At 63.5% G+C, this 112,078-nt stretch carries 102 protein-coding genes, 1 tRNA gene and 2 pseudogenes; 48 read left to right on the top strand and 57 right to left on the bottom strand.

Annotated features, from left to right (window positions below; translation table 11 throughout):
- Positions 1 to 124 precede the first annotated feature (124 nt).
- The 11 genes from ABD906_RS04970 to ABD906_RS04920 form a co-directional block, all read right to left on the bottom strand.
- Entirely contained in the window at positions 125 to 1,621 is a 1,497-nt protein-coding gene (locus ABD906_RS04970) for a class I adenylate-forming enzyme family protein (RefSeq protein WP_345098470.1), read from the bottom strand.
- A gap of 275 nt (positions 1,622 to 1,896) precedes the next feature.
- On the bottom strand, positions 1,897 to 3,192 hold the full coding sequence (locus ABD906_RS04965; RefSeq protein WP_345098469.1) for an MFS transporter: 1,296 nt from the start codon (positions 3,190 to 3,192) through the stop codon (positions 1,897 to 1,899).
- Positions 3,193 to 3,223: 31 nt separating this feature from the next.
- Positions 3,224 to 4,078 carry an aldolase/citrate lyase family protein gene (locus ABD906_RS04960; RefSeq protein ID WP_165277350.1) on the bottom strand — a complete coding sequence of 285 codons (855 nt, stop codon included), beginning with the start codon at positions 4,076 to 4,078 and terminating at the stop codon, positions 3,224 to 3,226.
- On the bottom strand, positions 4,078 to 4,533 hold the full coding sequence (locus tag ABD906_RS04955) for a MaoC/PaaZ C-terminal domain-containing protein (protein ID WP_165277096.1): 456 nt from the start codon (positions 4,531 to 4,533) through the stop codon (positions 4,078 to 4,080). The genes ABD906_RS04960 and ABD906_RS04955 overlap by 1 nt, the downstream gene beginning before the upstream one ends.
- Positions 4,534 to 4,684: 151 nt before the next feature.
- Positions 4,685 to 5,848, bottom strand: coding sequence for a CoA transferase (locus ABD906_RS04950; RefSeq protein WP_165277351.1), 1,164 nt, complete (start codon positions 5,846 to 5,848; stop codon positions 4,685 to 4,687).
- Positions 5,845 to 7,107 (bottom strand): acetyl-CoA hydrolase/transferase family protein, encoded by a 1,263-nt coding sequence (locus ABD906_RS04945; RefSeq protein WP_165277097.1) that lies wholly within the window; start codon positions 7,105 to 7,107, stop codon positions 5,845 to 5,847. The genes ABD906_RS04950 and ABD906_RS04945 overlap by 4 nt, the downstream gene beginning before the upstream one ends.
- A gap of 8 nt (positions 7,108 to 7,115) precedes the next feature.
- Positions 7,116 to 8,282, bottom strand: coding sequence for an acyl-CoA dehydrogenase family protein (locus tag ABD906_RS04940; protein ID WP_345098468.1), 1,167 nt, complete (start codon positions 8,280 to 8,282; stop codon positions 7,116 to 7,118).
- A gap of 2 nt (positions 8,283 to 8,284) precedes the next feature.
- Positions 8,285 to 9,508: a CoA transferase gene (locus ABD906_RS04935; RefSeq protein WP_165277099.1), complete on the bottom strand. Its 1,224-nt coding sequence runs from the start codon at positions 9,506 to 9,508 to the stop codon at positions 8,285 to 8,287.
- A 202-nt stretch (positions 9,509 to 9,710) separates the two neighbouring features.
- Positions 9,711 to 10,721: a TRAP transporter substrate-binding protein gene (locus ABD906_RS04930; RefSeq protein ID WP_345098467.1), complete on the bottom strand. Its 1,011-nt coding sequence runs from the start codon at positions 10,719 to 10,721 to the stop codon at positions 9,711 to 9,713.
- A gap of 68 nt (positions 10,722 to 10,789) precedes the next feature.
- On the bottom strand, positions 10,790 to 12,025 hold the full coding sequence (locus ABD906_RS04925; protein WP_345098476.1) for a TRAP transporter large permease: 1,236 nt from the start codon (positions 12,023 to 12,025) through the stop codon (positions 10,790 to 10,792).
- On the bottom strand, positions 11,907 to 12,659 hold the full coding sequence (locus ABD906_RS04920) for a TRAP transporter small permease (RefSeq protein WP_345098466.1): 753 nt from the start codon (positions 12,657 to 12,659) through the stop codon (positions 11,907 to 11,909). Before ABD906_RS04920 ends, ABD906_RS04925 begins: the two co-directional genes overlap by 119 nt.
- Before the next feature lie 272 nt (positions 12,660 to 12,931).
- Between ABD906_RS04920 and ABD906_RS04915 the strand changes: the two genes are divergently transcribed.
- The 3 genes from ABD906_RS04915 to ABD906_RS04905 all read left to right on the top strand — a co-directional run bounded on the left by ABD906_RS04915 (position 12,932) and on the right by ABD906_RS04905 (position 17,217).
- Positions 12,932 to 13,693 (top strand): IclR family transcriptional regulator, encoded by a 762-nt coding sequence (locus tag ABD906_RS04915; protein ID WP_345098464.1) that lies wholly within the window; start codon positions 12,932 to 12,934, stop codon positions 13,691 to 13,693.
- Positions 13,694 to 13,869: 176 nt separating this feature from the next.
- Complete coding sequence (locus ABD906_RS04910; protein WP_345098463.1) at positions 13,870 to 14,445, top strand: Panacea domain-containing protein; 576 nt, start codon at positions 13,870 to 13,872, stop codon at positions 14,443 to 14,445.
- 648 nt (positions 14,446 to 15,093) lie between these two features.
- On the top strand, positions 15,094 to 17,217 hold the full coding sequence (locus ABD906_RS04905; RefSeq protein WP_345098462.1) for an autotransporter family protein: 2,124 nt from the start codon (positions 15,094 to 15,096) through the stop codon (positions 17,215 to 17,217).
- A 297-nt stretch (positions 17,218 to 17,514) separates the two neighbouring features.
- Here ABD906_RS04905 and ABD906_RS04900 read toward each other — a convergent pair whose 3' ends face one another.
- The 3 genes from ABD906_RS04900 to ABD906_RS04890 all read right to left on the bottom strand — a co-directional run bounded on the left by ABD906_RS04900 (position 17,515) and on the right by ABD906_RS04890 (position 21,097).
- A complete protein-coding gene (locus ABD906_RS04900) occupies positions 17,515 to 18,966 on the bottom strand; it encodes a sensor domain-containing diguanylate cyclase (RefSeq protein ID WP_378187830.1) in 1,452 nt (483 codons plus the stop codon).
- A gap of 256 nt (positions 18,967 to 19,222) precedes the next feature.
- The gene (locus ABD906_RS04895) at positions 19,223 to 20,494 is read right to left on the bottom strand and encodes a 3-phosphoshikimate 1-carboxyvinyltransferase (RefSeq protein WP_165277108.1); all 1,272 of its coding nucleotides are present in this window, start codon (positions 20,492 to 20,494) and stop codon (positions 19,223 to 19,225) included.
- 162 nt (positions 20,495 to 20,656) lie between these two features.
- On the bottom strand, positions 20,657 to 21,097 hold the full coding sequence (locus ABD906_RS04890) for a rhodanese-like domain-containing protein (protein WP_165277109.1): 441 nt from the start codon (positions 21,095 to 21,097) through the stop codon (positions 20,657 to 20,659).
- Positions 21,098 to 21,673: 576 nt separating this feature from the next.
- Between ABD906_RS04890 and ABD906_RS04885 the strand changes: the two genes are divergently transcribed.
- Positions 21,674 to 22,306, top strand: coding sequence for a protein-L-isoaspartate(D-aspartate) O-methyltransferase (locus ABD906_RS04885; RefSeq protein ID WP_165277352.1), 633 nt, complete (start codon positions 21,674 to 21,676; stop codon positions 22,304 to 22,306).
- Between the two features lie 262 nt (positions 22,307 to 22,568).
- On the opposite strand, the gene ABD906_RS04880 is transcribed toward ABD906_RS04885, so the two are convergent.
- The 3 genes from ABD906_RS04880 to ABD906_RS04870 form a co-directional block, all read right to left on the bottom strand.
- A complete protein-coding gene (locus tag ABD906_RS04880; protein WP_165277111.1) occupies positions 22,569 to 24,002 on the bottom strand; it encodes a mannose-1-phosphate guanylyltransferase/mannose-6-phosphate isomerase in 1,434 nt (477 codons plus the stop codon).
- A gap of 229 nt (positions 24,003 to 24,231) precedes the next feature.
- The gene (locus ABD906_RS04875) at positions 24,232 to 25,881 is read right to left on the bottom strand and encodes a thiamine pyrophosphate-dependent enzyme (RefSeq protein ID WP_345098460.1); all 1,650 of its coding nucleotides are present in this window, start codon (positions 25,879 to 25,881) and stop codon (positions 24,232 to 24,234) included.
- 132 nt (positions 25,882 to 26,013) lie between these two features.
- Positions 26,014 to 27,369: an amidase gene (locus tag ABD906_RS04870; RefSeq protein ID WP_345098459.1), complete on the bottom strand. Its 1,356-nt coding sequence runs from the start codon at positions 27,367 to 27,369 to the stop codon at positions 26,014 to 26,016.
- A 335-nt stretch (positions 27,370 to 27,704) separates the two neighbouring features.
- Between ABD906_RS04870 and ABD906_RS04865 the strand changes: the two genes are divergently transcribed.
- A complete protein-coding gene (locus tag ABD906_RS04865; protein WP_165277114.1) occupies positions 27,705 to 28,292 on the top strand; it encodes a MarR family transcriptional regulator in 588 nt (195 codons plus the stop codon).
- A gap of 355 nt (positions 28,293 to 28,647) precedes the next feature.
- Here the strand turns inward: ABD906_RS04865 and ABD906_RS04860 are convergent, their stop codons facing one another.
- From ABD906_RS04860 to amaB, 6 genes are all read right to left on the bottom strand, one after another.
- Positions 28,648 to 29,307 carry a YjbE family putative metal transport protein gene (locus tag ABD906_RS04860; protein WP_165277115.1) on the bottom strand — a complete coding sequence of 220 codons (660 nt, stop codon included), beginning with the start codon at positions 29,305 to 29,307 and terminating at the stop codon, positions 28,648 to 28,650.
- 630 nt (positions 29,308 to 29,937) lie between these two features.
- Entirely contained in the window at positions 29,938 to 31,089 is a 1,152-nt protein-coding gene (locus ABD906_RS04855; RefSeq protein ID WP_345098458.1) for a helix-turn-helix transcriptional regulator, read from the bottom strand.
- A gap of 395 nt (positions 31,090 to 31,484) precedes the next feature.
- The gene (locus ABD906_RS04850) at positions 31,485 to 31,733 is read right to left on the bottom strand and encodes a hypothetical protein (RefSeq protein WP_345098457.1); all 249 of its coding nucleotides are present in this window, start codon (positions 31,731 to 31,733) and stop codon (positions 31,485 to 31,487) included.
- Between the two features lie 56 nt (positions 31,734 to 31,789).
- Positions 31,790 to 32,422 carry a YjbE family putative metal transport protein gene (locus ABD906_RS04845; protein ID WP_165277118.1) on the bottom strand — a complete coding sequence of 211 codons (633 nt, stop codon included), beginning with the start codon at positions 32,420 to 32,422 and terminating at the stop codon, positions 31,790 to 31,792.
- Positions 32,423 to 32,588: 166 nt separating this feature from the next.
- Positions 32,589 to 33,734 (bottom strand): GGDEF domain-containing protein, encoded by a 1,146-nt coding sequence (locus tag ABD906_RS04840; protein WP_345098456.1) that lies wholly within the window; start codon positions 33,732 to 33,734, stop codon positions 32,589 to 32,591.
- Positions 33,735 to 34,304: 570 nt separating this feature from the next.
- On the bottom strand, positions 34,305 to 35,831 hold the full coding sequence (amaB, locus tag ABD906_RS04835; RefSeq protein WP_378187822.1) for an L-piperidine-6-carboxylate dehydrogenase: 1,527 nt from the start codon (positions 35,829 to 35,831) through the stop codon (positions 34,305 to 34,307).
- Between the two features lie 193 nt (positions 35,832 to 36,024).
- Here amaB and folP point away from each other — a divergent pair, with 193 nt between their 5' ends.
- Positions 36,025 to 36,882, top strand: coding sequence for a dihydropteroate synthase (gene folP, locus ABD906_RS04830; protein ID WP_165277353.1), 858 nt, complete (start codon positions 36,025 to 36,027; stop codon positions 36,880 to 36,882).
- Here the strand turns inward: folP and ABD906_RS04825 are convergent.
- The 5 genes from ABD906_RS04825 to ABD906_RS04805 all read right to left on the bottom strand — a co-directional run bounded on the left by ABD906_RS04825 (position 36,860) and on the right by ABD906_RS04805 (position 41,743).
- On the bottom strand, positions 36,860 to 37,678 hold the full coding sequence (locus ABD906_RS04825; RefSeq protein ID WP_165277121.1) for a formylmethanofuran dehydrogenase subunit C: 819 nt from the start codon (positions 37,676 to 37,678) through the stop codon (positions 36,860 to 36,862). The two genes, folP and ABD906_RS04825, sit on opposite strands and share 23 nt — an antisense overlap.
- Positions 37,675 to 38,583 (bottom strand): formylmethanofuran--tetrahydromethanopterin N-formyltransferase, encoded by a 909-nt coding sequence (fhcD, locus tag ABD906_RS04820; protein ID WP_165277122.1) that lies wholly within the window; start codon positions 38,581 to 38,583, stop codon positions 37,675 to 37,677. Before fhcD ends, ABD906_RS04825 begins: the two co-directional genes overlap by 4 nt.
- Complete coding sequence (locus ABD906_RS04815) at positions 38,571 to 40,202, bottom strand: formylmethanofuran dehydrogenase subunit A (protein WP_165277123.1); 1,632 nt, start codon at positions 40,200 to 40,202, stop codon at positions 38,571 to 38,573. The genes fhcD and ABD906_RS04815 overlap by 13 nt, the downstream gene beginning before the upstream one ends.
- On the bottom strand, positions 40,196 to 41,266 hold the full coding sequence (locus tag ABD906_RS04810; RefSeq protein WP_345098454.1) for a tungsten formylmethanofuran dehydrogenase: 1,071 nt from the start codon (positions 41,264 to 41,266) through the stop codon (positions 40,196 to 40,198). The genes ABD906_RS04815 and ABD906_RS04810 overlap by 7 nt, the downstream gene beginning before the upstream one ends.
- Positions 41,267 to 41,362: 96 nt before the next feature.
- The gene (locus ABD906_RS04805; RefSeq protein WP_345098453.1) at positions 41,363 to 41,743 is read right to left on the bottom strand and encodes a 4a-hydroxytetrahydrobiopterin dehydratase; all 381 of its coding nucleotides are present in this window, start codon (positions 41,741 to 41,743) and stop codon (positions 41,363 to 41,365) included.
- A gap of 157 nt (positions 41,744 to 41,900) precedes the next feature.
- On the opposite strand from ABD906_RS04805, the gene ABD906_RS04800 reads away from it, so the two are divergent.
- Complete coding sequence (locus tag ABD906_RS04800) at positions 41,901 to 42,890, top strand: beta-ribofuranosylaminobenzene 5'-phosphate synthase family protein (RefSeq protein WP_165277126.1); 990 nt, start codon at positions 41,901 to 41,903, stop codon at positions 42,888 to 42,890.
- Between the two features lie 177 nt (positions 42,891 to 43,067).
- Entirely contained in the window at positions 43,068 to 43,964 is an 897-nt protein-coding gene (locus tag ABD906_RS04795; protein WP_345098451.1) for an NAD(P)-dependent methylenetetrahydromethanopterin dehydrogenase, read from the top strand.
- A 25-nt stretch (positions 43,965 to 43,989) separates the two neighbouring features.
- On the opposite strand, the gene ABD906_RS04790 is transcribed toward ABD906_RS04795, so the two are convergent.
- Positions 43,990 to 44,244, bottom strand: coding sequence for a hypothetical protein (locus tag ABD906_RS04790; RefSeq protein WP_345098450.1), 255 nt, complete (start codon positions 44,242 to 44,244; stop codon positions 43,990 to 43,992).
- Here ABD906_RS04790 and ABD906_RS04785 point away from each other — a divergent pair.
- From ABD906_RS04785 to fae, 5 genes are all read left to right on the top strand, one after another.
- Positions 44,221 to 45,087 carry an ATP-grasp domain-containing protein gene (locus tag ABD906_RS04785; protein WP_345098449.1) on the top strand — a complete coding sequence of 289 codons (867 nt, stop codon included), beginning with the start codon at positions 44,221 to 44,223 and terminating at the stop codon, positions 45,085 to 45,087. The two genes, ABD906_RS04790 and ABD906_RS04785, sit on opposite strands and share 24 nt — an antisense overlap.
- Entirely contained in the window at positions 45,084 to 46,034 is a 951-nt protein-coding gene (gene mch / locus ABD906_RS04780) for a methenyltetrahydromethanopterin cyclohydrolase (RefSeq protein ID WP_165277356.1), read from the top strand. The genes ABD906_RS04785 and mch overlap by 4 nt, the downstream gene beginning before the upstream one ends.
- Before the next feature lie 26 nt (positions 46,035 to 46,060).
- Complete coding sequence (locus ABD906_RS04775) at positions 46,061 to 46,987, top strand: RimK family alpha-L-glutamate ligase (protein WP_165277127.1); 927 nt, start codon at positions 46,061 to 46,063, stop codon at positions 46,985 to 46,987.
- A gap of 12 nt (positions 46,988 to 46,999) precedes the next feature.
- Complete coding sequence (locus ABD906_RS04770; RefSeq protein WP_165277128.1) at positions 47,000 to 47,869, top strand: triphosphoribosyl-dephospho-CoA synthase; 870 nt, start codon at positions 47,000 to 47,002, stop codon at positions 47,867 to 47,869.
- 265 nt (positions 47,870 to 48,134) lie between these two features.
- Positions 48,135 to 48,647: a formaldehyde-activating enzyme gene (fae, locus tag ABD906_RS04765; RefSeq protein ID WP_165277129.1), complete on the top strand. Its 513-nt coding sequence runs from the start codon at positions 48,135 to 48,137 to the stop codon at positions 48,645 to 48,647.
- A gap of 225 nt (positions 48,648 to 48,872) precedes the next feature.
- Here fae and ABD906_RS04760 read toward each other — a convergent pair whose 3' ends face one another.
- Positions 48,873 to 49,565, bottom strand: coding sequence for a HisA/HisF-related TIM barrel protein (locus ABD906_RS04760; RefSeq protein WP_165277130.1), 693 nt, complete (start codon positions 49,563 to 49,565; stop codon positions 48,873 to 48,875).
- 149 nt (positions 49,566 to 49,714) lie between these two features.
- Here ABD906_RS04760 and ABD906_RS04755 point away from each other — a divergent pair, with 149 nt between their 5' ends.
- Positions 49,715 to 50,746: a hydantoinase/oxoprolinase family protein gene (locus tag ABD906_RS04755; RefSeq protein ID WP_345098447.1), complete on the top strand. Its 1,032-nt coding sequence runs from the start codon at positions 49,715 to 49,717 to the stop codon at positions 50,744 to 50,746.
- Here ABD906_RS04755 and ABD906_RS04750 read toward each other — a convergent pair.
- Genes ABD906_RS04750 through ABD906_RS04730 form a run of 5 tightly spaced genes read right to left on the bottom strand, consistent with a single transcriptional unit; the run spans position 50,741 to position 55,046 of the window.
- Positions 50,741 to 51,328, bottom strand: a complete 588-nt coding sequence (locus tag ABD906_RS04750) for a DUF447 domain-containing protein (RefSeq protein WP_165277132.1) — start codon at positions 51,326 to 51,328, stop codon at positions 50,741 to 50,743. The genes ABD906_RS04755 and ABD906_RS04750 overlap by 6 nt on opposite strands.
- Entirely contained in the window at positions 51,328 to 52,758 is a 1,431-nt protein-coding gene (locus ABD906_RS04745; RefSeq protein ID WP_165277133.1) for a DUF6513 domain-containing protein, read from the bottom strand. Before ABD906_RS04745 ends, ABD906_RS04750 begins: the two co-directional genes overlap by 1 nt.
- On the bottom strand, positions 52,751 to 53,302 hold the full coding sequence (locus tag ABD906_RS04740) for a flavoprotein (protein ID WP_165277134.1): 552 nt from the start codon (positions 53,300 to 53,302) through the stop codon (positions 52,751 to 52,753). The genes ABD906_RS04745 and ABD906_RS04740 overlap by 8 nt, the downstream gene beginning before the upstream one ends.
- Positions 53,299 to 53,934: an amino acid kinase family protein gene (locus ABD906_RS04735; RefSeq protein ID WP_165277135.1), complete on the bottom strand. Its 636-nt coding sequence runs from the start codon at positions 53,932 to 53,934 to the stop codon at positions 53,299 to 53,301. Before ABD906_RS04735 ends, ABD906_RS04740 begins: the two co-directional genes overlap by 4 nt.
- Complete coding sequence (locus ABD906_RS04730; RefSeq protein WP_165277136.1) at positions 53,931 to 55,046, bottom strand: (5-formylfuran-3-yl)methyl phosphate synthase; 1,116 nt, start codon at positions 55,044 to 55,046, stop codon at positions 53,931 to 53,933. The genes ABD906_RS04735 and ABD906_RS04730 overlap by 4 nt, the downstream gene beginning before the upstream one ends.
- A gap of 288 nt (positions 55,047 to 55,334) precedes the next feature.
- Here ABD906_RS04730 and ABD906_RS04725 point away from each other — a divergent pair, with 288 nt between their 5' ends.
- The 6 genes from ABD906_RS04725 (at position 55,335) to ABD906_RS04700 (ending at position 60,464) form a co-directional block, all read left to right on the top strand.
- Positions 55,335 to 56,513 (top strand): ABC transporter substrate-binding protein, encoded by a 1,179-nt coding sequence (locus tag ABD906_RS04725; RefSeq protein WP_425549980.1) that lies wholly within the window; start codon positions 55,335 to 55,337, stop codon positions 56,511 to 56,513.
- Positions 56,514 to 56,564: 51 nt separating this feature from the next.
- Entirely contained in the window at positions 56,565 to 57,536 is a 972-nt protein-coding gene (locus ABD906_RS04720) for a YVTN family beta-propeller repeat protein (protein WP_345098445.1), read from the top strand.
- A 98-nt stretch (positions 57,537 to 57,634) separates the two neighbouring features.
- A complete protein-coding gene (locus ABD906_RS04715) occupies positions 57,635 to 58,108 on the top strand; it encodes a cupredoxin domain-containing protein (protein WP_345098444.1) in 474 nt (157 codons plus the stop codon).
- 48 nt (positions 58,109 to 58,156) lie between these two features.
- Positions 58,157 to 58,954 carry an ATP-binding cassette domain-containing protein gene (locus ABD906_RS04710; RefSeq protein ID WP_165277357.1) on the top strand — a complete coding sequence of 266 codons (798 nt, stop codon included), beginning with the start codon at positions 58,157 to 58,159 and terminating at the stop codon, positions 58,952 to 58,954.
- Positions 58,955 to 59,028: 74 nt separating this feature from the next.
- Positions 59,029 to 59,817, top strand: coding sequence for an ABC transporter permease (locus tag ABD906_RS04705; RefSeq protein ID WP_378187840.1), 789 nt, complete (start codon positions 59,029 to 59,031; stop codon positions 59,815 to 59,817).
- Positions 59,814 to 60,464 (top strand): hypothetical protein, encoded by a 651-nt coding sequence (locus ABD906_RS04700; RefSeq protein ID WP_165277140.1) that lies wholly within the window; start codon positions 59,814 to 59,816, stop codon positions 60,462 to 60,464. Before ABD906_RS04705 ends, ABD906_RS04700 begins: the two co-directional genes overlap by 4 nt.
- Before the next feature lie 254 nt (positions 60,465 to 60,718).
- On the opposite strand, the gene ABD906_RS04695 is transcribed toward ABD906_RS04700, so the two are convergent.
- Entirely contained in the window at positions 60,719 to 61,066 is a 348-nt protein-coding gene (locus ABD906_RS04695; protein WP_345098472.1) for a c-type cytochrome, read from the bottom strand.
- Positions 61,067 to 61,369: 303 nt separating this feature from the next.
- Here ABD906_RS04695 and ABD906_RS04690 point away from each other — a divergent pair, with 303 nt between their 5' ends.
- The gene (locus ABD906_RS04690; RefSeq protein WP_165277142.1) at positions 61,370 to 61,576 is read left to right on the top strand and encodes a hypothetical protein; all 207 of its coding nucleotides are present in this window, start codon (positions 61,370 to 61,372) and stop codon (positions 61,574 to 61,576) included.
- A 113-nt stretch (positions 61,577 to 61,689) separates the two neighbouring features.
- On the opposite strand, the gene ABD906_RS04685 is transcribed toward ABD906_RS04690, so the two are convergent.
- A complete protein-coding gene (locus ABD906_RS04685) occupies positions 61,690 to 62,040 on the bottom strand; it encodes a hypothetical protein (protein WP_345098443.1) in 351 nt (116 codons plus the stop codon).
- Positions 62,041 to 62,523: 483 nt separating this feature from the next.
- Here ABD906_RS04685 and ABD906_RS04680 point away from each other — a divergent pair, with 483 nt between their 5' ends.
- From ABD906_RS04680 to ABD906_RS04665, 4 genes are all read left to right on the top strand, one after another.
- The gene (locus ABD906_RS04680) at positions 62,524 to 64,389 is read left to right on the top strand and encodes a methanol/ethanol family PQQ-dependent dehydrogenase (RefSeq protein WP_345098471.1); all 1,866 of its coding nucleotides are present in this window, start codon (positions 62,524 to 62,526) and stop codon (positions 64,387 to 64,389) included.
- A 94-nt stretch (positions 64,390 to 64,483) separates the two neighbouring features.
- Positions 64,484 to 65,002, top strand: a complete 519-nt coding sequence (locus tag ABD906_RS04675; RefSeq protein WP_165277144.1) for a c-type cytochrome, methanol metabolism-related — start codon at positions 64,484 to 64,486, stop codon at positions 65,000 to 65,002.
- Between the two features lie 2 nt (positions 65,003 to 65,004).
- Entirely contained in the window at positions 65,005 to 65,913 is a 909-nt protein-coding gene (locus ABD906_RS04670; RefSeq protein ID WP_165277145.1) for a quinoprotein dehydrogenase-associated putative ABC transporter substrate-binding protein, read from the top strand.
- A gap of 230 nt (positions 65,914 to 66,143) precedes the next feature.
- Complete coding sequence (locus ABD906_RS04665) at positions 66,144 to 66,647, top strand: hypothetical protein (protein ID WP_345098442.1); 504 nt, start codon at positions 66,144 to 66,146, stop codon at positions 66,645 to 66,647.
- Positions 66,648 to 66,866: 219 nt separating this feature from the next.
- Here ABD906_RS04665 and ABD906_RS04660 read toward each other — a convergent pair whose 3' ends face one another.
- Positions 66,867 to 69,026, bottom strand: coding sequence for a heavy metal translocating P-type ATPase (locus tag ABD906_RS04660; protein WP_345098441.1), 2,160 nt, complete (start codon positions 69,024 to 69,026; stop codon positions 66,867 to 66,869).
- A 186-nt stretch (positions 69,027 to 69,212) separates the two neighbouring features.
- Between ABD906_RS04660 and ABD906_RS04655 the strand changes: the two genes are divergently transcribed.
- The gene (locus ABD906_RS04655; protein ID WP_378187837.1) at positions 69,213 to 69,608 is read left to right on the top strand and encodes a MerR family transcriptional regulator; all 396 of its coding nucleotides are present in this window, start codon (positions 69,213 to 69,215) and stop codon (positions 69,606 to 69,608) included.
- Between the two features lie 33 nt (positions 69,609 to 69,641).
- Here the strand turns inward: ABD906_RS04655 and ABD906_RS04650 are convergent, their stop codons facing one another.
- From ABD906_RS04650 to ABD906_RS04640, 3 genes are all read right to left on the bottom strand, one after another.
- Positions 69,642 to 70,592 carry a glutathione S-transferase C-terminal domain-containing protein gene (locus ABD906_RS04650; protein WP_165277149.1) on the bottom strand — a complete coding sequence of 317 codons (951 nt, stop codon included), beginning with the start codon at positions 70,590 to 70,592 and terminating at the stop codon, positions 69,642 to 69,644.
- Between the two features lie 134 nt (positions 70,593 to 70,726).
- Positions 70,727 to 71,170 carry a DoxX family membrane protein gene (locus ABD906_RS04645; protein ID WP_165277360.1) on the bottom strand — a complete coding sequence of 148 codons (444 nt, stop codon included), beginning with the start codon at positions 71,168 to 71,170 and terminating at the stop codon, positions 70,727 to 70,729.
- A 126-nt stretch (positions 71,171 to 71,296) separates the two neighbouring features.
- A complete protein-coding gene (locus ABD906_RS04640) occupies positions 71,297 to 72,208 on the bottom strand; it encodes a LysR substrate-binding domain-containing protein (RefSeq protein WP_165277150.1) in 912 nt (303 codons plus the stop codon).
- Between the two features lie 730 nt (positions 72,209 to 72,938).
- On the opposite strand from ABD906_RS04640, the gene ABD906_RS04635 reads away from it, so the two are divergent.
- The 7 genes from ABD906_RS04635 (at position 72,939) to ABD906_RS04605 (ending at position 80,215) form a co-directional block, all read left to right on the top strand.
- Positions 72,939 to 75,851 (top strand): monovalent cation/H+ antiporter subunit A, encoded by a 2,913-nt coding sequence (locus ABD906_RS04635; protein ID WP_165277151.1) that lies wholly within the window; start codon positions 72,939 to 72,941, stop codon positions 75,849 to 75,851.
- A complete protein-coding gene (locus ABD906_RS04630) occupies positions 75,851 to 76,195 on the top strand; it encodes a Na+/H+ antiporter subunit C (protein ID WP_165277152.1) in 345 nt (114 codons plus the stop codon). The genes ABD906_RS04635 and ABD906_RS04630 overlap by 1 nt, the downstream gene beginning before the upstream one ends.
- Positions 76,192 to 77,835 carry a monovalent cation/H+ antiporter subunit D gene (locus ABD906_RS04625; protein ID WP_345098438.1) on the top strand — a complete coding sequence of 548 codons (1,644 nt, stop codon included), beginning with the start codon at positions 76,192 to 76,194 and terminating at the stop codon, positions 77,833 to 77,835. Before ABD906_RS04630 ends, ABD906_RS04625 begins: the two co-directional genes overlap by 4 nt.
- Complete coding sequence (locus tag ABD906_RS04620; protein WP_165277154.1) at positions 77,832 to 78,317, top strand: Na+/H+ antiporter subunit E; 486 nt, start codon at positions 77,832 to 77,834, stop codon at positions 78,315 to 78,317. The genes ABD906_RS04625 and ABD906_RS04620 overlap by 4 nt, the downstream gene beginning before the upstream one ends.
- Positions 78,314 to 78,595, top strand: a complete 282-nt coding sequence (locus ABD906_RS04615; protein ID WP_165277155.1) for a K+/H+ antiporter subunit F — start codon at positions 78,314 to 78,316, stop codon at positions 78,593 to 78,595. The genes ABD906_RS04620 and ABD906_RS04615 overlap by 4 nt, the downstream gene beginning before the upstream one ends.
- A complete protein-coding gene (gene mnhG, locus ABD906_RS04610) occupies positions 78,592 to 78,969 on the top strand; it encodes a monovalent cation/H(+) antiporter subunit G (protein WP_165277156.1) in 378 nt (125 codons plus the stop codon). Before ABD906_RS04615 ends, mnhG begins: the two co-directional genes overlap by 4 nt.
- A gap of 295 nt (positions 78,970 to 79,264) precedes the next feature.
- Positions 79,265 to 80,215 (top strand): lysylphosphatidylglycerol synthase transmembrane domain-containing protein, encoded by a 951-nt coding sequence (locus ABD906_RS04605; RefSeq protein WP_345098437.1) that lies wholly within the window; start codon positions 79,265 to 79,267, stop codon positions 80,213 to 80,215.
- Positions 80,216 to 80,337: 122 nt separating this feature from the next.
- Here the strand turns inward: ABD906_RS04605 and ABD906_RS04600 are convergent, their stop codons facing one another.
- Together ABD906_RS04600 and ABD906_RS04595 are read right to left on the bottom strand one after the other, a co-directional pair.
- Entirely contained in the window at positions 80,338 to 80,853 is a 516-nt protein-coding gene (locus tag ABD906_RS04600) for a hypothetical protein (RefSeq protein ID WP_165277158.1), read from the bottom strand.
- Positions 80,854 to 81,094: 241 nt separating this feature from the next.
- Positions 81,095 to 81,601, bottom strand: coding sequence for a DUF892 family protein (locus ABD906_RS04595; RefSeq protein ID WP_165277159.1), 507 nt, complete (start codon positions 81,599 to 81,601; stop codon positions 81,095 to 81,097).
- Positions 81,602 to 81,890: 289 nt separating this feature from the next.
- Between ABD906_RS04595 and ABD906_RS04590 the strand changes: the two genes are divergently transcribed.
- Positions 81,891 to 82,100 carry a hypothetical protein gene (locus ABD906_RS04590; protein ID WP_345098436.1) on the top strand — a complete coding sequence of 70 codons (210 nt, stop codon included), beginning with the start codon at positions 81,891 to 81,893 and terminating at the stop codon, positions 82,098 to 82,100.
- Between the two features lie 179 nt (positions 82,101 to 82,279).
- Here ABD906_RS04590 and dut read toward each other — a convergent pair whose 3' ends face one another.
- Positions 82,280 to 82,762: a dUTP diphosphatase gene (gene dut, locus ABD906_RS04585; protein WP_167522924.1), complete on the bottom strand. Its 483-nt coding sequence runs from the start codon at positions 82,760 to 82,762 to the stop codon at positions 82,280 to 82,282.
- A 220-nt stretch (positions 82,763 to 82,982) separates the two neighbouring features.
- Here dut and ABD906_RS04580 point away from each other — a divergent pair, with 220 nt between their 5' ends.
- The 4 genes from ABD906_RS04580 to ubiB all read left to right on the top strand — a co-directional run bounded on the left by ABD906_RS04580 (position 82,983) and on the right by ubiB (position 87,969).
- Positions 82,983 to 84,572 carry a peptide chain release factor 3 gene (locus ABD906_RS04580; protein ID WP_165277362.1) on the top strand — a complete coding sequence of 530 codons (1,590 nt, stop codon included), beginning with the start codon at positions 82,983 to 82,985 and terminating at the stop codon, positions 84,570 to 84,572.
- A 162-nt stretch (positions 84,573 to 84,734) separates the two neighbouring features.
- Positions 84,735 to 85,394 (top strand): redoxin domain-containing protein, encoded by a 660-nt coding sequence (locus ABD906_RS04575; RefSeq protein ID WP_165277160.1) that lies wholly within the window; start codon positions 84,735 to 84,737, stop codon positions 85,392 to 85,394.
- 215 nt (positions 85,395 to 85,609) lie between these two features.
- Entirely contained in the window at positions 85,610 to 86,386 is a 777-nt protein-coding gene (gene ubiE / locus ABD906_RS04570; RefSeq protein ID WP_345098435.1) for a bifunctional demethylmenaquinone methyltransferase/2-methoxy-6-polyprenyl-1,4-benzoquinol methylase UbiE, read from the top strand.
- An 8-nt stretch (positions 86,387 to 86,394) separates the two neighbouring features.
- Positions 86,395 to 87,969 carry a 2-polyprenylphenol 6-hydroxylase gene (gene ubiB, locus ABD906_RS04565; protein ID WP_345098434.1) on the top strand — a complete coding sequence of 525 codons (1,575 nt, stop codon included), beginning with the start codon at positions 86,395 to 86,397 and terminating at the stop codon, positions 87,967 to 87,969.
- 69 nt (positions 87,970 to 88,038) lie between these two features.
- Here ubiB and ABD906_RS04560 read toward each other — a convergent pair whose 3' ends face one another.
- The gene (locus tag ABD906_RS04560; protein ID WP_345098433.1) at positions 88,039 to 88,242 is read right to left on the bottom strand and encodes a SlyX family protein; all 204 of its coding nucleotides are present in this window, start codon (positions 88,240 to 88,242) and stop codon (positions 88,039 to 88,041) included.
- A gap of 264 nt (positions 88,243 to 88,506) precedes the next feature.
- On the opposite strand from ABD906_RS04560, the gene ABD906_RS04555 reads away from it, so the two are divergent.
- Positions 88,507 to 89,004, top strand: a complete 498-nt coding sequence (locus ABD906_RS04555) for a hypothetical protein (protein ID WP_345098432.1) — start codon at positions 88,507 to 88,509, stop codon at positions 89,002 to 89,004.
- 15 nt (positions 89,005 to 89,019) lie between these two features.
- Positions 89,020 to 89,487 (top strand): YetF domain-containing protein, encoded by a 468-nt coding sequence (locus ABD906_RS04550; protein ID WP_165277165.1) that lies wholly within the window; start codon positions 89,020 to 89,022, stop codon positions 89,485 to 89,487.
- Between the two features lie 65 nt (positions 89,488 to 89,552).
- On the opposite strand, the gene ABD906_RS04545 is transcribed toward ABD906_RS04550, so the two are convergent.
- Positions 89,553 to 91,757 (bottom strand): amylo-alpha-1,6-glucosidase, encoded by a 2,205-nt coding sequence (locus tag ABD906_RS04545; RefSeq protein ID WP_345098431.1) that lies wholly within the window; start codon positions 91,755 to 91,757, stop codon positions 89,553 to 89,555.
- 21 nt (positions 91,758 to 91,778) lie between these two features.
- Positions 91,779 to 92,876, bottom strand: a complete 1,098-nt coding sequence (locus ABD906_RS04540) for a glycosyltransferase (RefSeq protein ID WP_165277167.1) — start codon at positions 92,874 to 92,876, stop codon at positions 91,779 to 91,781.
- A 258-nt stretch (positions 92,877 to 93,134) separates the two neighbouring features.
- On the opposite strand from ABD906_RS04540, the gene ABD906_RS04535 reads away from it, so the two are divergent.
- The gene (locus tag ABD906_RS04535; RefSeq protein WP_345098430.1) at positions 93,135 to 93,872 is read left to right on the top strand and encodes an SDR family oxidoreductase; all 738 of its coding nucleotides are present in this window, start codon (positions 93,135 to 93,137) and stop codon (positions 93,870 to 93,872) included.
- 306 nt (positions 93,873 to 94,178) lie between these two features.
- Positions 94,179 to 94,709 carry a CAP domain-containing protein gene (locus ABD906_RS04530; RefSeq protein ID WP_345098429.1) on the top strand — a complete coding sequence of 177 codons (531 nt, stop codon included), beginning with the start codon at positions 94,179 to 94,181 and terminating at the stop codon, positions 94,707 to 94,709.
- An 89-nt stretch (positions 94,710 to 94,798) separates the two neighbouring features.
- Here ABD906_RS04530 and ABD906_RS04525 read toward each other — a convergent pair whose 3' ends face one another.
- The 4 genes from ABD906_RS04525 to ABD906_RS04510 all read right to left on the bottom strand — a co-directional run bounded on the left by ABD906_RS04525 (position 94,799) and on the right by ABD906_RS04510 (position 98,116).
- The gene (locus ABD906_RS04525) at positions 94,799 to 95,473 is read right to left on the bottom strand and encodes an RES domain-containing protein (protein ID WP_165277170.1); all 675 of its coding nucleotides are present in this window, start codon (positions 95,471 to 95,473) and stop codon (positions 94,799 to 94,801) included.
- The gene (locus tag ABD906_RS04520; protein ID WP_345098428.1) at positions 95,470 to 95,994 is read right to left on the bottom strand and encodes an antitoxin Xre/MbcA/ParS toxin-binding domain-containing protein; all 525 of its coding nucleotides are present in this window, start codon (positions 95,992 to 95,994) and stop codon (positions 95,470 to 95,472) included. Before ABD906_RS04520 ends, ABD906_RS04525 begins: the two co-directional genes overlap by 4 nt.
- Before the next feature lie 168 nt (positions 95,995 to 96,162).
- Positions 96,163 to 96,990 carry a tetratricopeptide repeat protein gene (locus tag ABD906_RS04515; RefSeq protein ID WP_165277171.1) on the bottom strand — a complete coding sequence of 276 codons (828 nt, stop codon included), beginning with the start codon at positions 96,988 to 96,990 and terminating at the stop codon, positions 96,163 to 96,165.
- Between the two features lie 127 nt (positions 96,991 to 97,117).
- Positions 97,118 to 98,116: an SGNH/GDSL hydrolase family protein gene (locus ABD906_RS04510; RefSeq protein ID WP_165277172.1), complete on the bottom strand. Its 999-nt coding sequence runs from the start codon at positions 98,114 to 98,116 to the stop codon at positions 97,118 to 97,120.
- Between the two features lie 282 nt (positions 98,117 to 98,398).
- Between ABD906_RS04510 and ABD906_RS04505 the strand changes: the two genes are divergently transcribed.
- On the top strand, positions 98,399 to 99,769 hold the full coding sequence (locus ABD906_RS04505) for a leucyl aminopeptidase family protein (RefSeq protein ID WP_165277173.1): 1,371 nt from the start codon (positions 98,399 to 98,401) through the stop codon (positions 99,767 to 99,769).
- A gap of 17 nt (positions 99,770 to 99,786) precedes the next feature.
- Positions 99,787 to 100,659 carry a C40 family peptidase gene (locus ABD906_RS04500; RefSeq protein WP_345098427.1) on the top strand — a complete coding sequence of 291 codons (873 nt, stop codon included), beginning with the start codon at positions 99,787 to 99,789 and terminating at the stop codon, positions 100,657 to 100,659.
- A 4-nt stretch (positions 100,660 to 100,663) separates the two neighbouring features.
- Here the strand turns inward: ABD906_RS04500 and ABD906_RS04495 are convergent, their stop codons facing one another.
- The 3 genes from ABD906_RS04495 to ABD906_RS04485 form a co-directional block, all read right to left on the bottom strand.
- Complete coding sequence (locus ABD906_RS04495; protein ID WP_165277175.1) at positions 100,664 to 101,185, bottom strand: hypothetical protein; 522 nt, start codon at positions 101,183 to 101,185, stop codon at positions 100,664 to 100,666.
- A gap of 144 nt (positions 101,186 to 101,329) precedes the next feature.
- Positions 101,330 to 101,953, bottom strand: a complete 624-nt coding sequence (locus tag ABD906_RS04490) for a nucleoside/nucleotide kinase family protein (protein ID WP_165277176.1) — start codon at positions 101,951 to 101,953, stop codon at positions 101,330 to 101,332.
- 132 nt (positions 101,954 to 102,085) lie between these two features.
- On the bottom strand, positions 102,086 to 102,322 hold the full coding sequence (locus ABD906_RS04485) for an Lrp/AsnC ligand binding domain-containing protein (protein WP_165277177.1): 237 nt from the start codon (positions 102,320 to 102,322) through the stop codon (positions 102,086 to 102,088).
- 232 nt (positions 102,323 to 102,554) lie between these two features.
- Between ABD906_RS04485 and ABD906_RS04480 the strand changes: the two are divergent.
- The 3 genes and pseudogenes from ABD906_RS04480 to ilvD all read left to right on the top strand — a co-directional run.
- Positions 102,555 to 102,899: pseudogene (locus ABD906_RS04480) on the top strand (Fur family transcriptional regulator); the annotation flags it as partial.
- Between the two features lie 251 nt (positions 102,900 to 103,150).
- Positions 103,151 to 104,569 carry an NADP-dependent phosphogluconate dehydrogenase gene (gene gndA, locus ABD906_RS04475; RefSeq protein ID WP_165277179.1) on the top strand — a complete coding sequence of 473 codons (1,419 nt, stop codon included), beginning with the start codon at positions 103,151 to 103,153 and terminating at the stop codon, positions 104,567 to 104,569.
- A 427-nt stretch (positions 104,570 to 104,996) separates the two neighbouring features.
- Positions 104,997 to 106,838 (top strand): dihydroxy-acid dehydratase, encoded by a 1,842-nt coding sequence (ilvD, locus tag ABD906_RS04470; RefSeq protein WP_165277180.1) that lies wholly within the window; start codon positions 104,997 to 104,999, stop codon positions 106,836 to 106,838.
- 169 nt (positions 106,839 to 107,007) lie between these two features.
- Here ilvD and ABD906_RS04465 read toward each other — a convergent pair whose 3' ends face one another.
- Positions 107,008 to 107,424 carry a MarR family winged helix-turn-helix transcriptional regulator gene (locus tag ABD906_RS04465; protein WP_345098425.1) on the bottom strand — a complete coding sequence of 139 codons (417 nt, stop codon included), beginning with the start codon at positions 107,422 to 107,424 and terminating at the stop codon, positions 107,008 to 107,010.
- Between the two features lie 331 nt (positions 107,425 to 107,755).
- Entirely contained in the window at positions 107,756 to 110,707 is a 2,952-nt protein-coding gene (gene polA / locus ABD906_RS04460) for a DNA polymerase I (RefSeq protein ID WP_345098424.1), read from the bottom strand.
- Positions 110,708 to 110,995: 288 nt separating this feature from the next.
- Between polA and ABD906_RS04455 the strand changes: the two genes are divergently transcribed.
- A tRNA-Leu gene (locus ABD906_RS04455) sits at positions 110,996 to 111,080 on the top strand.
- A gap of 184 nt (positions 111,081 to 111,264) precedes the next feature.
- On the opposite strand, the pseudogene ABD906_RS16090 reads toward ABD906_RS04455, so the two are convergent.
- Positions 111,265 to 111,894 (bottom strand): annotated as a pseudogene (locus ABD906_RS16090) (Abi family protein); the annotation flags it as partial.
- Positions 111,895 to 112,078: the final 184 nt, after the last annotated feature.

Here is a 112,078-nt window from a genome sequence, read left to right as displayed (position 1 = left end):
GGCACGCGCCAGCTATTGGTAAGCGCGCGCGCCATGGCGCAGGCCACTGCCACCTGGCCTGGTTTTGCGCCGCCGCGTGGCCGGATTTTGCACCGCCGTTGACAGGTGAGGCGCAAATGCCCGATCACGCCGACAGACGTTTGCGAAGCTCGGTTTTCACAACCTTGCCATAGCTGTTCTTCGGCAGCTCATCGATGAAGATGTAGCGTTTCGGCTTCTTGAAGGAGGCGATCTCCTGCCTGCACCAGGCTTCCAGCGCATCGGGTCCGACGGTCTGGCCGGGCTTGATCACGACAAACGCAACCACCTGCTCGCCCCATTCGGGTTCCGGCTCGCCCACCACCGCCACCTCGAATACGGCGGGATGGCGCAGCAATACCTCCTCCACCTCGCGCGGATAGATGTTGGTGCCACCGGATATGATCACATCCTTCGAGCGGTCGGTAAGGTAGAGGAAGCCATCCTCATCCAGATGACCGAGATCGCCGGTACGCAGCCAGCCGTCCCGGATCGCCTCCGCCGTGGCCTGTTCGTTTCTCCAGTAGCCCTTCATGACCGTGGGACTTTTCACGCAGATCTCACCCGTCTCATTGGGCCTGAGCACCTCTCCGTCCGGCCCGAGGATCCTGATGGACACGCACGCCTGCGCGATACCGACCGAGGAGCGGCGATCGCGCCAGCGCGGATGACTCTCGTCCGCCACCAGATCGCGCGGCAGAGCCGAGATCGTCATCGGTGTCTCGCCCTGGCCGTAGATCTGCGCAAAGCGGGGCCCGTAGAGTTCCAGTGCCTCGTCGATGTCGTTCGCATACATGGGGCCGCCGCCGTAGATGATCGTGCGGATACCCTCGCCGCGGAAACCTGCTTGCCGCGACGCCGTGATCAGGCGCTTCACCATGGTGGGCGCCGCGAAGAAGACGAGGTTGCCGCAGGTTTTCGCGAGTGAAATGATCTCGTCGCAGTCAAATCCGCGCGAAGCGGGAACCACGTGGCGGCCCGCAACGCGAATCTGCGGCAGCATGTAGAGCCCCGCCCCATGCGACATGGGCGCGGCATAGAGCATGTGATCCTCGGCTCGCGGTGAATCCACGTCGATTGCATAGCACTGCGACATGGACACGAGATTGCCATGGGTGATCATCACGCCTTTCGGACGGCCGGTCGTGCCCGACGTGTAGAACAGCCAGGCCACATCGTCCCTGTCCCTCATGGCTGGCGCCGTGACCGGCGCGCGCCCCTCGACCGGGTCCGCAACCCGAATTTCTCGTATGGAATCGTTGCCCGCGAATTGCCGGCCGTCATCGGTATAGACCAGCCGCGCGCCGGCATTATCGATGATCCACTCCGCCTCTTTCGGATGAAGCTTGGCGTTGACCGGCACGGCGATTGCGCCGATACACCAGCAGGCGTGGAGAATATCGATATACTCCGGGGCATTCTTGGCGAAGATCGCAACACGGTCGCCCGGCTCGATGCCAAATCTCGATGACAGCTCGGCGGCGCGGTCGCAGACCGCCTGCAGCAGCTCCCGATAGGTCTGCAGCACCCGCTCTCCTTCGAACACGGCTGGCCGTTCAGGCCAACTCAGTGCTGACTGGTAAAGCCAGTTGGCAATGTTCATCTTTCCTCCCTCCTGAACAGTCCCCGTCCTCCCGGGATGAAAACCGCATCTCGAACGTCGTCCCGCAGCATCGGGCGATCGGCCTGCGGGATGCTCGCGTCGTTGGCGACGGCGGCACCGCCCAGGTTACAGGGCAGACTCCGCTCAGCGCCCTGACGCTGCATCTCGCTGGCCCGACCCCGCTGGCGACAGCCGGCAGGGTCGATTTCGGCCTGAGCAATAACCTCCCTCGCAGCCTCAACGATCATTTCCTCCCGCTTGCGTCGGACGGCTCATCACAGCCCCGGTGGCGGAAGCTCGCGCGCGTCCACCAGCCGGCGGGTAAGCGTGAAGGGAGCCGCCGCCAGAAATACGCTGAGGCAGGCGACGATAAAGGCAGCCATGTAGTCCCCCGTCAGGTCGTGCAGGAAACCGGACAGCCAGGCGCCAAAGGCCGAGCCGAAGGACATCAGCATGAAGATCAGCCCGTAGATGGAGCTGACGCGTCCGCGGGCAAAGATCCGCGCGTTGAGGGCGCTGATGACCGGACCGCGCGCCCCCTGGCTCGTGCCGAACGCGAGCACATAGACCAGAACCCAGAGCGGGTTGGGCCAGACCGAATAGAGGCACAGGCCGACAATGCCGAGGAAGGTTCCGGTGAAGGAGATCACCGTCGCTCGGCGGATGCCCAGATAGACATTTGCCCATCCCGATAGCATGACCCCGCCAATCGACAGCATGCCGGCAACACCGAAGGCCAGAGCAGCTTCAATCGCTGGATACCCCCGGTCAATCAGGAAGGCGATCACCTGAATGGAGGTGAGATACGCCGCCACCGCCGTGAAGAAGAAGGCCTGGACCAGCAACCAGAACTCCCTTGTCCATATGGCCGTCCGCACGCTCCACTGCGGCACGGAGAAATTGTCCGCCTGTTCCCTTTTCGGCCGCCGGGCAGCCAGGGCGCGCGGATTTCCCGGCGCCCCCTGGGCGATCCGCTTCCACGGCAAGACGGCAATCAACGGCACGAAGAAAAGCAGGCAGAAGAACATGATGCGATAGGTTTCGCGCCAGCCGTAGGCGTCGATCCCTGCCTGCGCGAGCGGGACGATGGCAAGCATGCCGGATCCGAATCCGGCATAGGCTATGGCGATGCCGATGCTCATCTGCCGGTCGAACCAGCGCCCTACCAGTGCAGCGGCGGGTACCATGCCCATGAGCGACGAACTCATGCCGCACATGATCCCGACCGAGAGATAGAGATGCCAGATCTGCGATGCGTGCGAGGCGATAAGCATTGCTCCCGTCATCAGCAGCGCTCCGGTCAGATAGGAAACGCGCGGCCCCCAGCTGTCGAGGATCGCTCCCGTGAAAGGCGAGAAGAAACCCAGCGTCAGCAGGTAGACCGAATAGACCTGCGTGAGCTTGGCATGGCTCCAGCCATATTCCGCCTCGAGCGGTTGCATGAATACGAGATAGGTGTCGACAATGCCCCGGGCCACGAAATTGCAGAGAAAGCCTATGACGACGACCAGCACCGCAATGCGTGTTGTAGTCCAGAAGCCTTGCGGCATCCCCTCCTCGGTCGTCGTCATCGTCGCCGCCCTCCCCGCAGTCGCAAGCCTTCTAGTTCTTCACCATCGCGAGGATTTTGCGCGCGGCGCGCTCGTGCGGCTTGTCGATCATCTTGCCATCAATGTTCACCACGCCCTGATCCGGATTGTCCTCGAAAGCCTTGATGACCTTGCGCGCCCATTCGACTTCCTCATCGGTCGGCTGGAACGCGGCATTGACGGGATCGACATGGTTCGGATGGATCACCGCCTTGGCGGAAAACCCGTCCCGCCTTGCTGCCCGCGCCTCGGCCGCCACATAGTCGAGGTCGCCGATATTCGTGCAAACCGTGTCGATCGCCGCCGTCTGGGCTGCCGAGGCCGCCATCAGGCACAGGTTGCGCGCCAGCAGAAATGGTCCGCTGTAAACCTCGCCATCGCGATTGGTCGTTGCATTTATTGAAGCCGCCAGGTCCTCCGCGCCCCAGAGCAGGCCGAGCAGGCGGGGGTGCGGCCGGTAGGTCGGGAGGCCGAGCACCGATTCCCCGGTCTCCGTCGCCACCGCCACGATACCGGTGCGGCCGCGCGCGAGACCGTTGGCCGCCTCGAAGGCATCGAGGCAATGGCTCAACAGGTCGATATCGGCCCCGCCACGGCACTTGGGAAGCATCACGCCATCCGGCGCGTGGGACATGACGGCGGCGAGATCGTCGAGCGTCAGCCCGGTGTCGAAGGCATTCACGCGGACGATGAGCAGCTTGCCCGCCCTGTCGCTCTCAAGCATCTTCGACACCGACTCGCGCGCGGCGGCCTTCTCGGAAGCGGCAACGGAATCCTCGAGATCCAGCACCAGCGCATCGGCATTGGTGCCTATCGCCTTCGCGAACTTTCGGGGGCTGTCGCCCGGGACAAATAGCAGGGAGCGCATCATGCCGTCGGCCTCTTGTACATCATCCCGAACCGACGGCAGACAGCCACCACTTCATTGCGTTGGTTGAAGCAGGTGTGCTCGAACTCGACAATTCCGGCGTTGGGGCGCGACGCGCTCTCCCGCTTGCTGATGATCTTTGTCTTTGCGCGTAGCGTGTCGCCCGCGAAGACGGGTTTCGGGAACTTCACGTCGGTCATGCCGAGATTGCCCATCGTGGTCCCGAGCGTCGTGTCCTGCACGGACATGCCGATCATGATGGCAAGCGTGTAGAGGCTGTTGAACAGCGGCTTGCCCCACTCCGTCTGCTCGGAGAAGTGATTGTCGATGTGCAGCGGCTGCGGATTTAGGGTCATCAGGCTGAACGAGATGTTGTCGTACTCGGTCACCGTGCGCGAGAGCGGATGCTCGAACTCCTGTCCGACCTCGAACTCCTCAAAATAAAGTCCAGGCAACTCTACCTCCCTTGATCCTGGTCGCGCCGGAAAGGCGCCTCAGATGAACTCTAGAGCGGTTCCAGGAAAAGTGGGAACCGCTTTTCCGTCCGGAACCGCGAAAAAACAAACAGTTAAGCAATCCAGAGGCTCCGTGAAATCTGAACTGCTCCTAACCAATCACACCAGCTTCACGCAGCCGCGCGATCCGCTCTTCCGCTATGCCCCAGTCCGCCAGGGCGGCACGTGCCTCATCTCCGCCACGCCCCTGCATTTGCGGCATTGCAGCGGGCGTGGCGGAGAAGCGGGGCGCCGGTGCAGGTTGCATCCTGCCCGACACCTCCACATGGGCACGGCGAATTCGGTTGTGCGGATGATCCATCGCCTCGTCGAAATCGAGAACCGGGGTGACGCAAGCGTCGCTGCCCTCGAAGACCTTCTCCCACTCCGCACGTGTCCTGGTGGCGATCCTTTCGGCCAGCAGCCGGCGTGCCTCGGACCAGTTTTCCCGCTGAGAAACATCCGGGAACGTCCGCGGGTCGAAGCCAAACCCCTCGAGCATGATGCTGCGAAACTTGCCTTCGATCGGGGCTACCGATAGCCACTTGCCGTCCGCGCATTCGTATACTTCGTAGTGCGGTGCGCCGGTGTCGAGCAGATTCTCGCCCCTCCCGCCGCTGTGGATCCCCGCACCGATGAGACCCAGCAGCGGCACGGCCAGAAGTCCAACGCCATCGACCATCGCGGCATCGACCACCTGCCCGGCGCCCGTCTCGCGCGCCGAGAGAATGGCGGCAAGCAGGCCGAATGCCATCAGCATGCTGCCCCCTGCGTAGTCACCCAGAAGGTTGATGGGGGGCGCCGGGGGCTGTCCGGCCCGGCCGAGCCGGTCGAGCACGCCGGTCAGGGCCAGATAGTTGAGATCGTGTCCCGCCGTCTGCGCCAGCGGGCCGTCCTGCCCCCATCCGGTAAGCCGTCCATAGGCGAGCCGGGGATTGCGGGCGAGACAGTCGCCGGGGCCCAGTCCGAGCCGCTCCATGACCCCCGGGCGGAAACCCTCGACCAATCCGTCTGCCTTCGCGATGAGGTCGAGAACGAGGTCCCGTCCATCCGCGGACTTGAGGTCAACGGGCACGGCGATGCGTCCGCGCGTGGCAAAGTCGAACTCCCTCGGACGGGCAATCCCCGCGTCGCCCGCCACGAGGCGCTCGACGCGGATCACGGTGGCGCCGAGATCGGCCAGCAGCATCGCCGCCAGCGGGACGGGACCGATGCCCTCCATTTCCACGATGCGCAGGCTTGCCAGCGGCCCCTGTCTTCTTTCCTGCCCGCTCATAACTCCCTCCGCTTGTCGAACCACGCACGCTCCAGCGGTTCGCGCCATTCCGGCGCCGCAATGGCGATCATGCGCCGCGCCCGCTCATCGAGATCCTGCCCGGCGAGTTCCGCCACCCCGTGCTCCGTGACGATCACATCCACGTCCGATCTGGCGCAGGTAACGGTGGGCACCGACGGCACGATGCGGCTCTTTCCCTCCCGCGTCGTTGAGGGGAGCGCGATGATTGCGCGCCCGCCCTCCGAGAGACGGGCCCCGCGCACGAAATCGACCTGTCCGCCCACTGCCCCGAGGTGAAGCCCCCCGGCGGTCTCGGCATTGACCTGGCCTGTCAGATCGACCTCGATTGCGGAATTGATGGCATGGAACCTTGAAAGCCGTGCCATGCGGTCAGGACTATGCGTTTCCTGCGGCCCCGCGAGCCGCAGGTGCGGGTTTCGATGAGCGAATTCATAGAGCTTTCGGCTACCCAGCAGGATGCCCGCGACAGACACCCCTGCATCCAATTCCTTTCGCGCGTTGGTGAGGGCGCCGCTTTCGGCGAGTTCCACCAGTTCGTCAGTGGCTGCACCCGAATGGAAGCCGAGGTCCCGGTGGCCGGACAAGGCCCTCAACACGGCCGCCGGCACGGCCCCCACCCCTACCTGCAGCACGGCACCATCGGGAATGATCTCTGCGACGCGCGAAGCAATCCGCTGCTCGGTTCCGCCATAGCGGGATGGTGGCATTTCCACGGGCGGATGCTCGCCCTCCATGACATGCGCGATCTCAAGCTCCGGCCCGACCTCGCCCCCGTGGCAAGCGGGGAGCCATGGGTTGATCTCCGCGATCACATGCCGTGCCCGACGCGCAGCGTCGATCACGAAATCGCGGGCCAGCCCCAGGTTGTAGCCGCGGCCATCGAGTGACGGACGCAGTTGAAGCAGCACGACATCGACCTTGAGACGGCCCGTCCGGAACGCGCGCGACAGCTCGGAAAAGTGCTCTGGATAGATCCGCAATCGCCCGGCGCGGGCAAGCCGCGCGGTGCGCCCGATCGCGCCATAGCTCTCGAATTCCAGGTCGGGAGGCAGTTCGCCCTCGAAGGTGTCCGAGTAGATTGGCCCGACGAAGAACCTGAACGGTGGCAGCGTCTCCGCCTGTCTCAGAAGCGCTCGCGTCAGGGTAAGCGGCTCCGCCGTGCCCTGCCCAATGAGCACGCGCGCACCCTCCGTCAAGACGGTTTGCAGCGGCAGATCGTGGGCAGGGATGGGAACCATGGCAGACCTCAGTAGGACTTGGGCATTCCAAGCACCCGCTCTGCGATGAAGCAGAGAGCAAGTTGCGGGCTGACCGGGGCGATGCGCGGGACCATCACCTCACGCAGGTAACGCTCGACGTGATATTCCTTGGCATAGCCGAACCCGCCGTGGGTCATGACCGCCGTCTGGCAGGCCTCGAACCCTGCTTCTCCGGCAAGATACTTGGCTGCATTGGTCGCCTCGCCGCAGGGTTTGCCGTTGTCGAACAGCCAGGCGGCGCGCATCACCATGAGCCAGGCGGCCTCGAGCTGGCACCAGCACTTGGCGAGCGGATGCTGGATGGCCTGGTTCTGGCCGATCGGCCGGTTGAAGACGATGCGCTCCCGCGCGTACTGGTTGGCCTTGCGCAGCGCCGCCATGCCGAGGCCGACCGCCTCCGCGGCGATCAGGATGCGCTCGGGGTTCATTCCCTGAAGGATATACTCGAACCCGCGTCCTTCCTCGCCGATGAGGTCCTCTTCCGGGATCTCGAATCCGTCGAAAAACAGTTCGTTCGAGTCCACGCACTTGCGGCCCATCTTTTCGATCTCCCGCACGCGGATCCTGCTGCGGTCGAACTTGGTGTAGAACAGGCTCAGGCCGTGGGTAGCCTTCTTCACCTCCTCGAGCGGCGTCGTGCGCGCAAGCAGCAGGATGCGATCAGCCACCTGCGCGGTGGAAATCCACACTTTCTGGCCGTTCACGACATACCGGTCACCGCGTTTCTCCGCCTTCAGCTTGAGCTGTGTGGTGTTGAGGCCCGTGTTCGGCTCGGTTACGGCGAAGCAGGCCTTCTCCCGCCCCTCGGCCATGGGGCGGATCATCCGGTTCTTCTGCTCCTCGGTGCCGTAGAACTCCACCGGCTTCAGGCCGAAGATGTTGATGTGGATGGCCGATGCACCGGACATGCCGGCTCCGGATTCCGCGATCGTGCGCATCATGATCGCCGCCTCGGTGATGCCGAGACCTGCGCCGCCCAGCGCCTCGGAGGTGCAGATGCCGAGCCAGCCCTCCTTTGCCAGTGCGTTGTAGAAATCCTGCGGGAAGCCCCCTTCCTTGTCCCGCTTCAGCCAGTAAGCGTCGTCGAAACGGGCGCAGATCTGGCCCACAGCCTCGCGGATCGCCTCCTGCTCACTCGTCAAACCGAAATCCATGGCTAACCTCTTCCTCCCTCGGCCCGCGCGGACGCCGCGGACACAATTCCTTTCTGTAGAAGTTCTGAAATCTGCTGCTCGCTCTTCCCGATCTCCCTCAGCACCTCGACCGTATGCTCGCCGAGCTGGGGCGCGAGACGGTCCGACTGCGCCGGCTGGCCCGACAGGCGGATGGGATTGGCCATCGTGATGATGTCGCCCTCGCTCGGGTGCTTCACCCGGCGGAAAAAGCCGACCTGCGAAAGGTGGGGATCCTCCAGAACGGTCTCGAACGTGTGCATGGCCATGACCGGAATGTCGTGTTCGTCCAGCAGCGCGATCCACTCCGCGGACGTGCGAGTGAGGAACAGTTCCGTCAGCCAGCCGTAGACATGGTCCACGTTCTCCATTCGCGCGCTGAAGGTCGCGAAGCGCGGATCTTTCTCCAACAGGTCGGGTTGATTGATCGCCTTCACGAAGCGCTGCCAGTGCTCGTCGGTGTAGACGAGCGCGCATACATAGCCGTCGGCGGTGCGGAAGGGCCTGCGATCCCGTGCGAGCTGACGGGCATAGCCACCCTTGTCCAGTGGCGGGTCGTAGGTGAGGCCGCCCAGATGGTCGCCAAGGATGAAGCCGACCATCGTCTCGAACATTGGCACGTCAACGCGCTGGCCGCGGCCGGTCCGCTCGCGTTCCAGCAGCGCTGCCAGGATGCCGCTCAGGGCTGTCAGCCCGACGATGCGGTCGGCTATAGCCGCCGGCACATAACGCGGTTCGGGAGATCCTGACAGCTGAAACAGGTGACCGAGCGTGGCGCCTCCCTGAATCAGGTCGTCGTAAGCGGCCCGCCTGGCATATTGACCATCCTGCCCGTAGCCATAAAGGCCGGCGTACACGATGCGCGGGTTGACTGCGGACACCTCTTCGTACGAAAGCCCCAGCCGCGCCATGGCAGCCGGCCGGACGTTGTAGACGAGTGCGTCGGCATCCCGGCAGAGATCCAGCAGCAGTTCCCTGCCCTCCGGTGTCTTGAGATTGATGACGATCGAACGCTTTGAACGGTTTGCGTTCAGGAAGATGGGCCCCATGCCGGAATGGCGGGCAGGACCGATCGAGCGCACGAGATCGCCCTTCGGCGGTTCGACCTTGATGACATCCGCGCCAAGATCGCCGAGAAACTGCGTTGCATATGGTCCCATCAGCACCGCAGTCAGGTCGATTATTCTCACTCCGGCCAGCGGCCCCATCTGGTACTCCTCCTACTGTCCAATATTTTGGACATTTTATTCAATGATAAACTTGCCGTGCCTTTTTCCGGGAGCAGCGTCTTCTCCCGGAGACATCTTGAACTTTCCTTCTTGGGGCGGCGCGACATGGCGGTATGCCCATGCCCCGTCCGCCGGCAGTTTCGATCAGGCTTGGCCTTGGCCGCACCTGACCCCAAGGCAATCAGAGCGCGTCGCGGAATGCCTCAAGGATCTTCGTTCCGGGCTTGCCCTTCTTGTCGAGATCTTCGGCCCAACGCTGGCTGACCGTGCCCAGAATCTCCTGAAGCCTCTCCTGATCCGCTTCCGGCAGCGTGACGAACTTCACGCCGGAATCGGCGATCTTCTGCTTGTCCTCGCCATCCAGGCGGTCGGCCACCTCACAGCCGTGCATCGTGGCCTTCTCTCCAACTTCCGCCAGAATCTTCTGGGTTTTCTCGTCGAGCTGATCCCACTTGCTCTGGCTGATCACATAGGTGACCACGAAGGAGCCGAAGTTGACGTCCTGCGTGGCATGCTTCAGGAACGGAGTCACTTCGTAGGGCAGGATGGACGAATGCGGGAACAGGAGCGCGTCCAGGGTACCGCGCTGGAGCGCGTCACGCGTGTCCGGAGCGGGAATCTGGATCGGCACCGCCCCTACCAGCTGTGCGGCGAGCTCCTTCGCGCCGCCCGTGCTGCGGATCTTCAGTCCCTTCAGGCTGTCGAGTCCGGTGATCTCCCTGTTGGAGGTGAAGACCTGATAGGGCGGCAGAACCATCACCATCAGCACACGCACGCCGTTCGGAGCGAATTCAGCCTCGTCCATCGCGCCGCCCGGCTTGGCGATTTCCCAGAACGCCTTGGTTCCCTGGCAGGAGGTGGTGAAGGCCTCCGGCATCTCGCCCACTGAAGACAGAGGAAGCTTGTCGCTGACGTAGGACGCGCCGACATAGCCGATATCCATCACCCCGCTCTGGGTCAGTGCCAGCAGATCCTTGGCCTTGCCAAGCTGCTCTGCCGGGAAGTACTCGAAGTCGATCTCCCCGTTGGACTCCTTCTTGACCTCCTCCATCCAGAACTTGGTCATGTTTTCGGCGATGTAGTGCCCCACGGGAAACGAATCTCCCACGCGGAGCGTTTCCGCCGCGGCGGGAAATGCTGCCGATGCAACAAGTGCAGCAAGGGCAATTCCTGCTTTCAATGCCGTCTTCATGTCGGTTCCTCCCAAATAAGACTTCGGTTCAACACGACCGCCCGCCGGCGGCCATTCGCCGGCTGCCATCAGTTCATGGTCGACGGCAGCCACAAAACGAGCCCCGGAAACAGGGTCAGCAGCGCGATGACGATGAGATGCGCCCAGACATGCGGCATGACGCCCCGGAACAACTCGCCGATGGGTCTTCGCGTGTACCGCGCCACGACGAAGACGTTCATGCCCAGAGGCGGCGTGACCATGCCCACCTCGGCGGTGACCACCACGATCACGCCGAACCAGATCGGATCGAACCCGAGCGCGATCACCGTCGGCAACACGACCGGAACGGTGAGGATCAGGATCGCGATCTGATCCATGAAAAAGCCGAGGATGATGTATCCCAGCAGGATCAGGAACATGATGGTGAGCGGCGCGAGCGGCAGCGTGGACACCCAGGCCGTCAGGTCGTTGGTCACGCGGGTGAGTGTGATGAAGTACCCGAAAATGTGGGCACCCATCATGATGAACAGGATCATGCAGCTCGTTTGCGCCGAGTTGCGCAGCGCGATCCAAAGGGTCGACAGGGTGAGCTTCCCCTCGTAGAGCGCGAGCAGCATCGCGACGAACGCGCCGATGCCCGCGGCTTCCGTCGGTGTGGCAATGCCCGAATAGATGGTGCCGGTGATGGCAATGAAGAGGACCAGCATCGGCCCGACGCGCTTGAGGGACGTAAATTTCTCACGGAACGGATACGGCTTGCCGGGCGGCGCCGAGTCCGGCCACAGAAGCACGAGGATCCACACGGTCAGGACGATGGCCAGGGTAACGATCAGGCCCGGAATAACGCCGCCGATGAGCAGTTTGGAAATCGAGACGTCAGCCAGGATGCCGTAGAGAATGAGCGCCACCGAAGGCGGGATGAGCATGGCCAGAGTGCCTGATATGGCAACCACGCCCCCGGCCAGCTTTGGCTCGTAGCCCTGCTTCATCATCTCCGGCAGGGAGGTTGCCGCAAGCGTCGCGGCCGCTGCCGTGCTCGAGCCGGAGATGGCGGCAAAGCCCGCTCCGGCGATCGCGGTCGCCATTGCGACGCCACCCCTGATCCGCCCCACCCACACGGTCGCCGCCTTGAACAGATCGCTCGCGATGCCCGAGAGGATGACGAACTCCGCCATCAGCACGAACATCGGGATGGTGATCATCTCATAGGAATTGGCGGTTGTGAGCGGCGTTGTACCCAGAATGCCGGACAGTATCGGCATGCCCCCGTAGAGATAGAGGCCAATCGCGCCTGAGACGGCCATGGCGAAGGCGACCGGCAGGCCGATGACGAGCAGGAAGCCCAGCAGCAACAGAACGAACGTGACTAGCATATGTTAAATGTCCCCCCCCCCCGCCGCTTTCATCGGCCACCGGCGGCATGTCCACCAGAAGCCTCCCCGTGATGGCCGACGCAAGGTGGCCGTAAACCCTGTAAACGCACCGGATCACCAGCGCCGCCGACCCCACGACGACGAGAAGGTAGGCGACCCAGGTTGGCCAGGGGATGAGAGCGGCAATGTGCTCGCCGCGTGCAATGGCGGTGTCCAGGCGCCGCAATCCGCCCCAGGTGATCAGCACCATCACCCACGTCGACATCGCGTAGCCGATCCCGAGGAACAGATGACACCAGCGGAATGGAATCAGGCGCTGGAACAGGTCGACAGCGATGTGAGCGTGGTGGTTGAGTGTGTCCGGAAGCGTCAGGAAGAATACGGCCACCATCAGATAAAGGCCGATGAGATCATAGGACCAGCTGAGCGGCGCGTTCATCGTGTAACGCAGCGTCGCATCCGGCGTGACGATGATCATGATGGCGCCAATCGCCGCCGCCGCCACAACCATCAGGCAAAGATCCATCAGCTCCAGGCCGCGACTAAGCCCGGCCCGGCTCCCCCCTACGGATTGTCGTATCATTCATTTCCTCCCGACGCGCTGCCCGGAATGATACGGACCGCGGCTGCTCATGCGTGCATCAAGCGATGCAACATTCTGCACACTTGATACTTCTTCAGAACGCAACGTCCGTCAACCAGAAATGTGAACTATTTGTCCAAATATATGAAAGTATGCTCTTTGCGCTCTTACGTTGCCGCAGTTGTTCAAGTATATAGACAATGGTATCGCTGAGTTGTGCAGCCACTCGAAACGGATGGAGCATCGTGGTTCAGGTACGACAAATCGCAAACTTGCTTGATCTGCTGGAGTTCTTTGCCGAACATGGAAAGCCTGCAAGCCTGGCGGAAATCTCGCAGCATTTCGGCTGGCCGCGATCCTCGACCTTCAACACGCTTACGACCCTGACATCGCGCGGCTATCTGTTCGAGCCGGAGGGACGCGGGCGGTTCTATCCCACCCCGCGCTGGCTTTCGATTGCGCAGGCCATTGCCGCGGCCGAGCCTGTCCCGGAAACCTTGAGACGGCTTGCCATCGACCTCAACCAGCGAACCGGCGAAACGGTCTGCATCGGCAGCGCAACCGGCATGCATGTCATCTTTTTGGAGGTCATCCAGTCCAAGGAACGCGTTCGTTATGCGGCCGAGGTGGGACAGCGCATTCCGCTTCATGCGACAGCGTCGGGCCACGCCATCATGAGCCAATGGCCCGCCCGTCAGAGATCTGCACTGCTCAAGAAGGTGACGTTCGAACGTTATGGCTCGGGCACCCCCATGAGCGTGCAGGCGGTGGAAGACCAGATCCAGGCAGGGCTTTTCCGCGGATGGTTCCGTTCCGCGTCAAACTACAGCGTGGATCTCGGCGGCGCGGCCCTGCCCATCGTCCTGTCCGAGCGCATCTTCTCGCTTACCGTGGCGGGCCCGCTCAATCGTATCGAAAACAGGATGACGGAAGCTGCCAGAATCATGCACGAGGCGGTCGGGCAGCACCTCGGGCCGCGCTACCTGGCCGAAAAGATCCGGGGATTGACCACACCTCCCTTGGAGAAGGCCTGACACGCTTTGGCGACTCCTGCCACGATCCATGACCGACCGCTCATCAGCGGCTGTGCGGATCGTGGCCAACCCGCCAGCAGGCGGGCAACGGACCCATTGAAACGCCACCATTTCGCCGACTTGCGAGGATGTGCTATATGCAATTCAGTGCGTCATCGGGACGCCGGTAGACGAAGATGAGCTATGAGCCGAGAAAAGCCGCGCAACTGATCGCCTATCTGATCCTGAAGTCAGGCGGGCCGGCGCTCAACGTCCTCAAGGCGGTGAAACTGGTTTACATGATAGATCGCGAGAGCATCAAGCGCTATGGCTTTCCCGTACTCGAGGAAAAGCGGTGCTCCATGCCGCATGGTCCGGTCAACTCGCTAACCTACGCGTACATCACAGGATCCTATGAGCCCGAGAAGAGCGGTTGGTCGGAATTCCTCCGGGATCGTGAGAATCACAATATTGCGCTCGCCGATCCCAACATCCGTATTGATGACCTGGATGAACTGAGTGAGGCCGACATGGCCTGCGCTGATGCCGTCTGGGAGCGATTTGGGCGCATGTCGCAGTGGCAACTGCGCGATTGGACACATGACCCGCGCAACATCCCCGAATGGGAAGACCCGAATGGCGGTTCCACCGTCATCCCCCTCCAGCGCATCCTGCATGCCGTCGGAACGCCGAACGCCGAGGATTTTAATCGATTGTCGGCTGATTTCGAGCATGTCGATCAGGTCTTCAGGGAGGCACGGAGGCGTCGGTGATTGCCGCTGCCGGTACACTTCTGATCCCCTCGGGACCGTCAAATGATCCAATGCGTCGCCATCTCTTCGTGGTTTGCACAGACCCTTGCCCGATAGGTAATTAGCTTCTCGTTCCAATCGTGACCTGGACAAACAGCCTCTGCGACAATACGTGCCTCGTCGAGGCGTTCGAGCATGAATGGCTCCGGCACCGGTCCTACGTACTCTACCGAAAATCACGCATCGAAGCGGCCGCTGATCTAATAATCAATGGCGAAAGGAGGGGCCTATTCGAGCGGCGTGGAGCCATGAACCCGCAGACGTTCCTGCGGATACGCAATGGCATTGCTCGCAGCCCTCACACGCCTATGAAGATCAAGAGATACTACCAGGAGAGGCAGAATTCATAGCCAATTTCTTCTTCCTCCTCCTCTGGGGGCCATCGGGACCACTGTACTATCGCAGATCACTCAACCCTTCGCCCGTCCCGCGTCGAATCTTGTCTCGGACGGCGGAGGCGAAGGGATTAAGGCAAGTTAGCCTTATTTTAAAAAAGCTTTTGGCGTTAAGTATCTTGTTTAACAAGGGAATAGCCTTCAACCCGTCGCTCATTGATTGTTGCACATATTTTTTATATGTGATGCCCCCTCAGTCATCACGTCTTTTCCATTGAATCATGGGGGAACGTATGAACATACCTACCGGGGCGGCACCGTCGTTCGTGGCGGCGAACTTGAGGTCACCGACGACAAGTCGCTCGGCGACGTTGCTGGCGCGGTCGCGCTCGATGGCGGCACGCTGATGCTGGCCGGCGTTTCCGAGCTCCGCCACGACCTCGTGGCTGGCAACAACGGCGGCACGATCGACATCGGCGGCGACACGAGGCTGACAGGCTCCGGCACGGGCACCGGCAACGTCACCTTCACCGGCGGCAGGCTCCTGCTTGCCGGCAAGCTCGCCTGGTCCGGCGAGACCATCATCGACTCCGATGCCACCCTTTCCGTGGCGGCCGAGGGAGCCCTCTCCTCCGCGTCGACCCTCCGGCTGAACAAGGGAGCCAGATTTGACCTGGCCAGCGCACAGACCATCGGCGGACTTGCCGGCGCCGGCACCATCAACTTCACGCCCATGGGCCGTCTCATCATCGGCGCCAACAATGCCGATACCACCTTCGAAGGCACCTTCAACGGCGGCGGCCCTCTCACCAAGTCGGGAACCGGCAGGCTTAACCTGACGGGCGACAACAGCAAGTTCCTGGGCAGCTTCGTCGTCGAGCAGGGCCTGCTCGCGGTCAATGGCGACTTCTCGCAGAGCCAGGTAGAGATCGGCGCCAACGGCAGGCTCGGCGGCGTCGGCACCGTGCGCAGCATCCGCGGTGTCGAGGGCCAGACCGGCGGCGTGATCGCGCCCGGCAACTCGATCGGCACGCTGACCGTCCAGGGCGACCTTGATCTTTCCGGCCTGATCCTCGAAGCCGAGGTCGACACCGACGGCAACAGCGACGTCCTCACGGTCCTCGGCACCGCGTATCTCAAGGGCGGCACGCTGCGCATCGACTCCGGCTCACAAGTCTTCGAGCCGTCGAAGCCTTATTCCTTCATGCGTGCAGCCTCCGTTGAAGGAAGCTTCACTTCCGTCGTCCATGACTTCACCTTCATGGATGCCGACATCGTCATCGACGAGAACGGCGAGATCCGGATCGTCATGGAGCGGAATACCGTCGACTTCAGTTCTGCCGCCCGCACCGCGAACCAGAAGGCCGTTGCGGCAGGCATCGGCGAGGTCGGCAAGACCAATCCGCTCTACGTTGGGCTGCTGCAGCTGAACGAGCAGTCGGCGCCTACCGCCTTTGACGCGCTTTCGGGCGAGATCCATGCCTCGGCCAAGTCGGCGCTTGTCGAGGATACCCGCCACGTTCGCGCCGCCGCTCTCGACCGCCTGCGCTCCGGCGCGGCGGAAGCATCGGCAAACGCCGCCTACAATGTCTGGGCAAAGGGCTTCGGCACGGACGGCTCCCTCAAGGGCAACGGCAACGCAGCCGGACTGGACCGTTCCATCGGCGGCATTCTGGGCGGCGTCGACGGCGTGTTCGACGGCTGGACGCTTGGTTTCCTCGCCGGCTACAGCCACTCAAGCTTCGACGTGGATGCCCGCACCTCCTCCGGCAAGGCCGACACCTTCCACTTCGGCGCTTATGGCGGAAATCGCTGGAATGGCCTTGGCATCCGCGGCGGCCTGGCCTACGCTTGGTCGAACGTAGAGACGAACCGCGCGGTCGGCTTCGGCGGTTTGGGCGAGAAGTTGACGGCAGACTATAACGCCGGCGCGCTGCATGCGTTCGGCGAAGTGGGCTACCAGCTCGACATGGGCGGCGCCACCTTCGAGCCCTTCGCCAACCTCGCGCATATCCACCTGCGCACGCACGGGTACGATGAGAAAGGCGGCGCGACCGCTCTCAGCGCCGGGGCACGGTCGATGGACACCACGTTCCTGACGCTCGGCCTGCATGCCTCCAGCACGTTCGACGTTTCGGGCATTTCCGTCACTGCGCGTGGAACGGTCGGCTGGCAGCACGCCTTCGGTGACGTCGAGCCTGCCGCCACCCATCGCCTGGCGTTCGGCAACGACTTCACCGTCACCGGCGCGCCGGTCGCGAAAAATGCCGCCGTCGTGGAGGCCGGCCTCGACTTTTCGATCACACCGGATGCGTCCCTGAACGTTTCCTACAGTGGCGCGTTCGGTAATGGCAATCGCGAGCACGGCGGCCGCATCGGTCTCAACGTGAAGTTTTGATCGGCACGCTTCCCGCAAGGGAAAACATGAGCCGCCGCAGCCCGGGCTGCGGCGGTTTCATTTTCGGGTTCCGTGTCTGCAGTAGCTTGGTGTTGCATTTCCCCGTTCGGGACCGCACAGACTCCCGGTGTCAGCAATATCCGGGCTTCGCCAGGTGCACGGGCAGGGCCGGAGCCGCCGACGGGCGCAGAATCATCGTCATCGCAAACGCAATTTTCTCCAACAAGCACCTGACTTGATGGGGCGATGGGAAGCCATCGTTCAGGGATACCGAGCGCGGGATGCGCCTGCCCGGCTTCAGATCTCCATGAGCTGCGGCTCGGTTCCTTCCTTCGTGCGCTTGTCCTCGTACATCTTGAGGTCAGCGCGCCGCGCGACGGCGTCGAGCCGCTCGCCGGGCCGCGAGGTCGCATAACCGATGGAATAGCGCAGCGGCATCTGCGAATAGAACTGATTGTTGAGCGCCGTGAGGTCCGTAATGACCTTGACGACCTTCTCCGCTCCGCTCTCGTCGGTGAACGGCAGCACGACGGCGAACTCGTCACCGCCGATGCGGGCGGCATGGCCCGGCGTGCTCACCGCCTGGTTGAGCACTTCGCCCATTCGTCTGAGCAGCTCGTCGCCCGCATCGTGCCCGAGCCGGTCGTTCACGATCTTCAGGCAATCAAGATCGATGAAGATGATGGAAACCGGATACTCCTGCTTGCGCTCCAGGCGCTTGAGCTCACTCACATAGTGGGCGCGATTGTAGAGCTGCGTCACCACATCGTGGTTGCCCAAATATTCGAGATAGGCGTCCGCCTTCTTGCGCGCGGTGATGTCGGTCAACGCGACCTGCACCAGCGACCAGTCGTCCTCGTGCCCCGGCAGCACCGCGAGCTGCATCAGCAGATTCCGCACCGAGCCGTCGAGTGCATAATTGACCACCTCGCGGCGCTGGAGGAGCGTGCCCTGCCACAGCTCGATCAGCTGCTCGCGGAAGTGCCGGACCATTTCATCGCGGAAGATCTGCGGCAGGTTCTGCAGCAGGGTCCGCTTGTCGGGCGCGCCGAAGAGGGTCAGTGTTTCCTGGTTGACGTCGAGCACCCTGATCTCGCTCATGCAGCGTTCGACGAATTCCGGATGCACATCCGTGAACACCCGGAAGTCGGTGATGCCGCGCTCGCGCACCTCGTCGATGAGTCGCTTGATCTCGCTGAAATCCTCCACCCAGAGCGAGACCGGCGAATGCTGGAACAGCCACTCCGCATACTGCTTCTCGCGGGCCTGCTGCCGCCGTGCATCTTCGAGCGCGGTTACGTCGTCGATGGAGAGCAGGACGCGCTCCCAGCTCTCTTCGTAGCCCGGCAGGATGCGGCCCTTGAGCTGAATGTTGATGGGACGGCCGCTCAGCGTGTGGTTGATCGTGTTGCTCTCGAACGTGGTGGAACCGTTCCAGAGCTGCACCATCTCCTCGATGTGCGACTCCGCCATGTCCTCCCGGAAGACCCGGTTCAGGTTGCTCACCAGGCTCTCGAGGCTCGCGGCCTCGTAAAGGGAAAGCGTCTGCCTGTTCACCTGCAACACGCGGATCTGGCTTGTGCATTGACGAAGCCGGCTGGGGTCTTCCAGCAGGAACGACCTCAGATCCGTGACACCCTCAGCCCGCCACTGATCGAACTGTTTCCGGATGCCGCTGTAATCTTCGAGCCACAGGGATATTGGCGCGAGCTCAAAAACGTTCTCGATATCATACAACCTCGCGACCATATCCACGGCACGCCCCCGAACCGATCTTTCCTGACTACGCTAACCTGTATTGGTTAACCAACAATGCGCGAAACCCCGCCGGAAAACGCTTGCAGAGTCCGGCGCGGCAAGGCTCGCAAGCTTTGGCCGCGCCTAGATAAATGAAAATGCCGCGCACCTAAAGTGGCAATATTTTGCCGCCCCATTAAAACTGTATTTAGGGATCGGACTGGATCCAGGGTCTCAAATCGGCGCAACAAATGAGTATTTCGCGGCATTAAGCCCTGTATTTGACCCCGATCCGTGCCAGATCCTTCCAGTAGTCGGGATAAGTTTTCGCCACGCAACCCGGATCGAGGATGCGGATGCCTTTCCGCTTCAGTCCGGCCAGCGCGAAGCTCATCGCGATGCGGTGATCCGCATAGGTGAAGATTTCCACCGGCGTGTCGTCATTGGCCCGATCAGGCCGTCCAAGGACGATGAGGTCGTCGCCCTCCTCACGCGCCAGGTCCGGCGCGATCTTGTTGAGCTCGGTGGACAGAGCCCGCACCCGGTCGCACTCCTTGACCCGCAGGTTGCTGAGCCCGGTGAACCGCACCGGCGTTTCGTTGAACATGGCCATGACGGCGAGTGTCGGGATGGCGTCCTGCATCTGCTCGCCGGCGATCTCAGCCGGAAAATGCGGAAACTGCTGGATGAACCGATAGGCCACCGCGTCTGGCTGGCTCATGTCTTTCGGCCGCACCCCGATGTCGATGCTGCCGCCCGTGAGCTTCTCCCACGCCCAGATGTAGGTGGCGGCAGAAGCGTCGGGCTCGACCGCGAAGTCCGTGGCCGTGTATCCGGTCGGCGTTATGCGCCAGGCAAGAGCCTTCTCCTGTTCGATATTCGCCCCGAAGGCGCGCATCACCGAAAGCGTGATGTCGATATAGCCCTGCGACCCGATGCCGTCGCCCGTCACGCGCACATTGACCGGCACCGGCGCCTGCGGCGCCGCCATCAGCAGCGCGGAGACATACTGGCTGGATAGCGACCCGTCGATCTCGACGCTGATCTCATCCCTGCCCGCAAAGGCGGCCGGATTGCCGAACAGCTCCACGGGCGGGCAGCCCGTCTCGCAGCGGGCGTCGATCCCGAGCCGCTGTAGCGCCTCCACCAGCGGCCGGATCGGCCGCTTGCGCATGTGCTCGTCGCCGTCGATGACCACCCTGCCCTCGACGAAGGCGCAGGCCGCCGTCAGAAACCGCGTTGCCGTTCCCGCATTGCCGAGGAACAGCGGCTTCTCCGGCGCCGCCAGCCTGCCCGAAGACGTGACCGTGAAAGTAGTGCCCTGCCGCTCGACGGCCACGCCCATCGCGCGAAGAGCCTCCGCCATGTAGCGCGTGTCATCGCTGGAAAGCGCGCCCGTGATCACGCTCCTGCCCTTCGCCAGTGCGGCAACCAGCAGAGCCCGGTTGGTAATCGACTTCGACCCCGGAGGCGTGATCTTGCCCGTGAGCGGGCCCGCGGGCGGGACGATTTCGAGAACGGCTTGCGAAGAATCGGACATGGATCTTTCCGGTGAGCGCAGGATTGGTCTGCACGCATCTATATGCCGGGCGGACGCTTCCGCAACCCCGGCAATCACCCTTCCGGATCCCACCGCGTCAGGGGATGCTTCCGCGTCCCGGCCATGCGGGCCTGCTTGCAGACCGTCGCAGCCCTTTCGGCGTCAGCCGACTTGCACATCCCGCGGCGTCTTGCGCTGCCACCGGCTCGTGGCGGCCGCATCCTCGATCGGCAGGCCCTCCTTCTTCCAGGCGCCGAACCCGCCCTCGAGGTGCGAGACCTTGGGGAAGCCCATCTCCATGAGCGTCACGGCCGCCAGCACCGACCGCTGTCCCGCCGCGCAGAAGACCACGTATTCCGCATCCTCCGTGAAATAGGTGCGATGATAGACCGAGGCAGGATCCGCCCAGAACTCGAGCATCCCTCGCGGCACGTGGTGAGACCCGGGGATGGTGCCGCTGTCGATCCGCTCCTGCAGCTCGCGCAGGTCGATGACCGTTATCTTGTCGCCGCGCTTCAGCCGGTCGGAGAGCTCCTGCGGCGTCACCGCCGCCACCCTGGGCCGCAGGCTGTCCACCCACTGGTCGGTATTCCTGATCGCCATGATCCTCCTCGCAAGACTCCGTGCACCGCTCTTCGCCCGAGCGGCCATACGCAAACACGTCGGTCGCTGCCCGAGGGCGCGCACCTCCTCCATTCCTGCTCCATGGATGCAAGTTTTCCGTCCCGGCGCAACGGAAAATCGTGCTCTGCTCCAGAACGTGACCGGCACATCGCTTTTTGTGGAACCGTCGCGCCCCCGCCTTGTTATGCGGTTCCCAACAGGCCACGGAGACCCAAGATGTCAGATCCTGAACAGCCGAAACCGGCGCCGGACAATCCCAATCCCGAACCGGCGCGTCCTCCGGACCCTCCCGCAGACCCTCCGGGCGAGCCCGATCCCGGCATTCCCGCGCCGACATCGACCCGCCTCCGCCCATCGAGGAACCCTTCCACGCGCCGCCGGACCTGCCCGAAATTCCGGATGACCCCGGGGTCCCCGGCGGCGAGCCCTCGGCACTTCGTCCCCTTGCCGACTAAGGCGCTTTGCCCTTTATTACGTCGACAAGGGAAGGGCATGGCCATGCCGGACTTCAAAGCGGCTTCCGGGAAAGGGAGTACCGGAACCGCGGAAGAGCAAATGTCGAGGACAGCGCGCGAGCGCATGGTCGAGCGGCAGATCGCCGGTCGGGGCGTGAAGGACCCGGCTGTGTTGAAAGCAATGCGCGTCGTGCCGCGCGAAGAGTTCGTCCCTGCGGATCTCAGGAATCTCGCCTACGAGGACAGCCCGCTTTCCATCGGCGAAGGACAGACCATCTCCCAGCCTTACGTGGTCGCCGTCATGCTGGAGGCGGCCAGTCTGCGGCCAACCAACCGCGTTCTGGATGTCGGCACCGGCTCGGGCTACGCTGCAGCCGTGGCGAGCCGCATCGTCTCCCAGGTCTACACCATCGAACGCCATGCCTCGCTTGCCCGCGAGGCGCACGCCCGTTTCGAAAGGCTAGGCTACACGAACATTGCCACCCGCATCGGCGATGGCAGCAAGGGCTGGCCCGATGCCGCCCCATTCGACGCAATTGTGGTGGCGGCAAGCGCGGAAAAGGTGCCCGAGGCGCTCAAGAACCAGCTCGCCATGGGCGGCAGGCTGGTCATTCCGGTCGAGGCCGACTTGCGTTTCCAGCGCCTTCTCCGCATCGAGCGGATAGGCGAGAATACCTTCGAGGAAACGGATCTGGGGCCGGTCCTGTTCGTGCCGCTCATCTCCGGGGGATGAACACACCCCTACCTGTCCGGAACGTTGCGGCGCGCTGGTAGGAAGGATGACGGGCAATGATCCTCGCTCCCACAGGCCGCGGCTTTGCGCATTCCCCTGACGGATCGGACCGTTCCAGCGCCTCGTTGAAACGCTGAAACGGTCCTGCTCCTCCCCCATAAGCGAATTCCCGAATTTCGGCGACGGATCTCCCCTGACCTCCAACCGGACGCGGCTACCGACTCTCGAAGGCGAGCTTCGGCAACCCGCTCCGGCACGCTTCCTAGCCGGAATAGGCATCCTCGTGGCGGATGATGTCGTCCTCCTCCAGATAGATGCCCGTCTGCACCTCAATCAGGATGGCGGGCAGCTTGCCCGGATTTTCGATCCGGTGCGCCACGCCCAGCGGCACGTAGACGGATTGTCCCTCCGTCACCAGCCTGACGTCCTGATCCATCGTCATCCGCGCGGTGCCTTGCACCACGATCCAGTGCTCGGAGCGATGAACATGGCTCTGCAGCGCAATCACCCCGCCCGGTTTGACCACGATGCGGTTCACGCGAAAGCGGTCGCCGCTGGCAATCTGCTCATGCCAGCCCCAAGGCCGGTGCTCCCGATCGAAGGCCACCGCCTGCTTTGCACCGCGCGCCTTGAGCGCGCTCACCGCATCCTTCACTCGCTGGCTGTCCTCCCGGCGGGCGACGAGCACGGCGTCGGGCATCGCCACCGCAATCATATCTTCGAGCCCGATCCCCACGAGCTCGATCCCTGCCGCTTCCGATCGCAGGAGCGAGCCCCGGCAGTCGATCGCCGTGGCCTGCTCGGAAACCACGTTCCCCGTCGCATCCGGTCCCGTCTCCTGCCAGACGGCTTCCCAGCCGCCGAGATCCGACCAGCCATGCGGATAAGGCATTACCGCCAGATTGGAGGCCTTCTCCATGATGGCATAGTCGATCGAAATATTGTCGAGCCGACCCCACGGTTCGGGCGCGAGCCGGGTGAACGCAAGATCCGTCTGCGCCTGCCGCACCGCCGCCTGACCGTGCTCCAGCATCTGCGGCGCGTGGCGCATGAAGGCATCGAGCATGGCCTTCGCCGTGAACAGGAAAATGCCGGCGTTCCAGAGGTAGTTTCCGGCTTTCAGCATCGCGGCGGCGCGCTCCGCGTCGGGCTTCTCGACGAAGCGCCGGAGCGGCTGCGGTTCCTGGGCTTGTGCCGATGCGCCTGCCGCCAGTTCCAGATAACCGTAGCCGGTTTCGGGTCGGGTCGGCGTGATGCCGAAGGTCACCAGCCTGCCCTCGAGCGCGCCCGGCAGCGCACCAATCACCGCCGCCCGGAAAGCATCGCCGTCCGGGATCACATGGTCCGAAGGCGAGACCAGCATCGCGGCCTCGGGATCCTGTTCCATGAGCCAGAGTGCCGCCGCCAGCACGGCGGGGGCCGTGTTGCGTCCCTCGGGCTCGATCAGGATAGCGGCCGGAGCGATCCCCGCCTCGGCCAGCTGCTCCTGCACGATGAATCGGAACGGGTCGCCCGTCACCACGACCGGATCGCGGAAACCCGGTCCTGCCGTTCGGCGCGCCGCGGCCTGAAACAGGCTTTCCTCTCCGACAAGGCGGGTGAACTGCTTGGGATAACTCTGCCGCGACAGAGGCCAAAGGCGTGTGCCTGCCCCCCCGCAGAGCAGGACCGGATAGATGTGCGGCAATGCGGCCATGACTTACTGCCCCCATACGCCACGCAACCCGGCAACAGGGCTGCGCTCCGGCGGGAATTGTGGGCTGCCGGGGGCGGCATCCGCAAGTACAACTATTGGATTAAGGCGCAGATTCTTGACGCAACTTTCGCATGCCCCTCCCGAGGTAGCCGTCCCATGGCCCCCGAAATGGCTGCGAAACGAAAGGAGGCGGGCCTGAAGCCCGCCTCCCAAAGTGCAAAAAGGAAGGCTAGATTGCGAAGTCCGGCGTCAGCTGCCGCGCCGACATGCGGATCTCGATGATCGCCGGTCCGCCCGAAGCGAGCGCCGCCTCGAGTGCCGCCGGGAACTGGTCTTCCGTCTCCACCACGGCGCCGAACACGCCATAGCTCTCCGCCATCTTGGCAAAGTCGGGGTTGCGCAGAGCCGTTCCGCTCGGCCGTCCCGGGAAATTGCGCTCCTGGTGCATCCTGATCGTGCCATACATGCCGTTGTTAACCACGATGACCACGACCCCGAGGTTGGCCTGTATGGCCGTCGCGAAATCGGGCGAAGCCATCATGAAGCAGCCGTCACCGCCCAGCGTCACCACCGTCCGCTCCGGGTAGCGCAGCTTCGCGGCGATGCCGGCGGGGAGGCCGTAGCCCATCGAGCCCGACTTGGGCGCGAGTTGCGTGCCGAACGTCTTGAAGCGGAAGAAGCGCTGCAGCCAGATCGCGTAGTTGCCGGCGCCATTGGTTATGATCGCATCCTCCGGCAGCGTCTCGCTCAGGTGCTTGATGATCTTGGCCATGTTGATGCCGTCGATCTTTGCCGGCGTCTCCTGGAAGGCCTCGTAGTTGGCCCGGCCTTCGCGCGTCCAGCTGTCCCAAGCCGACGAGTCAAGCTTGCCGATGCCTTCCAGCGCGTCAACGAAGCCCGTCACGCTCGATACGATCGGCAGGTGCGGAATGTACACGCTGCCGATGTCCTCGGGACCGGGGAAGACGTGGATCAGCGTCTGTTCGGGAACCGGCACCTCCAGCGCCGTATAGGCCTTGGTGGTGATCTCGCTCAGCCGGTCGCCGATCACCAGCAGTACGTCAGCTTGCTTCACGTGTTCGGCCACCAGCATGTTTCCGCCGAGGCTCATGTCGCCGATGTACTGTGGCAGGCGATTATCGACGATGTCCTGCGAGCGGAAACCCGCCACCACGGGCAGGTTGTTTTCCGCGCAGAAGCGCGTGACCTTCTTCGACGCTTCCGTCGTCCAGCCGGTTCCGCCGACGATCACCACCGGACGCTCAGCCTTGCGCAGGAGCTCGGCCACCTTGCCCATGTCCGCGGGCGACGGGCGGGCATGTGCAGGCTTGCAGGGCGGATAGTCCGGCACGCTGCTCGTCATGCCGAACACGTCCTCCGGCACCACCAGCACCACTGGGCCCGGCCGCCCCTGGATGGCGAAATTCACCGCGCGGCTGACATACTCAGGAATCATGTCGGCCGACGGCACTTCGCCCACCCACTTCGTCATGTCGCCGAAGGTGCGGCCGTAGTCCACTTCCTGGAAGCCCTCACGGGTCCGTTCGTTGGTGGGTACCTGCCCGACGATGAGGATCAGCGGCGTGGAATCCTGCTTCGCCGTATGCAGGCCGATGGCCGCGTGCATCGCGCCGGGTCCGCGGCTGACAATGCAGGCGCTCGGCTGACCACGCAGTTTGGCGTCTGCCTCGGCCATGTGGCAGGCGTTGGCTTCATGCCGGCACTGGACGAAACGCACGCCCGACCCTTCCTTCGCCACCGCATCGAAGAACGGCAGGGCACTCTCTCCCGGTACGCCAAACACCGTATCCACGCCATGCACCCTGAGGGCGGACACGAGGATTTCACCACCGGTACGGACTTGATCTTGTTGAGACACAGCTCCCCCTTTGGTTCAGGATCATTGTCTGGAGGCAATGTTGCACACAATTCTTATCGCCTGCCTCGGGCGATCGGAAGGGATTCGGCATGCGTGCCGCGAAAAAAGCAGACTGCGCCGCAGCGTTTCATCTCAGCGACCGGCAGAGAGAACTCCTTCGACAGCCCTTGCGACCTCGAAGATTCTGCTGTCCGATCCCCTCGTCCCGGCGAGCATGAGCCCCGTCGGCGCCGAACCCGGCTCGTGCATCGGCAGCGACATCGCGCAGCCGTCGATCAGATTGATGAGCGACGGATTGCGCAGCACGAGAATATTGATGCGGGAATAGTCCTCATCGCGCTCCAGCTCCGCAAGCCTCGGCGCCACGATCGGCACCGTCGGCAGCATCAGCGCATCGAAGTCCGCAAGTCTCGCCTCGACCGCCTCGATGACGCGCGCCCGTGCCTGTCCCAGCTCGATGTAATCCGCTGCCGTCAGCTCCGCGCCGCGCGAGATGCGAACGAGCACACGCGGATCGTAAAGCTCGGCGCCCCGGTCGATGTAGGGCCAATGCCACGTCCAGCTTTCGGCCGCGGAAAACCCGCCCCGCGAATTGATGGCCGCCACGTCCTTCAGCTCCTGCATCGGAGCGCGCACGATCGTCGCCCCGGCATCGGCAAGGCGCTTCACCGCCCGCTCGAAGTCCGTCGCCACGGTCGCGTCGATCCCGTCGAACACCAGCGTCTCCGGCACCAGGAAGCGCAGCGCCCGGATATTCCTGTCGCGCATACTGTGCGTCTGGCCGGAGAGGACAGTATCGAGAATGGCGCAGCAATCGACCGTCCGCGCCAGCGGACCGATCGAATCAAGCGTCGTGGAAAGCGGAACGCAGCCGTCCTTCGGCACTCGCGCCGCCGTCGGCTTGTAACCGACGATGCCGGTAAACGCCGCCGGTATCCGGCACGACCCGCCGGTGTCGGTTCCGATCGCCCCATGCGCCATCCCGTCCGTGACGGAGATGGCGGCACCCGAAGATGATCCGCCCGGAATGCGCTTGCCCTGCCGGTCCCACGGATTGAGTGGCGTGCCGTAGTGCGGGTTGATCCCGAGCCCCGAGTAGGCGAACTCCGTCATGTTGGTCCGCCCGATGATGACGAACCCCGCCTGCCGCAGCCGCGCCACGATGGTCGCATCCCTTTCCGCAGGCGGTTCATTCTCGAGCACGCGCGAGCCCGCGCGCGTCACCTGTCCCCGCACGTCGAACAGGTCCTTCACGGAAACCGGAACGCCGGCATAGGGCGATGGCTCGGCCCGCGCTGCCCGGAGCTTGTCCATCGCGTCGGCAGCGAGCCGCGCCGCCTCCGCATCCACGAAGGTGAAGGCCGCGGCCCCCTGCCCATCGGCGCGCCCGATCTGCTCAAGGCATTCTTCGACCAGGGCCCGGCTCGTCGTGCGGCCCTCGGTCAGATCCCTTGCGAGCGACTGAAGTGTTGCCGGATGTAAACGCATTCTCTCCCCTTGCGAAAGCTGCGCGGCCCTGCGAGACGGACAGTCGGCCGGCAGCTAGAACCAGCGACGCCACTTTGTCACGTCATCGGTGCGCAGACCAGATCCCCGGAATGCTGACGTCGTCTATGGACAGCAATTTCACCCGGGCCCTCACGCCCGCGCGACGGAAGTGTCCCGGTTCTCCTGACGATTAAGAGATTCAGGTGGCCCACCCCACGGCTCTTTGGACGTCCGCGAGGTTCGGGGTATCGCGGCACGCACATTTTCTTGAACGTGATTGAACCGAGCCAGCGGGTATTGCATAAACCCTTCCAAGGAAAACTTGGGTGGGCTCAATGGGAACGAGGGAACTTGAGAATGACGTATCGCGCAGTTCGGCTGACGGGCAGTCTCTGACGGTATCGCGTCCTGAACTTCTGGTCGATGGCAGCGACCTTTGCTTTCGCCAGCTTATTCATGACACGCTTGCATTTGCGTCCCGCGTTCAGGAGATCCGCAACCGCCTCGGGCAGACCATCGGGCTCACGGGAACCGCATTCACGATCCTGATCGCCATCCAGTATCTGCAGAACCGGGAAGGTGTCGGCGTGAACCAGCTTGCCGACCATCTGCACCTGAGCGGAGCGTTCGTCACCATTGAAGTCAACAAGCTCGTGCGGGATGACCTCGTACAGAAGCGCACCCATCCGACCGATCGGCGCCGCGTTCTTCTGACACTGACGGAAAAGGCGGAAAAGCTGCTGAAATCACTGCTCCCGGTGCAGCGTCCTGTGAACGACGTCCTCTTCGCCAATCTGTCCGAGCAGGACTTCAACTTCCTCCGGGCTCAGATGGCCGATCTTGTCGTGACCGGCAACCGCGCTCTTGCACTTCTCGACTATCTGGCTTCCGAGCGCGAGCGCGATCGTCTGGCGACCCTATAGAACCTCCCACGGGAAAACGATGGCCTATCCGGCTGCATTGTGGGTGGGTTGTGGTTTCCTACAGCCGTTCCAGGAAACGCGGAAACCGTTTTTCTGTCCGGAACCGCGATGACAATTCCTTAGGGCAATTCAGAGTTTCCGTGAAAATCTGGATTGCTCCAGGTAGCGCCACGGCGACCGGATGGTCTGAGCCTCTTCAGCGTCCCCTTCAACGGCTGAACAGCCCTGTTGCCCGAAGCGGCAGCCGGCCCTGCTTCCTAGCGGGAAGTGGCCAGAAAAAACGCCGCTGTCGGGTGACAGCGGCGTTGGAAATCCCGGCCGGATTGCGCTCCGGCCGGCTTCTTGTGCATGGCTGTCAGGCCGTGCCGTTGACGTACGGCCAGACCTCCAGCGCGCCGCGATAGATCATGTCCAGCGCGACATAGAGGATGATGGCAAGGCCCACGTAGGCGATCCAGCGGTGCCTGTTGAGCAGGCGGGCGATGAACGACGCCGCGATGCCCATCAGGCCGATCGACAGGATGAGACCGAAGATGAGCACCTCGAGATGGTCGCGCGCCGCGCCCGCCACCGCAAGCACGTTGTCCAGCGACATGGAGACGTCGGCGATGACGATCTGGGTGGCTGCCTGGCCCAGCGTCTTGCGCGGAGCGGCGCCCGCCACCTGTCCGTCGCTGTCGATGTCTTGGTTTGTCAGGGCTTCCTCGCCCTGAACTTCCTCATCGTGGCCCGTGCGCAGCTCGCGCCACATTTTCCAGCACACCCACAGCAGCAGAATGCCGCCCGCCAGCAGAAGGCCGACGATCTGCAGCAACTGGGTGGTGAGGGCTGCAAAGGCAATGCGCAGCACGGTTGCCGCGATGATGCCTATGAGAATTGCCTTCGCCCGCTGTTCCTTTGGCAGGCCCGCCGCCGCGAGGCCGATGACGATGGCGTTGTCGCCTGCCAGAACCAGGTCGATCATGATCACCTGGGCAAGCGCGATCAGCGCTTCGACTGTAAAGATTTCGCTCATGTGGCTCCCATAATGACTTCAAAGGGGCAGCCCAGGCGGAGGTGAGACGATCCGGAGCGCCTGCCGTGTCTCGGCGGTACAGCTCCTCAGACATGATCGCTGAACCATGGCCGAGCCACCCGATTTGATTCTCAGTCCGACATCGCAGCTCCGAGTTCCGGAAAACTGCCAGAGGGGCCCGGCCTGATGCGGCGACAACTACGTTCGGCCGGTGAAATTTTCAAGTGAAAATCGAAACGGAGAACCCCGCGCCCCCTGCATGAGGGTGCCGTTCGGGCTGGCGCTATCCGACATTGAGCACACTGGAAGCGCAGAATTGCGGCAGCCGGAACAGGTTGCTCGTCACCGTGGAGACCACCGCCCTTGCCGACGGGCTGGATCACGGGAACCCCTGCCCTCTGGGGGGCAGGGGCTGGGTTGGCGGTCATGCCTTGTCGGCAAGTTCAACCTAACACGGGCAGAAAGGGCCGGCTTTGATCGATTCCATTCCGCACCTGCGGATTGCCTTTCACAGCCGTAGCGGCACCGAAGCCTGGCCGCGTCCATGACGCGGCCACCTGTTCCGAAGCGGTGTGGCGTGTGTGCTGTTTCCCTGCCGGCGGGCCATCTGCCCGGCCCGAAGTCAAAGCCCTAGTTGCGAACCCTGCCGCCGCGGTTGTCTGCCCGCCCGGCATGGCCGTCGGGAACCCTCATCTTGGCCATCAGGGCGATGAGTTCCCCCTGCCGGCTGGTACCGGTCTTGTGCAGGATCGACTTCACATGGGTGCGGACCGTTTCGTAACTGCGCCCGGATCTCTCGGAGATCTCTCGCAGCGAGAGCCCTTCGCACAGCCGCGTGGCGATCTGCGTTTCCTGCTCCGTGAGCCCGAAGACGCGCTTCAGGACATCCGGCGACGCCGCGCTCGCCTGGCCGCCGGCCATCTCGATGACGCAGACACCGACAGAAGAGGCGAACAGGTCGAATAGGCCGGCGATGCGTTGGATCCGCAGGGTGATCGGCTGCTGGCCCGGCCGTTCGATCGAAACCAGACGCGACGGATCGCCTGCACCTGAGTTTCCCTGCGCGAGGGCCTCCTGGATCGCCCGCCGGATTCTGAAGCTTTCGGCATCGTTCTGCGACCGCAGTTCCTTGTCCACCACGCGCAGCTCGTTGCCGAGAACGCGCGCGGCCGCCGCGTTGACATACGTCACCTTGCCGTAGGCGTCGAAGAAAACATCCGCCGTGCCCGCGATGTCAAACCCGGCGATCATCCCCGACAGCCTGTTCTGCGACACGCGCTGGGCCAGACGCGCTGCCTCGATGAAGCGATGGCGCATGTCGGCCAGCACCGCCGCCTCCTCGTCGGTGAACGGCCCCTGGTCGGGATGGCGGTGCAACCCGAGGCACAGGACCTCGGAAAACGCGTCATACAGCGCGATCAGGCAGGAATACCTGATGTTGTTCCCGGCAAGGAACCGGTAGAACTCGTGCCGTTCGAAGGCCTCGTCAGGCGCATACTGGTGTGTTCTCACGATGCCATCGCGTACCAGCAGCGCGCGCGCCTTGGCCTGCCACTCGCCGGGCATCCACCCGAGACGGATGTACTCTTCCCTGAGCGGCGCAATATTTGCAGTGCTGATGGCGGCATGGGGAATGCGCCGGTCGAACGGCACCACCATCGCCGCATAGGACTTGGTTGCCGCGACCAGTTCTTCGAGGCAGGCGACCCATGGTGCAGCATCAATCGCCGCGTCGAAAAGCTGGTCGAGCGCCCTCTCCAATCTCTGCTGGTCGATCCTCAAACCCGCCCTCTTCAAGGTCTCCCTTGGTGGTAATGGTTATCATAGAAATTATTTTGTCGGCTTAGTATATACCACATTTGGGTTATATGTATCGGTTTCCTGTAGGATTAGATTAGCAAGGATGCGGTGAGGACGGCGTTTTGCTCGGTTTATTTGTATACAACTACCAGCGAGAAGACTGCTCTCCGGACCGGCAGCAAGCCTCCTGATGGCACGGCGAACCCGCCAAGCGCACGGTTCATGAGTGCGCAGGGGCTCAATCCCGGTTTTGCTTGAATACGGTTGAGAACGGTTTGTGCGGTAGCACCGACGCTCAGAAGCGGGACCAACCCCGGCAACGTCGATGGAAACGGGTCAGCGCGAAACGATGCCGAATTTCTGAAACGCCAACTGCGTTAATTCCCGAGCAGCCGCTTCAGTCCGTCACGCTCGGCTTCGCCGACCACCATGCACTTGTAACGGACCCGCAGCACTGGCCGGCCCTGATACACGGGCTGATGGGAGTCTCCGGCCGCCAGGCTCTCGGCTTTCGTCTTGCACTCTGCCGCGGAATAGACGCCCAGCGACGCCGTCTCGATCGAAATGGATTCGATCCCCGCCGCGGGCGGCAGGAAATAGATCGCCACGAGAATTGCTGCAAGCACCGGTCGCCGCCCCCACGCGTCGAAGGAAAGTCTGTCACGCAGGAGACGGTTTTATCTTACGCGAAAATGTATGGCCAGACGTCCTGCGCGCCGCGGTAGATCATTTCCAGCGCCACGTACAGGATGATGAGCAGGCCCACATAGGCGATCCAACGGTACCGGTGGAGAAGCTTGGCGATGTAGTTGGCCGCAACGCCCATCAGGCACACCGAAAATCCAAGGCCAATGACCAGCACCAGAGGATGCTCGCGCGCTGCACCCGCCACCGCGAGCACATTGTCGAGCGACATGGACACGTCCGCCAGGATGATCTGTCCCGTGGCCTGCATCAGCGTCTTGCGGGGCGCGCCATTCCCTGCGGCTTCTGCCCCTTCCAGCCCTTCCGCAAGCGCTTTGTGCGCCTCCTCCTCCCGGGCCGCGTCCGCGCGCAGTTCGCGCCACATCTTCCAGCACACCCAGAGCAGCAGCAGGCCGCCGGCAAGCAGCAGACCGACGATCGCCAGCAGCTTGGTCGCCAGAACGGCAAAGCTGATCCGCAGTAGCGTTGCCGCCAGGATGCCGATCAGAATGGCTTTGGGCCGTTGGTCCTTGGGAAGTCCGCTTGCTGCCAGCCCGATCACCACGGCGTTGTCGCCAGCCAGCACCAGGTCGATCATGATGACCTGCAACAGGGATGTGACAAATTCCATCACAGAAACACGCGAATGACAGCCCTGTGACTGGTCGCAAGGCTGAGGTTGGAGGTTGAGCCAACATGCTCCTCTGCAGCCACCGGATCAAGGGGCAAGCGCCTGGCGAGCTGCCACGGCAGCGTGCGTCTGCCATGCAATTGCGGCACGGCTGGCGGACTGCGCCTCAGGCGACGACCTGCAGCTCGGTAAGGACGCGGTCCCGGCCATTGTTCTTGGCACGGTAGAGGGCCATGTCCGCCCGGTGCATCACGTCGTCGAAACTGTCGATCTCGCTCCCGGCGAAGGCGATGCCCGCGCTCACCGTGACCGTGACGGCGGTGTCGCCAAATTTCAGCGGTGTCGAGGCAAACTCTCTCCGGATGCGCTCAGCCGCGTCGGTGGCCTGCGCGACAGTCACCTGCCGCATCACCAGAACGAACTCCTCGCCACCCAGCCGCGCCGCGACATCGCCCGGCCGGGCATACATCCGAAGCTGCTTGGCGAACTCCTTCAGCGTCTTGTCTCCCGCGCCATGCCCGTAGCGGTCGTTGATGGACTTGAAGCGGTCGAGATCGAACACCACGACAGCGTCGCCGGGCGCGAGCCTGTTCGCCGTGAAATTGGAGAACAGCGCGCGCCGGTTCATGAGGCCGGTCAGCATGTCCGTCTGCGCCTCGATCCGGTGGCGACGCGCGGCCCGCATCTGATTGAGCGCGAGCGACAGGGCACCGATGCCGGTAATTCCGGCGATTGCCGCAATGGCGTTGATCTGCTCGGCCACACCATCCGGATGCTTCAGCAGCACCCACTGCCCGTCGATGAGCAGAACGAGGCCGCAGGCGACGAAGGTTAGCCCCGCCAGCGCGTAGAGACCGGTGATACCGAGGATCGCAAAGGGAGATTCCTCGAACGCCCGCCAGTATTCGAACGCGCACAGGAACAGGCAGACGGCGGCAATCAGGTTGATCAGCATGACCCCGATGCCATTGGGTCCGGCAAGAATCGGAATCACCACGGCTCCGATGGCAGCACCGCCGGCCATTACACACTTTCCGAGCGAGACCGGCCGTCCCGTGAACAGCCGCGCGGCAACGTAGACCGCGACGAAGCCAATGATTTCAAGCGAGAACGATAAGGCCGTGACGGGCTTGTTTTCCAGGGGAAAGGAAGCATAGAGCAGAGCGCCCATACCGAGCATGACCATGCCCAGCATCCAGCCGATCATGAAGCGGTCGAGCCTGTTTTGGAGCCAAACACCCAGCATGGTTATGGCCAGCGCAAACGCGCTCACGCCCGATGCGAAAAACAGTGTGCCGGGTTCAAACCCCATCTGCCCTTACCACGGCGCCGTGGCCCCATCGTACTCAACCCATGCCTCTCCGCCCCAGAGAGACATCCCCATTCGCACGCTGATGTAAGAAAAGGGCAGAAAAATAGCTACCCCCAGCCGCGTGAGATAAAATATCACACGCAACCCGTTCTGAAAACGATTTCATGCTACTGTATTGGCCGGTGCGAATACTTTGCTTTCCAGGCTATGTGCCTGTGCCGAAAGAGTTTTGCCTCGCCAGCCCGTTCCCTTCGACGTCCGGCGATGTGCTGACTGCCGGCCTCGCACGCATCTGGTGGGCAAACCCGCGTCATCCCGTCCCGGAGCCGGGAGGGATCGGGAGCTTCCAGGACGGCGGTCCAGCTTCTTGCCGCGACAGACAAAGCAGGCTCCGGGAAGGGTAAGGCCGGTTTTCTGTCCAGAACCTCGACCGGCAAACAGAGCGCGGTTTCACGAAATGTGGGAACCGGCTTTCCGTCCGGAACCATGTTCAATCGGACCATTGGAGCAGCTCAGACCTCTTGAAGATCTGAACTGCTCTTGTCCTGCCGGCTGCGTAAAACGCTCCGGTTATTCGATGTCGAAGGTCACGCCCTGCGCCAGCGGCAGTTGCGTCGAGTAGTTGATCGTGTTGGTGGCGCGGCGCATGTAGCCCTTCCAGGCGTCCGAGCCGGACTCGCGTCCGCCGCCCGTCTCCTTCTCGCCACCGAACGCGCCGCCGATTTCGGCACCCGACGTGCCGATGTTGACATTGGCTATGCCGCAGTCAGACCCTGCCGCCGACAGGAAGATCTCCGCCTCGCGCATGTTGAGGGTGAAGATCGACGACGACAGCCCCGCCTTCACGGCATTCTGCAGCTCGATTGCTTCCTCGAGATCCCGGTACTTCATCACGTAGAGGATGGGCGCGAAGGTCTCCTCCAGCACCGGCCCGGCCTGCGACGGCATCTCCACGAGCGCCGGCCGCACATAGTAGGCGGTCTCGGGACCCGCCTCCGTCACGCGCTGGCCGCCCGTCACCTTGCCGCCGAGCGCCTTCGCCTCCTCGATCGCCTTCTGCATGCCTTCGAAGGCCGCCTTGTCGATCAGCGGACCGACCAGCGCCTTCGTCTCCAGCGGATTACCGACGGTCACGTTCTCATAGGCGCGGATCAGCCGCGGCACGAAGGATTCGTAGATGCTCTCGTGTACGAACAGCCGGCGCAGCGTCGTGCAGCGCTGGCCCGCCGTGCCCATCGCGCCGAAGGCAACTGCCCTGAGCGTCATGTCCAGATCCGCGGACGGGCAGACGATGCCGGCGTTGTTGCCGCCAAGCTCGAGGATCGAGCGCGCAAAGCGCTTCGCAAGCCGCGGACCCACCTCGCGGCCCATGCGGGTCGAGCCCGTTGCCGAGACGAGCGCGACCTTCGGGTGATCCACCAGCACCTCGCCGATCGTGCGGTCGCCGATGATGACCTGCGACAGTCCCGCCGGCGCGTCCCCGAATCGCTTCAGCGCCCGCTCGAAGATCGCCTGCGCAGCGAGCGCCGTGAGCGGCGTCTTCTCCGAAGGCTTCCAGACGACCGGATCACCGCAGACGAGCGCAATCGCCGTGTTCCACGACCAAACCGCGACCGGAAAGTTGAACGCCGAAATGACGCCAACCACGCCTAGCGGATGCCAGGTCTCCATCATGCGGTGGCCGGGCCGCTCGCTGGCGATGGTGAGGCCATAGAGCTGCCGTGACAGGCCCACGGCAAAGTCGCAGATGTCGATCATCTCCTGCACTTCGCCCAGGCCCTCGGACGGAATCTTGCCCGCCTCGATCGTCACCAGACGGCCGAGATCCTCCTTGGCCGCCCGCAGTTCCTCGCCGAAGAGCCGCACCAGCTCGCCCCGCCGCGGCGCAGGCACCAGCCGCCAGGCCTTGAACGCCTCGTGCGCCGCCTCGATCATCCGCCGCGCCTCCTCGGGCGAAGTGGTGCGGACCTTGGCGGTCTGCTCGCCTGTGACCGGGCTGAAGCTCGCCATATCGCCATCCCGCCAGGCGCTTTCCGGCACGCCCAGCTTGTCGAGGATTCGCGCGGTTTCGCTCTTCAGGTCGATCTTGTTCTTCATGGAAACTCCCATTTACTCGTGCGGCTGACGCCCTCTTGCCACGCGCTATGCTGCATGTTCTTGCGCTTCGCACAAGTCCTTAGAGTGTCTCTTCTGCGCCCGCTGGTGGAAGAGCCATTGCCCCGATGGAGCCCTGCGAATACTCTTCCGCAAGAGACACAACACAGATCCAGGGATTTCCGACTTGGCCGGCATGAAGACCTTTGAATGGCAGCTTGCGCATGGGAAGCGTCTGGTCCTGGGGCCGTCCTCGGTCCTCATGGGCATTCTTAACGTCACCCCTGACAGCTTTTCCGATGGCGGCGAGTACATCGACCCCGAAAAGGCCGTCGCCCATGCCCGCGAGATGATCGCCCAGGGTGCGGCCATCATCGACGTGGGCGGCGAATCGACCCGCCCCGGCGCTACCGAAGTCACGCCGGAAGAGGAGCAGCGCCGCGTTTTGCCGGTGATCGAGACGCTGGCCGCCGAAGGCAACTGCATCATTTCCGTGGACACCTACCGCGCCGAGACTGCCCGCAAGGCGGTGGCGGCCGGCGCGCATATCGTCAATGACGTTCATGGCCTGCAGCGCGAGCCCGACATCGCCCACATTGCCGCGGAAACCGGCGCCGGCCTCGTCATCATGCACACGGGCCGCGGCCGCGAGGATGAAAAGCGCCCGGACGTGATTGAGGACCAGTTCGTTTTCCTCCGCCGCTCCCTCGAGATCGCGCACGAGGCCGGCGTGAAGGACAGCCAGATTGTCCTTGACCCCGGCTTTGGTTTTGCGAAGGACCGCGAGGAAGACCTGTCCCTCATGGCACGCACCGGGGAGCTTCACGCGCTCGGCTACCCGTTGCTGATCGGCACCTCGCGCAAGCGCATGATCGGCCACCTCGCCGGCGACGACCGGCTAGCCCGCGACGTCGGCACCTCTGCCACCAGCGTCATCCTGCGCCTGCAGGGCGCGCACGTGTTCCGCGTCCACAACATCCCCTTCAACCGGGACGCCCTGGCCTTCGCCGATGCGGTTCTGGCACGCCAGCTCAGCCGGCCAGCGCAGAAATGATGAGCTCGCCCTTGCCGGGCACTGCCATATCGCCCGCGTAACGCATCGGTCCCTGCCCGAAGAAGGGCCGCTCGATAATGCCTTCCTTCACAAGCTCCCGCTCCAGGAGCGAGGCAAAGGCGCTGAACCACGGGCCCGTCGGCACGAATGTGGGTGACAGTTCGGCTGGCGCCCGGTCGAGCAGGATGGAACCGCGCCGCATTAGATAGCCCGGCAGTCTGCCCGCCCCGCCCTTGATCAGGATCGTGCCCGCGATCATCCGGCTTCCGGCATAGTCGCCGCAGCCGCCCAGGGCTGCGATCGTGCCGCGGCGCATCCGGTCACCGAGGCGGTCGCCCGCCCGGCCACGAATGACGAGCGTCCCGCCGGCCATGCCCCGCATCTCGCCTGCAGCGGGTCCGCCCGCAAGCTCGCCGGCGCTGCCCATGATCTCGATGCGTCCGTCCGTCATCTGCGATCCGGCAAGCGCCCCGGCAGAACCCTCAACGACGATGGATCCGCCACTCATGCGCCTGCCGAGCAGCGCCCCGGCGTCGCCCGCAACCCGGATGCTGCCGCCCGCAAGCTCCGCCCCGATGCAGTCGAAGCGGCTGCTCCCGCCCTCGAAGACAATCGCCTCGCCCACGGTACCGGAGACCCGGAAGCAGTCGCCCACCGTAACCCGGTTCCGTCCGCCGCAGAGCTCGATCTTTTCGACCTCGGCGACACTCTTGCCCGCGAGCCCTTGCGGCGTCAGCGCGGAAAGGTCGAGCCGCTGGACCGGCTCCTGCTGCAATGTGAAGGTCAGACCGCTCACGGCAGAAGCTCCTTCAGGTGGTAGTGGAATTTGCCAAGCTTGCCGCCATAGTTGCCGGCGCTGACGCGCCGCGCACCCTTTTCCGGGCCGAGCTCGATCACGGCCTTGAGGCCCGCCGCCATCGCGGCCCGCACGGCACCATCCGTCTCGCCGTCGATGACGATTTCCATCACGGCATTGGTCTCGGCATCGAGTTCGCTTCTAACCTGCCCGCGCAGAACCGGCGCGAAGGCGTCGTTGGTCGAGGCAATCATGCCCTTGTACTTGCTGCCGACCTTGGAGCCGGACCGCACGATCCCGCCCGGGAACGGCATGATCGCGCCCGGCACCGCCCGCATCGCCTCCACCGCCGCCTCGGCGGCAGCAAGCGCGGTGTCCCAGGTCTTGGCAAGCAGCAGCAGATTGCCGCCGCCCACCGCCTCCTTGGTGAGGCCGGTAGTCGCCTCGCAGACAAACTCGCCGTCCATCACCGGCAGCCGCCAGAAATGCCGACCGCCGACCTTCTTGGAGATCTGCCAGCCATCGCCGAAATAACGCATGGCCGCACCCAGCTTGAGCGGCTCGACGCCTTCAAGCCCCGCGTAGCACGCGCTGCCTGGCGAGGTGAGCACGCACTGGCCGACACGGTTGAGCAGCTGCTTCTGCAGCTCGCTGGTACTCATGGCGAAGACCAGCACGCGCACGCCCGGCCGTCCGTCCGGTGTCTCGTCGGGCGAAAGCTCCACGTCGATGCCCGCTTCGCAGCCGCAGCCGATCACCGACGTGGCGAAGCCTGTCATCGACCGCGCCGCCTCGAGCGCCCACTGACGGCTGGGAGCCGTGATGATGATCGCCGTCGCGCGCATGCCAAAGGCTTCCGCGAACGTGTCATCAATGGTGATGCCGTTGACCGTCAGCTTCTGCATGATACCTCGCCGAAGGGCTCCTCACGACCCACTGCCCAGTCCGGGAAATTGAACCAGTCGAGCGAAAGGCCGTACCGCTGCTGGTGATAGTCCTCGAGCTTCTTCACGATCGCCTTGTCCGGCTGTACCCTGAGCCGCAGCGTCTTGCCGGGCTTGAGGCTGACGATCTCGCCCTTGCGCACCACCAGCTCGCCGTTCTTGAACACATATTCAGCCGCACCGAACATCCGCTCGGCGTCGTCATCCTTGCGGTAGACCGCAACGTCGCCCACCGCGCCCGAGCCGAGATGCCCGCGGTCGGTGAGCCCGAGCAGCCTGGAAGGCGCCGCCCGGGTCATGATCGCGATTTCCTCAAGCGTGTACTCGCGATCGATCGAGGCTAGCGTCGTGTGCTTGAGTGCCCCCTTGTGCAGGCCCTCCATCGCCTCCCGACGCGCCTCCCGGCTCATCAGCAGCTTGAACAGCGCGGGATATGCCGTGAACGGCGCACCGTTCGGATGGTCGGTGGTGAAGAACACCCGCCACGGATCGTTGATGAGCAGGAACAGCTCGAGCCCCACCGCCCACTGCAGCGAGCCGTAATAGTCCTGCCGGTAGGCATAGGGCACGATGCCGCCGCCATTGCCTTCCGCGTCGTAGATCACGCTCTTCTTCGGGTTTGCGCCGCCGCGCGCCGCGAACTGCCGGAGCGCATCCGACGAGATGGTGACCGTCTGGCCGAACATCACCTGCCCGACGTCGATGGTCACCTCCGGCGTGGAGTTCACCTTCTCCGCGAGTTGCGCGGCCGCAGAAGAGAACTTGCGCTTGCCCTCGGTGCCGTAGCCATAGAACTGCAGATGCGCGAGGTGCATCGGCACGCCCTCGGCCGCCTCGATCGTCACCGCCGCCGTCTCCGCCGCCCCCGGCACGCCGAGATTGTTGCAGTGGACATGCAGCGGGTGCGGAATTCCGAGGCTGTCCACTGCCATCTGCAACGTCTTCACGATCCGACGCGACGACACGCCATAGGATGGCACCTCATCATCGAAGGAGAAGGTTCGCACATTCTCCTTGAACGCCGCCGACCCGCCGGCATTGATCGTCTTCACGCCCAGCGCCCGCGCCGAAGCGACCGTCCAAGCCACGTAATCGCGAATCATCTCGGGCGATTCACCCTTGCGAATGAGCGACAGCAGGAAATCGTCGTTGCCGAGGATTGCCAGCGCCCCCCGGTCGATGATCGGAATGTCCGCAAGCTCCAGATGCGTGTGCAGCGCATTGGCGGGCGACATCGCAGGCTCGATCACCGTGGTGAAGCCCATCTGCGCATAGAGGCGGCCCGTCTGCTGCGTGGACCAGCCCACGTTCGCCAGCGGCGTGGTCGCCGGGCGCGGCAGGTGCGCCTTGTGATGCTCGGGCAGCAGCAGCCGCGCCGTGTTCACGTTGCCGCCGCCGATGTGCGAGTGGATATCGATTGCGCCGGCCATGACGATGCAGCCGGTCGCGTCATAGATCTCATCCGGCTGACGGCCCTCCGGCGCCGCCACGATCATGCCGTCCTCGATCCACACGTCGCCGATGCCATTCCGGCCATTCAGCGGATCGATGACATGGCCTCCCATGATGAGCGTCAGCATGGCACCGCCTCCGTTTCCGGCAACTTCCCGGCGATCAGGCGCAGGATCTCCGCCGCCGATGGCAGGTTGTCCTTGCTCCCTGCCGCGCGTGCCAGGAAGGTTCCCGCCCTGGCTGAGAACATCACCGCGTCATGGCCTTCGCCCGGTTCGGCGACAGCGATGGTCACCGACGCGCCTCCGACGGCGCTGGCCGCATTGGAGATCACGATGCGTTCCGCCGGACCCGTCACGCCCTCCGGCAGCGGTCCGGCATGCAGCCACACATCCACCTCGCCGCTCTCGATCAGCCGGCGCGCGTTGAACCGCGCCGGATCATGCTTGGCCTCGCCGCCGAGGAAGCTTACCGGCAGCGGGAAACCGGCATTCCAGGTGGAAACAAGCGTGCTGCCCCATCCGTTCTCGCTTGCGGGCCACACCAGCATTGAAGCGCGGGTATTGGCGTTGAAATCGCCCTCCAGCCCCTGCAGCATCTCCAGCGTGAGCGTATCGCAGCCATGACCGGAGCAGATCACGGCGATGAATTTGGCCCCGGCAGCCGCAGCCGCAAACGCGTCCGCGCCAGCGATCTCCACACCCGTTCCACGGCCTGCGACTGCGGCCCGAAACACCGCCACCGCGACGGGAAGACTTGCATCCTTCACGGAAATGGCTTGTGTAACCTTGGCAATCCCGTCCGGCAGCCCGTCGGCATGAAGCGCGAACATCCTGCGCGGCCGTTCGCCGCCAAGGTCGGGGCTCGTCTGCGCAAGGGTCTCGAGGAATGCGCCCGCAGCTGCCGGCAGCGCCCCCGCGACCAGCACCAGGTCGGCGCGCCGCAGGGCCTCGCCCGGCGAAAGGAATACGCCGCCCGTCCCGGTAAACAGGGTGACCTCATGGGCCAGACCGTCCGTCAGATGATCGCAGACGGCGCCAGCCCTGCGCGCCAGAGCGAGCGCGGCGCGGGCCGTGTCCGCATCCGCATCAACCGTAATCACTGGGCACCGGCTTTGCACAAGCAGTGCCGCGACATGTTCGATCGCTGAAGGCACCTGTGCATCCCGGTTGCCGATCCATGCAACCGTCATGATTCGTTCGTCTTGTTGGATGGTGCCTGCGGAATACTTAGAACAATCTTATCGGTGGGTGAAGCCCCTCCGTTCACCCGCCTGTGAAGCAGTTCTTCAGTCGTACTTGATGTAAGCGAATCGCTGATCGCTGTTCGGCGTCCCTTCGAGCCCCTGGCCTTCCTTGGCCGGCTGCCAATGGATCACCTCCTCGATCTTTTTCGCCAGGGCGAAATCCTTGTCGGTGATGCCCTTTGCCGCGTGGTTCATCAGACGCACCTCCACCCAGGCATAAGATGCGGTGATGTCCGGATGATGGAACGCGGCCTCCGCGAGATGCCCGACGGCATTGATAACCATCAGGGTGCCCTTCCAGCTGTGCGTCTTGTATTTCCGCCGGATCCAGCCGTTCTCGTAGGTCCACTTGGGCAGTTCACGTGCAAGCCGCTCCCTGATCTCCTCTTCGCTGTAGACGCGCTCCTTCTGCCGTTCTGCCATGATCTCCTCCTCGGGTTCGTGTGGCTGGCCGTCAGATGCGGCCGGCAAACAAACTTGCCGCACCCATGTCAAAGGTCGCTTGCTCCCCCTTTGAAAAACAGTATCATTATTTCGGGCACCAAACATTCCAATTCATCCTGCACCCGAAGGGTAGCATATGTTCGATTGCGTTACTGTGTCGGTGCCTGCCCGCCTCCATCTGGGCTTTTTGGACCTGAATGGCAGCACGGGACGGCGGTTTGGCAGCCTGGGATTGCCCTTGAGCGAGCCGGAAACGGTTGTCACCCTCGCGCATGCCGATGAAACGGTCGTGGAGGGGCCCGATTGCGAGCGCGCCGCGCGCCATCTGGACACCATGTGCCGGCATCTCGACATCACCACCCACCATCATCTCGTGGTGGAACAGGCGATTCCCGCCCATATCGGCCTTGGCTCCGGCACGCAGATGGCGATGGCCGTCGCCGCGGCGCTGCGCCGGCTCCATGGCCTCGAGGGCAACGTCACGCAGGACGCGCGCCTGCTTGGCCGCGGCTCCCGTTCCGGCATCGGCATTGCATCCTTCCACGAAGGCGGCCTGATCGTCGACGCGGGCCGGCGCAAGGATGATGCGGAACCGCCCGTCGTTGCGCGCCACCACTTTCCGGAAAACTGGCGCGTCATTCTCATCCTGGATCACTCGGACATGGTCGGCCTTCACGGCGAGGAGGAAGTGGCCGCCTTCCGCGCCCTGCCGCCCTTCCCCGTCGAAAGCGCGGGCGAGATTTGCCGCCGCGTGCTGATGCAGGCCCTTCCGGCGATCGTGGAACACGACATCGCCACCTTCGGCGAAGCCATCGAGGCGGTCCAGACGGTGATGGGAACCTATTTCGCCCCCGCACAGGGCGGTCTCTTCACGAGCCCCCGCGTCGCGGAAGCAGCCCGCTTGCTCAAAGAAGCGGGTGCCCACGGCCTCGGCCAGAGTTCCTGGGGCCCCACGGGTTTTGTCTTCGCGCCGTCCGAGATCGACGCCCGCCGCATGGTCAATGCGGTTCGCGGTCAGGTCGATTCCGAAATCGAACTGCGCATTGTGAAGGCGCGGAACACCGGCGCCCGGATAGTTGGAAAGAGTCTCGCCCCCGCCGGACGGCGAGCCAGAAGCATCCGATAAGCATCCACCGCATTCCTGAGGGAACCGGCTCTCGGTGTCCCGTCATGGAATCACGTTCCCTGCGCGGTCCCGGGAAGATTGGAAACCGGCTTTCTGTCCGGAACCGCGAAAGACAGATGACCAGAGCAGTTCGGAGGTTCCACGAAGATCCGAACTGCACGAGAGTGGGAGGTTGAATTGTCTCGCAAGAACATTCTGCACATGATCACGCCGCTTCGTCAGATGAGCCCGTTCGATGTGAACATGGCCGTCGACGCCGGTTTTGATGTCGTCGTTCCCTACACAGGCGTCGAACTCTCCGAAGTGACGGGGCTTGTGCAGGATGCCATTTTCTCCCGTCCGCCGGATGCGGGGGTGAACTCCGGCGTCTTCATCGGCGGACGTGACGTGACGCTTGCGCTCGACATGCTGGATGCTGCACGCAAGGCCATGGTGCCGCCCTTCACCCTGAGCGTGTTCGCCGATCCCTCCGGCTCCTTCACCACCGCCGCCGCCATGGTGGCAAAGGTCGAGAAGGCGCTTGAGAAGAAGTTCAACCGCACGCTTTCCGGAACGGAGGTCGTGATCTTCGGCGCCACCGGCGTTGTCGGCTTCTGCTCGGCCGTGATCGCCGCCCGCGAGGGCGCCCGCGTCACCGTCGTCGGCCATGACGGCATCGAGCGCGTGAAGTCCGTGGCGGACAACATCAAGGCCCGCTTTGGCCTCGATGTCACCCCGGCCGACGGTTCGACGGAAGAGAAGAAGCAGGAGCTCGTGCACGCCGCCGAGGTGGTCCTGGCCGCCGCGAAGGCTGGCGTTCAGGTTGTCTCCCGCGCCCAGCTCGACGGCGCGAAGAAGCTCCTGATCGCCGCCGACGTGAATGCAGTGCCGCCCGCCGGCATCGAGGGCGTCGACGTCCATGCGGACTCCGTGGAGATCCCCGGCACCTCGGCCTTCGGCATCGGTGCGCTCGCCATCGGCAACGTCAAGTACAAGACGGAATTCAACCTCTTCAAGCGGATGATTGAACCTGAAAAGACCGTCACCCTCGATTTCCAGGACGCCTTCGCCCTTGCCCGGACCTACGTCAAATAGCCGGCCGGTTCTGATCGCGGCGGTTTCAGGACGCGCGCTCGCAGCCGCGGCGCAGCGGGCGGGTCTTCGCCCGCTGGTTGCCGACATGTTCTGCGACCTCGACACGGTGGAACTGGCCGAGCGCGCAGTGCGCGTCCCCGGCGAGTTGGAAGGTGACCTGCAAGCCGACGGTCTGATTGAGGCGCTGCAGGCCCTTCTCGCTGGCGAGGAGCCGGAAGCCCTCGTCTGCGGCTCGGGCTTCGAGGAGCATCCGGAAGTGCTGGACGAGCTTGCCCGTCATTTTCCCCTCGCCGGATGCCGGGGCGAAACCGTCCGCCGGATCAACGATCCGTTCCATCTTGCCGCCGAATGCCATGCCATTGGCATTCCGTTTCCGGAGATCACCCTGGCGCGGCCATCTGACCCGGAAGGTTGGCTGGCCAAACGCGTGGGCGGCTCGGGCGGCCTTCACGTCCGCCCCGCGGCCGGCGTCGAGGCTGGAGAAGGCACCTATTTCCAGCGCAGGATCGAAGGCGGGAACGTCTCCGCCCTGTTCGTGGCGGACCGCGAAGGCGCCCGCATTGTCGGCTTCAGCGCGCAATGGACGTCACCTTCGCCGAAAGCCCCCCATCGTTACGGGGGGGCCGTGCGCCTCACGGATATTTCATTGGAAGCCGGCGAAAGGATCGGTCAGTGGTTATCCGAACTCAGCCGCCGCAACGGGCTTCTTGGCCTTTGCAGCGCCGATTTCAAGCTGCGGGATGGTGTTTGGACCCTTCTGGAGATCAATCCCCGACCGGGCGCCACGCTGGACATATTCGACAGTGCGGATGCCCCGCTTCTGGCCGCCCATATCGCGGCCTGTCGGGGAGAGCGAGCGCCCCTTCCCGCGTTCCGTGATTCGATGGCGGCCATGGTCGTCTACGCGGACGGGGAAATCGCGTCCTTTCCCCGCATGGACTGGCCGGACTGGCTGGCAGATCGTCAGCCCCCCGGAACCAGGATACGGGCGGGTGAGCCGGTCTGCACGATTTTTGCGGACGGCGACACCGCCGAAGACGCACGAATGGAACTGACGCGCCGTGAGGCGCGCCTGAAAGAAATGTGGTCAATAACGACAAGCGAGAAGGGAGGCCGCAAATGAGGGACGGCTCCGCATTTCTGAATGAACGGGCAAACGGCATAGCCGATGGCATGGTCCACGAGGCCGAGCGCCTGCGCATTGCTGTATCGAAGGGCGCTCTCGGCTGCCGCCTGATCAACGCGGGCGCGGGCGTGCAGGGCAGCATCGAGGCCGGCCTGCGCATGGCAGAGATCTGCATGGGGGGCCTCGGCAACGTTGCCGTGACTCTCGAGCCCGAAGGGCGATGGCCTTTCAGTGTCGAGGTCCACTCCTCGCAGCCGGTGCTTGCCTGCCTTGGCAGCCAGTACGCCGGCTGGAACCTGTCGGTCGAGAAATACTTCGCCATGGGCTCGGGCCCAGTTCGCATCCTCGCCGGTGTCGAGCCCCTGTTCGAGGTGCTGACCTACCGCGAAACCGCCAGCCATTCGGTCGTTGTGCTTGAAACCGCCGACCCGCCGCCCGAGGCCGTTGTCCAGAAGGTGTCCAAGGCCACCGGAGTGGCGCCGGAAAACCTGACCTTCGTCTACGCGCCCACCCAGAGCATTGCAGGCACCGTGCAGATTGCCGCCCGCGTTCTGGAGGTTGCACTCCACAAGGCTAAGGATATCGGCTTCCCGATCGACAACATTGTCGAAGGCATCGCCCGCGCGCCCATCCCCTCCCCGCATCCGGATTTCATGACGGCCATGGGCCGGACCAACGACGCCATCATCTACGGCGGCCTGGCGCATATCTACGTCAACGGCTCAGCGAAGGATGCCCGCGAACTGGCGGAGAAACTGCCTTCCGGCTCGTCCCGCGACTACGGCGAGCCGTTCGCGGAGATCTTCAAACGCTTCAAGGGCGACTTCTACGCCATTGACCCCTTGCTGTTCAGCCCGGCCGAGGTGATTGTGACCGCGCTCGAGACGGGCGAGACGTTCCGCGCCGGCAAGCGAGACTTCGATCGCCTGAACTGGGGCGGGTGAATACGGACAGGTAAAGGCGGCGGCGCATGTGGACCATCCTGATCGTTTCGAGCCAGCTTGGCGACCGGAGCAAAGCTCTGGCGAAGGCCTATCGCCGGCGTGGCTGCGAGGTCGTGCTGGCGAAGCTCGAGACGGTGCGATTCGACACCACCGCCCCGGCCGGGATGACCTTCCCGGAATTGGGCAGCAAGCTGCCCGACGCTGTGCTCGTGCGCTCCATGGGCTCCGGCACCTTCGAGGCCATCACCCGGCGCCTGGGCATCCTCCATGCGCTCGACCGTCTTGGCATTCCCGTCTGGAACTCCGCTCGTGCCATCGAACGATGCGTGGACAAGTCCATGACCACCTTCCTGCTGCAGCAGGCGGGCCTCGACACGCCTGCCACCTTCGCGGTGGAGGGATTGGATGAAGCCCGCGCCATTGTGGGTCGCGAGCTCCCGCATGGCCCCCTGGTGCTCAAGCCCCTGTTCGGCTCGCAGGGCAAGGGCGTCACACTGATCCGCTCGGTGGACGACCTCCCGCCCCCCGATCAGGTGGCCGACACCTACTACCTCCAGCGCTACATCGAGCGCGACGGTCCGCCCTATTGCGACGTCCGCGTATTCGTCTGCGCGGGAGAGGTGGTGGAGATGATGATCCGCCGCGGCCATGACTGGGTTACCAACGTCCAGCGCGGCGCCGTCCCCGAGATCGTGCCCGCGCCCATGCGCGAAAGACTCGCCGAACTCGGCCTTCGCGCGGCGGCAGCCGTCGGGGCAGACTTCGCCGGCGTCGACATCGTCCCGGCTGCGGACGGCTCGCTTCAGGTGATCGAAGTGAATTCCATGCCGGCATGGACCGGTCTTCAGACCGTCGCCCGGCGCGACATTGGCGAAGCCATCGTGGACGCCATGCTGGCAATGCTCCGTGCACGGGCAGCACGGGCCGCACTCCACGCGGGCGTTCCGGCATGACGCGATGCTGAGATGATGCGCGCCCTGATCGAACAGGCTTACCGCGCCGCCTGCGAGGCGGAAATCGACGCCCTGAAACCGGGAAACGTCCACCGTTTCGCCCCGGGCCATGGCATGACCGTGGAGCATTTCCTGGAAAGCGCCCGCGTCACCGCGCCGATTGTCGCCGATCCGTCACTCAGCCTTGGCGAACGCATCCTGCGCGCGGTGCTCGCCACCCGCGAAGCGGTCGCCACCAACACCAACCTCGGTATTCTGCTGCTTTGTGTGCCATTGGCCTGCGCGGCCGAGCGCGGAACAAGCGACCTGCAAGCTTCCGTTGCGGAAGTGCTTTCCTCGCTCGACATGGATGACACCCGCGCGATCTTCGGGGCCATCGTGGCGGCTTCCCCCGGAGGACTCGGCGACGCGGGCGAGCACGATGTGCGCGACGAGCCCACCACCGGTATTCTTGAGGCCATGGCTGCCGCCGCCGATCGCGACATGATCGCAAGGCAATATGTAAACAGGTTCGGCGACGTTTTCGGGACCGGCCTTCCCGCCCTCGAAGCCGCGCGAGCGGCCGGCCACTCCGGCATGTGGCCCACCATTGCCGCCTTCATGGCCTTTCTGGCCTCCTTCGAGGACAGCCATATCCTTCGGAAGTTCGGACCTGAGACTGCCGCGCGCGTCCGGCGTGAAGCCGCTCAGGTGAACGACCTGCTTGCCCGCGAATCGGCCGGAACCCGCCGAATCGAGATCCTTCTGGACTTCGACCGGTCGCTCAAGGAAAGAGGCCTCAATCCCGGCACGTCGGCGGACCTGACGGTTGCCACCTGCTTTGCCGACGGACTTGGCCGGCTGGGTTGGTCCGCCTCCGCCTCAGACCCGCACTTAACATAGCCGGCTCACAATCCAAAGTGTTGGAATTGCTGAAAATCTTTCTGTCTTGCTAGCATTCCTGGGAAGTTCTTCGCCTGGCGACGCTCCCCTTGCATAATCCGTGACTTGATGCTTCAATCATCCGGCGGAGCGATAATCTTCCGTGACTATCTAGCCAACCGGCCCGGTCCTGCATCGGGTGCTGCCAACAAGGATAGTCGGTCCACTGGGTGTCAGCCTGGTGCGGCATCCTTGGACTTTCACCATGTCTAGGAGGAACAGTGGTATGGCTAAGATCAATAAGGTATTGGTTGGCGAGTCCTTGGTGGGCGATGGCAACGAAGTAGCCCACATCGACCTGATCATGGGTCCGCGTGGCAGCGCTGCTGAGGCGGCCTTCTGCAACGCGCTGACCAACAACAAGGACGGCTTCACTTCGCTTCTGGCCGTGATCGCGCCGAACCTGCCCTGCAAACCCAACACCGTGATGTTTAACAAGGTCACGATCAAGGGTGCCAAGCAGGCGGTTCAGATGTTTGGTCCCGCGCAGTACGCGGTGGCCAAGGCGGTTCAGGACTGCGTGGCCGAGGGCATCATTCCTGCGGACGAGGCTGACGACATCTTCATCTGTGTTGGCGTCTTCATCCACTGGGAGGCCAACGACGACGCCAAGATCCAGGATTACAACTACCGCGCTACCAAGGAAGCGATTACGCGCGCCGTGAACGGCCAGCCGACGGCTGCCGAGGTGACCGAGAAGCGCAACTCCGTATCGCACCCCTTCGGTGCTGCTTCTTGAAGGGACCGCTCCGGGCGCAGGTCGCTCTGGAGCTATCTGAAATCCCTGCTGGGTCTGGGCTCTTAGGAAGGGCGCGGGCCGGCGTGATGTTTCATCCGATTGCAGGCGCACCCCGCGCCTGCAATTAGTTTATGGGGCCAACCCGGCCCTCTACCAACGAAACTGCAATGAAGCTGCCGGGGGCTCTGTCTGCCCGGCCAACGCTGGGGGCGGGTTCCGCCCGCTTCAAGCGTAACGGGAGAGATCTTCCGCCGTCACAGTCCCGTCATGCAGAGCGCTTGCCACCAGCACGCCGGCAACCCCCATATCCGCCAGCTTGCACAAGTGCCCCCCGTCACGCACACCGCCCGCTGCGATGAAGCGCCGACCGGGTGCCCTTGCCATGATCGACGCCAGTCGCTCGAAATCTGGTCCCTGACCCGATCCAACCTTCGCCAGCGTCATGACGATCACGTCCCGCGGCCACAGGGCCGGATCGACCACGATTTCCTCCGGCCCGCAATAGCCATCGGCGAAGAAGTCGAGAGAGAGAATCACCCGCGGATTGTGCCGGAATCCCCGGATGAGCGCGCTATCCGCCTGGCTCTCAGTGCCGATCACGGCCCGCACGTTCCCAATCTCCAGCACCCTGCGGACCGCCGGCTCGTCGCGGAAGCCCGCATCGATCCAGATCTCGCCCGCCTCGGCACGGAGTCTTTCCAGCCGCTCGAGATCGACCTCGGCACGACCTTCGATCGCGTCGAGGTCGGCAACGTAGAAGGTACGGAACGGATGCAGCCGTTTGAGCCCCCGCATCACCTCCGACGGGTCGGCAGAAGCGCTCAACGGCGTCACGATCCGCCGGTAGCTGTCGCGCCGACCGCCCTGCGCGCGCACCACCTGCCCGCCCTTGAGATCGATCACCGGAATGACTTGCACGGGCTTCTCCCGAAAACGGGCCTCCCCTTAACCACTTCAATGACTCGCTTCGATCGCCCCTGCTTCACACATATTGAGCCTGGGGAAAAGCCGTCATACACATGGCGGCCGTTCGTTCAGGGCACATCGCGGGAGAGGAGGTCATTAACATGTATAGCATCATCGCCGGCTTCGATATCGGCGGGGCTCATCTCAAGGTCGCGCGGGTGGAGAACGGTCGCGTCACCGCCGCACAGACGGTCGCCATGCCGCTCTGGCTCGGTATGCACACGCTGGATGAGGCGCTGGAAGCAACGCGCCACCTCTACGCCGATGCCCCCGTCTGCGCCTTCACCATGACCGGCGAGCTTTCGGAAGCCTACGCCACCCGAGCGGAGGGGGTGCAGGGCTTGCTCGATGAGATCGTGCGCCGCTTTCCGGCTTCCACCAATCTCGTTTACACCATCGGCTCCGGCCTCGTGCCGGTTGCTGAAGCCCGCCGGGTTCCCATGGAAGTCGCCTCCGCCAACTGGCATGCGACGGCCTCGCTCATCGCCCGCCTGCAACGCGACGCGCTTTTCGTGGACATGGGGTCCACCACCACGGACATTATCCAGGTCCGCGACGGCAAGGTCCTCAACAGGGGAGCCACAGACGCGGGGCGCCTGCGCTCCGGCGAGCTGGTCTATACCGGATACGTGCGGAGCTTCCCCATCGCCGTCGCCTCGGAAGCGCCGGTCCGCGGCCAGTTCGTGCCGCTGATGAACGAATATTTCGCCTCCATGTCGGACGTCTTCCGCCTCCTCGGCGTCCTGCGCGAGGAGGACGACCAGCATCGCACCGCCGACAACGGCGAGAAGACCGTCCCCGGCTCCGTCGCCCGCCTGTCCAGGCTGGTCGGCCACGATGCGGGAGACCTTGAGGACTACGAGTGGAAGCAGATCGCGCTCTGGTTTGCCGAGCGCCAACTGCGCAGCATCCACGATGCCGCCTTCCTGGTTTCGACCGGCCTGCCGGATGACGCGCCGCTGGTGGGCGCCGGCATCGGGCGATGGCAGCTGCAGCGTCTCGCCCAGCGACTCGACCGCCCCTTCATCGACCTCGCCGATCTCATTCCGGCAGACGAGCAGGCCCGGCTTGACGCCAGCAACGCCGCGCCCTCTGCGGTCGTCGCGCTTCTCGCCGCCGGGACCGGCCTATGAGCCTTTGCCGTGCGCTGGCAGTTCGCCCTGCCGGTGCACCTTCACGCGCTCCATCAGCCAGTCCCACGCCTGCCGCTCGTCGGGCCCAGCCGTCTTCTCGATCGCGATGGTGAGATAAGCGATTTCCGCATCGATCTTTTCCGGCGGCAGCATGTGCAGCCGGCTCACGAGAATCGCAAGCTCCAGCACCGCCGCCTTCGCACGGTTCATGCCAGTGAATGGCGCGTGCATTTCCTCCGCCGCCACGCGACAGCGGAAGCGCGGCCGCACCTCGTCGTCCTGCTGTTCCACCACCTCGAGCACGCTGTGCGCCAGCGCCGCCTGAAGCCGCGGCACGGGGCAGCCCTTGACTGGCACAAGCGGCCAGTCCTTCCGTCCCGTCAGACATCCGGCGAAGATGCGAACATCATCCGTGTAGCTTGCCACCGCGACCGGATTGGCGAGCAGGTTGTCGAGTGTGCGCGACGGCCGGAACGGTGCGATGATCCAGTGATCGCCGTCCTGTATGATGCCGAGCGGCGCGATATGCACCTCGCCGTTGCCTCCGATGGTGGTGAGGATCGTTTCGCGAATGTAAGGCATCAGTCCTGCCCCTCCTCATCCTTGTCCGCCGCATCGCGCGCCGCAGACTTGGCGCGCAGCGTATGGCCAGCTTCCTTCAGACGCGTGCGGTCTTCCTCATCCGCCGGCGCCGCCACGCCCCAGTTGATCGGCTCGTCCTGCGAATAGCGCTTGCCGAGCCGCCAGGCGATCTCCGCCTTGGCGAGCTCCGCGCCGAGATAGAAGGCGTGCGCGCCGTCCGTTTCCACGCCGAGCTTCGGGAAAAGCTCGAACGTGTCGCGGGCCACGTGGTGCCCCTGCGAATTGAAGATGTGCACCCCGTCCGGCGCGGTCATGATCCGGAAGTTCCGGTCCCTGACCTCACGCGCCAGTTCCTCGATGTCTTCGCTCGACGACGGAAACGGCTTGCGGTCATGTACCTGCAGCAATCCCGCATGATAGCCACGCGGCAGCGACCCGTCGCGGCGCGCAGAGAACAGGATGCGCCGCGCCAGATCATGCTCCTCCACGGTCTGTACCGTGTGCGGACTCACATGCACCACCAGCACGTTGCGGATCGCTAGCTCCGAGCAAATCCCGAGCAGCGTCATGGTGAGCCCTGACGTATCGGCGTCCGTAAGCTCCGTGAGATTGCCCGTTCCCATCAGGATTTCCACATCCGGCCACTTCTGCCGCGTCACGTAATAGCGGTTGAGCGAAGCCGCGAAGCCGAAATGGATCGGATCCAGCACCGGATCGACGATGAAGTCGATCCCCATCGCCTGCGCCTTCTCGATCGCCCGGTCGAGCGAACCGAGATCTCCGGGAATGGCCGGAATCAGCACCGGCACGGCATTTCCCTCGCGGGCAATGTCGAGCGTCTCCTCCGTCAGGCTAAGGAGGAAATCGGCCCCGGCCCGGTTGGCGAGCGCGAGTTCAACCGGATTGGCCGAATCGACGCTGACCGTGATCCCCGCGCGCTTCAGCGCTTGCACGGTTTCCCCCAGATGCGGAAACGGGGTGTCTGGTAGGCAACCGATGTCGATGACATTGGCGCCCGCAGCCCTCAGCCCCTCGGCGCGCTCGATGATCTTCTCCACCGGCAGCGCCGGCGCATCGACAATCTCGGCGAAGATGCGAATGTCGTAGTCGGAAAGGTCATCCGGCCCGCCCTTGCGCCCGAGATAGGCGGGCAGGTCCGCGAGCTCATCAGGCCCCCGCACGAAAGGCACCTTGAAATGGTCCGACAGCCGCTCCAGCTCGCCGCGAAACCGTCCCGGCAGCACCGCCAGCGACGTGCCCTCGGGCAACTGTACCCTGCGCTTGATGATTTCCTCCGTCATCAGCGCGGCGATCTTTACGCCCGTGTCGATGATGTGCCACTCGAAATCGGTCTCGCCCAGCCCGGCCAACACCTTTTCCAGGCGCGGCCGCGCCAGTTTGCCGGTGAGGAAAGCGCGGATGTCAGCCATTGCGTTCCAGCGTCTCCCGTCGGGCCTTGATGGCCGCCCTCAACTGCTCCAGGCCTTCGACCACCGTCGTGTAGTCGTAGGTCTTGAGCCGCGCCACGTTCTCGAGGTCGATCGGGCGCGGATAGACCGGCACGATGCCGTGCGGTGCGCGCGTGAGCATCTCCGGCGACGTGTCGCAGGCGAACACGATCGACGGTACCCGGCACTTGCCCGCCTGGGCATAGACATTACTCGGCAGCGAATCCGAAATGCCCCAGACGAACTTCGCCACTGAATTGGAACTCGCCGGGGCCACGACTACGGTGTGATAGACGCCGTGGTAGAACTCCCCGACCGGGATCGCGCTTGCCGTCTTGTCCCGCAGGATCCGCATATTTTCGGGGAAGTCGAGCTTCAGCTTGTACATCCGGAGCACTTCCTCGGCCGCCTTCGACACGAAGATGTCGCAATGCTCCAGCTCGCGGATCATTTCGAAGCATTCGGTGAAGAAATGACCCGATCCCGTCAGCACCCAGGCCCAGCGCGGTGTGTGGAGCTTGCTCATGCGTGAACGCTCCCGGCCGCATTTGCGATGAGCACGCCCGGCAGTGCGCCCCGCTCCATCACGCGGGCGGCAGCCGTAAGATGATCCGGCCCCGCGGCCAGCAGCCGCACGCCGGAAGGCAGCATCGACTTCAGGCACCCGTCGACGATCCCGAGCTCCTGCAGCCGGGCAACGGTGTCATAGGCCCTGAGGCCCCTCACCTGCTTGATGAGCAGCAGCGCCTTCGCCCCGATCTGCCCGGCGAGCCAGGCGGCCAGCGAATCCGACGTCACGTTCCAGGACGCCGGAATGTCCCGCCGCCCGACGGTCATATCTGACGGTAGCCACACAGGAATGTTACCCTCCTCAAGAACCTGTTGGATCTGATTTTGCGCGCGCGCAGGCCGGAACCTCTCGCACAGGTCGCAGAGCATGACCCCGAACTGGTCCATGCCCTGGATGGCCATGACATGGGCAGCCTCGTCCGAGAATCCGATCTGCTCCTGCGTGCGCCTCACCTGGTCGGCGAACGGCCCGCCGCCCGGAACGATCACCAGCGGCAGCCGGCTCTTTCCGAGGATGCCGACCCATTCGAGCAGCCGGGCATCGGACACCGTGCTGCCACCGACCTTCACCACCGATGGCGTCATCATGATCCCGTCCGCGCCGAGCGGCTCCTTACGATCTCGACCCCGACCCGTCCCGGCGCAACCTCGAGCTTTTCCACCCGCACGGTGACGCGCACGATCCGCGGCACGGCGAGCAGATGGCTGGCGATCTGCTCTGCCAGCGTCTCTACGAGATCCAGGTGGCCGCGGGCGACGATGGTCCGTATGCCGTCCATGATGAGGTCGTAAGACACGACATCGCCCATGTCCTGCGGATTGTCAGTGACCCTCATCACATCCGCATCCACGTCGAAACGCACCTTCTGCGTGCGGCCGCGCTCGAAACTGTAGGCGCCGATCTCGACCGGCAGCACGAAATCATGGACGAAGATCCTGTCGGTGCTGCGGCTCGCCTCGTCGCCCCCCGGCGTGTACCCCCGGGCAAGCAGCCTGAGATCCGCCTGCGCGGAGCCATTGACCTGCCCCTCCTTCGGGATGAGAGACCGGATGCGCCGCACCGCTTCCTCGCTGATGGCGCCGCTCCTCCCGCCCGCGCAGAGAGCGGTTCGGAAGCCGAGAAAATCGGGCTCGAATGGCAGGAGCCGAGGAATGTCCGGCGCTTCGAGCGCACCGGCGAGACCGACCTTGAGGCCGGCTTCCCTTGCCCTGCCGACGAACGCCGCCACCCTGTCGGGGCCGAAATGGCGCAGCAAGCCCCCGCTGCCCTTTCGGGCCGTGTCGAGCATGACGGCGTGGAAATTGTTCGCCGCCAGAACCGGCAGCAGATCGAGGTGCGGATCGAGATCGGCAAACAGCACGGCAACCAGCTTCACGCGTCCGCTAAGGTCCGCAACCGCCTCCACCGCGGAACGCGCGTCCACCTCCGGCAGAAAGCCGATCTTGATGAAGTCCGCGCCCGTCGCGGCATAAGTCTCGGCGGCTCGGCGGACCGCCGCTGCATCCATGGGAAGGTTTCCGCAGACGGCGCTTACAGGCGTGCGTCCGCCGACAGCGTTCACGACCTCGTGCACAATCTCCGGCGAGAGCGCCCCCAGCGCGCCGTCGGCAGGATCTTTCAGATCGATGATGTCGGCGCCGCCCCGCAGCGCAATCTGCGCCTCGTCCAGGCCGGTGACGCTCGCCAGCATCCTTGCCATCAGCACCTCCCAATGCAGCTCGCCGAACTTACGCTGTTATATTTAATCCTTCCGCTAGGCAAATCCCGGTTGAGGAAAAGACGTAGCGCGTTGCGCCCTCGCCGCTCGGGAACTTTTTCCCGCGCCCCAGGGGAATATGTTCTATTGCCAAACACCCCCCGCCGACTACAGTGAACCCAAGCACCTTTCCAACTCGATGGGCTGCGAAGTTGTCCTTTTCGCAGAGGGTCTGTTGCGACCATGAGAAGAGTGCCGAGTCTGTTTCTGTCGTTCCTTTCCGTTCTCCTGCTGGTCCTGAACGTAACCCATTCGCACGCGCAATCGTCACCGAGCGCAGCGGGCGGCCAGGAGCCCGTCGAGATCAGGATCGGTTACCTCCGGGCCTACGAACCCCAGTTGGCGCTTTCGGTTCTTGACATTCCGCCGCCCGACAACGGCGTGGCCGGCGCGCGCGTGGCCATCGACGACAACAACACCACCGGTTCCTTCCTCGGCCAGAAGTTCACGCTCGACGTGGTGGAGATCAAGCCCGGCGACGACGCCCTTGAACCCTTCCGGCAGATGGTGGCGAACGGCGCCCAGTTCGTGCTGGTGGATCTGCCTGCGGATCAGGTTCTTGCGGTCGCCGATGCCGGCCGCGACCAGGGCATCATCATCTTCAACGTGGCTTCCCGCGAGGATTCCCTGCGCGAGGAGAACTGCCGCATCAACGTGTTTCACACCGCGCCCACCTATTCCATGCTGGCTGACGGCCTGGCCCAGTATCTGATGTGGAAGCAGTGGCCGCGCTGGGTGCTGATCTACGGCTCCCATGAGGCCGACCAGCTCTTCGCCGAGGCGCTGCGCCGCGCGGCCGAGCGCTTCGGCGGCAACATCGTCGCCGAAAAGCTTTTCGAGGACACCGGCACGGCCCGCCGTACCGACACGGGCGTGACCCAGATCCAGCGCATGATGCCGGTCTTCACGCAGGATCTGCCGGAGCATGACGTCATCCTCGCGGCGGATGAAAGCGAGGTCTTCGGCGGTTACCTGCCCTATCGCACCTGGGTTCCGCGTCCGGTGGCGGGAAGCGCAGGCCTGCGGCCCTCCTCCTGGCATCCCGCCAGTGAGCAATGGGGTGGCACACAGATTCAGAACCGTTTCGAGAAGACCATCGGCCGCCGCATGAACTCGATTGACATGAACGCCTGGACGGCGGTGCGCAGCGTCGGCGAGGCCGCAACACGCACCCAGAGCGGCGATCCGGCGAAGCTCGCCGACTTCATCCGCTCGCCCGAGTTCCAGGTTGCTGCCTTCCGCGGCCAGCGGCTGACCTACAGGAAGTGGAACCAGCAATTGCGCCAGCCGGTTTTCCTCGGCGACAGCAGCCAGGTCGTCTCCACCTCGCCGCAGGAAGGCTACCTGCATCAGGTGTCCGAACTGGACACACTCGGCATAGACGAGCCCGAAACGTCCTGCCGGTTCTGAGCAGCGCAAACGGGGGTTCCTGCAACGGACAAACGCAACAGGGAGGAATACATGCGACGATACCTGCCGCTTCTCGCGGTATCGCTGATGGCATCCACGGCGACGCCCGCGCTGGCCTACAAGGCCTACGTATCGAACGAGCGGGGAAACACGGTTTCCATCCTCGACACGGACACGATGGAGGTCATCGAGACGATACAGGTCGGCCAGCGGCCGCGCGGCATCACGATCTCGCATGACGGCAAGTACGTCTATCTCTGCGCCAGCGACGATGACACGGTGGAAATCATCGACACCGAGACCAACCAGATCGTGGGAACGCTTCCCTCGGGTCCGGACCCGGAGCTCTTCGTCCTGTCTCCTGACGGCAAGACGCTCTACGTGGCCAACGAGGATGACAACCTCGTGACCGTCATCGACGTCGAAAGCAAGCGCGTGATCATCGAGATCCCGGTCGGCGTGGAGCCTGAGGGGATGGGCATCAGCCCGGACGGCAGGACCCTGGTCAACACGTCCGAAACGACCAACATGGCTCACTTCATCGACACGGAGACCCACACGATCACGCACAACGTGCTGGTCGACTCCCGTCCGCGTTTCGCGGAGTTCAAGCCGGACGGATCGGAAGTCTGGGTGAGCGCCGAGATCGGCGGCACGGTTTCCGTGATCGACAACGAAACGCGCGAGATCAAGCACAAGATCACCTTCGACATCCCGGGCCTGAGGCCCGAGTCGATCCAGCCGGTCGGCGTGCGCATCAGCAAGGACGGCTCCAAGGCCTATGTGGCGCTCGGTCCTGCCAACCGTGTCGCTGTGGTGGATACGGCCACCTACGAGGTGAAGAAATATGTGCTGGTAGGCCAGCGCGTCTGGCAGCTCGCGTTCACGCCCGACCAGAAATACATCATCAGCACCAATGGCATTTCCAACGACGTGACCTTCATCGACGTGGAGACGGACGAACCGATCAAGTCCGTCACGGTCGGCGAGCAGCCGTGGGGCGTCGTGGTTTCCCCGAACTAGCGGCGACGCTGGATGAGCGGCGGGTCTCCCCCCGCCGCTGCAACGGACAGGACGTCCGGGACACATAACAACCAGATTGAAGCGAAGAGGAGGACTTGATGCGCAAATATCTGTATGCTCTGCTTGCGGCATCCATCGCGGCCACGCTGCATATCCAGCCGGTCATGGCCGACGATGACGACGATGATGATGATGCTCCGCAAGCTCAGACCACCCAGGTAAGCCGCGCCAGCAAGGACGTTCCGGAACTGATCCTCGGTTCGGCCGACGATGACTTTGCCGTCAACCAGACGGACTTCGAGCTCGTTGCCGGTCAGGCCTATCGCTGGAAGATCACGTCCCAGGGCAACCTCGAGTACAAGTTCTTCACGGACCTCTTCCGCAACGTCTGGATGAATCAGATCGTCATTGACGATCTCGAGGTCCACATGAACGGCGCTCCGGCCTGGCTCGAGTTCGACGCGAAGGGCACGATTCAGGTCCAGTTCGTCGCCGTGCGTCCGGGCATCCACACCTGGTACGTCGCCGACCTTGAAGGCCGCGGCATGAAGGGTACCATTACGATCAAGTGACAGGAGCCGATGGCGGCCGCTTCGCACGGCCGCCATCCGCACAAGCAAATGGAGCATGTTCAGCCAATTCCGGTCGAGGACACCACCGCTGCCATTCAAGTCCAGGGCGTGAGCCATTCCTATGGTCGCACCCCGGCCCTGACGGATGTGAGCTTTTCGGTTCCGGCCGGCTCCATCGCGATGCTGCTCGGCCTGAACGGTGCCGGGAAGACCACCCTTTTTTCGCTGATCAGCCGCCTGTTTGCCGTCCAGAAGGGCTCGATCCGGATTTTCGGCTACGACATCGGCCGCCAGTCCCGCGAGGCGTTGCGCCGCATCGGCATCGTCTTCCAGTCGCGCACCCTCGACCTTGACCTGAGCGTCCGCCAGAACCTTGCCTACCACGCCGCCCTGCACGGCCTCGACCGGCGCGAGACCAACCGGCGGATCGAAGCGGTGCTGGAAACCGTGGAGATGGCTTCCCGTATGAAGGACAAGGTGCGCTCCCTGTCCGGCGGCCAGATGCGCCGCGTGGAGATCGCGCGCGCCCTGCTGCATGAACCGCCGCTCCTGCTGCTGGACGAACCGACCGTCGGCCTCGACATCCAGTCCCGCGCGAGCATCGTCCGCTTCATCCGCAGGCTTGTGGCAGAAAAGGGCATCAGCGTCCTTTGGGCGACCCACCTGATTGACGAGGTCGAACTCTCCGACCATGCGGTGATGCTGCGTCAGGGCCGGGTGATGGCCGCAGGCCCGCTCGAGGCCGTTCTCGCCCAGTCCGGCTCTTCTACCGTGGAAGAAGCGTTCAACCGGCTTTGCCGCGCGCCGTCCATCGGAACCGGGGTTCCGGAGGAGGACATGCCATGAACGTCAAGATGAAGCCTGTTACGGTGGCGGAGCCCCTTTCCAGGCCCTATGGCCTCTACCGCTATCTCATCTGCATGCGCGGGATTCTCGCCCGCGAGGCCCTGCGCTTCCTGCACCAGCGGGAGCGTTTCATTTCCTCCCTCGTCCGTCCGCTTGTCTGGCTTTTCATCTTCGCCGCGGGCTTCCGCCAAGTGCTGGGCGTCTCGATCGTGCCGCCCTACAGGACCTATGTGCTCTACGAAGTCTACATCACACCGGGCCTCGCCGGCATGATCCTGCTCTTCAGCGGCATGCAATCGTCCCTCTCGATGGTCTACGACCGCGAAATGGGCAACATGCGCACGTTGCTGATCAGCCCCTTCCCGCGCTGGTTCCTGCTGGTCTCGAAGCTGCTGGCCGGCGTCGCGGTGTCGGTGGCGCAGGTCTATATCTTTCTCGCGATTGCCTGGTTCTGGGGCGTCAAGCCGCCGGTGTCGGGTTATCTCTTCGCCCTGCCGGCGCTGTTCCTGGCCGGCCTGATGCTGGGCTCCCTGGGCATGCTGCTTTCGTCGCTGATCAAGCAGCTCGAGAACTTCGCCGGCGTCATGAACTTCGTGATATTTCCGATGTATTTCGCCTCATCGGCGCTGTACCCGCTCTGGCGCATCCAGGAATCGAGCCCGCTCCTGCACAAGATTTGCCAGGCGAATCCCTTTACATATGCAGTGGAACTGATCCGCTTTGCTATGTATGGTCAGTTTCACTGGACATCGTTCGTTGTCGTTACGGGATGCACGCTCGCATTTCTCGCCGCCGCGGTTCTCGCCTACGATCCATCGCGCGGTCTCATGTCGAGAAAGCCGGCGTCAGGAGGAGCTTCATGACAACTTCACGCATACGGAAGCCTGCCATCGCCTTGTCGCTTCTGGTGCTGTTCACGTCCGCCGCTGCCGCCCAGCAGCAGTCCTCGGCTGCGGCCGACGAGGATTTCTGGCCCTGCGTCCAGCGCAAGGTGCCTGAACTGTCGCTGCCGCAGATCTGGAACGGTCCCGCCCTTCCGGAGGAAGCCTCGAAATGGCCGGAGGATCGGGAGATTTCCAACCTCGTCCGGCAGGTCGCCCAACGGCGCATCTCCCTGGAGGAGGCGGAACAGCAAATTCGCGACTTTGCCGAAAAGCTCCCTCCGGACCAGCGTGACCAGCGCCTGCTGATGGTCGTCCGGGGGCTGTTTGACCTGATGAACCGCGAACGCTCGGACGTGATGATCAGCATCGAGCGCTTCACGAAGCGCCAGATCGCCCTGGCCGATTCCATCCGCAAGGAACTCGCGGAACTCGAGGAACTTTCAGACAAGCCGGATGTGGACACCGCCGAGCTGGAGCGCCGCCGGGAACAGGTGAATTTCACCGCCCGCGCCTTCCAGGACCGCAACCAGTCCATCACCTTCGTCTGCGAGGTTCCGACAATCATCGAGCAGCGCCTATACCGCCTGGCGAACTCCATCCTGCCTCTGCTCAACGACAGGAGCTGAGCCGGGTACGACAGGCCATCTCCCGTTTGGGCGCAGCGCCCGGGCGGCATGGGTTGGTGCGCGTCCCGTGTCTGGTTGCTGGCGGCCCGGCTGCTGTTCATGTTACGTCTTGAAACTTGGCGCGGGCCTCGCCCCGTCCCGGCGCGTCGGCTTGTCCGCGGCGCGCGTGACCCGCATGCTCGCGTGTTGCATGAAAAAACCGTGCCTGGAATGATCCCGGCACGGTTTGATGTCGTCCGACCGATGCCGGAAGATCAGTTGCTGAACTGCTTGAGGTAAGCAAGAAGATTGGTGATCTCGTCTTCCTTCTTGAGGCCGGGGAACACCATCTTGGTCTTGGGCACCATGTCCTTGGGGTTGTGGAGAAACTTGGCGAGAGTCTCCTCGTCCCAGACCAGACCACCCTGGCCCGCCTCGACCATGGCCGGCGAATACTTGAACCCCTCGTGGGTACCAGCCGTTCTGCCGAAGACATTCAACAGGCTGGGACCAACCTTGTTCTGATCCGTGTCGGCGACATGGCAGGCCTTGCACTTGGCGAAGACCTTCTCGCCCGCCGCCACATCCTGAGAATGGGCCGGCCCGGTCAGCAGCACTGCCATAGGCAGAAGCGCGAGCGTGAGTTTTTGTTTGAACATTTCCTCTCTACCTTTGTTGTTTGGAGGTGCCCCTTGGAGAACAGGATGCCCCCAACTGGCATCCCCTAGAACACTTCACAACTATCGACCATTTGACGGAAGTCAAGCTGGCCACGGGCGAAGAATTGTCGCTGATGCCGGCAAGGCATCGGGCCATTGACGCTCTGCAGAGCGAATCCTAGTTTCGCATGTGTGGAACTGCGAGGGCACCCCAGTTGATCCACGCATGATCATCACTTTTCTTCCCCTCGCGGGGCGGAGGTCGCCATGACTTGGGTAGATCTTGTCCTCACGGTGTGCCTGGCGAGCGATACGAGCGTCTGCCGGACGGAACACATCCTGCTGGCCAACCGCACCCAGAAGGCTTGCATGACGCATGCTCAGGTCCACATTGCCGAATGGATCGGAAATCATCCCGAATACAAGGTCGTGAAATGGGAATGCGCAAATCCTGACGGGCCGCGCAGGATCTGAGCCGCGCGCCGTCTGGAAGCCACCCGGGCAAGCCGGAAACTGAACCTCCATCCGCAGCGGCAGAACGGGACGCAGCCCGCGGCCAGGGTCTCTTTCCAGGACCCTGGACAGCTTTAGAAGCAGCGTATGTCCGCCTCGGCCTGCGCCCGGCGCAGCGTGGTCACCGCCTGCCGTGCCGGCGCCGTCTCACGGAAAAGGGCACTGCGCTCTCCCGTGGTCAGCGACATCCGCGCGAACGTTTCGGCCCTGACGTAGTCATCGTAAGTTAGCAGCGTCGAGATGACGTCGATCGAGCAGGAGCACCGCTCCAGCGCGGCACGCGAAACGCCGTTGCTGATCATGCAGCCGACCACATAGTCGGCAACGGCAACCGTTGGATAGTCGTTTGCCCGCGACGGAGACGTTGTCGCAAGCCCCAGCGCCATCGCCCCTGCCAGGACGAACATTCTCCTAAGGTCGGTCATCGATCTACATTCTCCTCCGCCAGTAGATCCGGATTCATGCGTTGGTCAGCATATCCCATTGCACCAGGGTGAAAAACACATAATGACCATTACTGGAAATGTTATTCTGCTCCAAATAATCCAATAGAAAAACGCAAGTCTTTTTGCATTGCAAAAATATTATGCTGCATTGCAATAATCTACATGGACTTTTACCCCTTGCCCCCTGTGACTTTATGTCATAATCTGACCTTGTTTCCGGCTTCAAAGGACAACTTCGTTTAGGGAGCGAAGTCTGTCTCTCGTAGGCCAAGTGGGGTGGGCAGCTATAGGTGCCCGCTGCTCACTCGGCTTCGGTCGTGACACGCTGCCGGAAATATTCCCCTGACAAAAGAATCGCATGCTGTGCTGGGGAGAGCCGGCGTGGCGATTTCACACCTGACCGTCGGGAGGACTTTAATGCGTGTGCTCAGGACTACAGCAATAGTTTCATTGGCTGCGCTGATGTGCGGCTCCGTAGGGGCCTACGCCAATGAAGCGCTGCATGAAATGTCGAAAAACCCGAAAAACTGGGTTATGCCGACAGGCGACTACGCCAATACCCGTTACTCTCCGCTTGATCAGATCAACAAGGACAACGTCAAGGACCTTCGGGTGGCCTGGACGTTCTCCACGGGTGTTCTGCGCGGACATGAGGGCGGGCCGCTCGTGATCGATGGCGTGATGTACTTCAATACGCCATTCCCGAATATCGTATACGCGCTTGATCTGAATAACGATGGCCGGATCCTCTGGAAGTATGAACCCAAGCAGGATCCGAACGTCATTCCGATCATGTGCTGCGACACCGTGAACCGTGGCGTTGCCTACGCCCCGGCCGAAGGCGATCGTCCGGCGCTGATCCTGCAGTACCAGGCTGACACGACCCTCGTCGCGCTCGATGCGAAGACCGGCGAAGTTGTCTGGTCCGTCGTGAACGGCCGCGAGAAGGACGGCTCCTTCGGCGAATCCGGCACCTCGGCGCCCATGGTCTTCAAGGACAAGGTGCTCGTCGGCATCTCGGGTGGTGAGTTCGGTGTTCGCGGCCACGTGACCGCCTACAACCTGAAGGACGGTTCGCTGGCCTGGCGCGCCTACTCCACGGGTCCGGATGATGAGGTGCTCATGGATCCGGAGCAGACCACCCATCTCGGCAAGCCGGTTGGTCCCAACTCCAGCCTCGAGAGCTGGGAGGGTGACCAGTGGCAGACCGGTGGCGGTACCACCTGGGGCTGGTACGCCTTCGATCCCGAGCTGAACCTCATCTATTACGGTACCGGTAACCCGTCGACCTGGAACCCGGTGCAGCGTCCTGGCGACAACAAGTGGTCCATGACCATCTTCGCGCGTGACGCCGACACAGGCATGGCCAAGTGGGTCTACCAGATGACCCCCCATGACGAGTGGGACTACGACGGCGTGAACGAGACCATCCTCGTGGATGACCTGGAAATCAACGGTCAGCCGCGCAAGGCTCTCGTCCACTTCGACCGTAACGGCTTTGCCTACACGCTGGACCGCGAGACGGGCGAGCTTCTCGTTGCCGAGAAGTATGACCCGGTCGTGAACTGGGCGTCTCACGTCGAGATGGATCCCAACAGCGACCAGTACGGCCGTCCGCAGGTCGTGGCCCAGTACTCCACGCACCAGAACGGCGAGGACACCAACACGACGGGTATCTGCCCGGCGGCCCTTGGCACCAAGGACCAGCAGCCGGCAGCCTACTCGCCCAAGACCAAGCTGTTCTACGTGCCGACCAACCACGTCTGCATGGACTACGAGCCGTATCGCGTGAGCTACACGGCGGGCCAGCCCTACGTTGGCGCGACGGTGTCCATGTATCCGGCTCCGGGCAGCCACGGCGGCATGGGCAACTTCATCGCCTATGACGCTGCCACGGGCAAGATCGTCTGGTCCAAGCCCGAGCAGTTCTCGGTCTGGTCCGGCGCCCTCGCCACGGCTGGCGACGTGGTCTTCTACGGTACCCTTGAGGGTTACCTGAAGGCCGTCGACCTGGATGGCAATGAGCTGTTCAAGTTCAAGACTCCGTCCGGCATCATCGGCAACGTGAACACCTACGAGCACAACGGCAAGCAGTACATCGCCGTTCTCTCCGGTGTTGGCGGTTGGGCCGGTATCGGTCTCGCCGGTGGTCTTCTGCAGCAGGAAGGCGCCGAGGCGTGGCAGCAGGCCGTCGCGGGCGAACGCGCTCCGACCGATGCTGACACGGCTATCGGAACGGCGGGTCTGGGTGCCGTGGGTGGTTATGCCGCTCTGGCTGACTACACGACCCTCGGCGGTCAGCTGACGGTTTTCGCCCTTCCTGACTAAGCTGCCGAATGGGCGGCCAGGTTTGGCGTCTTTAGCGCGGAAAGCCCGGTTCTCCGGGCTTTCCCAACCTAAGTCCCACTAACAAGAGGCGAAAATGCCAATTCGTGCAGCCGTTTCGGCACTTCTTCTGACTGCAGTTGCTCTGTTTCCAGCCTACGCCCAGGACTCGAAGGAAGCCGCCAAGGCGGTGACCAACGAGGACGGCAAATATTTCGACGCTGACGGGACCCCCACCTTCAACATCAAGGAGGATGGCACCGTCGACTGGTATACGTTCAGCGGTTATCGCCGCTATCATTCCGACTGCCACGTCTGCCACGGCCCGGATGGCGTGGGCTCCACCTATGCGCCGGCGCTGGCCCAGTCCCTGAAGGACATGGACTACGGCACCTTCATTGCCATCGTGGCGGGAGGCCGTCAAAACCTGAGCGCAGGCAAGGAAAGCGTAATGCCCGCTTTCGGCGATAACAAGAACGTCTACTGCTATATTGACGATCTGTATATCTATCTTCGCGCCCGCGCCGTCGGCGATCTTCCGCGCGGCCGCCCGCCGAAGCGTGAAGACAAGCCGGCTGCTGCAACTGAAGCCGAACGCGCTTGCATGGAAGGCTGATCATGCCTGAGACCGGACGCCTGCCCCATTCCGACAACCGGAGACTGTGGAGACGCCTCGCAGTGGGCTCTCTCCTAGCGGCAGGCTTCAGTGTCCTGATCCAGTTTCTCGCGCCAACGCCCGTTGGCGCGGAAAACCGCAACGTGCGCGCCCTTCTGGAACTGGTCGATCCCGACCATCTCCGCGTTTGCGCCGACCCGGCGAACATGCCTTTCTCGAACGAGCAGAAGGAAGGCTTCGAGAACAAGATCGCCGACCTGCTGGCGGAAAAGCTTGGCCGCAAGTCCGTGCGCTATGTCTGGTATCCGATGGCCACGGGTTTCGTGCGCAACACGCTGCGCGCCAACCGTTGCGACGTCATCATGGGCTATCCCCAGGGTGACGAGCTTGTGCAGAACACCAACCACTATTATCGTTCGGCCTATGTGCTGATCTACAAGAAGGGTAGCGATCTTGACGGCGTCGACACGCTGAGCGACCCGCGACTTGCCGGCAAGCGCGTGGGCGTCGTGGACACGACCCCGCCCGGCACGAGTCTGACCAAGGCCGGACTGATGAAGACGGCCAAGATCTATCCGCTGGTCGTCGATACCCGCCTGGTCAAGCCTGCCGCCGCCCGCATGGTCGATGACCTGATCGCCGGCGAGATTGACGCCGCCGCCGTGTGGGGGCCGATGGCCGGCTATTACGTGAAAAACGCACCCGAGGAGCTGGTCATGGTCCCGCTGCTGAAGGAGACCGACAGCTCGCGGATGACCTACCGCATCACCATGGGTGTACGCCCGTCTGACCAGGAATGGAAGCGAACCCTCAACCGCTTCATTCAGGAAAACCAGCACGAGATCAATCGGATCCTGCTAGAATACAACGTACCGATTCTGGACGAGAATGATCGTCCGATCACTGAATAGCCGGACTGCGGTTTCAGACCTCCCCAACGCCTCAAAGCGGCAGGTTGCTTGAGCCCGCCGCGATTTTTTTGGCCCGCTTGCAGAAAACACATCCCGTCTGCGTATGCGTTCCGCGCTTCGCCGGATCCCCGCCGTTGGTTCCGATCGACCGAAGTATTGGAACATCCGGCTGCCGGAAAGGTTGGACAGGCAAGCCCGTCATCCTGATTGGCAATGGGAAAGGAACCGATATGACCGGAATGAAACAGCTTGCCTCCATCGGCGCAATCGCACTGCTAATGTCTGGCGGCGCGGCATTCGCTGAGTGCCTGGACATCAACACGACCTCCTCCGTCAACCCGCCGGCGGCGGGCGAGACCGCCCCGCCTGGCCAAGCGGGCAGTTTCCAGGCCCCGCCAAAGGACGGTTCCACCGCCCCGCTGGAAGCATCGCCCGACCGCCAGGCTGCCGCGCCTGACGCAGCGCAGACGCACCCCGCTCTGCCCGGCGCCGATGCAGATGCGCATGGCCAGGCTTCCTCTAACGTAACGCAACAGGACCAGAATGCTCCGGCTGCGGGCCAGCAGGACCAGTCGGCCGCCGCGCCCGTCCAGAAGGACGGCAGCAATATGCCTCTGCAAAGCAGCGACGCCGACCAGACCGGCACGAACCGCGCCATGTCCCAGCAGGACGTTGAAGCCCAGCAGGAAGGCGATGAGACCATGGCCGCTCAGGCCAACAAGGAAGAGTGCTAGCGCCGGCGCGGCTCGCATCTGAAAGCGTGAGCCAGCCCGGACACTATGCCGGGATGGAAGACGTCAGTCCTCCACCCCGGCCCAATCTTCAATCCTGCTACCCGCAGTCGCTGGAATCGCAGAGCCCTTCCTTCGTCCACTCGGCGCCAGTCTTCCCTGGTCGGCAGTTGCTTCTCGCCAACCCGCTGATCAAGAGCCAGGCTGCCCGCCTGACTCACCCTATCCCTTCTTTTCCGGGCGGATCACCAGCAGCCTCAAGGCATTGGCCGTCACCAGAACCGTGGCACCCGTATCCGCCAGAATGGCCATCCACAGCGAAGTCATGCCCGCCAGCGTCGTGACGAGAAAGACGGCCTTGAGCCCGAGTGCGATGGTCACGTTTTGCCGGATATTGATGAGCGTGGCGCGCGAGAGCCTCACCAGCTCCGCCACGCCGGTCACCCGGTCCTTGAGGATAGCCGCTTCCGCAGTCTCCAGCGCCACGTCCGTACCGCCGCCTATGGCAACGCCCACGCTGGCGGCCGAAAGCGCCGGCGCATCATTGATGCCGTCGCCCACCATGGCGACCGGACCCTTTTCCTTGAGCCCGCGGATCGCCGCAAGCTTCGCCTCCGGCAGCAGCTCCGCCTGCACGTCGAGGCCGAGTTCGGCCGCCACAGCGCGCGCCGCCCGCGCGTTGTCGCCGGTCAGCATGATCGCCTGCACGCCGAGCGCCCGCAGTCTGGCAATGCCATCGGCCGCATCCTCGCGCAATGTGTCGCGCAGGGCGATAAGGCCGGCGAGCTGCCCGCCTTCGGTAACGGCAACCACGGTTTTGCCCTGCCCTTCCAGCACGGCAATACGCTGCCGCGCGACCTCGTCGAGCAGGCCCTCATCGTCCGCGAATCTCGGAGAACCGACGCTCACGAACCCGTCTCGCAGTCGGGCGCGCACCGCCTTCCCGGAAAGCTCCACCGCGCCATAGGCGCGCGGAACATCGAGCCGCCGCTCCGCTGCCGCCGCAAGAATCGCCTGCGCCAGCGGGTGGCTGGAGCCGCTTTCGACGGCTGCCGCCTTCGCCAGCACCTCGTCCTCGGTTCCGGCCAGCGCCACCACATCGGTCACGCGCGGCCGCCCGACCGTCAGCGTTCCCGTCTTGTCGAAGCCGACCGTCTTGACGTGCCCCAGTGTTTCCAGCGCCGCGCCGCCCTTGATGAGAAGCCCGCGGCGGGCGCCAGCCGCAAGCGCCGAGGCGATCGCCGCCGGTGTGGAAATCACCAGCGCGCAGGGGCAGGCGATCAGCAGGGTCGCGAGTCCCCGGTAGATCCAGGTGCCCCAATCGGCGCCGATGAGGAGCGGCGGCACGACAGCGATGAGCAGGGCGAGCAGCATCGCGGCGAGCGTATAGCGGGCGGCGAACCGGTCGATGAATCGCGCTGTCGGCGCCTTGCTCTGCTGTGCCTCCTCAACCAGGTGAATGATCCGCGCGATCGTGTTGTCCTCGGCAGTGCGGGTGATGCGCACGCGCAGCACCCCGTTACTGTTGACACTGCCCGCATAGACGGCATCGCCCTCGACCTTCGCCACCGGTATCGACTCGCCCGTCACCGGCGACTCGTCGAGTTGAGACCGTCCTTCGATGATCTCGCCGTCCGAAGGCACCCGGTCGCCGGAGCGTACCTGCACCACCTCTCCCACCTTGAGCTCCGAAGCCGGGATTTCCGTGACAGCGCCGTCCGGCCCTTCCCGTCGCGCCGTACGGGGCACCAGGTTGACCAGCGCTTTGATCCCTGCCCTTGCCTTTCCGGCGGCCACGTTTTCCAGAAGCTCGCCGACGGCGAAGAGGAACACCACGGCAGCAGCCTCCGCCGCCTCGCCGATGATGATTGCGCCGATGGCCGCAACGCTCATCAGCATTTCGATGGAGAATGGCGCGCCGAGCATCGCGCCGGCTATGGCGCGGCGCAGGAATGGCAGGACGCTGAGCCCCGCCGCCACCGCATAAAGCACGGTTTCGTGTTCCGGCAGGAAACAGGCGGTGGAGGCGGCCAGCGCGAACAGCAGTCCGGTCAGCAACACCAGCCTCGCCTTGCGTCCCTTCCACCACGCCCCATCAACGTCGCTGTGGTCATGAAAGTGCCGATGTGCGCCGCCACCGCCATCACGACCGTGCCCATGATCTTCTGCGTGCGGCGTATAGCCGAGCATCCTGATGCGCGATGTGACATCCGCAAGCCTGGTGCGGTCCTCGTCGAGATCGAGCCTGAGCAGACCGGTCGTGGGGTTCACCTCGATGTCGCTCACACCGGGCAGGCGCTTCAGCGCCGTTTCGATCTTGGATGCGCAGGATGCGCAATCCATGCCCTCGACGTGCATCTTGTAGGAAACAGGAACTGCCATACCACCTTCCCCGGGCTGCGGCCGCGGACTTCCGCTGCGCGCACCCATCTGAACGGTGCCGCCCTGTCGCACCGTGTCTTCGCATGGCAGGGCATATAGACCCTGTAGTCGCTACAGGGTCAAGCCTCGACGCTCGCGCGCAAAAGGTCTACACTGACGCAGTATCACGGGAGGAAACATATGGCGATGACCCGCCCAATGACCATCGGCCATCTGGCCCGTGAAACGGGCGTGAGGGTCGAAACGATACGTTTCTATGAGAAATGTGGGCTTCTGCCGCCACCGGCTCGCACTGGCGGCAACTACCGCGCCTACGAGGAGTCGCACCTGCGGCGCCTTCACTTCATCCGCCGCGCGCGCGAGCTTGGCTTTTCGCTCGACCAGGTGCGGGCGATGCTGGCGATGTCCGACAACAAGAACCAGTCCTGTGAGGCCGTGGACGCGATCGCGCGGGTTCACCTGGAAGAGGTGGAGCGCAAGATCGCCGATCTCACGGAACTCAAGCAGGAGCTCGACCGCATGGTCAACCATGCCCACGGGCCGATCGCCGACTGCCGCATCATCGAAACGCTCAACCGCTGAGCCGTCACCGCGCCCACAGGCATTATCCCAGGCTTAGAACGGCAGCTCAGGTCCGAGCGGCACGATACCGGTGGGGTTGAGGGCCTTGATCGAATAGTATCCGGCCTTGATGTGTCCGATATTCACAGTCTCCCGCACGCCGGGGATGTCGATCACCCTCAGCACGTAGCGGCTCAAGTGCGGATAGTCGGCGATGCGCCGCAGGTTGCATTTGAAGAGCCCGTAATAGGCCGCATCGAACCGCACGAGCGTCACGAACAGCCGTATGTCCGTCTCCGTGAAGCGATCACCGAACAGGAACCGCCGGCCATCGGCGAGCCGTTCCTCCAGCTCGTCCAGCATCGCGAACACGTCCCGGAACGCCTCTTCATAGGCGACCTGCGTCGTCGCAAATCCGGCGCGATAAACACCGTTGTTGAGCGCCGGATAGATCCGCCCGTTGAGCGCGTCGATTTCTGCCCGGAGATCCTCCGGATAGAGGTCCACGGACCCGTCAGCCAGGTCGCCGAAGCCGGAATTCATCATCCGCACGATGTCGGCTGACTCGTTGTTGACGATGGTTTCGTGCTTCTTGTCCCACAGGACCGGCACGGTGGCCCGTCCGGTCACGTGCGGATCGGCCTTGGTGTAGATCTCGTGCATGTAGGTGCTGCCGTTCACCTCGTCGTCCGTGGCGCCAGGGTAGTCGCCAAAGCGCCACCCCTGCGGCGTCATCACCGGACTGACGACGGAAACGGAGATGACGTCCTCCAGTTTCTTGAGCTTCCGGGCAATCAGCGTGCGCGAAGCCCAGGGGCAGATCAGCGCCACATAGAGATGATAGCGACCAGGCTCTGCCTTGAACCCGCCCGTTCCGGTTGGCCCGGGACCGCCGTCGGGCGTGACCCAGTTGCGGAAGGTCGAGGTCTGGCGGACAAAGCCGCCCTTCTCGTCGGTGGCCTGCACGGGTTGCCAGTCCGCCACCCATTGTCCGTTCACCAGCATTCCACGCTCCTTTCGGCGTGCGACCGTTGAGCCTGACCGCCATGCGGCGGGCAGCCGTTCTGATGCTTCAATGTTCGAGGAACAGTCAGGGGTACGGGCGGTTCCGCGGGGAACCTTGCCCGTACCAGCCTGCGTTACGCGCGGTTGCGCTGTACGGCGAAGGCCCCGTTGCCGAGCAGCGCGAGAGCCACCAGCGTAATCGCCCAGAAAGCCGGGTATTCCCAGCCGCCGCCAGGGTTCGAGAAGAAGAAGCCGGCCGCTCCATGCGGCGCATAGATGGTGCCGAGCAGAACAACAGCAAGCGCAAGCGAAATTGAGCGCGTCCACACGCCCAGCAGCAGCGCAATGCCGCCCAGAATCTCGATGGCGATCACAGGATACGCCAAAAAGCCCGGGAACCCGATGCTCTCGAAGAAGCCCGCCGTACCCGCCGGAGTGAACACGAACAGCTTCAGTCCGCCATGAAGAATGAAGAAGATGCCATTCGTCACGCGCAGGATAAACGCCGCGAGATCCGCGTTCGCCACGCCACTGATGAAGGACGACTCGCCCGTTGCCGAAGTGCTGATATTCGCCATCTCGTTGGTTCCTTTCGTTGCGGCGCCGGTCTCCATGGCCGCCTTGTCATGCGCATAAGATGGCATTCTTTCATTTGGATGATAATCCACCGCTACGGAAGATGATTGCATCCGATATGGAAGCAGTCAGCCCTGCGCCACGGGCCAGTCCATTTCAGCCTTGTAGCGATCGGCGAGAAAGTCGATGAGCGCGCGCACGCTGGCGGCGAGGTGCCGGCTGTGCGGATAAAGGGCGAAGATGCTGAACGTCAGGCTGTAGCCCGCAAGGATGGGCCTGAGGTGCGTTGCGTCGAAGGCTTTCGCCGCGACGAAGGCCGGGAGATACGCTATTCCCAATCCGAGTTCCGCTGCCCTGAGACAGGCTTCCGCGTTTGAGAAGCAGAGCCTTCCGCTCACCGGCACGGAGTATGTCTTTCCTGTGGCATCCTGAAAGGGCCAGCGATAAGGATCGCGGAAGTTGGTGTCGATCATGCACTCGTGTCCGGCGAGTTCCTCAGGCTTCCGCGGCTCGCCTCGTTCTTCGAGATAGCGTTCGGAAGCTACCGTCACGATCCTGACATCGCAGAGCCGCCGCGCGATCAGGGTCGAATCCGCCGGTTTCCCGACGCGGATGGCAACGTCGAACCCCTCGTCCACCACATTGACCAGCCTGTCCTCGAAACTGACATGCAGCGAGATTTCCGGATAGATCGCGGCGAATTCCGAGAGCGCTGGGGCCAGCTCCGCCGTGCCGAAGGTGAGCGGTGCGGTGATCCTCAGTCTTCCCCGCGGCGTCTGCGACGTGTTGCGGACCGAAAGATCCAGCTCGTCATAGGCCTCCAGCAGTTGCCGCAGCCGCTCGTAATAGGCCCGGCCCGCCTCGGTCGGAGAGACCGCGCGCGTCGTGCGGTTAAGCAGCCGCACCCCGAGTTCCGCCTCCAGCCTGGCGACGAGCTTGGATGCCTGTCCCGAGGTCGTGCCCAGCTTGGCCGCGGCCCTGGTGAAGCTGCCCGTATCCATGACAGCGACGAACATGCGGTCACATTCAAGCCTGTCCATGGCGGCTAGTCCGATGCCATCCCCGTTGCGCGGATTCCGGCCCCGTCACCGGTCCCGGGCAAGAGACAATTTTTCATGCGTCATCCGCATTTTTTCTAACTGTTCGATCATAATTCCGTATTAGATTAATGAATGTTGACTGTCACACGACTCCGCTTCACATAGTGTGATCATCAAGCGCAAATCGGAGGTCCCTTGCGGCACGCGGACAAGCACCGCCATTCCCACATCATTATTGCGTCAGGCTTCCTGGCGATGGTGCTTGTTTGCCTTGCGACCCTTTGCAGCCAGGCTACCACGTTCCTGCCCGCAACCAAGCGGACCGGAGTGGAACACGGCTCGCCCGTCAGCGGTCTTGTCGCGCCTTCCTCCTTCCGGAAGATATTGCGGTCTCCTGACGAAAAGGCCTCGCCCTCGATGGAGCTGGCTGCCGGCCCTGATCCGGTGGCTCTTCCCGCGGCCAATCCTGAATTTGAGGTTCCCTGCCGGAATACGGCTTGTCCGCGGCTGGAAAAACCGACATTCCTGTGCGAACGACGGAATGGCCAGTGCGCTCCGAGGGCTCCACCTGTTGAAGCGCCGTTGGCTGGCGCGTGATGCCGGAGGGAAATGTTTCGGGGGGCGATGTTTTTCCTGGAACGTGCCTGAGTCACAATCGGCAGAACGGACGTTAGCCACGGACAAGGTTTTTTCGTTCTTCTGTCGCAGGTAAGTTGTTTGTGCCACATCGATGTTCCATGAGAATGCGCTCCTTTTCCTGATTTTCCTGCCCTTCCTGGGAGCGATTTTGGCCGCCATGCAGCCCGTGAACGCGCGCAACACGGAGGCGTGGCTGTCCGGTGTCGTCGCCCTCACCGCCTTCGTCATCGGCGTGATGCTTTACCCTTACGTCGAGGACGGCGGCGTCATCCGGCGGGAAATCAAGTGGATGCCGGAACTGGGCCTCAACTTCTTGCTGCGCATGGACGGCTTTGCCTGGATGTTCACGATGCTGGTGTCCGGGATCGGCCTGCTCGTGGTCATCTATGCGCGCTATTACATGTCGCCGAACGATCCGGTGCCGCGCTTCTACGCCTTCCTGCTTTGCTTCATGGGCGCCATGCAGGGCGTGGTCATCGCCGGAAACCTGATCCTGATTTCTGTCTTCTGGGAGCTGACCAGCATCTTCTCCTTCCTGCTGATCGGCTACTGGCACCATAACGCGAACGCGCGCGAAGGCGCGCGCATGTCGCTCATCATTACCGGCGCCGGCGGGCTTCTTCTGTTGCTCGGCATGATCCTGATCGGCTACATCGTCGGCAGCTATGATCTGGACGCCGTCCTTTCCTCCGGCGACGAGATCCGCTCCAGCAGCCTCTATTCCCTGGCGCTCCTGTTCATACTCGCCGGTGCTCTGACCAAGAGCGCGCAGTTCCCGTTCCACTTCTGGCTGCCAAATGCGATGGCCGCGCCCACGCCCGTCTCGGCCTACCTCCATTCGGCCACCATGGTGAAGGCGGGCGTGTTCCTGCTTGCCCGCTTCTGGCCGGTGTTGGCCGGTACGGACCAGTGGTTCTACATCGTGGGCTTCGCCGGCATGTCCTCGCTGTTGATCGGCGCCTACTTCGCGATCTTCCAGCAGGACCTGAAAGGGCTTCTCGCCTATTCCACCATCAGCCACCTTGGCCTGATCGCCACCCTTCTGAGCCTAGGCAGCCCGCTCGCCGCCGTCGCGGCCATCTTCCACATGATGAACCACGCCACCTTCAAGGCATCGCTCTTCATGGCGGCGGGCATCATCGACCACGAGGCGGGCTCGCGCGACATGCGCCGGCTGAGCGGTCTGTTCACCGCGCTTCCGATCACCGGAACTCTGGCGATGGTGGCCGCGGCCTCCATGGCCGGCGTGCCGCTCCTGAACGGGTTCCTCTCCAAGGAGATGTTCTTCGCCGAGACCATCATCGAGTATCGCGACTCCTGGTTCGATCACGCCACGCCCTACATTGCCACCCTGGCGAGCGCCTTCGCGGTGACCTACTCGATCCGCTTCATCCACGCCGTCTTTTTCGGCCCGAAGGCGACGGATCTCCCCAAGGAGCCGCACGAGCCGCCGCACTGGATGCGCCTGCCGATCGAGCTGCTCGTGCTCGCGTGTCTCCTGGTAGGCATCATCCCCGGCCTGACCATCGGGCCCTATCTGCATACGGCCGTCGTTGCCGTCCTTGGCGAACGCACGCCCTCCTACAGCCTCGCGGTCTGGCACGGCTTCAACCTGCCTCTCATCATGAGCTCGATCGCCTTCACTGCGGGCATCCTGCTCTATCTGGCGCTGCGCCGCTATCTGGCGACCTCACCCGAGGATCCGCCGGGCCTGCGCTGGCTCAAGGGCCAGCGTATTTTCGACCGCATTCTCGTCACCGTCTCATGGCGCTGGGCACGCTGGATCGAGGCCAATCTCGGCACGAGGCGCCTGCAGCCGCAGCTGCGCATCGTTGTGGTGATGACGCTGGTGGTCGGGACCTGGCCACTGTTTGAAAGCGGCTTCCTGAGTGACATCACCCGCATCCAGCGGCTGGATCCGGCCTTCGGCATCCTCTGGGCCGTCGGCATTTCCTGCGCGGTGGGCGCCGCGTGGCTGGCCAAGTACCATCGCTTCGCCGCCCTCGTGCTGATCAGCGGCGCGGGGCTGGTTACCTGCATGACCTTCGTCTGGTTCTCCGCACCGGACCTGGCCGTCACCCAGCTCGTGGTCGAGGTGGTCACGACGGTTCTGATCCTCCTGGGCCTGCGCTGGCTGCCCAAACGCCTTGAGGAAATCGACAACGGCACCCGTATTGCCGACCGCCTGCGCCGCAACCGCGATTTCTTCATCGCCGTCGTCAGCGGCCTGGGCATGGCCATCGTCGCCTTTGCGGTCATGTCGAGCACGCCCGCTCCGTCGATTGGCGACTTCTTCGTCCAGAACGCCTATTCCGGCGGCGGCGGCTCCAACGTGGTGAACGTCATTCTGGTGGATTTCCGCGGCTTCGACACGATGGGCGAAATCACCGTGCTCGGCATCGTGGCGCTGACCGTCTTCGCACTGCTGCGCCGCTTCCGCCCGGCCCCCGACAGCATCGAGGTCCCGGAACAGCAGCGCATCCAAAACGCTTATGACGATGCCCAGCAGGAACGCGAGCCCGGCGAGACCGTGCATGACTTCATGCGCATCCCGTCCGTCATCATGAACTGGATGTTCCCGGCGATCATCACCCTGGCGCTCTACCTCTTCTTCCGCGGCCATGATCTGCCGGGTGGCGGGTTCGCGGCGGGCGTGACCATGGCCATCGGCTTCCTTCTGCAGTATCTGGCCGGCGGCACCCGCTGGGTGGAGGATCGCCTGCGCATCCTGCCGGTCCGCTGGATCGCCCTGGGTCTTCTGATTTCGGCATTCACCGGCATGGGGGCGTGGCTGTTCGGCTATCCCTTCCTCACCTCGTTCTACCGGCACCTCCATCTGGACGTGATCGGTGAGATCCCCGTCGCCAGCGCACTCATGTTTGACCTTGGCGTGTTCCTGCTGGTGGTGGGCGCGACGGTGCTGATGCTCATCGCGATCGCGCACCAGTCGATCCGCAGCCATCGTGCGCGGGCGGTCAAGGCTGAAACGGAGGAGCGGGTCTGATGGAAATCCTGCTGTCCCTTGCAATCGGCATTCTCGTTGCCTCGGGCGTGTGGCTCCTCCTCCGGCCGCGCACCTACCAGGTCATCATGGGGCTGTCGCTGCTGTCCTATGCGGTCAACCTTTTCATCTTCTCGACCGGACGGCTGCGCATGAACGCCGCCCCGATCGTCGAGAAGGGCGCGGAGATCGACCCCGCCAACTATGCCGATCCGGTGCCGCAGGCCCTGATCCTGACGGCCATCGTGATCAGCTTCGCCACGACGGCGCTGTTCCTCGTGGTTCTGCTCGCCTCGCGCGGCATTACCGGTACCGACCACGTGGATGGACGCGAGCCAGAAAGATGATACTCAGCCCCTCTCACCTGATCATCACGCCCATCCTGATCCCGCTCGTGGCGGGGGCTTTGCTGCTGCTGTTCGACGAACGCGAGCGGCTGCTCAAGGACACGCTCACCATCCTTGCGTGCGCGCTGCTGCTGGTCGTTTCGATCCTGATGCTCGACCGTGCCCATGCCGGTGGAGAAGGCCAGGGTGCCGTCGAGGTCTATCTTCTGGGCAACTGGCCGTCGCCGATCGCGATCAACCTCGTGCTCGACCGCCTGTCTGCCCTCATGGTGTGCCTGACGTCGGTCCTGGCATTGCCGTCCTTCATCTTCGCCACCGCGCGCTGGGAGCGGGCGGGCACGCACTTCCACAGCCTGTTCCTGTTCATGCTGATGGGGCTGAACGGCGCCTTCCTCACGGGCGACCTGTTCAACCTGTTCGTCTTCTTTGAGGTGCTTCTAGCCGCCTCCTACGGCCTGGTGCTGCATGGCTCCGGCGCTGCCCGCATCAAGTGGGGCATGCACTACATCGTCATCAACCTGGTGGCCTCGCTGCTGTTCCTGATCGGCGTTGCGATGATCTACAGCGAGACGGGCACGCTCAACATGGCGCAGCTCTCCATCCTTCTCGGAGGGCTGGACTACCAGAGCCGCCCGATCGCCGAGGCTGGAGCGGCCATTCTTGGCATCGCCTTCCTGATCAAGGCCGGCATCTGGCCGCTCAATTTCTGGCTGCCCAATGCCTATGCGGCTGCTGCCGCGCCCGTGGCCGCCATTTTCGCCATCATGACCAAGGTCGGCATCTACGTGCTGCTGCGGCTGTCGCTGCTGTTCTTCGGCGTCAAGGCGGGCGGCTCTTCGGGCTTTGGTGCCGAATTGCTCTTCCTGGCGGGCATGCTGACCATCCTGTTCGGCGTGATCGGCGTCCTTGCATCCCAGGCCCTGGGCCGGCTCACCGGCTATTCCGTACTCATCTCCTCCGGCACGCTCCTGGCCGCTGTCGGTTTCGCCAACGACGGAGTGACAGCCGGAGCGCTCTTCTACCTTGTCACATCCACCGCCGCCATCAGCGCGCTGTTCATGCTGATCGAGCTGATCGAACGCGGACAGGACCCGGCGGCCAACATCCTCGCCGTCACGCTCGAAGCATTCGGTGAGGACACTGACGAGGAGGAAGACTTCAACGAGGCCCTGGTAGGCATCGCCATCCCCCAGACGCTGGCTATTCTGGGCTTCTGCTTCGGCATCTGCACGATGCTGCTGGCCGGACTGCCGCCCTTCTCCGCCTTCCTCGCCAAGTTCGCCATGCTGTCGGCGATGTTCGAGCCGGAAACCCTGGGCGAAGAGCCGATCCGCTCCTCGGCCTCGTGGCTGGCTGGCGCCCTGATCCTGTCCGGCTTCGCTTCGCTGATCGCGCTGAGCCGCGCAGGCATCCGCTCCTTCTGGGCGCCTATCGAGGGCGTGGTTCCACGTGTCCTGCTGGTCGAAATCGCCCCCGTGATCGCCCTGCTGCTCGTGACCGTGGGACTGACCATAGGTGCGGGTCCGGCCATGCGTTTCATGACAGCGACGGCAGATGACCTGCATTCGCCGGATGCGTATATCAATGCCGTGATGAACGCGATGCAGGCCGTGCCCGGAAACAGGGGAGGTGTCCAGTGAGCCGCGTGATTCCCTATCCCCTCCTGATCGTCAGCCTCATCCTGATGTGGATGGCGCTGGCCGGCTTCACGCCCGGGCAGTTCATCCTGGGTACGATCGTGTCGCTGCTGGCGGCGCAGGGACTGCACGCGCTGCAGCCATCCACGCCGCGCCTGCGGCGCTGGATTCTCATTCCGAAGCTGATCGCCATCGTGCTGGCGGACATCATCCGCTCCAACGCTGCGGTTGTCCGCCTGATCCTGAATGAGGGCAACCACAAACGGCACTCCGGCTTCGTGACCATTCCGCTCGCACTCCGCGATCCCACCGGCCTCGCGGTACTTGCCGTTATCATAACCAGCACACCGGGAACGGCCTGGCTCGACTATAGCGAGCGGCGGGATACGCTCGTGATCCATGTTTTCGACCTGGTGGACGAGCAGGGTTGGATCGATCTCATCAAGAACCGGTATGAGTACCTGCTGATGGAGATTTTTGAATGAGTGCCATGATCCTGAGCTGGTCGCTTCTGATCTCGCAGATCGCCGTCGCGGTGGCGATGGTTCTCGCCACGGCGCGCATGCTGCGCGGCCCGCGGGCGCAGGACCGGGTGCTCGCTCTCGACTCCCTCTATGTCTGCGGCATGATCGAGCTGATGCTCTTCGGTATGCGGACAGGCACCGACATCTACTTCGAGGCCGCCCTCATCATCGGCGCCCTCGGCTTCGTCGCCACGCTGGCGCTCGCCAAGTTCCTCATGCGCGGTGAGGTAATCGAATGAGCGCCATCCAGGACATGCCGGTTTGGCTCGCCATCGTCATCTCCGCCTTCATGCTGCTGGGGAGCTTCCTCACCCTGGTCGGCACCATCGGCCTCATGCGCCTGCGCAGCTTCTACGACCGGATTCATGCCCCGACGCTCGGCACCAGTTGGGGAACGGGCGGCGTTGTCATGGCGTCCATGATCCTGTTCACCTGGCTGCAGGGCCGTCCCGTCATTCACGAAATCCTCATCGGCATCTTCGTCACCGTCACGACGCCGGTGACGCTGATGCTGCTCGGACGGGCCGCACTCTATCGAGACTGGGCGGAAGGCAAGGAAGACAGTCCTTTGCGCCGGCCCGAGAAAAAGGGTTCGGCGAGGAACCGGAAATGACCGCCTGCGCAGGATGGAAAATTGCCGCGCGCTCATTTTCAGCTTTCCACGCTGGTACAAGGCTGCCAGAGTATCGCCCCGGTCAACCGGCCCGATTCAACCGATATAACGATCATTTCCAGGGAGCAGTGACACAGGAGCACAGTGAGAGGAACGAGGCTCAGTGAGCAGAAGGATGGGTAGCCCAGCTGAACGAGGCAGGGGATTTGGTGAGGCGCCGTGATGTCCAAATGCGGGGGCAAGGAAGTGCGAATGACGTTCGCGAAAATGCGGAAGACGGCTTGGAGTTGATGCCGTGCAAGTAAAGAAATACCTATGGCCCACCGTCGGGTTGCTTGCCGTGGCGTTTTCGGCATGGCTCCTCTACCACGAACTGCGCGGACTTTCGCTTGACGAGCTCTGGGACAGCCTGGCGGCCATCCCGCCGTTGCACTGGGTTCTCTGTGTGGTGAGCACCCTGTTCGCCTATGCGGCGCTCGCGGGATACGACCGGCTGGCTCTGAAGCACCTGCGCCGGGACAATATCGGCTGGCTGTACCTGACGATCACTTCGTTCACCACCTATGCCCTGTCCCACAACATCGGTGCCTCGGTCTTTTCCGGCTCCGTGGTCCGCTACCGTGCCTATGCGGCCAAGGGCGTGAGCGCCACCGAGGTCGGCATCCTCGTTGCGTTCTGTTCCTTCACCTTTGCGCTCGGCATCATGATCCTCGGCGGCATCACCTTCCTCTTCGATCCGGACGTGGTGGAGCGTTTCGTGGACATGCTGCCGGTGGGAACCTCGGCGGTGAGCGGCATCCTGCTGCTGCTGGTCGTGGCGCTCTATCTCGGCGGCAGCCTGCTGCGCCTGAAGCCGCTGAAGATCGGCAAGGTTGTCATCGCCTATCCTCGCCCGTCCATTGCCCTTCAACAGATGATCATCGGCCCGATGGAAATCGTTGGCGCGGCAGCCATCATCTACTTTGCGCTGCCGGAAGCCGGAAATCCGGGATTTCTGTCGGTGCTGGGCATTTTCGTCATCTCCTTCTCGCTGGCGCTCTTGTCCCACGCGCCGGGAGGCCTCGGCGTGCTGGAGCTGGCCTTCATCTCCGGCCTCGACGAGATGCCCCAGGCGGATGTGCTCGCCGCGCTGCTGGTTTTCCGCCTGTTTTATCTGATCATCCCGCTGATCTTTGCGATCTTTGTCGTGCTCTTCTTCGAGCGCAGCCAGCTCCACACGTCGAACCACACCACATCCACGTCCTGAGCTCACGGCTCGGGAAGGGTGTCGCCGTTCGCAGACAGCGCGCGCCAATCGCCCATGCTGGCGAATGGCGCCCGTCCATACCACCGTCTCGACAGATATTGAAAACGCGCCGCGCGGCCTTCTCAGTGCGCGGGACTCTTCTTCTCGCCAGACAGCCCCTCGGGCTGGTGGTAGCCCGGTCCGACCGTCAGCGGAGCCTCCGGCAGCACCTCGTCACCGACCTGGCTCACGTAGCTGCGTTCGGTCTGCCATATCAGTGATTGGCCCTGCCGGTCGTAGACCTTGATGGAGACCTTGTACGGCTTGCCTGCTTCGATCCCACGAAGCGGCGGCGTGCGGACCGCATAGCGTCTCGTCATCGTGGTCAACCGTTCCCTGACCACGATCGGCGGCCCGCCAGCCGGATCATCGAACGACGCTTCCAGGATGGCCCCGTTCTCCACCGGCCGGGCCACCTCCGCGGTAAACCCGTAATAGGCCTCGGCGTTGCGATAGTTGAAGATGAACCCGCCGCCGGAAATGTGCAGGTACGGGCTGTCGCTCCTGTCCTCGCGGGTCGCCCAGCCGATGGCGAACAACACGGCAACGGCAGCGATCGCCGCTGCAACGACGCTCTTTTCCGACCACTGCCAGCGCATGCGAGCCTCCTCATTACCCGCCGCAGGCAGCACTCTACATCAATCGAGCCACCGGAAAAAGAACCGCCCCGCGGCAGGGAAGCAGCGGGGCGGCAGACCGGAGATCGAAAGTAATGAACAGTGAAGCAACGTGTCAGGCCCGCATCAGGTTCCCATCAGCCTCGATTCAACAGATTCAACAGTCTGTCATCGCGGATGCCCCTTCCGGGATCAGAGGCGGGCTCAAATCTACCGCCGCAGCTTAATGAACGGCGTCGCTGTTGACGCGGCTTTCGGCCAGCTCTGTGAGCTTCCGGTCCGTGGCCTTCTCGTCGGCCAGGTTGCGTTCCAGAGCCGCAACGCAATCGTTGTAGCCGAGCTCCTGCGCCCAGGTGATCAGCGTGCCGTAGCGGGTGATCTCGTAATGCTCCACCGCCTGAGCCGCAGCAATGAGAGCGGCGTCCAGCACGTTGGCGTCGCCGACTTCGCCGGTGATTTCGTCGCTTTCCTCGATGATCCCGTCGATAGCGGGACAGTTGGCCCCACGCGGCTCCAGACCGAGGAGATGGAACACCTCCTCCAGGTTGCGGATATGGTTCTCGGTTTCCTGCAGATGCGCTTCAAACCCCTGCCTCAACACCGGATTGGTGGCCTGGCTCGCCATCTTGGGCAGTGCCTTGGTGATCTGGTTCTCCGCGTAATAGATGTCCTCGAGCGTGTGGACGAACAGGTCCTCCATTGTCTTTATGTCGCTGGTAAAGAGACCCATGGTTGTTTTCCTTTCAGTTCGGTTCCGGGGATTTCCCGCGGACCTAACCGCCAGAAATGGGTCCTGTTCCAGGTCCGACGATATTCGTGACGGCCATTTCTGTAGCCTTTCGGTCACACACCGCAGGCGCTTGGCGCTTGCCCGGAATCTGCCCGCATCCTGACCTCTTTCAGCCAAGATTTTTCGCCTTTCTTCAAACAGTTAACAGCACATTCATCGTACATTCATTCCTTGCCGGTTAATGTGCGGTCACGAAGCGAAATTCTGAAGTCTGGTGTGTGAGAGTGCCATGTCTCTGGTTCAAGTACTGCGTAGGAGCATCGCAGCCGCCCGTGATATGCTGAACCTGGGGTACCATCCCGAGCGCCACTACATGCGCGGTCCGGGACCGGCCTGCGCGCGCAAGCAGCGGCTCGAGGAACAGGCGCGTGCCAGGGATAACGCCCGCCGTCACGGTCAAGTCTCGGCAAACACGGCGCGAACCGCTCCACAGACCTAGTTCGGGACGGACTGCGTTCTGGTCGCGGTTTGACGCACGCCAGGTTGCGCCTCGGCTTCTTCTGGAAATCTTGGCAGGCAGACTCAGGCGGCACGGGTCTTTCCGCGCCGCCATTTTCCTGTGAGATCGTGGTTCCGTTCAGATCGTGGCCGTCTCGGTGCCGGGACAGCGACCGGTATCTAGCGCGTGCCCGTCGAGCCGAAGCCGCCGGCGCCCCTGCCGGTCTCGCTGGCGGACGCGCGCTCCTCGATCACGGCCTGGATGGCAGGAGCTATGACCATCTGCGCGATGCGCATACCGCGCGTGATTGGGAAGTCTTCCTCGCCCAGATTGATGAGCAGCACCTGCACCTCGCCGCGATAGTCGCTATCGATCGTCCCCGGTGTGTTGAGGCACGTGATGCCATGCTTTAGCGCCAGGCCCGAGCGGGGACGCACCTGCCCCTCGTACCCATGCGGAATCTCGAAGATGAAGCCGGTCGGCACCAGCACGCGCTTTCCGGGCAGCAGGATGATCTGCCGGTCCTCCGGCAGTGCGGCGCGCAGGTCAAAGCCCGCAGCCCCTTCCGTTTCATAGGACGGCAGCGGCAGTCCCTCGCCGTGCGGGAGCCGGACGAGCCCAATCCTTGGAGCGGCGTTCGATGTGCTTGATATGCTAGACATGGCCCCTTTCTGGCCCGCGCGGACCGGGGGGTCAATTCTGCGAGCCATCATTCCAAGGAATTTTTCCGGGAGAGAAAGACCTCCTCTCCTGCCTCCACAAGAAGAAGCCTTCACTACCCGCCCGGCGCAGAACCCGCGTCTCGTGCGGGCTCCGATCCCATTTTCAATCGACACGCGACGCCTTGGCTGGTATGGAGCGCCCCGACAAAAGGATCCATCCATGGCTGAGACTTTATCCGATGCGGTGGCGCGCCGCCGCACCTTTGCGATTATTGCGCACCCGGACGCCGGTAAGACCACGCTGACCGAGAAGCTGCTGCTGTTCGGCGGCGCCATCCAGCTCGCCGGCGAGGTGAAGGCGAAGAAAGACCGCATCCAGACGCGCTCCGACTGGATGAAGATCGAGCGCGAGCGCGGTATTTCGGTCGTGACCTCGGTGATGACCTTCGAGTACGGCGATCACGTCTTCAACCTGCTCGACACCCCGGGCCACGAAGACTTTGCCGACGACACCTACCGCACGCTGACGGCCGTCGACTCGGCGGTGATGGTGCTCGACGCTGCGCGCGGTATCGAGCCGCGAACCCTGAAGCTCTTCGAGGTCTGCCGCCTGCGCGACATTCCGATCATCACCTTCGTCAACAAGCTGGACCGCGAGAGCCGCAATCCGTTCGAGATCCTGGACGAGATCGAGCAGAAGCTGGCGCTCGACACCGCGCCCATCACCTGGCCGATCGGCCTCGGCAAGGACTTCGCCGGTACCTATCACCTGAAGAACAACACCATCCGCCGTTCTGACGCCGACGAAACACCCATCCCCGTCAACGGCCCGGAATCCGACGATGTTGCCGGCCTGCTGCCCGAATACCAGCGCGAGAGCTTCATCGAGGAACTGAACCTGGCGCGTGAAGCCTGCCGGCCCTTCGACCTTCAGTCCTTCCTGGAAGGCCACCTGACGCCCGTCTTCTTCGGTTCGGCGCTTCGCAACTTCGGCGTGCGCGACCTGATTGAGGCGATCGGCGCCTGGGCCCCCGGCCCGCGCGCCCAGGAGGGCGACACCCGCCGCGTCGAGGCGACCGAGGAAAAGCTGACCTCCTTCGTCTTCAAGATCCAGGCCAACATGGACCCGAACCACCGCGACCGCATCGCCTTCGTTCGCGTCTGTTCGGGCCGCCTGCAGCGCGGCATGAAGGCCAAGCTCGTCCGCACCGGAAAGCAAATCAGCCTCACGGCCCCGCAGTTCTTCTTCGCCCGCAACCGCATCACCGCCGACGAGGCCGTGGCGGGCGACGTGGTGGGGATCCCCAACCATGGCACGCTGCGCATCGGCGACACCCTCACCGAGGGCGAAGACATTCTCTTCCGCGGCGTGCCGAACTTCGCGCCTGAAATTCTCCGCCGCGTCCGGCTTTCCGACGCCATGAAGGCCAAGAAGCTGAAGGAAGCCCTGCAGCAGATGGCCGAGGAAGGCGTCGTCCAGCTCTTCAATCCGGAGGACGGTTCTCCCGCCATCGTCGGCGTGGTCGGCGCCCTCCAGCTCGACGTGCTGAAGGAGCGGCTGAAGCTCGAATACTCGCTGCCCGTCGATTTCGAGGTTTCGCGCTTCTCCATCTGCCGCTGGATCGACGCTGACGAGAAGGCGGAGCTCGAGCGTTTCATCACTGCCCACCGCGGCGATATTGCCCGCGACCTGGACGGCGACCCGGTATTCCTCGCCCCGCACGAGTTCGGCCTGAACTACGAGGCCGAACGCTGGAAAGCCGTCCGTTTCTCGGCGGTGAAGGACTACCAGGTGAGGCAGAAAGCCTGACGCAAAGCGTGTCAGCCCGCGGATAGGACTCGTTTTTCGTCTTATCCGCAATGGTTGGGATATTTTTCTAATCGTGAAGCACTGGAAGTTTTTCCAGTGCTCACTTTTTTCTCCCGTTCGCCGTATTTTTAGAAAAAACGCACTCTGGACAGGGAGACTCTCATGGGCCTTCGCATCAACGACACCGCGCCGGACTTCACCGCCGAGACCACCCACGGCACCATCCGGTTCCACGAATGGCTTGGAGACAGCTGGGGTGTGATCTTCAGCCATCCCAAGAACTTCACGCCTGTCTGCACCACCGAGCTGGGCGCCATGGCCGGCATTCAGCACGAGTTTGAGAAGCGCAACGTGAAGATCATCGGCATCTCCGTCGATCCGGTGGAGGATCACGAGCGCTGGAAGGACGACATCCAGAAGGCCACCGGCCATCGCGTCGAGTATCCGCTCATCGGTGACCGCGATCTGACCGTTGCCAAACTCTACGACATGCTGCCTGCCGATGCTGGCGACAGCGCCGCCGGCCGCACGCCAGCGGACAACGCGACCGTCCGCTCGGTCTACGTCATCGGTCCGGACAAGAAGATCAAGCTGATCCTGACCTACCCGATGACCACCGGCCGCAACTTCGCCGAGATCCTGCGCGCGATCGATTCGCTGCAGCTGACGGCAAAGCACCAGGTCGCCACCCCGGCGAACTGGCAGCCCGGCGAGGACGTCATCATCACCGCCGCCGTCTCCAACGAGGAGGCCGTCAAGCGCTTCGGCAGCTTCGAGACGATCCTGCCCTACCTGCGCAAGACCAAGCAGCCCGTCGACTGATCAAAAGGCGCTGACGTCATTCCGGATCGGCCTGGACGTCCCGTCCGGAAAACGCCGCAAACCGGAGTTTCAAAGGGCCCCACGCGGGCCCTTTTTCCGTTGCGGTCGGTCAATGCGGCGAAATTCCATGCCCGCAAAAAGGCTCCGCGGACGTATTGGCAATGGCGCGCGGCGATCGGATCGGCTATGGTCCCGCCGATTTCTGAGAGAGTGCAATGTCGGAACAGCGTACTACTGCCGCCGGAGGCATGGAGACTGCGTTCGGCTTTCGCCAGGTTCGCGAAGGCGAGAAGCAGCACCTTGTCAATGACGTCTTCCACCGCGTAGCGGACCGCTACGACCTGATGAACGACCTGATGTCCGCCGGGCTTCACCGGGCCTGGAAGTCGGCCATGGTGGACTGGCTCTCTCCGCCGAAGCGCCCCGGCTACAAGGCGCTCGACGTGGCCGGCGGCACCGGCGACATCGCCTTCCGCATCGTCGAAGCCTCGAACCGCAACGCCCATGTCACTGTTTTGGACATCAACGGCTCCATGCTGAGCGTGGGCCGCGACCGCGCCGTCAAGCGCGGCATCGACCAGCACCTGACCTTTGTCGAGGCCAATGCCGAGGAACTGCCCTTTCCCGACAATACTTTCGACGCCTACACGATCGCCTTCGGCATCCGCAACGTGCCCCGCATCCAGGTGGCGCTCAACGAGGCCTTCCGCGTGCTGAAGCCAGGCGGCCGCTTCCTCTGCCTGGAGTTCTCCGAGGTGACCGTGCCGATGCTGGACAGGTTCTATGACGCCTGGTCGTTCCATGCGATCCCGCGCATCGGCAAGATGGTGGCCGGCGACGCCGAGTCTTACCAGTATCTCGTGGAATCCATCCGCAAGTTCCCGAACCAGGAGAACTTCGCCGAGATGATCCGCAAGGCCGGCTTCTCGCGCGTCACCTGGCGCGACTACACCGGCGGCATCGCTGCCGCGCATTCCGGCTGGAAGATCTGAACATCCGCATGAGCACCCTCGGCGCATATCTCCGTCTCGTCCGGGCTGGCTGGATCATGCTGCGCGAAGGCGTCATTGCCGCCGCGCCCGGCGACCAGCTCGAGGGAGCCCCTCGCTTTGGCTGGCGCCTGGCCCGCCTCCTGTCGCGTCGCCACTCCGGTGACGTTCCGCGTTCCGAACGCCTTTCCCGCGCGATCGACCGGCTGGGCCCCTCTTACGTGAAGCTGGGCCAGTTTCTCGCCACCCGTCCGGACGTGGTGGGCGCAGCCCTTGCCCGCGACCTGTCCCACTTGCAGGACCGCATGCAGACCTTCCCCACCGGGCAGTCGCGCGCCCTCATCGAGGGCTCGCTCGGCCAGCCGCTGGACGCCCTCTACACGGAATTCGGCGAGCCGATTGGCGCCGCCTCCATCGCCCAGGTTCATCCGGCAAAGATCCTGCGCGATGGCGAGGAAGTGAAGGTCGCCGTCAAGGTCATTCGCCCCGGCGTGCGCCGCCGCTTCAACAACGACCTGGAGAGCTTCTATCTCGCAGCCCGCCTGCAGGAGCGCTTCGTGCCCTCGACCCGCCGCCTTCGGCCGGTCGAAGTCGCCCAGACGCTGGCCCAGACCACCCGCATCGAGATGGACCTGCGCCTCGAGGCCGCGGCCATCAGCGAGATCCACGAAAACACGAAGAACGATCCCGGCTTCCGCGTGCCCTGGGTGGACTGGTCCCGCACCGGCCGCGACGTGCTCACCATCGAGTGGATCGACGGCATCAAGATGTCGGATATCGAGGCGCTGCGCGCCGCCGGCCACAATCTGGAGCAGCTCGCCGTCAACCTGATCCAGTCCTTCCTGCGGCATACGTTGCGCGACGGCTTCTTCCACGCCGACATGCACCCGGGCAACCTGTTCGTGGAACCTGACGGCACCATCGTGGCGGTGGACTTCGGTATCGTCGGCCGTCTGGGCAAGAAGGAGCGACGCTTCCTCGCTGAAATCCTCTACGGATTCATCACGCGCGACTTCCGCCGCGTGGCCGACGTTCACTTCGAGGCGGGCTACGTGCCCGCCTACCACGACCCGGCGGCATTCGCCCAGGCCATCCGTGCCATCGGCGAGCCGATTCACGGCCAGCCGGCCGAAACCATCTCCATGGGCCGCCTGCTCACCCTGCTGTTCGAGGTGACCGAACTCTTCGACATGCAGACCCGCACCGAGCTCCTGATGCTGCAGAAAACCATGGTGGTTGTGGAAGGTGTCGCCCGCCAGCTCGACCCGCATTTCAACATGTGGCGCGCGGCCGAGCCGGTCGTCTCCGACTGGATCCGCACCAACCTCGGCCCGGCAAGTTTCGTGGCCGACGCGCGCGACAGCGTGAAGGCGCTGGTGACACTTGCCCGCGAGACCCCGGAACTGGTGAGCCGCTTCGAGCGCGTCTCGCGCGAGATGGACAGCATGGCCGAGAACGGCCTGCGCTTCGACCGGGAAACGGCGGAGGCCATCGGCAGAGCTGAAGCGCGCCACTCCCGCTCCGGCCGCGTGGCGCTCTGGATCATCGCCCTGTCGATGCTCTGGATCGCCTGGCAGTTGACGTGACGCGACCCCGGACTGCATACGCTCAGCTCGCTCCGGGACCGCTGACGGCTGATTTGTGACGGTGACAGCTCAATAATGCGGCGGTTTGGTCCCCGGAACCTCCGGTGCCACGGCCTCTTCCAGAGTCAGAAACCTCTCGGCCAGCGAATGCAGCATCTTTTCCAGCCGGTCGATTGTCGCCCAATGCTCGGTAAGCTGATTTGAAAGCTCTTCGATCGTCCGCTCGTGCTCGGTCACAAGGATCTCGAGTTTCTGGATACGGTCTTCCTGCATGTCGCGACTCCTTCTGAAACCGTAGCGGTCACTGGTTCTGTGCCTCTCACATAGTGCCATTCCGGCAAAAGTGGAGACTTGTTGCCCCGCTGTAACCGCGACAATGGGATCTGTCTGCGGTGATCCGCAAATGAACAGGCGAAACGCTAACCTTTTCCATTCCGTCCGGCAAATCGCCCGCTCCGCCGACCGCTTCTCTTCCCGCGCGGGGAACCTCCGCCCTCCGAACCGGTTTACAGCCAATTCGGAACACGGGGACATGCCGTGAAACATCCTCCCATCCGCAGCGATGGCTTGCAGCTTGAAGAACCGCGCACGTTTCAGAGATTTTTCTGGCGCCTGGAACGGATCGCGTGGTGTGTCTTCGCCTTCATCGTCCTTCTCGCCCTGCTCGGCCTTACGGGGGCTGGCGGCCCCTTCTCGCGCGCCACGGCGCGGTTCTCCGCCGGATCGCTCGAATATCCGCGCATCGGCCGCTGGCTGACGCCCGATGAACTGCGCATCCACCCGGATGCTTCCGGCGAACCGATCCTGGTCGTGCTCGATTCGGACTTTGTCGAATCCTACGAACTGCAGAGCGCCGTTCCCGGGCCGGCACGGCAATGGCTGCAGCCTGGCGGCGTTGCGATGGAATTCCCTGCAGAGACCGGTGCGCGGACGCCGATCATCCTCGGGATTCGGCCCCGGGCGCCGGGCTTTCCCACCTTCGCGGTCGAGTTGAACGGTGAGCGGATCGGGCTTGCCGCCGCGATCCTTCCCTGAACAGGAGACGCCACAATGGAAACCGTCATCCGCGGTATCGCGGTCTACGTCATTCTCCTGGCCGCCATGCGCCTTTCGGGACGTCGCACCCTCGCCCAGATCACGAGTTTCGACTTCGTCCTGCTTCTCATCATCGCCGAGACGACGCAACAGGCGCTGCTCGGAGACGATTTCTCGATCACCAATGCTGTCGTGCTGATGGTGACCCTCTTCGGCCTCGACATCGCGCTCTCCCACGTCAAGCTGTGGTCTCCCCGGGTGAACCGGCTGCTGGATGGCGCGCCCACTGTCCTGATCAGTCTCGGAAAACTGGATGAGGAAGCCATCCGCCGCTCGCGCGTCGGACTGGACGACATTCTCGAAGCTGCGCGTGCCGAGCACGAAGTCGAAAGGCTGGACCAGATCAAGTTCGCGGTTCTGGAAATCGGTGGGGCAATCAGCATCATACCGAAGGAACCGCCGAAACGGCCGGATGAGGAATGACGGACCATTCGTCGCCCAATGCCGGGCGAGTCATCCCGGCATTGCGAAACCTGACCGGGTGGTGACTAGTACGCCGTCAACACGCGCACGTCGCCCTCGCGGTCAAGCACCTGCACGACCACCTCCTCGCCCACCTTTCGCAGCATCACGTCTACCCTGCCTCCCGGCAGGCGTATCCGCCGCAGGATCAGCATGTCCAGGAACTCCGGCAGGCAAGGTTGGTGGAACGAGACCGAATTGCCCACCGGGTCGAAACTCATGCCCAGACACGACTTCATCAGGAACAGCGGCGCACCCGCCGCCCACGCCTGGGGCGAGCAGGCGACCGGATAGAACGTGGGTCCCCGGTGGCGTTGACGCGGAAAACCGCAAAACAGTTCCGGGAGCCGTCTGAGCTCGATATAGGTCGCGGCGTCGAACAGACCGTCGAAGATCTTCGCGGCCTCGACCCTGTAGCCGTAGCGGGCGAAGCCGGCGGCGATCAGCGCGTTGTCGTGCGGCCAGATCGAGCCGTTATGGTAGCTCATGGGATTGTAGCGCGCCTCGGTTGTCGCCACCGTCCGGATGCCCCAGCCGGAAAAGAAGGTGGGATCCATGAGCGTCCGCACCACGTCATGGGCGCGCTCCGGATAGGCGATACCCGTCAGCAGCGCATGCCCCGCGTTGGACGTCCGCACACGGCAGGGGCGCTTGTCCCCGTCCAGCGCCAGCACATAGGTCCTGAGTTCCTGATCGAAAAAAACCTCGTCGAACCTGGCTCGAAGGTCTTCCGCGCGGGCCTGGTAGACGGGTGCCTCGTCCTGGAAGCCCAGATGTTCGGCGATCAACGCCGCCGCCTTCCAGGCGGCATAGACATAGGCCTGCAGCTCGCACAGGGCGATCGGCCCCCTGGCGAGCTCGCCGTTTGCGTGGAACACGGCATCCCAGCTGTCCTTCCAGCCCTGGTTGGCCAGGCCCGCCGTTGTCCGCCGACCGTATTCCACGAAGCCGTCGCCGTCCCGGTCGCCGTATTTCTGCACCCATTCCAGCGCCGCCTTGATGTTCGGCCACAGCTCGCGGACCGTCTCGATATCGTTCGTCCGCTCGAAATAGGCGCCGGCGAGCATGATGAACAGCGGCGTGGAATCGACGCTGCCGTAATAGCGCCGGAACGGAACTTCCTTGAGTTCGGCCATTTCGCCGTAGCGCACCTCGTGCAGGATCTTGCCGGGTTCCGCATCGGCTTCCGGATCCTCCTCGGTGGCCTGGTTGGCCGCCAGGTGCCTGAGCACGCCTTTGGCAATTGACGGATCCATCCAAAGCACTTCAGCCGCGGTGATCAGGGCATCGCGGCCGAACACGGTGCTGAACCACGGAATGCCGGCATAGGGATAGGGCCCGTGCTCGGTCCTGGTGACCAGCATGTAGAGGTCTGCCATCGACCGGCGTATGGCCTCGTTGAAGATGTCGTTGCTGGAAATGACCGCGGCTGCCCTCCGCAGAGAGGATTGTGCCTCCCGCCGGGCCTCCCGCAGGCCGGAGAAATACTGCCGGCGGGGAGACATTTCCGCGGGGGCCCTCTGGCAGGCAATCTCGATGAAATACTGCTTCGTCTGTCCCGGCTCGAGTTCGACGTTGTAGACTGCCCTGTCCTCCGTCAGCTCGTCCGGCTGTTCGTCGAAGCGCAGGATCGTTTGCCGCCGCACGCCATCGAGCCCCGTGTAGGAAAGCACAACCTTCCTGTCCTCAACGACGGGAGGATTGTATGTGCCCCGCCGCTTCCGGTCGGTACCGCGCACCTCGAACAGGTCCGCGAAATCCGCCGCGAACGTCATCTCGACGGGCACCTGATGGGTATGTTCGTCGAAATTGTGCAGGCTCAGGCGCTCGAAACACGTATCCCGCCATATGAACCGCGTGCGCCGTATGTGGATGCGGTCGTGTTGCAGGAAGATGTTGCCCTCGCTGTCTTCCAGGTCCGGATTTGCGAGGTCGAAGATGAGCAGTGCGTTGTCGTCCCTGAGGGCCGAACTCAGGAGGAGCGGTCGCTCCCCCCGAACGGTCAGCATGAAATGGGACAGATACCGGGTGTCCCGATGGAACATCCCATCGAGACTGCCCGGACCAGAAAGAACGTCGCCATTGTGGTCGAATATGGCGAACGTGTCGCCGTGCTTGAGCGTCCGAGGACGACGCTCCTGCAAGGGAGCGTTTCCCGCAATGAAGAACTGCGGCGTCCTCGTGGTGGCGATTTCGTCCGGTTTCGGTGTTAAGGGATCTTCAAAACCCATAACGCCTTCTCCTCCGGCTGTTTATGACGAGGAAGAGCCTATCTGGGTCACCCCCGCGAGCACTTCCGTCTCCACCGGAATGCTGGGCTTCCGCTCGTTGATGAGGCGCCGGTAGAGCGCCAGGTAGTCGGATGCCATGCGTTCCGAGGTGAACCGGGTTTCAAAGGTAGAACGCACGCGCGCCCGGTCAACCTGCGGCAGGCGGGCGACCATCTCCACCGCCTCGTCGACGCTGTCGACGATGAAGCCGCTGACACCATGGTCGATGACCTCGGGCACCGAGCCGTTGCGGAAGGCTATGACCGGGGTCCCGCAAGCCATGGATTCGATCATCACGAGACCGAAGGGCTCCGGCCAGTCAATCGGGAACAGCAGCGCCGCCGCGTTGCCCAGGAAGCTGGCCTTGGCCTTCTCGTTGACCTCGCCGATGTACTCGACATTGTCATGACGGTCGACCAGCGGCTTGATGTGCTCGTACCAGTAGGCCTCATCGACCTTGTCGATCTTTGCCGCAATCTTGAGCGGCATGCCGGCCCTGACCGCGATCTCGATCGCCCGGTCCGGACGTTTCTCGGGCGAGATCCGGCCGAGGAAGGCGAGATACCCCTCCGGTTTCGGCGAGAACGGCAGCAGATCCCTGGGCAGCCCGTGGTGAACCGTGGCGACGAAATTCGCCATCGGGAGCGGACGCCTCTGGTCGTTCGAGATCGATACGAGCGGGACGTCCGAGAACATGGAATAGAACGGCTTCAGGTCGGGCAGGTCCAGCCGTCCGTGCAGGGTCGTGACCGTCCTGGCGCCGAGCTGCCGCAGCAGCGGGAAGTGGAGGAGGTCTATGTGGAAGTGCAGGATATCGAACTCGTGCGCCCGCTTCCGGACGTGCTCGAGGAGAATGAGGTGATACGGGATCGGATCCCGGACGTCCGGGTTCAGGCGCAGCGATCGCGGCGCGGCAGGCACAAGCTCGGCCGACGTCAGCGAGTCGCCTGCAGCGAAAAGGGTCACTTCATGTCCGAGGCGGACCAGTTCTTCAGTAAGGAAGGAAACGACACGTTCGGTTCCGCCATAGAGCCTCGGCGGCACGCTTTCCGCCAAGGGTGCAATCTGCGCAATCTTCATGGCTATCCCCATCAAAACGGATAATGCAAAAAGATTGGCGGCAGCCCAGCCGGCTCGCCGGGCCGCCGCCGATAACATAAGCACTCCTTCAACCGATTTGTTCCCCTCACGAAAAATTTCTTTTCCGGGGCCGCCAGCGCCTTGAGAGCGCACCGTGAGCATCCCACATGATATTTTTCCGCAACATCATTATACGGCGGTCGTGATTGCTCCCGCGCGCGACCTTCATTTGTTCATGGAAAGGACTTCTTTTCAGAAATGACATCCGCACTTTCGGACAAGACCGTTCTCGTCACCGCCGCCGCCCAGGGCATTGGACGTGCAAGTGCCCTCGCCTTTGCAAGGGCTGGCGCCCGTGTTCATGCGGTTGACATAAATGGCGTGCGCGTGAAGGTACTTGAGGCGGACCACCCGTCCATCACGACCCACAAGCTGGACGTCTTGGACGACAGAGCCGTCGCCGCACTGGTCAGCCAAATCGGATCGGTGGACGTTCTCTTCAACTGCGCCGGGATCATGTACCACGACATGATCCTCGACTTCGACATGGACCACCTCGACTTCGCGTTTGACCTGAACGTGAAATCGATGATCCGCATGATCCGTGCGGTGCTCCCCGGAATGATCGCGCGCAAGAGCGGCTCGATCATCAACATGGCGTCGGCGGCGGGCTACGTGAAGGGACTTCCTGGCCAGTTCACGTTCAGCACCACCAAGGCGGCGGTCATCGGGCTCACGAAATCCGTAGCGGCGGAATGTGTCTCCCACGGGATCCGCTGCAACGCCATCTGCCCCGGCGTGATCGACACGCCTTCCATGAACGACCGCCTGAAGGCGACCGGAGACTACGAGGGCACGCGGACGACGCTGCTGTCGCGCCTGCCCATGGGACGCTTCGGCACCCCTGAAGAAGTGGCCTCCCTGGTCGTCTTCGTCGCGGGCGCCCCCTATCTCACGGGCCAGACCTTCATGATCGACGGAGGTTGGACGGCCTAGCTGCGGGCCTGAGCCTGGCTGCCGCGCGCGGGCCTCGTCCGAAATCGCCTGCCGCATGCCTGAATGCGTTCGCGCGTCCCTGCCGCCGTTCACAACTGCAGGGTTTTACCGGCCTGTCCGGAACCTGGTGCCCGCCAGCGGCGTTTGCGGCGTACCCGCCTCTTGCCTGGATGGAACGGGTCGCGCCCGACCCTTTCGCCCGGGCGTCAATCCGGGACGGGGGCCGCTTGTCTGAATCGCGGAATTCGGATTAACAGCCCCGTTCCTTCGCAAACCGGCTCTCTAAGGCCACAAGAAGGATCAACGATGAACAGACGACCGCTTTTTCTCGTCGCGACGCTCCTTTCCTTGCTTTTTCTGGCCAGCTGCGCGACCCAGCTTTCCAACAATCCGGTGCAGCAGGTCAGCAATCTCGCCTCCATCCGCGCCGACATGCTCCGGCAGGTCAACGCCGCACGCCGGGAAGTGGGCGCTCCGCCCCTGCGGTTCAATGCGGTCATGAACGCGGCCGCTCAGGCGCACGCAGAAGACATGGCACGCCGCGGCTATTACAGCCATCGTTCACCGGAGGGCCGCGATGTGGCCAACCGCTGGCGCGCCCATGGTGGCGGCGCCTGGCAGGCGGTGGGGGAAAACATTCTCTTCTGCGAGCGGTGCGTCCCGCCCTCCGCGCAGGCGCAGACATTCCACGCCCGCTGGATGCAGAGTCCCGGACATCGCCGCAACATCCTTCGCCCGGATTTCGAGGAATTCGGCTTCGGTATGGCGATGGCCAACGGCCGGATCTATGCCGTGGAAACCTTTGTGCGCCAGCTTCCGCCCGGCCGCGCTTGGTAGCCTGCTCGGCTGCCTCGCGCTCATCCGGAGCTTGCCGAGGGGCGGGCTTGCCGAGAGGGGGCCTCGAACATCAGCCGGGCCCCTCTGCGCTAGCCCGATGCAATCCGCCTGACGTCGATCGCGCGGCGGTGGGCCCACACGGTGATCTCGAAGTGATCCGTCTGTACAACGTCCAGCACCTTGCTCGGCCTGAACGCCACGACATTGATTCCGCCCGCGTGGCGAACGCTGTCATAGAGAATGCCGTCGCCGCCCTCCCCGCGGATCTTCTCGCCGAACGCCTGTGAGGCGCTGTAGTCGTCCGGCGCATAGATTTCGGGCATCTCTGCCTGCCTGCCGCAGATCTGCACGAACTCCCCCTCGAGCCGGGCGGAATAGGCCCGATAAACCCGGCTGATCGGTTGTTCGATCCCCCGCGATGCCGCTTCCCGGCGCAGGTGATGGGCCACCTCGGCCGCCGCGGTGATGAGCGAGGCGGCCGCATACCAGGCCCCCAGCTCTCCTGAGTTGAACCGCGCGCCGCCCGGCGGAGCATGCAGGAACGCCGCCATCACGATGCTGGAATTGGGCCTGCCGAAGACCCATTCCTCCTTCGGAAGCCGGGCGATCCGCTCCACGACCAGCCGGTCGTTGGTCCAGCCTTCCAGTTCCATGACGGCTTCCAGATCCGCCGCGGTCGACACCGTGTCGAACAGCCCGACCGGCGGAAACCGCGACGGGATCAGGCGGTATGTGGGTTGCGGCGCGGGCTCCAGTCTGTTCATCGGAACACGATGTCGGAATCGCTGTAGGGCGTGAACGCCTCGTCCACCTCGTTCGGCTGCATGTAGATGCCGCCCCGCGCCGCATCCAGGAACCGCCGGACGGTGAGCAGCGCATCGAGCGTGCCGCTGGTGATGACATCGATCGGCGCCCTCCCGCCGAATACCAGCGCGGTGTTCGGCCCCCTGAGCCACGCCACCATCTCCCTCGGCGCACCGTAGAGCAGCCCCAGGGCCTTGTGAATGCCAAGCACGGTGGAAATGCGCGTGAGCGTGTCCACGTCCAGCGTGAAGTCCTCGTGCTCGCGCGCCTTCTTCGCCCATGCGTGATAGGTGGAGCGCGACGGATAGCCCAGCACCAGCCGGCGCTGTTCCTCCGTGAGCCCCCAGAGATCGGCGATGGCGAGGAACGTCCGGAAGCCGGGGGCACTCAGCCGCCGTCGGTTGGCGGGCGCGAACCGGTCCGCCATGAGCATCTGCTGTCCCGCCTCGACGATCTTTCCTGCCTGACTCGCCTTGGCCATCATCACCTCACATTATCCAAAAGCAAACATAGTCCAAATTTGGACACGAAACAACCTCCGGCCAGCCAAAATGAAACGGCGCGGCAAACTTGCCGCGCCGTTTTCTCCCCTCTTGAACCGGTAGCGGACATGTGTGGCCGATAGCGACCTCCTGCCCGCGAAGGAGCCTCAGCTCCTGCGCCGCTTGTCCTCCTGGGCGATCTGGCTCCAGCTATTGTTCTGGGCGAGCATGCTGCGCAGGTAGGCGACGTTGGCCTGCGCCTGCTCCTTCGTGAGTTCGCGCGCGGCGATGGCCTCCGCCTCGGCGAAACGCCCCTGCAGCCCCACCACAAGCGCATAATTCTGCCGCACCCGGCTGTCGGCGCCCGGCGCCTCGGCCGCCTGCTTCATGTAGATTTCGGCGGTGCGCAGGTCGTTTTGCAGCAGATAGGACATGCCCAGGTTGGAAAGCACTGACGGCTCATTCGGCTGGATCTCGAGCGCCTTGCGATAGAGCGCGCGGGCCTCCTCCGGCTGGCCCAGCTGGTCGAGAATGGCTCCTTCAGCCGAGAGCAGGCGCCAGTCGGGATACTCCGGCGTCTGCGCGCGCCGCACGGCGTCCAGCGCCGGCTCCAGCTCGCCCGCCGCGGCGAGCGCCTTGCCATAGGCGGCCAGCACGTCGCGGTCCTTCGGATAGTCGATGGCGAGCCGCCGCATTACCGCCAGCGCCTGGTCGTTGCGCCCGCTCATCTGCAGTACGTTGGCGTATTGCATTGCCACCGTCTTGTTCTTGGGATCGCGAACGTAGGATTGGCCCAGCCTGTCCGCCGTGGCGCGCAACTGCGGCTCCGTCATCGCGGACACCGAACCCACCGGCATGGGATCCACGGATGCCGTTTTCGTGGGACCAAAGCCGCGCCCGCTCGAGCAGCCTGTAACCAGCGCCGCCAGGGCCACCGCCAAGACCAAGCGGGAAAAACGGATCCGCCCTGCCCCCGTCACTGTTATGTCCCGCATACACCGCCCCTGCAAACTGTTACGAACACTTGCTGGGAGTGATATTTCGTTAACCCTAATGGACGGTTAACGCGGTGAGGGATGCGGGATGCGGCCCGCGGCGCCCGGCGCCAAGAGTACCGATTTACTACTCTTGCTGCTGCAGCTCCCGATCCATGGCGAAACCGCACATGCGGACGTCCTCGAACTCATCGTCGCCCTGCGAAGGCAGCAGAAGTTCCGCGAGCAGTCCGCTCGCGTAGCGTTCAGCGCCGGTGCGGTTCAGATGATCGGTATCGTAGTAGTTTTCCTCGCCGGGCAGCACGTCCATGTGATCCAGCACGCAGAGGTCCAGCTGCTCCGCCATGTCCCTGATTTGCCGGATCACCGCGTAATGAGCTTCCGGCAGGCGGGCGCTGAAATGCGGCGGCACCGGCATGAAGAGAAGAAGGAACTCGCTTCCGGCGCCGCGCGCGGCCTGCGCCATGCCCCCGAGCCGCGATACGTAACCGGCGATCAGTTCCGCACGGCTGTCGCCATAGAGCTCGGCGACCCGCTGCGCATCCAGCTGCTCGTTCGGAACATGGGTCCGGTCAAAATCCACCGGGCTGCGCATCTCGGCGGCGCGCGCCTCGCCCGATCCCTTCTCCCCGCCAAGCCCCAGCATGTAGGCATAGGTCTTGCCGCTGGTGAGCGGATCCTGCTTCAGCACCTCCAGGATATCGTCGTCGAGCGGCGAGTGCGCGTAGAGGTTTCCGGATTCAAGTTGGTCCTCGTTCCACCGCGGTGACAGCAGGGCGAACGTGTCGACCACCTGCACCACGGTCTGCGGATGCGTCTTGCGCAGCAGCACGTCCAGCAACAGCGCATTGGGCAGGATGCCGTAGCCATCGGTCGCCAGCACCGTCACGCTGCGGCCGGTATTCCGTTCGACCAGTTCGCGGATTTCAGGAAATCCCAGCGTGGCCGCGCGGGATGCACCGAGCACCACCACATCCGTCGCCTGGGGCGCGCTGTTCACCGTTCTTGCCAAAGGATTGGCCGGGTCCACCTCCCGGAACGTGGTCGCCCTGAGGGCGAGAACACCGGCAACGAGCACAAGACTGATGACGGCTAGGACAAGGCCTCTTTTCCAGAATGCGCGCATGATGCTGATTTTCTTCCCCTGATGTCAGGAGGATGGGCAGGCGGACTGCCGCGGAATCATCTGAGACGGGTTTGGTCGCCCAAATGCGCCTTTGGATCACATAACGCAATACCTAAGAACAAAATATGGCAAACGCTCTTTCTGTCGGGTGATCATCGCGGCTGATGCACAGCGCAGCGAAGCCCTCACAACGCTGCATGCCAAGGTTTGAAAACCCGCGCATGGTCTCCCGCCCTGGGAATATGCTAGTGGTGCGGGCATGTATTCAGTGAGGAATCAGCCATGCCGCTAGAATTCGCTGCCCGGAAGCCTTCCGACTCCCTGCCTGTGTATCTCGTCCGTGACGGCAAGCTCGAGGAATGCGGAGCCGGCGAACGAGCCCGCGCCTGGGCCGCCGCCAACGGTTTCACCGGCGCGAGCGGGGCGCTGCTTCCCATTCCGGGCGAGAACGGCGGCCTCGCCGGCGCCTTTTTCGGCCTCGGCAAGGATGCTTCCGACCCCTTGCTGGTCGGTAAGCTGGCGCGCACCCTGCCGAAGGGCAGCTGGCACTTTGCCACCACGCCGGAGGTCCCGACGCTCGCCGCCGTGGCGCTGAAGCTCGGCGCTTACGCCTTCACCCGCTATGGCGCGAAGCCCACGCCGGAAATCACCTTCACCCTGCCGGAAGGCGCTGACGCCGAGGCCGTCAAGCGAATCGCGGAGGGTGCCTATCTCGCCCGCGACCTCGCCAACACGCCGACCAGCGACCTCGGCCCCGACCTTCTCGAGGAAGCTGCCCGCAGCCTGGCCGGGCTCCACGGCGCCGCTTTCACGTCGATCGTGGGCGACGACCTGCTGACGAAGAACTTCCCGATGATCCACGCGGTCGGCCGCGCTTCCGCCACCGCCCCGCGCCTCATCGACTTTACCTGGGGCGACGCGAACACGCCGAAGGTGACCCTGGTCGGCAAGGGCGTCTGTTTCGACACTGGCGGCCTCGACATCAAGCCTGCGAGCGGCATGCTGCTCATGAAGAAGGACATGGGCGGCGCGGCCCACGTCCTGGGCCTTGCCTCGATGATCATGTCGGCACGACTGCCCGTGCGCCTGCGCGTCCTCATTCCCGCGGTCGAAAACTCCATCTCCGGCAACGCTTTCCGTCCCGGCGACGTGCTGAAGAGCCGCAAGGGCATCACCGTCGAGGTCGGCAATACCGACGCCGAAGGCCGTCTCGTGCTGGCCGATGCGCTGGCGCTCGCCGACGAGGAGAAACCCGAGCTGCTCATCGACATGGCCACCCTGACCGGTGCCGCGCGCGTGGCGCTGGGCCCGGATCTCCCGCCCTTCTACACGGACGACGATGACTTCGCCGCCGCCGTGGCGAACGCCGCCCAGGCGGTTGCCGATCCGGTCTGGCGCATGCCGCTCTGGAAGCCCTACGTGGATAAGCTCAAGTCGCGCATCGCCGACATCAACAACACCACCACGGACGGCTTTGCCGGCTCGGTGACGGCCGCGCTCTTCCTGCACCGCTTCGTCGAAAATGCTGCAACCTGGGCGCATTTTGACATATTCTCGTGGACGCCCGTCGAGAAGCCGGCCTGCCCCGTCGGGGCTGAAGCGCAGGCCATCCGCGCGCTCTATGCCGTTCTGACCGAACGTTACGGGAAATAGTCCGAGGAGCAGTGCCCATGTCCGCGAGCCCGACCGTCACGCCACTCGACCGCCGCCTGAACGCGTTCAGGCCGGATCTGGCGGACCGGCGACTCGAAGGCAAGGTGGAGGCCGAGCGTTTCGTGGATGGCGAGCTGTTCCATATCGCCGTCCCCGTCGCCCGGGTTCACCAGGCTCCGGACGGCTCCTCCGGCATGGACACCCAGTTCCTGCATGGTGACCACGTCCGGGTGTTCGAGCGCAGCAACGGCTGGGCCTGGGTCCAGGCGGAGCGCGACGGCTACGTGGGCTATGTGCCGGACAGCAGCATCGACGAGGGCCCCTTCCAGGCAACCCACGTCGTCTGCGTGCCGCGCACCTTCGTCTATCCCGAACCGGAACTGAAGAAGCCCGCCTCGATGACCCACAGTCTCGGCGCTCAGGTCAGGGTCGTCGAGGAGGTCGAAACGCGCGGCAATCGCTATGGTATGTTGGAGGACGGCCGCGCCATCTTCCTCCGCCATCTTCGCCCCATCGACAGCCATGCGGACGATTACGTCTCCGTGGCGGAGATGCTCATCCACACGCCCTACCTCTGGGGCGGATGCAGCGGCTTCGGCATCGACTGCTCGGGTCTGGTGCAGCTTGCCATACGCATGACGGGGCGGACGGTGATCCGCGACACCGACATGCAGATGACCTCCATCGGCACGCCGCTTGACTCCGACCTGGAAGAACTGCAGCGCGGCGATCTCGTGTTCTGGCCCGGACATGTCGCGATCGTCACCCGGCCGGGCGAGATCGTCCACGCTAATGGGTTCTCCATGACTGTCGCCATCGAGCCGCTGGACCAGGCTATCACCCGCGTCGAGGCACTCTACAGCCGCCCCATCGCCTGCCGCCGACCCTGAAAACCTAATCCACCGGCGGCGTTTCCACTTCCCGGTCGGCGGTATCGCTCGTTCCCTTGACGAACACTGTCACGGTTCCATCCTCTCCGAACTCGGCCGCGATGATGTTCGTGAGCATGATCGAGCGCGAATCCACCGCGTGATAGAAGATTGCGCTACCCTCGATGGACTCGCGCAGCACCCGAACGTCGGCGTCGTGCTCTGCCAGCATCCGGGCAAGTTCTTCCGAGATCTCCGGCACGAACACGATTTCCAGGGTGTCGATGTTGTAGGCCTTGCGCACCTGTTCCGCGCTGCCGCGTGAGTTTTCGACAGCCGCGACCACGCGCTTCAGATCGCTCTCGCGCTTGGCTTCGTCGGTCTTCACGTCAGAGCCGATGATGGCGTCGATCGCTCCTTCGCTTTCGAGCCCCTGTGCGGCGGCTGAAAGCGATCCCAAACCGACCGCAGCGAGCAGCAGGCATGACAGGAACGCAGAGCTCCAGACCCCGCGCGGCATGCGCGGCTGTTCATAGGCAACGATCATCGGCAAACTCCCTGTTGGACCAAGGATGGTATCGGAACAATGGCGCGAGTCTGCACTTGTTCCATGGAGATTTGGTGACATGTGCCGCGCCGGATCGCGATTCCCCACCCCCCTGGTGCGGCGTCCGCAGACCTTAGCCGGAACTCAGGGTGGCGTCGAATCCGGAAGCCTGATCACCAGATCCGCCGTCTTGCGGTGGGTGGCGACGCGGCGTGCGTTGGGCAGATCGTTGCCGTCGATCTTGTCGCGCCCGTTGGGGTGAAGCTTCCACCGCTCTTCGAGCCTCCGTTCGAGCACGGCCTCCGGCACGTCCAGATAGATGGAAAAGTCGAATAGCGGATCGAGCGAATCCCACGGCGCCTCGTCGAGCAGCAAGTAATTCCCCTCGACGATCACGATGCGCGTGTCACGTGTGATGATCGCCGCCCCAGCGCGCGCCAGCTCCATGGACCGGTCGAACACCGGGACCGCAACGTGGTCCGCACCTTCCCGGATGCGTTCTAGAGCCACGCGAAAGCCCGGGAAATCGAACGTCTCCGGCGCGCCCTTGCGCCCAAGCAGTCCCCACCGATCGAGCAACGCGTTGTCATAGTGAAAGCCATCCATGCCGAGGACGGCGACCCTTTCTCCGCGCCCGGTCAGTATGCCGTGTAGCGTTTCCGCGAGTGTCGACTTGCCGGCCGCAGGCGGACCCGCAATGGCCGCGACGAACCGGCCACGGCCTTGCGCCTGATTCAGAAGTGCGGTCGCAAGTTCCTCGGCGTTCATCGGAAACCCCTTGATAGCGGAGCGGGTGCGAGGCGCTGGCAGTGGCAGGTTTTCCAGGGCCGCCTCCCGCGCGGTTTCAGGAAGGCAGGAAGCGGCTTTCCGCCCGTCACCGCACGGACTGATGGCGTCAGCTCAGAAAGCCTTGAATGTCAGCGTGGTCAGCGAGCGCACGATGCCGGGCACGTTGGCGATGTTCTCGTTGATGAACTTGCCGATGTCCTCGCCTTCCGGGATGTACACCTTCAGCAGCAGATCGTATTCGCCGCTCGTCGAATAAAGCTCGGAAGCAACCTCGCGCTCGTAGAGCGCGTCTGCCACTTCGTAGGTCTTGCCGGGCTGGCAGCGAAGCTGAACGAATACAGGTCTCATGGCGTCCTTCCGTTGTCGTCGTCCTGCCGGGTGCTGTGTCAGAGGCTTTTGCAATCCTTTGCCTCTGTCGGTCGCGGGATGCAAGGGGCATGTCGCGCCACCGGCCCCAACAGTCCAAATCTTTGCATATTATCGGAATAGGGCATGACCGCGATCCGCCGGTGCGCGGACGGTAGCTCCCTACCGGCCGCCGGGCTTTGCAACGCGCTGCAAGATGAAGCATATTTGGGCAATGGTTGAGACGATTCCGCAAAAGCATGACTACGTGGCAAAGCTTCGTGAGGCGGGGGTGCGGATCACCCGGCAGCGCCAGGTGATCCTGCAGATCCTCTCCGACACGGACGACCATCCCGACGCGCTCGAAATCTTCCAGCGCGCTTCTGCCGTTGATCCCAGCATTTCGCTCTCGACCGTCTATCGCACGATGAAGCTGCTCGAGGAGAAGGGCGCCATCCAGCGTCATGAGTTCGAGGGCGGCAGGGCTCGCTTCGAGCAAGCCACCGGCCATCACGACCATCTGATCGACATCGAGACCGGCGATGTCATCGAGTTCCATTCCCGCAAGCTGNTGGAACTCTACGCCCGCAAGTGCCGCTAGGCGCTTTCAGGCAAGCCCCTTTCCTTTTAGGCCACTCGGGGGGAGGCCGGGCAGAGCGACGCGTTCCGCGTGTCTGGTCCAGTGATAGGCTGGAAACGGAGTCCGCGCTTCGCCGCGACGGTGAACGCAACGCCCCCTCCCGCAATTTCGGCATAATGCTGCCCTTCCATACGGCTGTGGAACGGCGCGACGCCGCGTGCGTTCATCTGCGCTTGTTGGAGGAATGGTCCATGAGCAAAGCCGACATCGGCCTGATTGGCCTTGGCGTGATGGGGGCAAACCTGGCGCTGAACATTGCGGAGAAGGGCTTTCGCATCGCGGTCTGGAACCGCACGGGATCCCGAACCCGCGGGTTTGCCGAAGCGGCCGGCCCGCTTGCCGCCAACATCATTCCCTGTGACACGCTGGAAGCGCTGAAGGATGCCATCGCGCGGCCCCGCCCGGTCATCCTGATGGTTCCGGCGGGTGACGCGGTGGACCAGCAGGTCGCCGCCCTGAGACCTCTGCTCGATCCCGGCGACATCATCATCGACGCCGGCAACGCCAATTTCCGCGATACGCGCCGCCGCATGAACGAGCTCGCCGGCACTGGCCTCGACTTCATCGGCATGGGCGTCTCGGGCGGCGAGGATGGCGCACGGCACGGCCCGTCCCTCATGGTCGGTGGCCCGGAAGCCTCCTACCGCCGCATTGAGCCGATCCTCAACGCAATCGCGGCGCGTTACGAGGGCGAGCCCTGTCAGGCCTGGGTCGGTCCCGACGGCGCCGGCCATTTCGTGAAGACCATCCATAACGGCATCGAATATGCAGACATGCAGATGATTGCCGAAATCTATGGCGTCCTGCGCGATGGCTTCGGCCTGCCGGCCGGCGAGATTGCCCCCATCTTCGCCGGGTGGAATCGCGGCCGCCTCAACTCCTACCTGATCGAAATCACCGCCCACGTCCTCTCGGTGACCGATGACCGGACCGGCCAGCCCATCGTCGATGTGATCCTTGACCGCGCCGGGCAGAAGGGCACCGGCCGCTGGTCCGCCATCGAAAGCGCGCACCTCGGCATCCCTGCCACCACGGTCGAATCCGCTGTGGCCGCACGCAGCATTTCCGCGATGAAAGCCTTGCGCCAGGAGGCCGAAAAGCGGTTCGGCCTTCCGCCATCCGGCCAGCTCGCGCCGCTCTCGCCGGAAAAGGTGACGATGCTGGAACAGGCCCTGCTGGCCGGCAAGATCATTGCCTATGCCCAGGGCTTTGCTGTCATGGCAGCTGCCTCGAAGGAATTCGGGTGGAACACCCCTCTCGGCACCGTCGCCCGTATCTGGCGCGCAGGCTGCATCATCCGCTCCCAGTTCCTGGGCGAGATCGCTGATGCGCTGGATGCCTTGCCGGAGGCTGAAAGCCTCCTGCTCACCGATGTGTTCTCCGGATATCTCGACAATGCCCACACGCATCTGCGCCGCCTGGTGGCCGAATGTGCCCTCGCCGGTCTTCCCGTCCCGACCCTCGCAGCAGCGCTCGGCCATTTCGACCAGGTTCGTCGCGCCACCGGCACCGCAAACCTCATCCAGGCCCAAAGGGATTTCTTTGGCGCCCATGGCTTCGAGCGGATGGACGCGGAAGGGTCGTTCCACAACAATTGGCCGCCCCTCTGACGCGGCGGGTTGCGGCCCGCGCGAACAGGTGAGCGGCATGTCCATGTCGCCTTGATAGTACGTATTCTGATGCAGACAAGAAAGTGCCGCCGTGGCGGAGGGGAGCCACGGCGGTCTTATGACTACGCGCAACCCGGAGAGGGGAATTAGGTTACGCGTATAGTGCCAGAAAGGCGGGGGACGGGCCTTAAACTGGCATTCGGCGGAATAATTGCCGACACCCTGTATATGTTGCGCGACAAAGCGGCAATTCAAGGGCAACACTGTTACATTTTCGTAATAAATTAAGAACAGCTCTCGAAAACGTGATTACGGATGCCACCCGGGAAAGAATTTGCTCTTGGCTGATCATTCCTCGCGCCGCAGGGTGGCATTCGGGCCTGTAGAGTTATATAGGTGACGCGATCTCTTTTGGTGGATTTGAGTAATGGCACCCTTACGTTCCCGCACGACCACTCACGGCAGAAACATGGCTGGCGCCCGCGGCCTCTGGCGCGCGACCGGCATGAAGGACAGCGATTTTGGCAAGCCCATCATTGCTGTGGTCAATTCTTTCACGCAGTTCGTGCCCGGTCACGTGCACTTGAAGGACCTTGGCCAGCTTGTGGCCCGCGAGATCGAGGCCTGCGGCGGCGTCGCCAAGGAATTCAACACGATCGCGGTCGATGACGGCATCGCCATGGGCCATGACGGCATGCTCTACTCGCTGCCGTCGCGCGAGCTCATCGCCGACTCGGTCGAATACATGGTCAACGCCCACTGCGCCGACGCGATGATCTGCATTTCCAACTGCGACAAGATCACGCCCGGCATGCTGATGGCGGCCATGCGCCTGAACATCCCGGCGATCTTCGTTTCCGGAGGCCCGATGGAGGCCGGCAAGGTTGTTCTCGGCGGCAAGGAGGTTGCCCTCGACTTGGTCGACGCTATGGTCGCTGCCGCCAACGACAAGGTGTCCGACGCCGATGTGCAGGCGATCGAACGCTCCGCCTGCCCCACCTGCGGCTCCTGCTCCGGCATGTTCACCGCCAACTCGATGAACTGCCTTGCCGAGGCCCTTGGCCTCGCCCTGCCGGGCAACGGCTCCATGCTCGCCACCCACGCCGACCGCGAGCAGCTCTTCCTTGAGGCAGCCCGCAAGATCGTCGATCTCTGTGAGCGTTATTATGGCCAGGACGACGAAAGCGTTCTGCCCCGCTCCATCGCCACCAAGGCCGCGTTCGAGAACGCCATGGCGCTCGACATCGCCATGGGCGGTTCCACCAATACCGTGCTGCACATTCTCGCCATCGCCCGTGAGGGCGAGGTCGACTTCACCATGGACGACATCGACCGCCTGTCCCGCCAGGTGCCGGTGCTCTGCAAGGTTGCCCCGGCCGTCGCCAATGTCCACATGGAAGATGTTCACCGCGCCGGCGGCATCATGGCGATCCTGGGCGAGCTGGAGCGCGGCGGCCTCATCCACTCCGACGCGAAGACGGTTCATGCGCCCACCATCGGCGATGCCATCCGCAAGTGGGACATTCGGCTCACCAACGACGAGCAGGTGCGCCAGTTCTACCGCGCAGCCCCCGGCGGCGTGCCCACCCAGGTCGCCTTCAGCCAGAACAACCGCTGGAAGGAACTCGACCTTGACCGCGAGAAGGGTGTCATCCGCCGCATCGAGAACGCCTTCTCGAAGGACGGCGGCCTCGCCGTTCTCAAGGGCAACATTGCGCTTGACGGCTGTATCGTGAAGACCGCCGGTGTGGACGAGTCGATCCTCAAGTTCTCCGGCCCCGCCCGCGTCTACGAGAGCCAGGACGATGCCGTTCGCGGCATTCTCGGCAACGAGGTGAAGGCCGGCGAGGTCGTGATCATCCGCTACGAAGGCCCGCGCGGCGGCCCGGGCATGCAGGAGATGCTTTACCCGACCAGCTACCTGAAGTCGAAGGGCCTCGGTGCGGCCTGCGCCCTGGTTACCGACGGGCGCTTCTCCGGCGGCACCTCCGGCCTCTCCATCGGTCACGTCTCCCCGGAAGCCGCGGAAGGCGGCGCGATCGGCCTGGTCCGTGATGGCGACATCATCGAGATTGACATCCCGAACCGCACCATCCATCTGGCGGTCAGCGACGAGGAGCTTGCCCGCCGCCGCGCCGAGCAGGATGCGCTCGGCTGGAAGCCGGCGAAGCCCCGCAAGCGTAAGATCACCGCTGCCCTGCGCGCCTATGCGGCCATGACCACGAGCGCTGCCCTCGGCGCCGTCCGCAAGGTGCCCGAGATCGGCTGATCAGGGTCGCGCCAACGCTTCGGCAAAGACAGGCCCCCGGGATGCCGCGCATCCCGGGGGCCTGTCTTTTACTTACCCCTCTGGCGAATTTTCGGAGCAGTCCCAGCCAGGATCGAAGAATGCTCCTCGTTCAGGACGGAAGCGCAATCCAGCGGCCTGGAATGCGGTCTTATTCGCTGGTGAGCCGCCATAGAAGCGGCAGAAGTTGCTCACGTCCGTTCGGGCCAAGCCGCTCGATCATGCGCTTCTCGTGCTGCTTGTGCTGCTCGCGCGCCTTGTAGAACAGTTCGGCGCCCTTGTCTGTGAGATAGAGTGCGTGGGAGCGGCGGTCATGCTTGGCCCGGCAGCGCTTGATCAGCTCTGCCTTCTCCAGCCTGTCCACCACCTGAACGAAGTTGGTCTTTTGGATGCCAAGCGCCGAGCTGATCTCCGACTGGTTCAACCCGGGGTTTTCGTTGATCACATAGAGAACGGAAAAATTGGCCGGACGCAGGTGAAACTCCTCCAGCGTCTGGATAAGATCATCGAACACCGATAGCTGGGCTCGCCGCAGCGCGTATCCTATTATGCCACGGATAGCCTGCATGTTGGGACGCTCTGGCTGCAGTATGTCAGCGCAATTCTTATTCTTGACCATCGATAAACACCATAAAATTAGCAGATTAATTAAATTCAGTTGCCGACAGTATCTCCGTCCTGAAACAGAGCACCAAATTATGACCAAAGACTCATTTTTACAACCCAGAGTGCCATAAGGTTGTATAAAATGAATGAAATATATTCAAAAAAAATGATCTATATGCTTCTCATATATATAATAAATAACAACAGTAATGCGTGGAAAAACAAACGGCAGGCCGGAACGTTTCCCGTCCCTGCCCGTTTGTCCGGCGAACGTGTAAACCGGTCGTAAAATCTCAGTGAGCTTCGTCCCAGTTACCCGCGGCGCGTGCATCTACCTTGAGTGGAACGGACAGCGCGTGCCCATGTCCGGCGGCATTTTCCATTTCGCGACGGATCACCGGAATGGCGCGCTCCACCTGGTCCTCCGGGCATTCGAACAGCAGTTCGTCATGCACTTGCAGCAACATCTGCACCTGCGGCAGGCCGGCCTCTTCGAGCGCCTGCTCCATGCGGATCATCGCGCGGCGAATGATGTCGGCCGCCGATCCCTGGATGGGGGCATTGATCGCCGCCCGCTCGTTGAACGCGCGAATAGAGGGATTGGAAGCCCGGATGTCGGGATAGTGGGCGCGGCGCCCGAACACGGTCTCCACATAGCCATGCTCGCGGCAGAAGGCCTTGGTGGCCTCCATGTAGTCCCGGATGCCCGGAAACCGCTCGAAATATTTCTTGATGTATGCGCCCGCCTCTTCCCGCGGGATGCCAAGCTGGTTGGCGAGCCCGAAGGCCGAAATGCCGTAGATGATGCCGAAATTGATGGCCTTCGCCCGCCGGCGGATCTCGGCCGGCATCCCTTCCACCGGCACCCCGAACATTTCCGACGCCGTCAGCGCATGGATGTCCAGCCCGTCGGCAAACGCCTGCTTGAGCTGTGGAATGTCCGCCACGTGCGCAAGCACCCGCAGCTCGATCTGGCTGTAGTCCGCCGAGATGAGCTTATGGCCCGGCGCCGCCACGAAGGCCGTGCGAATCTTGCGGCCTTCCGCCGTGCGCACCGGAATATTCTGCAGATTCGGCTCCGACGAGGCGAGCCGCCCGGTGGTCGTTGCCGCCAGCGCATAGGACGTGTGCACCCGCTTGGTCACCGGATTGATGTAACCCGGCAGCGCGTCCGTATAGGTTGACTTGAGCTTGGTCACCTGCCGCCAGTCGACGATCCGGCGCGGCAGCGGATGGCCCTCCTCGGCCAGTTCCTCCAGCACCTGCGCCGATGTGGACCACTGCCCCGTCTTCGTCTTGGAACCGCCCGGCAGCCCGAGCTTGCCAAACAGGATGTCGCCCAGTTGCTTGGGCGAGCCGATATTGAAGCGTTCGCCGGCGAGTTCGTAAATCTCGTCCTCGATCGCGGCCGCTTCCTGGGCGAAGTCGCCCGACAGGCGCGACAGGATCTGGCGGTCCACCGTGATGCCGCGATGCTCCATCCGCGCGATCACCGGAATGAGCGGTCGCTCCAGCCGCTCATAGACCGACACCATCCGCTTGGCGACCAGCTGCGGCTTCAGGATCTTCCAGAGCCTGAGCGTCACGTCCGCCTGCTCGGCCGCATAGGCCGTCGCCTGCTCCAGGCTCACCATGTCATAGGCGACCTTGCCCTTGCCGCTGCCGGTCACGTCCTTGAACGAGACAGGGTTGTAGCCGAGCCAACGGCTCGACAGCGTTTCGACGTCATGGGCGTGCAGGCCGGCCTCGAGCACATAGGACATGAGCATGATGTCGTCGACCGGCCCCATCTCGACGCCGCGCCGGTAGAGCACCAGCCAGTCCTGCTTGAGGTTATGGCCAACCTTGAGCACCGACGCGTCCTCGAGCAACGGCTTCAGCGCCGCGAGCGCCTCGCGTTCCGGGACCTGCCCCTCGATCAGGCCGCCGCCCCAGAGATCCTCGGCCCGCTCGCGGTGTCCCACGGGCACATAGGCTGCCCTGCCTGGCGCGACGGCGAGCGCGAAACCGCTGAGCTCGGCCTGCATCGAATCGCCCGAACTGATGAGAGCGTTGATCGCGACGAGGCCCGCCTCCCGCGCCTCCCGCACCCATTGCTCCAGCGTTGCCACATCGCGGATGCAGACATGGCCCGCCCGGTTGAATGGCAGCGCGGCCATCTCTGCGGCAATCTTCTGCGCCATTCGCTCCGGCGTATCGGCTTCGGCTTCCTCGTGGTTGCGGACGGGGGCAACCTCACCCTCCTCGCCCGCCCCCGAAGGCGGGGTCGCGGTCATGGTCACTTGCATGTCCGGTCCGTGCGCCTCCGCGCCCCACTGCACCTCCACATGGCACGGCTCGATCGCGGATGCGTCGGTACCGGTCGCCTCCGCCACGCGGCGGGTCAGCGAATTGAACTCCATGGCCTTCAGGAAGGCGATGAGCTTCGGCCCGTTGGTCGGCGTCAGCACCAGCTCGTCCAGTCCATGCTCCACCGGCACGTCATTCTTAAGCCGCACCAGCTCGCGCGAAAGGCGCGCGCTGTCCGCATGGGCGATCAGGTTTTCCCGCCGCTTCTGCTGCTTGATTTCATGCGCGCGCGCGAGCAGCGTGTCGAGGTCGCCATATTCCTCGAGCAACTGCGCTGCCGTCTTCGGCCCGATCCCCGGCACGCCGGGAATATTGTCGATCGAATCGCCCGTGAGGGCCTGCAGGTCCACCATCTTCTCCGGCGGCACGCCCCACTTCTCGATCACCTCGGGGATGCGCGTTTCCTTGTCCTTCATCGGATCGTAGAGGGACACGGAATCGCTCACCAGCTGCATCAGGTCCTTGTCGGACGACACAATGGTCGTCTCCGCCCCGGCCTCGGTGGCAAGCCGCGCGTAAGTGGCGATCAGATCGTCGGCTTCGTAGCCCTCCATTTCGATGCAGGGCAGGCCGAAGGCCCGCGTCGCCTGCCGGATGAGGCCGAATTGCGGCACCAGATCCTCGGGCGGCGCCGTGCGGTTGGCCTTGTAATCGGAGAAGAGCTCGTTGCGGAACGTCTTCGACGAATAGTCGAAGATCACCGCAAAATGCGTCGGCGCGTCGCCGACATCCGTGTTCCGCGCGTCCCTGAGCAGCTTCCACAGCATGTTGCAGAAGCCCGACACCGCGCCCACGGGAAGCCCGTCCGACTTCCGGGTGAGCGGCGGCAGCGCATGGTAGGCCCGGAAGATGTAGCCCGAACCGTCGACGAGGAAGAGATGATCGCCCTTTTTCATGGAATCACGGGTAGCCCGATGCCGCGCCGATGTCCATGGTGAACTGCCGGTGCGGTTGCGGCAAGCCACGGATGATTCGCGACCCCGCTGATTCCCCCTTCACCGGCCACTTATGGAGCCTCTCCCGTCTGCCTCCACCCGTCGCGGCCCCTTGTTCTGTGACCTTCAAAGGTGTGCAAAGCCTTGCAAATCCGTATCCGGTGAAAAAGTCACAGCATGAAAGTGAAAAAGTCGGCGAAAGCTCGTTGACAGGACGCGCCGGACCCCTTAGATGGCATCGCATCAACGGCCCAGGTGGCGGAATTGGTAGACGCGCTGGTTTCAGGTACCAGTGACGCAAGTCGTGGAGGTTCGAGTCCTCTCCTGGGCACCATTCCAAGAAGGCGAGTTTTGGACCCTTCATAGCTAAGTGATCGCTTTGGTCCTTGGTTTCAAGCGCCCTCTCTCAATGCGTTACTTCGCCTGAAGCAGTTGTTGGGTCACCCGCGCGAGTGATCGGGCGAAGTTCAGTCCGACGATGAGTTGGCGCTACTGGTGTGGACAACATATAAACCTATTCAGAATGACGCTGTCCTCCAAGCGGGCATTTCTTGCCATCCAGCAGGAAGACCCATGGCAGCAGGCTCTGCGAGCGGGCAGCTTGCGATCAACCGGACCAGATGTTTGCGCCATTCGGACCCTGGCGCGATAATGCCAATCAGATACCCCAGTACAGCCAGCGTGTTGTAGAGTTTTCGCGGGGCAGCTGCATTCATCGTCAATCGCAAGGAGCTTGGCGAATTCGGAACGGTCATTGTGACCGTGAATTGCTTGTTCCAAAGTCGGCCGTGATGGGCACAACTGTTCCGGACATAAGTCAAATGATGCGTAATCGATACTAAGACCTTCTCATCAAGACCATAGATCTTTGCAATCCATCCACGGTCCGCCCTCAGCCTTAAATTGCTGTACCATTTCGATAATTGCCCAAGCGACATAATCTCGGCCGCCATTCAAACCGGTGGATACTCTGGATCACTGTACTTCTTCACGTAATGGGCAATAAAGGTGTCAGTTGATCGCTCGATCTCATCGATCAAGCTGGCGAACGCTTTGTCGTATCTATCCTCGTTAAAGTAAAGTGACCGATCCAGATATCCATGAGGCCCATATTTCAAGGCAACATGATTTGCCCATGCGCCCCGGAGTGAAACTTCAAGTAGAGCGCAATCACATCATCAAACGACGTTCCCGGCCGAATGCGTGGTCACCATCGACGGGAGCCGGCATTGATCGGCCCCCACGGACGGGTCCAATTTGATTGTTAGTGCAATGATGGTCGTGGCGCCAGCGCGGGCGGCATCGCTGGTTGGGGTTGCAGGGCCGCCCGCG

Origin of the sequence: Chelativorans composti, assembly GCF_039541695.1 — a bacterium.
Classification (GTDB): domain Bacteria; phylum Pseudomonadota; class Alphaproteobacteria; order Rhizobiales; family Rhizobiaceae; genus Chelativorans; species Chelativorans composti.
This window is presented reverse-complemented; position numbering and strand designations above follow the sequence as displayed.

Excerpts from the sequence above, each read along its gene's own strand:
- ABD906_RS04970 (WP_345098470.1), bottom strand. The coding sequence starts at position 1,621 with ATGAACATTGCCAACTGGCTTTACCAGTCAGCACTGAGTTGGCCTGAA.
- ABD906_RS04965 (WP_345098469.1), bottom strand. The coding sequence starts at position 3,192 with ATGACGACGACCGAGGAGGGGATGCCGCAAGGCTTCTGGACTACAACA.
- ABD906_RS04960 (WP_165277350.1), bottom strand. The coding sequence starts at position 4,078 with ATGCGCTCCCTGCTATTTGTCCCGGGCGACAGCCCCCGAAAGTTCGCG.
- ABD906_RS04950 (WP_165277351.1), bottom strand. The coding sequence starts at position 5,848 with ATGAGCGGGCAGGAAAGAAGACAGGGGCCGCTGGCAAGCCTGCGCATC.
- ABD906_RS04945 (WP_165277097.1), bottom strand. The coding sequence starts at position 7,107 with ATGGTTCCCATCCCTGCCCACGATCTGCCGCTGCAAACCGTCTTGACG.
- ABD906_RS04940 (WP_345098468.1), bottom strand. The coding sequence starts at position 8,282 with ATGGATTTCGGTTTGACGAGTGAGCAGGAGGCGATCCGCGAGGCTGTG.
- ABD906_RS04935 (WP_165277099.1), bottom strand. The coding sequence starts at position 9,508 with ATGGGGCCGCTGGCCGGAGTGAGAATAATCGACCTGACTGCGGTGCTG.
- ABD906_RS04930 (WP_345098467.1), bottom strand. The coding sequence starts at position 10,721 with ATGAAGACGGCATTGAAAGCAGGAATTGCCCTTGCTGCACTTGTTGCA.
- ABD906_RS04920 (WP_345098466.1), bottom strand. The coding sequence starts at position 12,659 with ATGATACGACAATCCGTAGGGGGGAGCCGGGCCGGGCTTAGTCGCGGC.
- ABD906_RS04910 (WP_345098463.1), top strand. The coding sequence starts at position 13,870 with ATGAGCTATGAGCCGAGAAAAGCCGCGCAACTGATCGCCTATCTGATC.
- ABD906_RS04900 (WP_378187830.1), bottom strand. The coding sequence starts at position 18,966 with ATGGTCGCGAGGTTGTATGATATCGAGAACGTTTTTGAGCTCGCGCCA.
- ABD906_RS04895 (WP_165277108.1), bottom strand. The coding sequence starts at position 20,494 with ATGTCCGATTCTTCGCAAGCCGTTCTCGAAATCGTCCCGCCCGCGGGC.
- ABD906_RS04890 (WP_165277109.1), bottom strand. The coding sequence starts at position 21,097 with ATGGCGATCAGGAATACCGACCAGTGGGTGGACAGCCTGCGGCCCAGG.
- ABD906_RS04885 (WP_165277352.1), top strand. The coding sequence starts at position 21,674 with ATGTCGAGGACAGCGCGCGAGCGCATGGTCGAGCGGCAGATCGCCGGT.
- ABD906_RS04880 (WP_165277111.1), bottom strand. The coding sequence starts at position 24,002 with ATGGCCGCATTGCCGCACATCTATCCGGTCCTGCTCTGCGGGGGGGCA.
- ABD906_RS04870 (WP_345098459.1), bottom strand. The coding sequence starts at position 27,369 with ATGCGTTTACATCCGGCAACACTTCAGTCGCTCGCAAGGGATCTGACC.
- ABD906_RS04865 (WP_165277114.1), top strand. The coding sequence starts at position 27,705 with ATGGGAACGAGGGAACTTGAGAATGACGTATCGCGCAGTTCGGCTGAC.
- ABD906_RS04860 (WP_165277115.1), bottom strand. The coding sequence starts at position 29,307 with ATGAGCGAAATCTTTACAGTCGAAGCGCTGATCGCGCTTGCCCAGGTG.
- ABD906_RS04845 (WP_165277118.1), bottom strand. The coding sequence starts at position 32,422 with ATGGAATTTGTCACATCCCTGTTGCAGGTCATCATGATCGACCTGGTG.
- ABD906_RS04840 (WP_345098456.1), bottom strand. The coding sequence starts at position 33,734 with ATGGGGTTTGAACCCGGCACACTGTTTTTCGCATCGGGCGTGAGCGCG.
- amaB (WP_378187822.1), bottom strand. The coding sequence starts at position 35,831 with ATGAAGAACAAGATCGACCTGAAGAGCGAAACCGCGCGAATCCTCGAC.
- folP (WP_165277353.1), top strand. The coding sequence starts at position 36,025 with ATGAAGACCTTTGAATGGCAGCTTGCGCATGGGAAGCGTCTGGTCCTG.
- fhcD (WP_165277122.1), bottom strand. The coding sequence starts at position 38,583 with ATGCAGAAGCTGACGGTCAACGGCATCACCATTGATGACACGTTCGCG.
- ABD906_RS04815 (WP_165277123.1), bottom strand. The coding sequence starts at position 40,202 with ATGCTGACGCTCATCATGGGAGGCCATGTCATCGATCCGCTGAATGGC.
- ABD906_RS04810 (WP_345098454.1), bottom strand. The coding sequence starts at position 41,266 with ATGACGGTTGCATGGATCGGCAACCGGGATGCACAGGTGCCTTCAGCG.
- ABD906_RS04805 (WP_345098453.1), bottom strand. The coding sequence starts at position 41,743 with ATGGCAGAACGGCAGAAGGAGCGCGTCTACAGCGAAGAGGAGATCAGG.
- ABD906_RS04800 (WP_165277126.1), top strand. The coding sequence starts at position 41,901 with ATGTTCGATTGCGTTACTGTGTCGGTGCCTGCCCGCCTCCATCTGGGC.
- ABD906_RS04790 (WP_345098450.1), bottom strand. The coding sequence starts at position 44,244 with ATGACGGGCAAGCTCGTCCAGCACTTCCGGATGCTCCTCGAAGCCCGA.
- mch (WP_165277356.1), top strand. The coding sequence starts at position 45,084 with ATGAGGGACGGCTCCGCATTTCTGAATGAACGGGCAAACGGCATAGCC.
- ABD906_RS04775 (WP_165277127.1), top strand. The coding sequence starts at position 46,061 with ATGTGGACCATCCTGATCGTTTCGAGCCAGCTTGGCGACCGGAGCAAA.
- ABD906_RS04770 (WP_165277128.1), top strand. The coding sequence starts at position 47,000 with ATGATGCGCGCCCTGATCGAACAGGCTTACCGCGCCGCCTGCGAGGCG.
- fae (WP_165277129.1), top strand. The coding sequence starts at position 48,135 with ATGGCTAAGATCAATAAGGTATTGGTTGGCGAGTCCTTGGTGGGCGAT.
- ABD906_RS04755 (WP_345098447.1), top strand. The coding sequence starts at position 49,715 with ATGTATAGCATCATCGCCGGCTTCGATATCGGCGGGGCTCATCTCAAG.
- ABD906_RS04750 (WP_165277132.1), bottom strand. The coding sequence starts at position 51,328 with ATGCCTTACATTCGCGAAACGATCCTCACCACCATCGGAGGCAACGGC.
- ABD906_RS04745 (WP_165277133.1), bottom strand. The coding sequence starts at position 52,758 with ATGGCTGACATCCGCGCTTTCCTCACCGGCAAACTGGCGCGGCCGCGC.
- ABD906_RS04740 (WP_165277134.1), bottom strand. The coding sequence starts at position 53,302 with ATGAGCAAGCTCCACACACCGCGCTGGGCCTGGGTGCTGACGGGATCG.
- ABD906_RS04735 (WP_165277135.1), bottom strand. The coding sequence starts at position 53,934 with ATGATGACGCCATCGGTGGTGAAGGTCGGTGGCAGCACGGTGTCCGAT.
- ABD906_RS04730 (WP_165277136.1), bottom strand. The coding sequence starts at position 55,046 with ATGGCAAGGATGCTGGCGAGCGTCACCGGCCTGGACGAGGCGCAGATT.
- ABD906_RS04720 (WP_345098445.1), top strand. The coding sequence starts at position 56,565 with ATGCGACGATACCTGCCGCTTCTCGCGGTATCGCTGATGGCATCCACG.
- ABD906_RS04715 (WP_345098444.1), top strand. The coding sequence starts at position 57,635 with ATGCGCAAATATCTGTATGCTCTGCTTGCGGCATCCATCGCGGCCACG.
- ABD906_RS04710 (WP_165277357.1), top strand. The coding sequence starts at position 58,157 with ATGGAGCATGTTCAGCCAATTCCGGTCGAGGACACCACCGCTGCCATT.
- ABD906_RS04705 (WP_378187840.1), top strand. The coding sequence starts at position 59,029 with ATGCGCGGGATTCTCGCCCGCGAGGCCCTGCGCTTCCTGCACCAGCGG.
- ABD906_RS04700 (WP_165277140.1), top strand. The coding sequence starts at position 59,814 with ATGACAACTTCACGCATACGGAAGCCTGCCATCGCCTTGTCGCTTCTG.
- ABD906_RS04695 (WP_345098472.1), bottom strand. The coding sequence starts at position 61,066 with ATGGCAGTGCTGCTGACCGGGCCGGCCCATTCTCAGGATGTGGCGGCG.
- ABD906_RS04690 (WP_165277142.1), top strand. The coding sequence starts at position 61,370 with ATGACTTGGGTAGATCTTGTCCTCACGGTGTGCCTGGCGAGCGATACG.
- ABD906_RS04685 (WP_345098443.1), bottom strand. The coding sequence starts at position 62,040 with ATGACCGACCTTAGGAGAATGTTCGTCCTGGCAGGGGCGATGGCGCTG.
- ABD906_RS04680 (WP_345098471.1), top strand. The coding sequence starts at position 62,524 with ATGTGCGGCTCCGTAGGGGCCTACGCCAATGAAGCGCTGCATGAAATG.
- ABD906_RS04675 (WP_165277144.1), top strand. The coding sequence starts at position 64,484 with ATGCCAATTCGTGCAGCCGTTTCGGCACTTCTTCTGACTGCAGTTGCT.
- ABD906_RS04670 (WP_165277145.1), top strand. The coding sequence starts at position 65,005 with ATGCCTGAGACCGGACGCCTGCCCCATTCCGACAACCGGAGACTGTGG.
- ABD906_RS04665 (WP_345098442.1), top strand. The coding sequence starts at position 66,144 with ATGACCGGAATGAAACAGCTTGCCTCCATCGGCGCAATCGCACTGCTA.
- ABD906_RS04660 (WP_345098441.1), bottom strand. The coding sequence starts at position 69,026 with ATGGCAGTTCCTGTTTCCTACAAGATGCACGTCGAGGGCATGGATTGC.
- ABD906_RS04655 (WP_378187837.1), top strand. The coding sequence starts at position 69,213 with ATGACCCGCCCAATGACCATCGGCCATCTGGCCCGTGAAACGGGCGTG.
- ABD906_RS04650 (WP_165277149.1), bottom strand. The coding sequence starts at position 70,592 with ATGCTGGTGAACGGACAATGGGTGGCGGACTGGCAACCCGTGCAGGCC.
- ABD906_RS04645 (WP_165277360.1), bottom strand. The coding sequence starts at position 71,170 with ATGGCGAATATCAGCACTTCGGCAACGGGCGAGTCGTCCTTCATCAGT.
- ABD906_RS04640 (WP_165277150.1), bottom strand. The coding sequence starts at position 72,208 with ATGGACAGGCTTGAATGTGACCGCATGTTCGTCGCTGTCATGGATACG.
- ABD906_RS04635 (WP_165277151.1), top strand. The coding sequence starts at position 72,939 with ATGTTCCATGAGAATGCGCTCCTTTTCCTGATTTTCCTGCCCTTCCTG.
- ABD906_RS04630 (WP_165277152.1), top strand. The coding sequence starts at position 75,851 with ATGGAAATCCTGCTGTCCCTTGCAATCGGCATTCTCGTTGCCTCGGGC.
- ABD906_RS04625 (WP_345098438.1), top strand. The coding sequence starts at position 76,192 with ATGATACTCAGCCCCTCTCACCTGATCATCACGCCCATCCTGATCCCG.
- ABD906_RS04615 (WP_165277155.1), top strand. The coding sequence starts at position 78,314 with ATGAGTGCCATGATCCTGAGCTGGTCGCTTCTGATCTCGCAGATCGCC.
- mnhG (WP_165277156.1), top strand. The coding sequence starts at position 78,592 with ATGAGCGCCATCCAGGACATGCCGGTTTGGCTCGCCATCGTCATCTCC.
- ABD906_RS04600 (WP_165277158.1), bottom strand. The coding sequence starts at position 80,853 with ATGCGCTGGCAGTGGTCGGAAAAGAGCGTCGTTGCAGCGGCGATCGCT.
- ABD906_RS04595 (WP_165277159.1), bottom strand. The coding sequence starts at position 81,601 with ATGGGTCTCTTTACCAGCGACATAAAGACAATGGAGGACCTGTTCGTC.
- ABD906_RS04590 (WP_345098436.1), top strand. The coding sequence starts at position 81,891 with ATGTCTCTGGTTCAAGTACTGCGTAGGAGCATCGCAGCCGCCCGTGAT.
- dut (WP_167522924.1), bottom strand. The coding sequence starts at position 82,762 with ATGTCTAGCATATCAAGCACATCGAACGCCGCTCCAAGGATTGGGCTC.
- ABD906_RS04580 (WP_165277362.1), top strand. The coding sequence starts at position 82,983 with ATGGCTGAGACTTTATCCGATGCGGTGGCGCGCCGCCGCACCTTTGCG.
- ABD906_RS04575 (WP_165277160.1), top strand. The coding sequence starts at position 84,735 with ATGGGCCTTCGCATCAACGACACCGCGCCGGACTTCACCGCCGAGACC.
- ubiE (WP_345098435.1), top strand. The coding sequence starts at position 85,610 with ATGTCGGAACAGCGTACTACTGCCGCCGGAGGCATGGAGACTGCGTTC.
- ubiB (WP_345098434.1), top strand. The coding sequence starts at position 86,395 with ATGAGCACCCTCGGCGCATATCTCCGTCTCGTCCGGGCTGGCTGGATC.
- ABD906_RS04560 (WP_345098433.1), bottom strand. The coding sequence starts at position 88,242 with ATGCAGGAAGACCGTATCCAGAAACTCGAGATCCTTGTGACCGAGCAC.
- ABD906_RS04550 (WP_165277165.1), top strand. The coding sequence starts at position 89,020 with ATGGAAACCGTCATCCGCGGTATCGCGGTCTACGTCATTCTCCTGGCC.
- ABD906_RS04545 (WP_345098431.1), bottom strand. The coding sequence starts at position 91,757 with ATGGGTTTTGAAGATCCCTTAACACCGAAACCGGACGAAATCGCCACC.
- ABD906_RS04540 (WP_165277167.1), bottom strand. The coding sequence starts at position 92,876 with ATGAAGATTGCGCAGATTGCACCCTTGGCGGAAAGCGTGCCGCCGAGG.
- ABD906_RS04535 (WP_345098430.1), top strand. The coding sequence starts at position 93,135 with ATGACATCCGCACTTTCGGACAAGACCGTTCTCGTCACCGCCGCCGCC.
- ABD906_RS04530 (WP_345098429.1), top strand. The coding sequence starts at position 94,179 with ATGAACAGACGACCGCTTTTTCTCGTCGCGACGCTCCTTTCCTTGCTT.
- ABD906_RS04525 (WP_165277170.1), bottom strand. The coding sequence starts at position 95,473 with ATGAACAGACTGGAGCCCGCGCCGCAACCCACATACCGCCTGATCCCG.
- ABD906_RS04520 (WP_345098428.1), bottom strand. The coding sequence starts at position 95,994 with ATGGCCAAGGCGAGTCAGGCAGGAAAGATCGTCGAGGCGGGACAGCAG.
- ABD906_RS04515 (WP_165277171.1), bottom strand. The coding sequence starts at position 96,990 with ATGCGGGACATAACAGTGACGGGGGCAGGGCGGATCCGTTTTTCCCGC.
- ABD906_RS04510 (WP_165277172.1), bottom strand. The coding sequence starts at position 98,116 with ATGCGCGCATTCTGGAAAAGAGGCCTTGTCCTAGCCGTCATCAGTCTT.
- ABD906_RS04505 (WP_165277173.1), top strand. The coding sequence starts at position 98,399 with ATGCCGCTAGAATTCGCTGCCCGGAAGCCTTCCGACTCCCTGCCTGTG.
- ABD906_RS04500 (WP_345098427.1), top strand. The coding sequence starts at position 99,787 with ATGTCCGCGAGCCCGACCGTCACGCCACTCGACCGCCGCCTGAACGCG.
- ABD906_RS04495 (WP_165277175.1), bottom strand. The coding sequence starts at position 101,185 with ATGATCGTTGCCTATGAACAGCCGCGCATGCCGCGCGGGGTCTGGAGC.
- ABD906_RS04490 (WP_165277176.1), bottom strand. The coding sequence starts at position 101,953 with ATGAACGCCGAGGAACTTGCGACCGCACTTCTGAATCAGGCGCAAGGC.
- ABD906_RS04485 (WP_165277177.1), bottom strand. The coding sequence starts at position 102,322 with ATGAGACCTGTATTCGTTCAGCTTCGCTGCCAGCCCGGCAAGACCTAC.
- gndA (WP_165277179.1), top strand. The coding sequence starts at position 103,151 with ATGAGCAAAGCCGACATCGGCCTGATTGGCCTTGGCGTGATGGGGGCA.
- ilvD (WP_165277180.1), top strand. The coding sequence starts at position 104,997 with ATGGCACCCTTACGTTCCCGCACGACCACTCACGGCAGAAACATGGCT.
- ABD906_RS04465 (WP_345098425.1), bottom strand. The coding sequence starts at position 107,424 with ATGCAGGCTATCCGTGGCATAATAGGATACGCGCTGCGGCGAGCCCAG.
- polA (WP_345098424.1), bottom strand. The coding sequence starts at position 110,707 with ATGAAAAAGGGCGATCATCTCTTCCTCGTCGACGGTTCGGGCTACATC.